At 58.9% G+C, this 112,962-nt stretch carries 94 protein-coding genes and 1 tRNA gene (1 of these 95 only partly in view); 43 read left to right on the top strand and 52 right to left on the bottom strand.

The window, feature by feature from the left end:
- Positions 1-230 carry the 5' portion of a CPBP family intramembrane glutamic endopeptidase gene (locus tag QEH57_RS04000; RefSeq protein ID WP_309005388.1) on the bottom strand. The gene continues 544 nt to the left of window position 1, outside the view, so 230 of the gene's 774 nt are visible here — the first part of the coding sequence; the start codon lies at positions 228-230; its stop codon lies beyond the left edge, outside the window.
- Positions 231-373: 143 nt separating this feature from the next.
- On the opposite strand from QEH57_RS04000, the gene mtaB reads away from it, so the two are divergent.
- Positions 374-1,708 (top strand): tRNA (N(6)-L-threonylcarbamoyladenosine(37)-C(2))-methylthiotransferase MtaB, encoded by a 1,335-nt coding sequence (gene mtaB / locus QEH57_RS03995; protein ID WP_309005387.1) that lies wholly within the window; start codon positions 374-376, stop codon positions 1,706-1,708.
- A gap of 135 nt (positions 1,709-1,843) precedes the next feature.
- Here the strand turns inward: mtaB and QEH57_RS03990 are convergent, their stop codons facing one another.
- From QEH57_RS03990 to rho, 12 genes are all read right to left on the bottom strand, one after another.
- The gene (locus tag QEH57_RS03990) at positions 1,844-2,221 is read right to left on the bottom strand and encodes a VOC family protein (RefSeq protein ID WP_191616742.1); all 378 of its coding nucleotides are present in this window, start codon (positions 2,219-2,221) and stop codon (positions 1,844-1,846) included.
- Between the two features lie 93 nt (positions 2,222-2,314).
- A complete protein-coding gene (locus QEH57_RS03985) occupies positions 2,315-2,806 on the bottom strand; it encodes a hypothetical protein (RefSeq protein WP_309005386.1) in 492 nt (163 codons plus the stop codon).
- Between the two features lie 120 nt (positions 2,807-2,926).
- On the bottom strand, positions 2,927-4,267 hold the full coding sequence (locus QEH57_RS03980; RefSeq protein WP_309005385.1) for a cytochrome c3 family protein: 1,341 nt from the start codon (positions 4,265-4,267) through the stop codon (positions 2,927-2,929).
- 1 nt (position 4,268) lies between these two features.
- The gene (locus tag QEH57_RS03975; RefSeq protein WP_309005384.1) at positions 4,269-6,227 is read right to left on the bottom strand and encodes an FAD-dependent oxidoreductase; all 1,959 of its coding nucleotides are present in this window, start codon (positions 6,225-6,227) and stop codon (positions 4,269-4,271) included.
- Between the two features lie 93 nt (positions 6,228-6,320).
- The gene (locus tag QEH57_RS03970; protein ID WP_309005383.1) at positions 6,321-6,737 is read right to left on the bottom strand and encodes a globin family protein; all 417 of its coding nucleotides are present in this window, start codon (positions 6,735-6,737) and stop codon (positions 6,321-6,323) included.
- A gap of 29 nt (positions 6,738-6,766) precedes the next feature.
- Entirely contained in the window at positions 6,767-7,150 is a 384-nt protein-coding gene (locus tag QEH57_RS03965; protein ID WP_309005382.1) for a c-type cytochrome, read from the bottom strand.
- 70 nt (positions 7,151-7,220) lie between these two features.
- Entirely contained in the window at positions 7,221-7,817 is a 597-nt protein-coding gene (locus QEH57_RS03960; protein ID WP_309005381.1) for a DUF3365 domain-containing protein, read from the bottom strand.
- Between the two features lie 254 nt (positions 7,818-8,071).
- Positions 8,072-8,506 carry an Rrf2 family transcriptional regulator gene (locus tag QEH57_RS03955; RefSeq protein WP_309005380.1) on the bottom strand — a complete coding sequence of 145 codons (435 nt, stop codon included), beginning with the start codon at positions 8,504-8,506 and terminating at the stop codon, positions 8,072-8,074.
- Positions 8,507-8,537: 31 nt separating this feature from the next.
- Positions 8,538-9,293, bottom strand: coding sequence for an imidazole glycerol phosphate synthase subunit HisF (gene hisF, locus QEH57_RS03950; protein WP_309005379.1), 756 nt, complete (start codon positions 9,291-9,293; stop codon positions 8,538-8,540).
- A 97-nt stretch (positions 9,294-9,390) separates the two neighbouring features.
- Positions 9,391-13,182 (bottom strand): ATP-binding protein, encoded by a 3,792-nt coding sequence (locus tag QEH57_RS03945; protein WP_309005378.1) that lies wholly within the window; start codon positions 13,180-13,182, stop codon positions 9,391-9,393.
- 136 nt (positions 13,183-13,318) lie between these two features.
- Positions 13,319-15,085, bottom strand: a complete 1,767-nt coding sequence (locus QEH57_RS03940) for a hypothetical protein (protein WP_309005377.1) — start codon at positions 15,083-15,085, stop codon at positions 13,319-13,321.
- 144 nt (positions 15,086-15,229) lie between these two features.
- Positions 15,230-16,372, bottom strand: coding sequence for a transcription termination factor Rho (gene rho, locus QEH57_RS03935; protein ID WP_309005621.1), 1,143 nt, complete (start codon positions 16,370-16,372; stop codon positions 15,230-15,232).
- A gap of 203 nt (positions 16,373-16,575) precedes the next feature.
- Here rho and acs point away from each other — a divergent pair, with 203 nt between their 5' ends.
- Positions 16,576-18,519 carry an acetate--CoA ligase gene (acs, locus tag QEH57_RS03930; protein WP_309005376.1) on the top strand — a complete coding sequence of 648 codons (1,944 nt, stop codon included), beginning with the start codon at positions 16,576-16,578 and terminating at the stop codon, positions 18,517-18,519.
- 110 nt (positions 18,520-18,629) lie between these two features.
- On the opposite strand, the gene QEH57_RS03925 is transcribed toward acs, so the two are convergent.
- The 3 genes from QEH57_RS03925 to QEH57_RS03915 all read right to left on the bottom strand — a co-directional run bounded on the left by QEH57_RS03925 (position 18,630) and on the right by QEH57_RS03915 (position 20,645).
- Complete coding sequence (locus QEH57_RS03925) at positions 18,630-19,004, bottom strand: hypothetical protein (RefSeq protein WP_309005375.1); 375 nt, start codon at positions 19,002-19,004, stop codon at positions 18,630-18,632.
- A 90-nt stretch (positions 19,005-19,094) separates the two neighbouring features.
- Positions 19,095-19,673 carry a type VI secretion system tube protein Hcp gene (locus tag QEH57_RS03920; protein ID WP_309005374.1) on the bottom strand — a complete coding sequence of 193 codons (579 nt, stop codon included), beginning with the start codon at positions 19,671-19,673 and terminating at the stop codon, positions 19,095-19,097.
- A 99-nt stretch (positions 19,674-19,772) separates the two neighbouring features.
- Positions 19,773-20,645, bottom strand: a complete 873-nt coding sequence (locus tag QEH57_RS03915) for a LysR family transcriptional regulator (RefSeq protein ID WP_309005373.1) — start codon at positions 20,643-20,645, stop codon at positions 19,773-19,775.
- A gap of 71 nt (positions 20,646-20,716) precedes the next feature.
- On the opposite strand from QEH57_RS03915, the gene QEH57_RS03910 reads away from it, so the two are divergent.
- Positions 20,717-21,976, top strand: a complete 1,260-nt coding sequence (locus QEH57_RS03910) for an MFS transporter (RefSeq protein ID WP_309005372.1) — start codon at positions 20,717-20,719, stop codon at positions 21,974-21,976.
- Between the two features lie 21 nt (positions 21,977-21,997).
- Here the strand turns inward: QEH57_RS03910 and QEH57_RS03905 are convergent, their stop codons facing one another.
- The 9 genes from QEH57_RS03905 to QEH57_RS03865 all read right to left on the bottom strand — a co-directional run bounded on the left by QEH57_RS03905 (position 21,998) and on the right by QEH57_RS03865 (position 35,511).
- Complete coding sequence (locus tag QEH57_RS03905) at positions 21,998-25,534, bottom strand: caspase family protein (protein ID WP_309005371.1); 3,537 nt, start codon at positions 25,532-25,534, stop codon at positions 21,998-22,000.
- 44 nt (positions 25,535-25,578) lie between these two features.
- The gene (locus QEH57_RS03900) at positions 25,579-28,833 is read right to left on the bottom strand and encodes a caspase family protein (RefSeq protein ID WP_309005370.1); all 3,255 of its coding nucleotides are present in this window, start codon (positions 28,831-28,833) and stop codon (positions 25,579-25,581) included.
- Between the two features lie 94 nt (positions 28,834-28,927).
- Positions 28,928-30,397, bottom strand: a complete 1,470-nt coding sequence (locus QEH57_RS03895) for a DUF4384 domain-containing protein (protein WP_309005369.1) — start codon at positions 30,395-30,397, stop codon at positions 28,928-28,930.
- A gap of 92 nt (positions 30,398-30,489) precedes the next feature.
- On the bottom strand, positions 30,490-30,945 hold the full coding sequence (locus tag QEH57_RS03890) for a hypothetical protein (RefSeq protein WP_309005368.1): 456 nt from the start codon (positions 30,943-30,945) through the stop codon (positions 30,490-30,492).
- A 7-nt stretch (positions 30,946-30,952) separates the two neighbouring features.
- Positions 30,953-31,519, bottom strand: coding sequence for a hypothetical protein (locus QEH57_RS03885; protein ID WP_309005367.1), 567 nt, complete (start codon positions 31,517-31,519; stop codon positions 30,953-30,955).
- A gap of 146 nt (positions 31,520-31,665) precedes the next feature.
- The gene (locus tag QEH57_RS03880; RefSeq protein ID WP_309005366.1) at positions 31,666-32,724 is read right to left on the bottom strand and encodes a M20/M25/M40 family metallo-hydrolase; all 1,059 of its coding nucleotides are present in this window, start codon (positions 32,722-32,724) and stop codon (positions 31,666-31,668) included.
- A gap of 37 nt (positions 32,725-32,761) precedes the next feature.
- Complete coding sequence (locus tag QEH57_RS03875; RefSeq protein ID WP_309005365.1) at positions 32,762-33,490, bottom strand: SDR family NAD(P)-dependent oxidoreductase; 729 nt, start codon at positions 33,488-33,490, stop codon at positions 32,762-32,764.
- Positions 33,491-33,538: 48 nt separating this feature from the next.
- Positions 33,539-34,924: a dihydrolipoyl dehydrogenase gene (locus tag QEH57_RS03870; RefSeq protein WP_309005364.1), complete on the bottom strand. Its 1,386-nt coding sequence runs from the start codon at positions 34,922-34,924 to the stop codon at positions 33,539-33,541.
- A gap of 26 nt (positions 34,925-34,950) precedes the next feature.
- On the bottom strand, positions 34,951-35,511 hold the full coding sequence (locus QEH57_RS03865; protein ID WP_309005363.1) for a DJ-1 family glyoxalase III: 561 nt from the start codon (positions 35,509-35,511) through the stop codon (positions 34,951-34,953).
- A 422-nt stretch (positions 35,512-35,933) separates the two neighbouring features.
- On the opposite strand from QEH57_RS03865, the gene QEH57_RS03860 reads away from it, so the two are divergent.
- The 5 genes from QEH57_RS03860 (at position 35,934) to QEH57_RS03840 (ending at position 40,762) form a co-directional block, all read left to right on the top strand.
- On the top strand, positions 35,934-38,315 hold the full coding sequence (locus tag QEH57_RS03860) for a hypothetical protein (RefSeq protein ID WP_309005362.1): 2,382 nt from the start codon (positions 35,934-35,936) through the stop codon (positions 38,313-38,315).
- A gap of 126 nt (positions 38,316-38,441) precedes the next feature.
- Positions 38,442-39,353 (top strand): NAD-dependent epimerase/dehydratase family protein, encoded by a 912-nt coding sequence (locus QEH57_RS03855; protein WP_309005361.1) that lies wholly within the window; start codon positions 38,442-38,444, stop codon positions 39,351-39,353.
- A gap of 90 nt (positions 39,354-39,443) precedes the next feature.
- Complete coding sequence (locus QEH57_RS03850) at positions 39,444-39,752, top strand: YbaB/EbfC family nucleoid-associated protein (RefSeq protein WP_309005360.1); 309 nt, start codon at positions 39,444-39,446, stop codon at positions 39,750-39,752.
- 23 nt (positions 39,753-39,775) lie between these two features.
- A complete protein-coding gene (gene recR, locus QEH57_RS03845) occupies positions 39,776-40,369 on the top strand; it encodes a recombination mediator RecR (RefSeq protein ID WP_309005359.1) in 594 nt (197 codons plus the stop codon).
- A gap of 21 nt (positions 40,370-40,390) precedes the next feature.
- Positions 40,391-40,762, top strand: coding sequence for an Hpt domain-containing protein (locus QEH57_RS03840; RefSeq protein ID WP_309005358.1), 372 nt, complete (start codon positions 40,391-40,393; stop codon positions 40,760-40,762).
- Between the two features lie 111 nt (positions 40,763-40,873).
- Here QEH57_RS03840 and QEH57_RS03835 read toward each other — a convergent pair whose 3' ends face one another.
- A complete protein-coding gene (locus tag QEH57_RS03835; RefSeq protein ID WP_191616704.1) occupies positions 40,874-41,509 on the bottom strand; it encodes a response regulator transcription factor in 636 nt (211 codons plus the stop codon).
- A 393-nt stretch (positions 41,510-41,902) separates the two neighbouring features.
- On the opposite strand from QEH57_RS03835, the gene QEH57_RS03830 reads away from it, so the two are divergent.
- From QEH57_RS03830 to QEH57_RS03820, 3 genes are all read left to right on the top strand, one after another.
- The gene (locus QEH57_RS03830) at positions 41,903-43,138 is read left to right on the top strand and encodes a beta-ketoacyl-[acyl-carrier-protein] synthase family protein (RefSeq protein WP_309005357.1); all 1,236 of its coding nucleotides are present in this window, start codon (positions 41,903-41,905) and stop codon (positions 43,136-43,138) included.
- Between the two features lie 14 nt (positions 43,139-43,152).
- The gene (locus tag QEH57_RS03825; RefSeq protein ID WP_200358398.1) at positions 43,153-43,407 is read left to right on the top strand and encodes a phosphopantetheine-binding protein; all 255 of its coding nucleotides are present in this window, start codon (positions 43,153-43,155) and stop codon (positions 43,405-43,407) included.
- A gap of 85 nt (positions 43,408-43,492) precedes the next feature.
- Positions 43,493-44,899 carry an FAD-dependent oxidoreductase gene (locus tag QEH57_RS03820; RefSeq protein WP_309005356.1) on the top strand — a complete coding sequence of 469 codons (1,407 nt, stop codon included), beginning with the start codon at positions 43,493-43,495 and terminating at the stop codon, positions 44,897-44,899.
- A gap of 34 nt (positions 44,900-44,933) precedes the next feature.
- Here the strand turns inward: QEH57_RS03820 and QEH57_RS03815 are convergent, their stop codons facing one another.
- From QEH57_RS03815 to rplU, 3 genes are all read right to left on the bottom strand, one after another.
- The gene (locus QEH57_RS03815; protein WP_309005355.1) at positions 44,934-45,278 is read right to left on the bottom strand and encodes a hypothetical protein; all 345 of its coding nucleotides are present in this window, start codon (positions 45,276-45,278) and stop codon (positions 44,934-44,936) included.
- Positions 45,279-45,421: 143 nt separating this feature from the next.
- Positions 45,422-45,664, bottom strand: coding sequence for a 50S ribosomal protein L27 (rpmA, locus tag QEH57_RS03810; protein WP_309005354.1), 243 nt, complete (start codon positions 45,662-45,664; stop codon positions 45,422-45,424).
- Positions 45,665-45,702: 38 nt separating this feature from the next.
- Positions 45,703-46,017, bottom strand: a complete 315-nt coding sequence (gene rplU, locus QEH57_RS03805; RefSeq protein WP_309005353.1) for a 50S ribosomal protein L21 — start codon at positions 46,015-46,017, stop codon at positions 45,703-45,705.
- Between the two features lie 76 nt (positions 46,018-46,093).
- Here rplU and QEH57_RS03800 point away from each other — a divergent pair, with 76 nt between their 5' ends.
- The 3 genes from QEH57_RS03800 to QEH57_RS03790 all read left to right on the top strand — a co-directional run bounded on the left by QEH57_RS03800 (position 46,094) and on the right by QEH57_RS03790 (position 50,286).
- Positions 46,094-46,831: a class I SAM-dependent methyltransferase gene (locus tag QEH57_RS03800; protein ID WP_309005352.1), complete on the top strand. Its 738-nt coding sequence runs from the start codon at positions 46,094-46,096 to the stop codon at positions 46,829-46,831.
- 102 nt (positions 46,832-46,933) lie between these two features.
- Positions 46,934-48,418 carry a ketol-acid reductoisomerase gene (gene ilvC / locus QEH57_RS03795; RefSeq protein ID WP_309005351.1) on the top strand — a complete coding sequence of 495 codons (1,485 nt, stop codon included), beginning with the start codon at positions 46,934-46,936 and terminating at the stop codon, positions 48,416-48,418.
- Between the two features lie 485 nt (positions 48,419-48,903).
- Positions 48,904-50,286 (top strand): hypothetical protein, encoded by a 1,383-nt coding sequence (locus QEH57_RS03790; protein ID WP_309005350.1) that lies wholly within the window; start codon positions 48,904-48,906, stop codon positions 50,284-50,286.
- Between the two features lie 136 nt (positions 50,287-50,422).
- Here QEH57_RS03790 and QEH57_RS03785 read toward each other — a convergent pair whose 3' ends face one another.
- Complete coding sequence (locus QEH57_RS03785; RefSeq protein ID WP_309005349.1) at positions 50,423-51,196, bottom strand: VPDSG-CTERM sorting domain-containing protein; 774 nt, start codon at positions 51,194-51,196, stop codon at positions 50,423-50,425.
- Between the two features lie 343 nt (positions 51,197-51,539).
- Positions 51,540-57,263, bottom strand: a complete 5,724-nt coding sequence (locus QEH57_RS03780) for a hypothetical protein (RefSeq protein WP_309005348.1) — start codon at positions 57,261-57,263, stop codon at positions 51,540-51,542.
- 603 nt (positions 57,264-57,866) lie between these two features.
- Here QEH57_RS03780 and QEH57_RS03775 point away from each other — a divergent pair.
- Positions 57,867-58,028 carry a hypothetical protein gene (locus QEH57_RS03775; RefSeq protein WP_309005347.1) on the top strand — a complete coding sequence of 54 codons (162 nt, stop codon included), beginning with the start codon at positions 57,867-57,869 and terminating at the stop codon, positions 58,026-58,028.
- A 93-nt stretch (positions 58,029-58,121) separates the two neighbouring features.
- Here the strand turns inward: QEH57_RS03775 and QEH57_RS03770 are convergent, their stop codons facing one another.
- Positions 58,122-59,105 (bottom strand): MDR family oxidoreductase, encoded by a 984-nt coding sequence (locus QEH57_RS03770; RefSeq protein ID WP_309005346.1) that lies wholly within the window; start codon positions 59,103-59,105, stop codon positions 58,122-58,124.
- 3 nt (positions 59,106-59,108) lie between these two features.
- Complete coding sequence (locus QEH57_RS03765) at positions 59,109-59,756, bottom strand: TetR/AcrR family transcriptional regulator (RefSeq protein ID WP_309005345.1); 648 nt, start codon at positions 59,754-59,756, stop codon at positions 59,109-59,111.
- Between the two features lie 238 nt (positions 59,757-59,994).
- Between QEH57_RS03765 and QEH57_RS03760 the strand changes: the two genes are divergently transcribed.
- The 4 genes from QEH57_RS03760 (at position 59,995) to QEH57_RS03745 (ending at position 63,947) form a co-directional block, all read left to right on the top strand.
- The gene (locus tag QEH57_RS03760; protein ID WP_309005344.1) at positions 59,995-61,323 is read left to right on the top strand and encodes a cytochrome ubiquinol oxidase subunit I; all 1,329 of its coding nucleotides are present in this window, start codon (positions 59,995-59,997) and stop codon (positions 61,321-61,323) included.
- A gap of 61 nt (positions 61,324-61,384) precedes the next feature.
- Positions 61,385-62,395 carry a cytochrome d ubiquinol oxidase subunit II gene (locus tag QEH57_RS03755; RefSeq protein ID WP_309005343.1) on the top strand — a complete coding sequence of 337 codons (1,011 nt, stop codon included), beginning with the start codon at positions 61,385-61,387 and terminating at the stop codon, positions 62,393-62,395.
- 76 nt (positions 62,396-62,471) lie between these two features.
- Positions 62,472-63,425, top strand: coding sequence for a YafY family protein (locus tag QEH57_RS03750; RefSeq protein ID WP_309005342.1), 954 nt, complete (start codon positions 62,472-62,474; stop codon positions 63,423-63,425).
- A gap of 75 nt (positions 63,426-63,500) precedes the next feature.
- Complete coding sequence (locus QEH57_RS03745) at positions 63,501-63,947, top strand: cytochrome b562 (RefSeq protein ID WP_309005341.1); 447 nt, start codon at positions 63,501-63,503, stop codon at positions 63,945-63,947.
- 175 nt (positions 63,948-64,122) lie between these two features.
- Here QEH57_RS03745 and rpmB read toward each other — a convergent pair whose 3' ends face one another.
- Positions 64,123-64,353 (bottom strand): 50S ribosomal protein L28, encoded by a 231-nt coding sequence (rpmB, locus tag QEH57_RS03740; protein ID WP_309005340.1) that lies wholly within the window; start codon positions 64,351-64,353, stop codon positions 64,123-64,125.
- Between the two features lie 86 nt (positions 64,354-64,439).
- Positions 64,440-65,477, bottom strand: a complete 1,038-nt coding sequence (locus QEH57_RS03735; RefSeq protein ID WP_309005339.1) for an SAM-dependent methyltransferase — start codon at positions 65,475-65,477, stop codon at positions 64,440-64,442.
- A 104-nt stretch (positions 65,478-65,581) separates the two neighbouring features.
- Here QEH57_RS03735 and tsaD point away from each other — a divergent pair, with 104 nt between their 5' ends.
- The gene (gene tsaD / locus QEH57_RS03730) at positions 65,582-66,616 is read left to right on the top strand and encodes a tRNA (adenosine(37)-N6)-threonylcarbamoyltransferase complex transferase subunit TsaD (RefSeq protein WP_309005338.1); all 1,035 of its coding nucleotides are present in this window, start codon (positions 65,582-65,584) and stop codon (positions 66,614-66,616) included.
- Between the two features lie 44 nt (positions 66,617-66,660).
- Here the strand turns inward: tsaD and QEH57_RS03725 are convergent, their stop codons facing one another.
- Positions 66,661-67,950, bottom strand: a complete 1,290-nt coding sequence (locus tag QEH57_RS03725; protein WP_309005337.1) for an isochorismatase family protein — start codon at positions 67,948-67,950, stop codon at positions 66,661-66,663.
- A 138-nt stretch (positions 67,951-68,088) separates the two neighbouring features.
- Between QEH57_RS03725 and QEH57_RS03720 the strand changes: the two genes are divergently transcribed.
- Positions 68,089-68,652, top strand: a complete 564-nt coding sequence (locus QEH57_RS03720; RefSeq protein ID WP_309005336.1) for a hypothetical protein — start codon at positions 68,089-68,091, stop codon at positions 68,650-68,652.
- A gap of 67 nt (positions 68,653-68,719) precedes the next feature.
- Here QEH57_RS03720 and QEH57_RS03715 read toward each other — a convergent pair whose 3' ends face one another.
- Positions 68,720-69,100: a hypothetical protein gene (locus QEH57_RS03715; RefSeq protein ID WP_309005335.1), complete on the bottom strand. Its 381-nt coding sequence runs from the start codon at positions 69,098-69,100 to the stop codon at positions 68,720-68,722.
- A 329-nt stretch (positions 69,101-69,429) separates the two neighbouring features.
- Here QEH57_RS03715 and QEH57_RS03710 point away from each other — a divergent pair, with 329 nt between their 5' ends.
- Positions 69,430-70,323 carry a hypothetical protein gene (locus tag QEH57_RS03710; RefSeq protein ID WP_309005334.1) on the top strand — a complete coding sequence of 298 codons (894 nt, stop codon included), beginning with the start codon at positions 69,430-69,432 and terminating at the stop codon, positions 70,321-70,323.
- Positions 70,324-70,422: 99 nt separating this feature from the next.
- On the opposite strand, the gene QEH57_RS03705 is transcribed toward QEH57_RS03710, so the two are convergent.
- Entirely contained in the window at positions 70,423-71,577 is a 1,155-nt protein-coding gene (locus QEH57_RS03705) for a porin (protein WP_309005333.1), read from the bottom strand.
- Positions 71,578-72,036: 459 nt separating this feature from the next.
- Between QEH57_RS03705 and QEH57_RS03700 the strand changes: the two genes are divergently transcribed.
- From QEH57_RS03700 to QEH57_RS03670, 7 genes are all read left to right on the top strand, one after another.
- Positions 72,037-72,876, top strand: coding sequence for a phosphate ABC transporter substrate-binding protein (locus QEH57_RS03700; RefSeq protein WP_309005332.1), 840 nt, complete (start codon positions 72,037-72,039; stop codon positions 72,874-72,876).
- 169 nt (positions 72,877-73,045) lie between these two features.
- A complete protein-coding gene (gene pstC / locus QEH57_RS03695) occupies positions 73,046-74,638 on the top strand; it encodes a phosphate ABC transporter permease subunit PstC (RefSeq protein WP_309005331.1) in 1,593 nt (530 codons plus the stop codon).
- Between the two features lie 9 nt (positions 74,639-74,647).
- Positions 74,648-75,790, top strand: a complete 1,143-nt coding sequence (gene pstA, locus QEH57_RS03690) for a phosphate ABC transporter permease PstA (protein WP_309005330.1) — start codon at positions 74,648-74,650, stop codon at positions 75,788-75,790.
- 58 nt (positions 75,791-75,848) lie between these two features.
- Positions 75,849-76,631 carry a phosphate ABC transporter ATP-binding protein PstB gene (gene pstB, locus QEH57_RS03685; protein WP_309005620.1) on the top strand — a complete coding sequence of 261 codons (783 nt, stop codon included), beginning with the start codon at positions 75,849-75,851 and terminating at the stop codon, positions 76,629-76,631.
- A gap of 95 nt (positions 76,632-76,726) precedes the next feature.
- Entirely contained in the window at positions 76,727-77,395 is a 669-nt protein-coding gene (gene phoU, locus QEH57_RS03680; RefSeq protein ID WP_309005329.1) for a phosphate signaling complex protein PhoU, read from the top strand.
- A 47-nt stretch (positions 77,396-77,442) separates the two neighbouring features.
- Positions 77,443-78,285 carry a class I SAM-dependent methyltransferase gene (locus tag QEH57_RS03675; RefSeq protein ID WP_309005328.1) on the top strand — a complete coding sequence of 281 codons (843 nt, stop codon included), beginning with the start codon at positions 77,443-77,445 and terminating at the stop codon, positions 78,283-78,285.
- 91 nt (positions 78,286-78,376) lie between these two features.
- Positions 78,377-79,459 carry a tetratricopeptide repeat protein gene (locus tag QEH57_RS03670; RefSeq protein WP_309005327.1) on the top strand — a complete coding sequence of 361 codons (1,083 nt, stop codon included), beginning with the start codon at positions 78,377-78,379 and terminating at the stop codon, positions 79,457-79,459.
- A 56-nt stretch (positions 79,460-79,515) separates the two neighbouring features.
- Here QEH57_RS03670 and QEH57_RS03665 read toward each other — a convergent pair whose 3' ends face one another.
- Positions 79,516-80,220, bottom strand: coding sequence for a hypothetical protein (locus QEH57_RS03665; RefSeq protein WP_309005326.1), 705 nt, complete (start codon positions 80,218-80,220; stop codon positions 79,516-79,518).
- 211 nt (positions 80,221-80,431) lie between these two features.
- On the opposite strand from QEH57_RS03665, the gene QEH57_RS03660 reads away from it, so the two are divergent.
- Together QEH57_RS03660 and QEH57_RS03655 are read left to right on the top strand one after the other, a co-directional pair.
- A complete protein-coding gene (locus QEH57_RS03660; RefSeq protein WP_309005325.1) occupies positions 80,432-81,280 on the top strand; it encodes a hypothetical protein in 849 nt (282 codons plus the stop codon).
- A gap of 80 nt (positions 81,281-81,360) precedes the next feature.
- Complete coding sequence (locus tag QEH57_RS03655) at positions 81,361-82,164, top strand: Hsp33 family molecular chaperone HslO (protein ID WP_309005324.1); 804 nt, start codon at positions 81,361-81,363, stop codon at positions 82,162-82,164.
- Positions 82,165-82,173: 9 nt separating this feature from the next.
- Here the strand turns inward: QEH57_RS03655 and QEH57_RS03650 are convergent, their stop codons facing one another.
- Positions 82,174-83,139, bottom strand: coding sequence for a VPDSG-CTERM sorting domain-containing protein (locus QEH57_RS03650; protein ID WP_309005323.1), 966 nt, complete (start codon positions 83,137-83,139; stop codon positions 82,174-82,176).
- Between the two features lie 257 nt (positions 83,140-83,396).
- Here QEH57_RS03650 and QEH57_RS03645 point away from each other — a divergent pair, with 257 nt between their 5' ends.
- Positions 83,397-84,563 carry a Xaa-Pro peptidase family protein gene (locus tag QEH57_RS03645; RefSeq protein WP_309005322.1) on the top strand — a complete coding sequence of 389 codons (1,167 nt, stop codon included), beginning with the start codon at positions 83,397-83,399 and terminating at the stop codon, positions 84,561-84,563.
- Positions 84,563-85,363 carry a DNA-formamidopyrimidine glycosylase family protein gene (locus QEH57_RS03640; RefSeq protein WP_309005321.1) on the top strand — a complete coding sequence of 267 codons (801 nt, stop codon included), beginning with the start codon at positions 84,563-84,565 and terminating at the stop codon, positions 85,361-85,363. The genes QEH57_RS03645 and QEH57_RS03640 overlap by 1 nt, the downstream gene beginning before the upstream one ends.
- A gap of 7 nt (positions 85,364-85,370) precedes the next feature.
- Here the strand turns inward: QEH57_RS03640 and pdxH are convergent, their stop codons facing one another.
- Both pdxH and QEH57_RS03630 read right to left on the bottom strand, forming a co-directional pair.
- The gene (gene pdxH / locus QEH57_RS03635) at positions 85,371-86,012 is read right to left on the bottom strand and encodes a pyridoxamine 5'-phosphate oxidase (protein ID WP_309005320.1); all 642 of its coding nucleotides are present in this window, start codon (positions 86,010-86,012) and stop codon (positions 85,371-85,373) included.
- 73 nt (positions 86,013-86,085) lie between these two features.
- Entirely contained in the window at positions 86,086-86,334 is a 249-nt protein-coding gene (locus QEH57_RS03630) for a hypothetical protein (protein WP_309005319.1), read from the bottom strand.
- Between the two features lie 406 nt (positions 86,335-86,740).
- On the opposite strand from QEH57_RS03630, the gene QEH57_RS03625 reads away from it, so the two are divergent.
- The 4 genes from QEH57_RS03625 (at position 86,741) to QEH57_RS03610 (ending at position 90,310) form a co-directional block, all read left to right on the top strand.
- The gene (locus QEH57_RS03625; protein ID WP_309005318.1) at positions 86,741-87,469 is read left to right on the top strand and encodes a HAMP domain-containing protein; all 729 of its coding nucleotides are present in this window, start codon (positions 86,741-86,743) and stop codon (positions 87,467-87,469) included.
- A 66-nt stretch (positions 87,470-87,535) separates the two neighbouring features.
- Positions 87,536-87,937 carry a hypothetical protein gene (locus QEH57_RS03620; protein ID WP_309005317.1) on the top strand — a complete coding sequence of 134 codons (402 nt, stop codon included), beginning with the start codon at positions 87,536-87,538 and terminating at the stop codon, positions 87,935-87,937.
- Positions 87,913-88,815, top strand: a complete 903-nt coding sequence (locus QEH57_RS03615; protein WP_309005316.1) for a hypothetical protein — start codon at positions 87,913-87,915, stop codon at positions 88,813-88,815. Before QEH57_RS03620 ends, QEH57_RS03615 begins: the two co-directional genes overlap by 25 nt.
- 130 nt (positions 88,816-88,945) lie before the next feature.
- On the top strand, positions 88,946-90,310 hold the full coding sequence (locus tag QEH57_RS03610) for an outer membrane protein transport protein (protein WP_309005315.1): 1,365 nt from the start codon (positions 88,946-88,948) through the stop codon (positions 90,308-90,310).
- A 29-nt stretch (positions 90,311-90,339) separates the two neighbouring features.
- On the opposite strand, the gene QEH57_RS03605 is transcribed toward QEH57_RS03610, so the two are convergent.
- Positions 90,340-91,722, bottom strand: coding sequence for an MATE family efflux transporter (locus QEH57_RS03605; protein ID WP_309005314.1), 1,383 nt, complete (start codon positions 91,720-91,722; stop codon positions 90,340-90,342).
- Positions 91,723-91,921: 199 nt separating this feature from the next.
- Here QEH57_RS03605 and QEH57_RS03600 point away from each other — a divergent pair, with 199 nt between their 5' ends.
- Both QEH57_RS03600 and QEH57_RS03595 read left to right on the top strand, forming a co-directional pair.
- Complete coding sequence (locus QEH57_RS03600; protein ID WP_309005313.1) at positions 91,922-93,205, top strand: O-acetylhomoserine aminocarboxypropyltransferase/cysteine synthase; 1,284 nt, start codon at positions 91,922-91,924, stop codon at positions 93,203-93,205.
- A gap of 130 nt (positions 93,206-93,335) precedes the next feature.
- Complete coding sequence (locus QEH57_RS03595; RefSeq protein WP_309005312.1) at positions 93,336-94,211, top strand: DMT family transporter; 876 nt, start codon at positions 93,336-93,338, stop codon at positions 94,209-94,211.
- On the opposite strand, the gene QEH57_RS03590 is transcribed toward QEH57_RS03595, so the two are convergent.
- Positions 94,208-94,618: a VanZ family protein gene (locus QEH57_RS03590; RefSeq protein WP_309005311.1), complete on the bottom strand. Its 411-nt coding sequence runs from the start codon at positions 94,616-94,618 to the stop codon at positions 94,208-94,210. The two genes, QEH57_RS03595 and QEH57_RS03590, sit on opposite strands and share 4 nt — an antisense overlap.
- 109 nt (positions 94,619-94,727) lie before the next feature.
- Positions 94,728-95,939 (bottom strand): MFS transporter, encoded by a 1,212-nt coding sequence (locus QEH57_RS03585; RefSeq protein WP_309005310.1) that lies wholly within the window; start codon positions 95,937-95,939, stop codon positions 94,728-94,730.
- A 387-nt stretch (positions 95,940-96,326) separates the two neighbouring features.
- Between QEH57_RS03585 and QEH57_RS03580 the strand changes: the two genes are divergently transcribed.
- From QEH57_RS03580 to QEH57_RS03570, 3 genes are all read left to right on the top strand, one after another.
- A tRNA-His gene (locus QEH57_RS03580) sits at positions 96,327-96,403 on the top strand.
- A gap of 436 nt (positions 96,404-96,839) precedes the next feature.
- Positions 96,840-97,658 (top strand): tryptophan synthase subunit alpha, encoded by an 819-nt coding sequence (gene trpA, locus QEH57_RS03575; protein WP_309005309.1) that lies wholly within the window; start codon positions 96,840-96,842, stop codon positions 97,656-97,658.
- 65 nt (positions 97,659-97,723) lie between these two features.
- Positions 97,724-98,149 (top strand): hypothetical protein, encoded by a 426-nt coding sequence (locus QEH57_RS03570; protein WP_309005308.1) that lies wholly within the window; start codon positions 97,724-97,726, stop codon positions 98,147-98,149.
- A gap of 7 nt (positions 98,150-98,156) precedes the next feature.
- On the opposite strand, the gene QEH57_RS03565 is transcribed toward QEH57_RS03570, so the two are convergent.
- The 6 genes from QEH57_RS03565 to gdhA all read right to left on the bottom strand — a co-directional run bounded on the left by QEH57_RS03565 (position 98,157) and on the right by gdhA (position 109,740).
- Positions 98,157-100,340 (bottom strand): thioredoxin domain-containing protein, encoded by a 2,184-nt coding sequence (locus QEH57_RS03565; protein WP_309005307.1) that lies wholly within the window; start codon positions 100,338-100,340, stop codon positions 98,157-98,159.
- 61 nt (positions 100,341-100,401) lie between these two features.
- Positions 100,402-103,974, bottom strand: a complete 3,573-nt coding sequence (locus QEH57_RS03560) for an FG-GAP-like repeat-containing protein (protein ID WP_309005306.1) — start codon at positions 103,972-103,974, stop codon at positions 100,402-100,404.
- Positions 103,975-104,240: 266 nt separating this feature from the next.
- Positions 104,241-105,329, bottom strand: coding sequence for an ATP-binding protein (locus QEH57_RS03555; RefSeq protein WP_309005305.1), 1,089 nt, complete (start codon positions 105,327-105,329; stop codon positions 104,241-104,243).
- A gap of 5 nt (positions 105,330-105,334) precedes the next feature.
- A complete protein-coding gene (locus QEH57_RS03550; RefSeq protein WP_309005304.1) occupies positions 105,335-105,943 on the bottom strand; it encodes a biliverdin-producing heme oxygenase in 609 nt (202 codons plus the stop codon).
- 55 nt (positions 105,944-105,998) lie between these two features.
- The gene (locus QEH57_RS03545; RefSeq protein ID WP_309005303.1) at positions 105,999-108,221 is read right to left on the bottom strand and encodes an ATP-binding protein; all 2,223 of its coding nucleotides are present in this window, start codon (positions 108,219-108,221) and stop codon (positions 105,999-106,001) included.
- 181 nt (positions 108,222-108,402) lie between these two features.
- Positions 108,403-109,740: an NADP-specific glutamate dehydrogenase gene (gdhA, locus tag QEH57_RS03540; RefSeq protein WP_309005302.1), complete on the bottom strand. Its 1,338-nt coding sequence runs from the start codon at positions 109,738-109,740 to the stop codon at positions 108,403-108,405.
- Between the two features lie 302 nt (positions 109,741-110,042).
- Between gdhA and QEH57_RS03535 the strand changes: the two genes are divergently transcribed.
- Positions 110,043-111,371: a hypothetical protein gene (locus QEH57_RS03535; RefSeq protein ID WP_309005301.1), complete on the top strand. Its 1,329-nt coding sequence runs from the start codon at positions 110,043-110,045 to the stop codon at positions 111,369-111,371.
- Here QEH57_RS03535 and QEH57_RS03530 read toward each other — a convergent pair.
- Positions 111,368-112,921: a methyl-accepting chemotaxis protein gene (locus QEH57_RS03530; protein ID WP_309005300.1), complete on the bottom strand. Its 1,554-nt coding sequence runs from the start codon at positions 112,919-112,921 to the stop codon at positions 111,368-111,370. The genes QEH57_RS03535 and QEH57_RS03530 overlap by 4 nt on opposite strands.
- Between the last annotated feature and the right edge of the window lie 41 nt (positions 112,922-112,962).

Genomic DNA, 112,962 nt, shown 5'->3' with positions numbered 1-112,962 from the left:
CCCAGCTGCATGCCGATGTTGGCGGAGAGGGCGACCAGCAGCGGCGGTTCGGCGTTAGGCTCGACGGGGATGAGCCAGGTGGCGATCTTGGCTCCGAGGAAGGAGCAGAATCCCATGCTGGAGAAGAGAAGGGCGATGAAGACCCAGAAGTCGCTGCCGCGTATCTCCCACTTGGGAAGCGAGTTGCGAGCGATAAGAGGAATGGTCTTAGCTGGGCTGTTGGTGGTCATGCTAGGCAGAGAAGAAGGAATCGGCTTCTACGGAAGGGGCGAGGAGAAAAGAGTGAATTGCGAAAAGTGAAAGGGGGAAATGAGCTGGGGGCGGTTTTTGCATGACATCTGGGAGGGATGGGTTTTGGTAGCGGTTTTTCGCGATGGAAAAGGCCAAGAAGAAAAAAGCGTCGCTGCACACGCTGGGTTGTCGCCTCAACCAGTCCGAGACTCTGCTGATCCAGCAGGGCTTGCAGGAGCGTGGCTACGAGATCGTGCCCTTTGGCGAGAAGGCGGATCTGGGAATCATCAATACGTGTACGGTGACGAATCTGGCGGACTCGAAGTGTCGGCAGACGATCCGGCAGTTCGTGCGCAAGAATCCCGAAGCCTACACGGCGGTGGTCGGTTGCTACTCGCAGATGGGGGCCAAGGAGATCGCGGAAATCGGTGGGGTGGACTTGATCATCGGGAATCAGGAGAAGATGAGCGTGATCGACTACATCGGCCAGGAGAAGAACGAGAAGCCGGTGATCGTGCGGGAGAAGATTTCGCAGGCCGACTTTTCGATCCACAACTTTGGGGATATCCCGTTCAACCAGCGGGCAAACCTGAAGATCCAGGACGGGTGCAGCTTCGTGTGCAGTTTTTGCATTATCCCTTTCGCTCGCGGGGCGGCTCGGGCTCGGGATATGGAGAACTTGCTGGAGGAGGCGCGCTTGAAGGCCTCGCAGGGGATTCGGGAGATCGTGATCACAGGCGTCAACATTGGGACTTACGACACGAAGGACGGCGACTTGCTGAAGGTGTTGGAAGGCTTGAACGCGATTCCCGGGATCGACCGTATCCGCATCAGCAGCATCGAGCCGACCACGATTCCGACGGAGCTCTTTGCCTTGATGAACGATCCCCAGCACGCCTTGCTGCCGTTTTTCCATATTCCTTTGCAGAGCGGCTGCGACAAGGTGCTGAAGGAAATGCGCCGCCGGTATACGATCTCTGAATACTTGGACTTCTTGCACCTAGCCCATGACAGCGTGCCGGACGTGTATATCGGCTCGGACATCATGGTTGGCTTCCCCGGTGAAACGGAGGATGATTTTCAAGAGACCTGTCGCGTGTTCTTGGACAACCCCTTCGATTTTTGCCATGTCTTCAGCTACTCGGAGCGAAAGGGCACGGTGGCGGCGCGGAGGGAGGACCAGGTGGCAATTCCCGAGCGGGCGAGACGCAGCGCCTACCTGCGTCGCTTGTCTTCAAAAAAGCGATACGACATGTACGAGCGCTACTTGGGGCAGGAGATGCGGGTGCTTTTCGAGAACCCGAAGCCGGAGACCTGGCCGTCCTACACGGACAACTACATTCGGGTGGTGGTGCCGCGGGTGGGCGAGCTGGCGGCGGAGAAGGGCTTGGACCTCGCCAATCGCTGCGGGCGCGTGAGGCTGAAAAAACTCGCCGCCGACTATGTCGAGGGCGAGTTGCTTGAAATGTTGGACTGAGGGGGGCCGGTTTCTGGATTTGATCCTGCAGCATGGCAGCTGGCTAAAGCTCAGCGCTACGGATCTTGCTCTGCGGCGTGTCGCAAGCGACAGCCCTACAGTTCCTGACACTGCGGCGGCCTCGGCGATGCCGCCCTACCTTTTGTTGGGCAGGATTTCGACTTCGTAGCCGTCGGGGTCGGTGATGAAGGCCATGGAGAAGTTCTCCTTTTCCTTCCAGTTGCCGGGCCAGACTTCCACGCCGTCGTCCTCGAGCTTCTGGCAGAAGGCCTTGATGTCGTCGACGCCGATGCAGGTGTGCATGAGGTCTTCGGGGAACTCGACCTTGAAGTCGGGAGAGTAGGTGAGCTCCAGCATATGGTCGTTGCCGGGGAGCTCGAGGTGGACGATTTGGTTGCCTTGCGGGCTGGTGTTGGGGCCCTTGAAGACTTGGAAGCCGCAGTGCTTGCAGTAGAAGTCGATGGACTTTTGCAGGTCGGCGACGCGTACGCGAGTGTGGAGGAATTTGATCATAGTCTTGCAGTTATTGGGATGGGCGAGGCGGAGGCCAAGCCTGGATCTTGCAATGCTACGGATTTGCCGGGCGTTCGACTGCTGGGAGATCGCCTAGTTGGCGAATTCTTCGAATGCGAGCAGGAGGGAACGGGAATCTTCCTCAGGCCGCTTCTGCTCGAAGCGGAAGAGGTTGTAGCGGGACTCGTCGGTCCGGCCCTCGGCGCAGTTGGTGGGGACCAGACGGTAGGAGTCGAGGCCTTCGATCTCGTCGAGGAAATAGGAAACGACTTTGAACTCGTACTCGGTCGCGGCGGTGAGGGTGATCTGGTCCATGGGCTCGCGTCCGATGGGCGAGGGAAATTCCCGCTGGACTCCGGGAGGCTTGCGGCGGATGAGCAGGTAGCCGACGGCTTCGATATCGAAGAGCCAGTCCTTGATGGTGCCCTTGAGCTCCGGCAGGTCGGTGTCGAAGGAATGGGCGAGGAATTTGTCCTGTATGGTATAGGCGAGCACTATGACAGTGTCCTCGGATTTCGGAACGAAATCGTTTGATCGGCATTCGCAGAAGCGGCGTCCGGTCTGGATGAGTTGCCCAAGAATCATCGGCGATTATCCTACGCAAAAATGGGGGGAACGAAAGCGGTTTCCGGCTTTCTTGGGCAAAAAAACGGCGCCATTTGCGAACCTTACGGGCAGTCTCTTAGGCATTGGGAGCGGCTTGGCTTACTTGGCCCGTTCTGCGGCGACGCGGTTGAGTTTTTCGATTACCATTTCGATGCTTTCGACGTGGGCGCTTGGTAAACCTTGGAAGTTGTTATCGAGCAGATGGGGGTCCGCCAAGGCGTCGATGGAGAAGCCGACTCCGTGGCACTGGATGCAAACGGGGCGGATCATCTTTTCGTTGGGGCGGAGCACGTCGTTTTGGTTGTGCAGGACTTTGGTCACGGCTTCGCCGAACTCGGTGACTTCCATGCGAGGGAGGTGGCAGGTGGCGCAGCTTACGCCGGTGCCGCTGGCGGCCTTGCCTTGGGCTTCGGCCATCCAGAGCTGGAAGTGCTTGGAGTCCTTGTAGGCGCGAGTGTGCGAGTCGTCGTGGCAGGCTACGCAGGCGTCGACGGCTGCGAACTGGGTGTCGAAGCTGTGGTCGCTGTGGCAGGAGGTGCAGCTGAGTTCCTTGTGGGCGGCTCCGGCATGCATGGGCAGGCGGGCTTGGGCGGGAGTCATGGGAGAGAGGCCTTGGGCCAACCTCATACCGTGGCGGCTTTGCAGGAAGGTCTCGGCCTCGTAGTCGTGGCAGCTCTGGCAGGAGGCGAGGTTCGTTTTCTCCACCCAAGCGTTGGAGTCCGCAGCTTGGTGGCAGTCCATGCAGTTGACGCCGGCTTGGGCGTGGCTGGAGGTGGACCATTCGAAGGCGATGTCTTGGGAGTAGGAGGCGGTGGAAGGGGCGTCCCGTTCGGCGAGGGCGAGGGGCTGGCGACCGTTTTGCTCGGCCCAGTTCCGGTAGATCTGGCGCTGGGGGAGCTGGGGATCGAGCTTGAAGGCCGGTTCGTCCAGGTGCTTCTCGAGGAAGTCTTCGTAGAGGGCGGTGTTGTCGTGGAAGTTGTGGCAGCCGGAGGTGGAGCAGCTGTCGAAGGGCAGGCCTAAGTGGGTGGGGCGTTCCTCAGCGACGTCTTGGTGGCAGAAGTAGCAGTAGTCGGTGGGGAGGGTGACGCCCATGGAGTCGGTTTGGTCGGGCTGGTGTTCGACGTGGCAGCTTACGCATTTGCGGGCGTCGAGGATGGCGACGCGGTCGGCGTTGCGCGGGTCGAGGAATTTGGTGATGGGATGGGAGTCGGCGACGCGGTCGAGTTCCTCTTGGTGGCAGCTGGCGCAGGCGTCGTGTTTCACGCCCATGTTCTCGGTGTGGCAGACGGAGCACTGGAGTTCGATTTGGTGGTGTCCGTGGGAGGCTTGGTCCGGCATGAAGGCATGGCGCTTTTCTCCGTCGATGGATGCGAGGAAGTGGAAGGTCAGCCACAGGGGCGTGAGTGCAGCCAGGATCCATTGGAGCTTTTTTCGGTTCATGCTAGTAGGCGTAGGCTTTGTAGATGTGGAATCCTAGCAGGACGGGATAGGGCCAGAAGAAGAGGATATGGGCCTTCGTAACCAAGGAACGGATACGGCGAGCCCACGGGCCGCTGAACCTGTCTTCCATCGCGATGCTCAGGCCGGCGAGGGCGCCGACGAGGTTTAGGCCGACGAAGCAGCTCATGAGCCAGAGGTTCAGGTTTTTTCCGAAGTCCAGTCCGGTGTGGGCCACGAGAGCGAGCAGGCAAAGGCTGCCGATTATGCCGTGCAGGGCCCGCCACGAGCCGTAGTTGGCGAAGCGGAAGGTCGGCAGGCGCTTGCGTGCGGAGAGGAGCAGGGCGACCAAGGAAAGGCCTGCCATGGTGAAGCCTGAAATTTGCTTGTAGAGGGAGTCGTGCCAGAGCTTCGAAAGCTGGAAGTAGCGGGTTTGCACGCTTTGCGGTTCCGGGAATGCGGAGAGGCTGAGAAAGGCGATGCAGGTAGCGAGCGCGAGCGCTGCGGCGATCCATAGGGCTTTGCGGCCTTTGGGGCGGTAGGCGGCTTCCTCGCCGGACTCGCCGCAGAGCTGGGCGAGCAGCGGACGGCAGGAGCCGCAGACGTTTCCCGCTCCGGTACGCTGGCCGAGGTCGGCGACGGTTTTACATCCAGAGGAGATGCAGGCGGAGAGGGCGCCTTTGGTGGTTTGCGTGCAATTGCAGATGATGGCGTTGCTGGGCCAGTCGCTAAGGGCGTCTCCAGCCGGCAGGTTGCCGTCCTTTTCGAAGGCGGCTTGTTCGGAAGGCGTCATGAAGCGCGCTTCCTTGATCGCGAGCTGGAGCTGGTGGGTCTGGTCCCAGTCTCCGACGACGGTGCCGCCGACGTAGCAATCCCGCTTGAGGACGATCATGCGGTAGGTCTTGGGGCTGCGGTGGATGAGGGTGCGTCCTTCTCCGAGGTAGTCGCCGAAGGTGCTCACCTCGATGCCGAGAAGCTTGAGGCGGCAGGAGAGGTCGGAGCCTTCGTAGTTCGTTTGCCCGCCGCATAGCTGGTCGGCGAGGGCCTCTGCCATCTGGAAGCCGGGAGCTACGAATCCGTAGATCTGGCCGCGGTGCAGGGCGCATTCTCCGATGGCGTAGATGGAGGGGTCCGAGGTTTGCAGCTGGTCGTTTACGATGATGCCGCCGCGGGCACCGAGGCTGAGGTCCGCTTCGCGGGCGAGCCGATCGGCCGGGCGGACTCCGGTGGCGACGATGAGGATATCGGTCAGGAGTTTCGAGCCGTCGTTGAAGGAGACGATCAAGCCGTCGGCGGAGGTTTCTATTTTTTCGGCAGCCTTGCCGACTAGGGGCGTGACTCCTAGGTCGCGTATTTGTTCTTCAAGTACGCGAGAGGCGTCTTGGTTTAGCTGGCGAGGCATCAAGCCGTTGGCGAACTCTACGACCGATGCGTTGAGCCCTAGCTCCTTGAGAGCGTTGGCGGCTTCTAGGCCGAGCAAGCCTCCTCCGAGGACGACAGCTGAGCTTTTTCCGCGGCAGTGTCGGATGATGGAGTCGGCGTCCGCGAGGGTGCGGTAGACGAACACGCCGGGGCTTGAATTTCCCTCGATAGGCGGGACGAAGGGATAGGATCCGGTGGCGAGGACGAGTTTATCGTAGGGGTACGTTTCCCCTTGGGAGTCGGTAACGCGCTTTTTCAGCCGGTCGATGGAGACGATGCGATTTCCGCAGGAGAGGGTGTATCCCCTTTTAGAATACAAAACGACGGATCCTAAGCTGAGCGTTTCGGGGGAAGGTCGCTTGAAGTAGTCGGTGAGGTGGACGCGGTCGTAGGCAGGATGTGGTTCCTCGCCGAATATTGTGACTTCTAGGTCTTGCGCGTTCGCTTTCTTGGATAGTTCCTCGCAGAAGCGATGGGAGACCATGCCATTGCCGACAACGATGACGCGTTGCCGCGCTGTACCTGAATTCGATTCGTTCAAGGAAGAAGGGGGACTCGCTTAGGTGCGGGGCTCGCATGAACCCCGCACCCTCTCTAAGCGTCTACCTGTATCTAATTTGTAGTTAGAAAATCGTTACGCAGCGTTTTCGTTGGCGGCGTCTTTCATGGTGGTGGCGAGAAGCGTGTAGGTGGCGATCCACGCTTCCTTGGTTTCGTCGGTGAAGTCGTCGCCTAGCCCTTGTCCGAGCGTCCAGATTAGGGCGGTCCCTACGGTTTCGTAGTGCTGGTCCTTGACACCGTAGCCCGAGTGGCGCTTGCCCATGGCCTGAACGGCGCCGACGATGCCTTCCAGGTTGTTGAGGCCTCGCACGGCGGTTGTGATCATGGTCATCAGCTTCTTGCCTTGTTCCTTGATGTCGCTGGTGAAGAGAGGTCGGAGGCTCGGGTCTAGCTCGAAGAGCTTCGCGTAGAAGATGGCTGCGGCCGTATCGGCGATTGGGATACACTTTTCCCAGGAGGTTTGAACGAGTTCGATTTGTCTTTCTGTCATAGAGGTCGGAGGTTGAGGATCGGAATTAATTATTGGCTGAGGTGAGTCATGAAGCGGACAGCTTGCTTTACTTGCTCATCGGTCAGTTCCGCGAAACCGCCCTTGGGGGGCATCTCGGTGTATTCGGGACCGATGAAGCCGTTGAGGGCGTGGTCGTAGAGGGTTTCCAGGCCTTGGGCGATGCGGGGAGCCCAAGCGGTTTTGTTGCCGATGATGGGGGCTCCAGTGAGTCCGGAGAGGTGGCAGGTCGCGCAGGTGCTGGACCAGGTTTGTTGGCCGGCAGCGAGGTCGGGATCGTCGAGAGGAACGGAGGTCGGGTCGAAGGCTGCGGGGGACTTGGCGGAGGGCTTCTCGCCGCAGGCGACGAGGGCGAGAGCAAGGATAGCGAGGCTATGCTTCCAGTTGGCGTTCATGGAGGAGGAGGGCCCGGGATTGGGAAGCAGAGCCTCTGGGCGAGGCTCTGCTAGGTTCAGGTGGCAAGACCTAGTCCAAGGGAATTCGGATCACGACGCCGCCCATGACGTCGCCGAGTTTGAAGTCGGTTTTGGGAGAGTCTTTGTGTTCGTTGTGGCAGTCGACGCAGGCGGCGGCGACTCCGGTATCGGCGTAGACTCCGGTGAAGTACTTGACGCCGCCGAGCTCTTCTTCGGCGTAGTAGTTCTGTCCTGGATTATCAATTACGTATTGAAGCCCGGCTTTTTCGGCTTCGGTTTTGGGAGCGTTTTGGGCGTTGATGGGCCAGATCGATTGCAGCGAGTAGGAGAAGCCGGCGTTGGGTTCCTTAGCTACCATCTCCGCCCCCATGCGAAACATCTGGGCGGGGAGAGGCAGGGCCTTTTCGTCGGCCCAATGCTCGGAGGCATTGATTACCTTGTCCTGTTTGACGAGGCGATTGACGACGTTGCGGGTGTAGATGGTGCGGTCCGACTTCATCACGAGGTGAAGCCCGTCCGCCATTTTTTGAGGCGAGATGCCTCCGGTTGCGGCGTTGGCGCTGTCGCCGCAAGCGGTTAGGAATAGCGAGGAAACCAGCAGCGTTCCTCCGAGGAAGGCTGCGTAGAGGATGTTTTTCTTTTTCATTTCGGATTAGGCGATTGGGAATCTAATCCGGTTTTAGCATCGGCGATGCCAAAAGAAGTATTTCAAATATTACTTTTAAGAAAATGCGTTGCGCCCTTCGTTCGGCTGCATTTGTAGGGGGAATATAACTACATTTTCCGCGACTAGGTCTCAACTAGGCGAACTATGAATTTCTTTAATCGGGAATCGTTTTTGAAATCCTAGTAGCTGCGGGATTTTGACGTCGCGGCAGGGTGGCGCGGAAAATCGGGCGCTCAATCTTTCGCAAATGCGAGACTGAGGCCTTTGCGGTTTTTGAGGAGGCTTTGCAGGGTGTGCTGGTCGAGTTCGGCGTAGAAGGCGTTTTCGGCTTTCTTGAGGGCGCCTTTGAGGGAGCAGCTCTTTATAATGCAGCAGGTGTTGCTGCCTGGGTCGAAGCATTCGACGAGCGGGCTATGGCCTTCGGTGCTTCTGACGACGGCGCCAATGTTTATTTCGGCGGGCGGTTTGGCGAGCTGGATTCCTCCGCCTTTGCCCCGGGTGGCTTGGACGAGGTCCAGTTGGGCGAGGCGCTTCGAGATTTTGACCAGATGGTTTCGGGAGATGGAGTAGGCGTCGGCGATTTCCACGAGGGAAACCAAGCGGTCCGGATTGAGCCCGAGGTAGAGGAGCATCCTCAGGCTGTAGTCCGAAAATTTGGTGAGCTCCATTTTGCGAGACGAGTGGGTGGGCCTGGGAGCCTTAGAGCCGAGCGGGCAGGCCGGCGGCGGCGAGGTGTTCCTTGGCTTGCTGGATGGTGTAGGTGCCGAAGTGGAAGATGGAGGCGGCGAGCACGGCGGAGGCTTTGCCTTTTTCGAGCACGTCGACCATGTGGTCGAGATTGCCGGCTCCGCCGGAGGCGATGACGGGGACCTCGACGGATTCGGAGATGCGGCGGGTGAGCTCGCAGTCGTAGCCGGCGAGGGTGCCGTCGGCGTCCATGCTGGTGAGGAGGATTTCGCCTGCCCCGAGGGAAACGGCTTTCTTGGCCCACTCGATGGCGTCGAGGGGGGTGGGGTTGCGTCCGCCGTGGGTGAAGACGCGCCAGGAGTCGCCGTCGCGCTTGGCGTCGATGGCGAGCACGATGCATTGGTTGCCGAACTTCTTGGCGGAATCGAAGATGAGGTCTGGGTTGTTGATGGCGGCGGTGTTGAGGGAAACCTTGTCGGCCCCGGAGTGCAGCATTTTGCGGATGTCTTCGACGGTGCGGAGTCCGCCTCCGACGGTGAGGGGCATGAAGCATTCGGAGGCGGTGCGCTCGACGACGTCGCGCATGATCTGGCGTTCGTCGGAGGAGGCGGTGATGTCGAGGAATACGAGTTCGTCGGCGCCTTGCTGGTCGTAGGCTTTGGCGGATTCGACGGGATCGCCTGCGTCGCGGAGCTCTTTGAACTTAACGCCTTTGACGACGCGGCCGGCGTGGACGTCGAGGCAAGGGATGATGCGTTTGGCTAACATTGGGAAGGAAAGTCTTGAAGAGCCTCGACCGTAGAAGCGGGCCGGGCGCTGGCAACGCATTTTTGGAGCAGGGTGGCGGGGAGCGCTAGCCGAGGGCTCACGCTCGCATGCAGGCGTGGAGAGCGGCGGCGAGGTTTTCGAGGGTAAGCGGCTTGGACAGGTAGGCGGTGAAGGGGGCTTGGCTGAAGCGCTCGCGTTCTCCGGACATGGCGTAGGCCGTTTGGGAGATGATGGGGAGGTGGGGGTCGATTCCTCGAATGCGCAGGGCTGCTACGTCTCCCTGCATATCGGGCAGCTTGATATCCATGAGGACGGCGGAGAAGGTCTTGCGTTGGCAGAGCTCGATCGCGCGCTCGGCGGTGGCGGCGTGGACGAAGGGGAGGGCGAGGCGATCGAGCATTCTAGCGATGAGGGTGACGTTCGCTTCTTCGTCCTCGACGAGCAGGAGGGGATTTTTCGGGGGCTTTTGTTCGGGGCCTACTGCTTGGGGCGGCGAGAGGCGGGCTTCGCTGCCGTTTTCGGTGCGTCCGTCCCAGGGGAGGGTGAAGGAGAAGGTGCTGCCTTTTCCGGGTTCGGAATCGACGTGGATCTTTCCGCCGAGCTTTTGGACGAGGTTTTGGCTGATGGGCAGGCCGAGCCCGCTGCCTCGGTAGGTATGGCCTTTGTTGGGGTCGGCTTTGCGGAAGCGTTCGAAGATGAGGGAGAGCTGTTCTTCTTTGATGCCGAAGCCCGAGTCTTCGACGGCGAATTGGAGGGCGTCTCGGCTGGGAGTGGGTCCGCACCTCAGCTGGATGAAGCCGTCGGGGGTGAACTTTATGGCGTTGCTGATGAGGTTTTTGAGGACTTGCTTGAGGCGGCTGGGGTCGGTTCTAAGCAGGCAGCCGTCGGGCAGGCCTTCGGTATCGACGAGCAGTTTGAGGTTTTCCTTGCCCAGTCTGGCGAGCACTCCTCGGAAAGTGTCCTGGGTCTGGCTGAGTATCCATGCAACGGAGACGTCTTCGTACTCGATGTCGATGGCCTCGGATTCGATTTTGGAGACCTCGATGATGTCGTCGATGATGTTGAGCAGGTCCTTGCCGCTGGTTTGGATGGTTCGGATGAAGCTCTGCTTTTCCTTGTCCTCCGGAGGGTCGTGCATGAGCAGCTCGGAGAAGCCGATGATGGCGTTCATGGGAGTGCGGATCTCGTGGGATACGTTGGAGAGGAAGGCGGACTTCAGCCGGTCGGACTCTTCGGCTCGGAGCTTGGCTTTCTCCAGGTCCTTCGTCCTTTCGAGCACGCGTTCCTCGAGGTGGGCCTTGTTTTGCAGGAGGGACTCGTTTTGGGATTCGATGGTCTTTTGCTGGAGTTGCAGTTGTCGGTTGGCGATCGAAAGGTCTTCGTTGAGGAAAGCGAGGCGGGTACTGCGCTTTATGGTGAGTATCCAGAGGAAAACTACGAGGAGGACGAGGCTGGAGAACGTCGCCTGGAACCACAGTTTGCGCCAGACGGGGAAGGCGACGTTGAAGGTGATGGCGGCGATGGCGGGTGAGGTATTGAAGCTGTTGTCGCGGGCTCTGACTTTGAGCTGGTGCGGCCCCGAGGGGAGGCCGAGGAAAAGCTGGTGGTCGTTTTTGCGAAAGGGGGTCCAGGCCTGGTCGTCGAGTTGGTAGGAGTATTCGATGTCGGACCGCGGCGTGCTTTCGAGGTAGTCGATCGCTTGCCAGGTGATCGAGGTATTTCCCGTTTCGCTGACCTCCGATTCGAAGTGAGTGATCTTGATGATGGGACCTCGCTTGTCGTTGTGAAAGGTGAGGGTTTGGAAGGGTACGGTAAGAGTGGTCGCGGGAATGGGGGACAGGGCCCGCCGTGTCCAGGAGTTGCTGACCTGGGAGATGTGGAGTTCGTCGCGGGAGCCTTTTTGCAGGGATATTCCGGCCCGGGTGTAGTTGGCGTAGGGGAGGGGCATGAAAGTGCTCCAAGACGTTCCGTCGTAATGGGCTATCTGGTCGGAGAGAGCGATCCAAGCGTCTTGAGCGTTGTCGGAAAAACCGGAGATGAGGGAGTGGGAGGGGAGGCCGGTGTCGATGGAGTGCCAGCGCTCTTGCTCTGCGGATATTTGTAGGATGCCTTGGTCTCGGGTAACCAGCCAGAGCTCTTGGTCGGGCGAGCTGAAGATGTAGTCTACGTAGGTGGACAGGGCGCTGAATTGGGAGGCGGGTTGGAGGCTGTTGTTCTCGATGGTGACCACGGGACGGCCGCCGACCCAGATGCGACCCTGGTGATCCTGGCCGATGCCGTAGTAGCTGCCTTTGTTGGCGACGGGAGGTTTGGGGGTGATGAGGGTCTGGTCTGACTTGTCCTGCTTCGGCCGGTTAAAGCGTATGATGCCGGGGCTTTGTTCGGGCGCTGCGTCGACGGCGGCGGCGAAGTAGAGACGTCCGGACTTGTCTTCGAAGGCGGCTCGGTGGTCGAAGGACCAGGAGAGATCTGGGAATCGTAGCTGCTTCCATTGCCCGGAGTCGGTCTGATAGGCGAGGGCTGCGACTCCGCGGTGGCTGCCGAGGGCCCAGATTTCGCCGTAGGAGCTTAGGAAGAGCTTGATGGGAGTGTCGATAAGGCCGTTGCGGCTATCGTAGGTTGTCCAGCTGCCGGACTCTTCCGCGACGATGCTCCCTTCGAGGCTGAGGTAGTATTTCGCGCCGGTATCGGTTTCGAGTTGGTAGGAGAGACCTTCGAGGGTAGTCCAGGTGCGGTTGGAGTAGTCGAGGCGGAAGACTTTCGAGTTGGTGGCGATGAGCCACATGGCTCCGTCGGCGCTTTCGAAGAAGTTGATGCGGTTGTTGGTGGTGAGGGGGATGTCGGGCGGGGCGTACTTCGACCAGGTTCCGGATTTGTAGACGAAGTATTGGCCGAATCCGTCGATCCAGATGGATCCGTCGCTCGCCGCGTAGGAGTAGTAGAATAGCTCGGAGCCGGGAAAGTGGTCGGAGATGTCGATATGTTCCCAGCTGGTGCCGTCCCAGCGGCAAACGCCGTTTACGGCGCTGTTGCTGGTTGCCCAGACCTTGCCTTGCTGGTCTTCGACTACGTGGGAAAGGCTGTCGAGGTTGATCCCGTGTTCCCGACTGAAGGCGTCGACGAGCTGCAGGTCTTGGCTTTCGGCTTGGTAGCGGAAGCGGGCGATCTTGTTGGCGTCGCCGTTGTTTTCGGTGACTGTGGCGTAAACGAGACCGTCGGATGCAATGAGGCTGGCCGTGCTGTTGAGTCGGCTGAAATCCAGCATTTGGATACAGGCCTCTGGTGGCGGGGGACTGGCTTGGAGCGAGACGTTGGATTGGATTCCTTCGGTAAGGTCGCTTGCTCCGGTGTCACCGAGCAGGGTAAGGGTGTCGCCGCGCAGGAGGGCAAGTCCGTGCCAGTTGCTTGGGGTCTCGATATTCTCCTCCCGTTCGCCGATGCTGACGAGGACGGTGCCGTCCGGGAAGAAGTCGATGTCTCGGACTTGGATCCTGCCGGGTCGTTCGCTGGCGACGATGGCTTGCCAACTCTCGCCTTCCAGTCGGAAAAGGCCTTGGTCGCTGCCCGCGTAGAGGGCGCCGTCCGGCGATTTGGCGAGGCAGAGGGTGGCGGAGCCGAGGTATCCGCTGGAGGGGCCGTATTCTTCAACCTCGTAGCCGTCGTATCGGTAGAGGCTGCCCGCTCCGCCGAACCAGTAGACGTTGTCGGGGTGCTCGGTCATGCAGGTGACGCCTCGGCCGTCGAGAAAGGGGAACTCGCTCCAGCGCCATTTTTCCAGGTTGGGGTCGGGGTAGGTGGGGGCGTAGGTTTCGGTCGCCTGGGCGGCGCAGCCGAGCGCGATCGAGGCGAGGAGGGCGAGTCGGACTATGATCGGGGGTATCGGGGGCATGGAGGCATCAAACCATAACCAGAATGCAGAATTCCCGCAAATGATTAGCAATGATACTGAGGGCTTGGGGGCAGGCATAAAAAAACACCGAGTCGTAAGACTCGGCGTTCGAAAGGTTGCCTGTGGCGCGGCTCGCTTATTGGGCGTCTCCGATCGCGATGATATCGGGATCGAAGGTAGCGGCGAAGCGGTAGGTTTGGCCGGGACGCATGATGAGCGGGTGGTCGCGCTCGAGGATCTGCAGGTAGTGCAGGTTGCCGTAGTTGGTGCGGTAGGCGCTGTCGTTGGTGACCACTTCGGTTTCCTTCCAAGTGCCTTGGAAGTCGTCCTTTTGGATGGAGCAACGCAGGCCTTCGGCGCCGAGCATGGGCGAGGTCTCGAGGCGGTAGCTGGAGTGCGGCGAGGCGATGGCGAGCATGTAGCGGAAGCGGTCGAGGGTGACCTGGTTCTTGACGCTGTAGATGAACTCGCAGGAGATCTGGTTGCCGGCGAAGTTCCAGTTGACCTTGACGGTTCCGAGTCCGGGAACGATCTGCTCTTGGGTGTTGATCCACTCGGGCTGCTCGTAGCGGAAGTAGAAGGAGCGCTTGAAGCCGAGGCCGGTGGTGCACTTCTTTCCGTAGTAGGAGGGGACGAAGACGTTGTCTCCTACGGTGAGCTCAGGGATCATGATGGGCGCGTACTGGCTGTTGGGCCAGTCGAAGACGCCGGGGGAGTGGGGGAAGGCTTGGCAGTCGGCGGTGGCGTGTCCGTTGCTGGACATGAGCGGCATCTGCACTTGCAGGCCGGACTCTACGTTGCGGTAGAGCAGGAGGCCTTGTTCCTTCTTGTTGGACTTGTCGAAGATGACGAAGCGGCAACCGGACTTGAATGGCTCGGGGGCAGCGGCGGCGGGCGCGTCGATCTGCTTGGAGAGGCGGGACCACTGGCTGAGGTAGCGAGCTCCGTCGAAGTTCGCCATGCGGGTGGTGTGGTTGCGGTACGCGGTACGCTCGCCGTCGCGGACTACGAGGTAGCCGTGCTCTTGGTCGAGGTAGGTAACGTAGAAGAAGTAGAAGAGGCGGCGCAGCAGGTCGAAGTACTTGGGGCGCTTGTCGTCGGGGACCCATCCGTCACGGAATCCTTGCAGGAGCAGGGAGATGAGGTGCATCTGGCCGTAGGCGCCGGCGTTTTCGGAGCAGGTCCAGCCGAGGCCGTCTTCGCGGACCATGTCCGGAAGGAGCTTGATGTACTTTTCCGCGAAGGTGCGGAGGGAGGGGAGCTTGCGCTCGCGGAGGCCCGGGTTGCTGTGCAGCTGGAGGGCTTGGCGAGTGAAGACGAAGGCCATGACTCCGTAGAGGGAGAAGGAGCCGCCGATGCCTTCGTCGCCGACGTCGTCGAAGTAGCCGTTGGAGCTCGTTTCTTCGATGCGGGAGAGGAAGCGCTCGATGAGGCGTCCGGTTTCGTCCTTCTTGGAGAGTCCGAGGGAGAAGCGGCAAACGGCCTTGGCTACGTTGAACGACTGCCAGTGGTTGTTGTAGTCGCTGCGGTTGAGCAGGAGGCGGTCGAGGTTTTCTCGGGTCTCGTCGACGAGGCGTTCCCAGACGGGATTGCGCTCTTTGGAGGGACCGAAGGAGAGCAGCGCGAGGGCTGCATAAGCGAGACCGTTCTCTTGCGGAGGGTCGCGGAAGGCCTGGGCTGTGATGCAGCGTGCGGCGAGGTCGATGAGATCCTTGCCGTCAAGCTCGGTTTCTCCGGTGGCGCGGTAGAACTCACCGATAGCGAGCGCGGCGTGGCCGGACTCGTCTAAGCGAGAATCTTCACCTTCGACGGGTGTGATGGTTCCATCGGGATTGATGGAATCCAAATTGTGGCTGAGCATGGAGCGAGCCATGTCGAGGCACTGTTCGGAGAAGCTATCCATTGATATTAATTGAAACGGGTGTGGTGCTCGCTTGTGTCCTGCGAGCAGAGGAAACGTACTTTTTCACGCGACGAATCGGGGCAGTTCAAGGCTTAAGCGCGTTTGGCGCAGCTTATTCTTGAAAGAGCGTCCTTTTCGCTACGTTTATCTGCTTATTAGGTCGAGGAGTTCCTGGTTGGAGTCGGTTTTTGAGAGTCGAGTGATCATGGTCTCGGCTGCGTCCTCGGGCTTTTGCTGCACGAGGGCGCGGCGGAAGAAGTGGATTCCGTCGAGCTTGTCTTCGGGGATGAGCAGCTCTTCGCGGCGGGTGCCGGAAGTGGCGATGTTCATGGCCGGGTAGATGCGCATGTCGGCGATCTTGCGATCGAGGACCATCTCCATGTTGCCGGTTCCCTTGAATTCCTGGAAAATCATGTCGTCCATGCGGCTGCCGGTCTCGATGAGGGCGGAGGCGATGATGGTGAGCGAGCCGGCTTCTTCGGTGTTGCGGGCGGCGGCGAAGATCTGGCGCGGCTTTTCGAGGGCGCGGATGTCGAGGCCGCCCGACATGGTGCGCTTACCCTTGCTGGCGGCGTTGTGGGCGCGGGCCAAGCGGGTGATGGAGTCCATGAGGATGACGACGTCCTTGCCGGTTTCCACGAGGCACTTGGCTCGCTCGATGCAGAGCTCGGCGACGCGGAGGTGGCTGGGGAGCTCTTCGTCGTTGGAGGATGCCCAGACTTCGGCGTCGATGTTGCGGCGGAAGTCGGTGACTTCTTCGGGGCGCTCGTCGATGAGCAGCACCATGAGGTGGATCTCCGGGTGGTTGGCGTTAATGCCTTGGGCGATGTGGGTGAGAAGGGTGGTCTTGCCGGTGCGCGGCGGGGCGACGATGAGGCCGCGGGTGCCTTTGCCGATGGGGCAGAAGAGGTCCATGCAGCGGGTGGTCATCTTCTTCTTGTCCGTTTCGAGTCGGATCTGCTCTTCGGGCGTGATGGTGGTCAGCTGGGAGAAGGGCATGAACTTGCGGCGCTCCTCCACGCTGACGCCGTCGACCTGCTCGATGAAGCGGACCTTTGGGTTCTGGAAGCGCGGATCTGCGGTAGCCTGGGCTACGATGTGGCTGCCGCTGCGCAGCTTGAAGCGACGAATAAGCTCCTTGGGCACGAAGGGATCGGTCGGGCGCTGGCGGCCGTTTTTGCTCAGGTCGAGCAGTTGGCCGGTCTTCTTCTTGGTGACTTCGAGGACACCCTCGACGGTTATTGTTTCTTCTTGTGGCGCGTTCTCGTTGTCCATGACGGAGCGGATTAGGCAGTAATTGAGTGAAAGTGTTTCGTGCGTGAATTTCGAATACGGGAGGCGATAAGGGGGTTATAGCCGGCTGATCCGTAGCGAAAAATGTATGAGGAGAGTCTGTTGAGTGAGTTCCAAAGCTTGACCGTAGAAGATCGTCGGAGACAGTATCGTGTTTTGCCTTAAATCCCTAACCCCAACAAACGAGGACTAAGTAAGTGCCAGACAAGACCACTTCAACTGCAAGCCAGAGCGAAAGAGTTTCGCCGTCGCCCGAATTCAGAAAGCAAGCTACCGTGAGCAGTATGGCCGAATACAAGCGGCTGTACAATGAGTCCGTAGCAAACCCTGAAAAGTTTTGGAACGCTCAAGCGAAAGAGTTGCTTCAGTGGCGTAAGCCTTGGAAGAAAACGCTCGAGTGGAAAGAACCCCAAGCCAAATGGTTCGTAGGTGGCAAGCTAAATGTTTGCGAGAATTGCGTGGACCGTCACTTGGGAACGCCCCGCGAGAACAAGGCGGCCTTGATTTTCGAGGGCGAGCCGGGCGACCAGCAGACGCTGACCTACAAGCAGTTGCACGTGGAAGTGTGCAAGTTCGCCAACGTGCTGGAAGGGCTGGGCGTGAAGAAGGGCGATCGGATCGCAATTTATATGCCGATGACCTGCGAGGCGGTGGTCGCTATGTTGGCCAGCGCTCGTATCGGAGCTGTGCACACGGTGATTTTCGGCGGATTCAGTTCGGAATCCATCAAGGATCGCGTGAACGATTGCCAGGCGAAGGTCGTCGTAACGGCGGATGGCGGATGGCGTCGCGGATCGGTCGTGGACCTGAAGAAGAACGTGAACGCGGCGATGAAAGGCTGTCCGACGGTAACGAACGTGGTCGTCGTCAAGCGGATCGGCAATCGCGTATCCATGAAGCAAGGACGCGATCTTTGGTATCACACCCTGATGAGCGAAGCTAGCCACAAGCACGCTGCCAAGGCCTTCGATTCGGAAACGCCGCTCTTCATTCTCTATACGAGCGGTAGTACGGGGAAGCCGAAGGGAGTGCTGCACACTAGCGGTGGCTACCTGCTCGGAACCACCATGACTTCCAAGTACGTTTTCGATCTGAAGGAGAGCGACACTTATTGGTGTACGGCGGACATCGGCTGGATCACGGGACACAGCTACGTGACCTATGGGATTCTTTCCAACGGGGCTACCAATGTCATTTATGAAGGGGCGCCAAACTATCCGGACGTCGATCGTTTTTGGGATATCGTCGAACGCCATCGCGTTACCATTTTCTACACGGCTCCGACAGCGATCCGCGCCTTCATGAAATGGGGCGACCAGCACATCAAGAAGCACGACCTGAGCTCGCTTCGCCTTCTGGGTTCGGTGGGCGAGCCGATCAATCCAGAGGCTTGGAAGTGGTACCACAAGGTTATCGGCGGCGGCCGTTGTCCCATCGTGGATACGTGGTGGCAAACGGAAACCGGAGGGATCATGATCACGACGCTTCCGGGCGCGGCCTATTCGAAGCCCGGTTCGGCGGGACTGCCGTTCTTCGGCGTGGTGCCGAAGGTTTTCAACGACGAAGGCAAGGAGGTGCGTAAGGGAGAGAACGGGAAGCTGGTTCTTACTCAACCCTGGCCGTCGATGCTACGCGGCCTTTACGGCGACAAGAAGCGCTACAAGGAAACCTATTGGAGCGAGTACAAGGGAATCTATTTCTGCGGTGATGGTTGCCATCAGGACAAGGACGGCTACTTTTGGATCATCGGCCGTATCGACGATGTGTTGAACGTATCCGGTCACCGTATCGGAACGGCTGAAGTGGAGAGCGCTTTGGTCGGTCACAGCGGCGTGGCGGAAGCTGCGGTGGTGGGACGCCCCCACGAGTTGAAGGGAAGCGCGGTTGTTTGTTTCGTCACCGTTAAGGAAGGCGTGGCGATGACCGAAGAGCTTCGCCGAGAGCTGCGCGAGCACGTGGGTAAGGAGATTGGCGCGATTGCCAAGCCGGACGAGGTTCGCTTCGCTCCCGCATTGCCCAAGACCCGTAGCGGCAAGATCATGCGTCGCCTTCTCAAGGACATAGCCGCGGGCAAGGAAATCAAGCAAGACACGACTACGCTCGAGGACTTGAACGTGGTGAAGGCTCTGCAGAAGGGATAAGGGTTCCGTATCGTAATTTAAACTACAAAGGCGACGCTTAGAGCGTCGCCTTTTTTGTAGTTAAGTTTGGATACGAACTGTGGGGTCGGCGTGGGTTGCGGAAAGCGCAATCAAGCTTGGAGCCACTGGCGAGCTTCGGCGAGGGTGTCGAAGATGCGGAAGGTCCAAGTTTTGTTTACCTTTTGGCAGGTCTCGACGTATTGCTGGTACGCGGCCTTTATTTCGGGTTTGGATCCCACGAGGGCTACGGAAATGTTCTTCAAGTAGGATTCGATGCCGATGTCGTTGGAAGCGATCTTTTTGATCTCTCGTTCGGTTACGGCAAAAGCTTCGATATCGGTTCCGTCGAAGATTTGGTAGCGGGCGGTGTCGCAGCGCGGGTCGTCGGAGAACTCGCGATTCATCACGTCGATCTCCCATTCCGGTACGATTCCCCAAAATCGAGAATAGTAGCCTCGGTCTTCCCAAGTGTTTTCGAAGGGCATTGTTTGCTTTTAACTTTTTGGCAGCCGGTGGTGACGGCTGTCGCGATCGTGTCGCGTCTGCTGAAGCTGTATTCAATAAATAATACGGAACTATTTGCCGTTCTTATTGGAGCGGGAGGAATTGTAGTCGGTCGCTTTGACGGCCTTTGATTCGATTGGTTTCAGTTCGGCGGCCTTGGGCAGGATGTTGATGGAAGTGTAGCTGAGGGTGATGGTTTCCGTGTCGCCGTCGCGGGTGGAGCTGAGGACTTTGACTCCGTGCAGCTGGTAGGTCACGCCGTCTTGCTCGATGGTCATAGCAGATGCGAAGAGCGGGTTGTTGGCCGACGTCCCGTTCGCTTCGTGGAGTGGATTGTTCGCTTTCTTACTCTTAGCTTCGTGCAAGGGGTTGTGGCCGCTTCCGACTGAGGCTTGGAAGAGGGGAGAGGACTTGTCTACCTGCTTGGTGAGGGTGATGGGCTTGTGCTGGCGTTTGCCGGTGGCCATTCCCGAGGCGGCGTCGCGTGGCGCGGAGAGTCCTGATATGGATTCTATATCGATCCAGCCTTTGTGGTGTTCGCTTTTGGATTCGCCTTCGATGCCCTCGATTTTGATGTAGGATGCGGCGGAGGATAGGATTGCGACTGAGGAGGCGAGAACGAGCGTAGCGAGGAGTTTCTTTAGTTTCATAATGGAGGGGGTTGTTGGTTGTGCTGCGTGTTCAGCTATGGCCTAAAGACGGGGAAGGTCAACCGTCGAGGTTATTGTTAGAGGGAAGGGGCTGGACGGCTAGAGAAAGGTTTTCAAGGTTTCGAGGAAGCGATGGAGGGCGGGGTTTCGGTCGCCCCGCCGCCACAGGGCGCCCACTTTCCATTTTGAGTCAGCGGCGGCGATGCGGTGGATTTGCAGGCTTTTGTAGTCGGAGTTCCAGTAGGATTCGGGGATCATGGTGACGCCCATCCCGGCGCGGGTGAGGGCTAGGGCGGTGGGGAATTCGCTCACCTGCTGCACGATGCGCGGGTGGAAGCCGTGCTTGGCGCAGAGGGCGAGCATGTGGCCGAAAAAGCCGGGGGAGCGTAGTTGGGAAATGGTGACGAAGGCTTGGTCGCGTACGTCGGCGAGCTTGAGATTTTTTCCTCCGGTTTGAGAACGAGCCGTTACGAGCGCCATGCGGTCTTCGATGGCGGGTAGGCTTTCGTAGTCGCTGTGGTTGGCGATCGGGACGCGAACGAAAGCGAGGTCCAACTTGCCTTCTTCCAGGGCGGCGAGCTGTTCGGCGGTCGACATGTCGCGTAGGGAAATTTGGATACCTGGGGCTCTGTCGCGGAGCTTTACGACGACGCTGGGTACAAGCTCGAGGGAGTGGTAGCCGAAGCCGATGCGGATCCGACCGGTTTCGCCGAGGGCTATCTGGCGGCCGCGATCCAGGAGACCGTCCAGTTTCTGGTTCACTTGGCGAGCCTCTTGGAGCCATTGTTCCCCGAAGGCGCTGAGGCGGGTGCCCTGGGTGCCGCGCTCGAAGAGGGCGCCGCCCAGATCTTCCTCCAGGCGTTGGATCTGTTTGGTGAGGGCCGGCTGGGAGAGGTGAAGCGCGGCAGCGGCGCGGCCGTAGTGCAGCTGTTCCGCTAGGACGAGGAAGGATTTGAGTTGGGCAATCTCCATAACTGAGAGTTATTAAGCCCATGAAAAAGTACAATTAGAATTATGAGAGCCGAGCTGATAGAGTGTGGGGCATGGCAGGAACGGATACGATTGACAGAGGAGTGGAAAGCGAAGCGGCTCGGGCTCGTTGGGCGGCTGCGTCGCTTTACTTGATGAACGGAATTGGCTTTGGGATGTGGGCGGCTTTGCTGCCGCTGCTGAAGGAACGGCTGGATTTGGATGAGTTGGGGCTGTCGGCGCTGCTGTTGTCGATGGTGGGGGGCGCCTTGGTGGGCATGCCTACAGTGGGGCGAGTGGTTTCGCGCTTCGGTAGTCGTGGCGCCTTGACGGCGATCGTGCCGTTATTTGGCCTGGCGTTGCTGGGGCCGGTTTTTGCGGGGAGCTTTGCGGTAGCGGTGGTCGCGGCGGGAATTTTGGGAGCTTTGAAGGGCGCTTTTGACGTGTCGCTCAACTCCCAGGCCATCGTGGTGGAGAAGGCGGTGGGACGTCCGATCATGGCCCGGCTGCAGGCGCTCTGGAGCCTGGGCGGCCTTTTGGTGGCGGCGGCGATCGGGGTGGTGCTGAAGTTTGGCGTTTCGGTGGAAGGGACTGCCTTGTCGGTCGGCCTGCTGGTTTGCGGCTTGGGATGGGCGCGTGCGAAGCGTCTCCTGCCGGACCTGCCGTTGGCTACCGATAGGGAAGTGCGGGCGAAGACGGGTAGGGGAACTTCGATGAATGGGGCGATTGTTGCGGTGGGAGCCCTAGCTTTTGTCTCTCTTTTTGCGGAGGGAGTCATGATGGACTGGAGCGCGGTCTACGTGCGCGACGTAGCCAGCGCGGAGGCGTGGTTGGCTCCGTTCGCTTACGGAATGTTTAGCTGCGCCATGGCGGCGGGGCGCTTTTCGGGAGACTATTTGATGGAGCGTTTGGGGAGCGTGCGGCTGCTACGCTGGAGTGGCGGGTTCGCGGTGGCGGGAATCGCCTTGGTCTCGGCGGTGCCGGTGTGGCAGGTGGCCTTCGTTGGGCTGGGCTTGGCGGGAGTGGGCATTGCGAATCTGGTGCCGATCTTTTTGGGGGCGGGCGGGCGGGCCCATCCTGATGGCGTGGGTCGCGGGGTGGCAGCGGTTTCGACGATCGGCTATCTCGGGTTTCTCTCGGGACCGCCGCTGGTCGGCTTGGTGAGCGAATGGGCCGGGCTGCAGGTCGCGTTTGGCTTGGTCGCGATCCTCTCCCTGTTTATTGGCCTAGGCGGCCCTTGGATTCTGCGCCTGAGCGCTCGGAGGTCAGGCTCTGCCAGACCGGAATGCAGCTACGAGGCGACGAGCGAAGCGTGTTTAAAGGGCGTCAGCTAGGGAGGTGCTCTGAAACTTCTTTCAAGGGATGGCGAGGGGGAAGTCTTGGCCGTAGCCGTAGGTGACGGGGTATTGGGCTTCGCCTTTTTCCTTTTGGGTGAGCTCGGGGACTTGGGCTTCCACGTAGGCTTTGAGCTCGTTGACGGAGACAAGGCCGTCGCCGGTGTCGGCGGCGCCTTGTAGAGCTTGCAGAACTACGTGGGTGAAGGCGCCGTGGCCGAGGCTGTCGAACTCGGTGGCAAATTGTTCGCTGCCGGTGGCGGTGAGCCAATGGGTGCCGCTGCTGCGGGCGAGCTGGGCGATGGCGCGCTCTTCCACGGCACCGCGTACGGCGAGGCTTTTGAGGGCTCCGGCGGATTGGCAGGCGTCGAGGAGGAAGAGCTGCTTTTGGGCGGAGATGTCGCGGGAGTAGGCGAGTAGTTCCTCGCTGGAGATGCCGAGCTGGCGGAGAATGCGGCGTTCTCCGTAGAGCTGGGTGATCTCGTAGGGAGCAAGGAAGAACTCGGGGTCGTCGTCTTCTGAAACGACTCCATGTCCTGCGTAGTAGAATATGAATACGTCGCGGGGATTGGCTTCGGACTTGATGGTGTCGAGGGTGGCAAGGATGTTTTCGCGGGTGGCTTCGGAGTTGTAGAGGGCGTATCGGTTCTGGCGGGTGAAGAGCTGTCCGTAGCGTTTGGCGAGGATGGCCTCAATGGCGGCGGCGTCCTTTTGGGCATAGTTTAGGTTGTATTGAGGATTCTGGTACTCGTTGATGCCGACTACGAGGAAGTGGAGGGCGATGCCGCCTTCGCTCTCGGGGGCGGTGGCTTCGGAGTAGACGATGATTTCGTCGGGTGCGGATTCGGTGCCTTGCTCGTTGATGGCGATGGCGCGGAATCGGTTCTTGCCGGGAGTGAGGGCGAAGGTGTTAGTGGCGGTTTTGGTGAAGGTCTCGGTGAGGGGGGCGTCATCGTCGTCCTCGACAAAGAGTCCGCGGGTGGCGCCGGATACGAGCTTGCCGTTGTGGTAGATGCGCAGGTCGGCGATGGGGGAGCCTTCGCAGTTGGCTTCGAGCTTGAGGGTGACTTCTGGGGTGGGAAGTTCGAAGGTTTCGAATTCGTCTTCGACGGTGAGCCCTCGGGTGGCGGGGCCGTCGATTTTCAGGGTGAGCTTGGGGGCGAGGCTGAGGTTGCTGAGCGGGATGGTGGGCTTGGGCGAGAGGCCTTTGACGAGGGAACCGAGGAGGCGGGGTTGGTAGAATTGGTCGAAGTAGGATTCGAGTGGAGTGATGGTTTCGCCTTGGATGAACTTGAGGTCTTTTTGCAGGGAGGTTTCGGAGGTGAAGAGGCCGGTGCCTGGATGGCGTACGAGCCACTTCTTTGGGTCTTCGAAGAGCTTGATTTCGGCGATGACGGCTTGTTCGCGGATGTCGATGAGGCGGAGGGTTTCGTCGTTGTTGGAGGTGGCGACGAGGAAGTTGTCTGAGCCGATGAATGCAAGAGTGGCGGGCTTGAAGTCGAGGACGAGAGAGGCGGTCGCTTTCCCGTCGGGAAGGGTTTTTACGGTGATGTTGTTATAGCTGGATTGGGCTACGAGGGTGCCCGCTCGGTTGTAGGCTTGCAGGTGGGCGGAGGTGTAGTCGATTTTTGAATTCACCTCGCCGGTGGTGACGAAGCGGGAGCTGAACCAGTTCGAGCCGGTCGGGCCGCCGATAGGGCCTTTTAGATAGAGAAAGCGTCCGTCGCCGCTGAAGCGGAGGAAATCGATGGTTTCGAAGGGCTTGTCGCAGGGGGCTTTCCAGAGTAGTTTACCGGTGGATACGTCGTGGCATTCGACGATGTCGAGGGATCCGTTGTCGGTTTTAGTCGTATAGGCGAAGGCGACGGTTTGTCCGTCTGGAGAGAGGGCGAGGAGTTGTTGGTTGTTGTCGGCGTACGAATACGGGGAGTCGATGGGGAAGGTGGCGATGCGTTTTCCGCTGGGTCGGTCGACGACGGTGACGGCAGTGTTGTGGTGAAGGGCGATGGTTTGTCCGTCGCGGGATAGGTCGTAGAAGTGGGTGTTGCGTAGAGCGAAACGGCGGTTGTCGCCCTCCTTTTGGAAAAAATCGGGGCCGAGGGCGGAAAGTTGGAAGGCTGAGTCTCTGGCTTCGCGTGAGGCGACGCGAGGTTGGTTGCTCCCGAGGAACTGCCAATCTTCGTTTACTGGATCGTAAAGGGGGGTGAAGGGGCCGAGGGCCGCGCTAGGTAAGTCGACGTTTTGTATGTCGAGTCCGACTTCGTTGAAACGGACGATGCGGGCGTCGGCGCCTCTGCGGATGGCAAGTTCGAAGTCGTCTGGGCGGGCGGCGATGTCGTGGGGGGCGAAGGTGGGGACGGACCAGGCTTGGCCGAAAATGCCGGAGGGAATTGAGATGGGTTCGAGGTAGGTGGCGGTGGCTTTGGAGTAGTCGCCGCTTTGGCGGTTTGATTGGGCGATGAGGGTGGTGGTCCGATTGGGTCCGCGAACGGTGATGGATGCGTCGGTGACTCGGTTTTCGAGACGCTGGAGGGGAGTCGTCTGGCGAGAGGCGAGATCGTGAACGGTGAATTCGTAGCCGGTGGCGAGAAGGAGAGGCTGGCCGAGGCGGGTCGGGAGTTTGGGTGACAGGTTCGAGGATGAGGCGAGTTGGAAGAGTGGCTGGGTTTGGAAAGTGACGGGGTTGACGATGGTATAGGCATTGAGGTTGCTCTCGCGGGTGTGGCCTAGGAGGCGGCCGTCGGGGAGGAAGCCGATAGCTCCGTGCGGGGCAGGGACGCGGGCGGCGATATCGCCGTTTGCCAAGTCGACGAGCAGGAGTGGGTTTTCGCCTTGGAAGCGAATGGAGGCGAAGCGGCCTTGGGGATCGACGGTAATGAAATTTCGACTACTCGGCGTAATGGCAGTGCCGGATTTGACGAGGTTTTCCTTGGAGAGGTCGATAGTGTGGGAGGAGGTTCGCTCGCGTGTGGAGAGGTCGACGCGTGTGAGTGTGAGTTGGAGTTTGTTGTATTTTGTATTGTAGACGGCGACATAGACCGCTTGTTCGGCGGCGTTGAACCAGTAGGCGGTTGGTTCGAATTTGCTTTGCTTGCCGGTGGAGAAGTTGAAGTCGTCGTAGAGGGTGAAGCCGTGGTTGGTGCAGACGAGGATTTGGCGTGGCGTGTTGGTGAACCAGGCTCCCATGATCGCTTGCGGGAGGTTGAAATTCCAACCGCCGGGCGTTTGCTCGAAGGTGGCGATGTTGGCGCGTTGTTCGATGTCCCAGATTTTCAATACATGCTGGTCAAGGCTGAGCAGGTACCGTCCGTCGGGGGAAGCGTCGAGCTGGAGAATGGAGTCGCGATGGAGGGAAGAGCTTAGTAGGCGGGGCGGTGGGGGTGGGGTGGCGACGGCGGCTTGGTCTGCTTGGGACGCTTCCTCTTGCGGTTTAGGGGCGAACTCCGACTGTTCAATGAGGTCTGGATTTTCCAATAGCTCTTCGAATTGGGCGACGAGAGGCGTGGCCGCGGTGACAGACAGAGCGAGGAAGATAAGCTGGCGGACGGTTTGGGTCATGGATGGAAATTTGATATTGGTCGGTAGGTGGCTAGACTTGCGGGCTACGGGAGGAGGGCTATGGGGAAGTCTTGGCCGTAGCCGTAGCTGGCGGGATATTGGGGGGCACCTTTGTACTTTTGCGTGATGGTGGGGAGCTCGCTCTCGAGGTAGGCCTTGAGCTCGTTGATGGTGATGCGGCGGTCGCCAGTGTCGGCACCGCCGTCGAGGGCTTGCAGGAGCGTGTGAGTGAAGGCGCCGTGGCCGAGGTCGGCGAACTCGGTGGCGAATTGGCTGGCGGAGGAGGCGGCAATCCAGTGCGTGCCGGTGGCCCGGGCGAGTTGGGCGAGGGCCTTTTCTTGGCTGGCTCCGCGTTGGGCGAAGGCTTGCAGGGCTCCGCCGGAGTTGCAGGCGTCGAGGATGAATAGCTGTTTCTGGGCCTTTATGGTCGTGGAGATATCGCGTAGTTGATTGGCGGATATGCCGTTTTGGCTGAGGCTTTGGCTTGCTCCGTAGATGCGGGTGACGTCGTGGGGGATGAGGTAGAACTGGGCGTCGTCCCGGGACATGACGCCGTGGCCGGCGAAGTAGAAGATGAAGGCGTCGTGCGGTAGGGCGTTGGCGCGGATCTGGGCGAAGGCGGCGAGAATGCCGTCGTGGGTGGCGGCGGCGCTTTCGAGGTGGTGGACGTTGATCTTGGCGAAAAGATCGCGGTTGGCGGCTTGGATCTTGGCGAGCACGCCGGAGGCGTCGGCTTCGGCGAAGTTCAGGTTGTATTCGGGATTGCGATATTGGTTGACGCCGACGGCGAAGAGGTGGAGCTCGGCGGGGCGGCGGGCGGCGATCTTTTCCCGCAGGAGGGCTTCTGGGGGATCGATGACGATTTCCTCGGAGGTGACGCTGACGCCGGCGGTGTTGGTGGAGACGACTTTGATACGGTTTTGTTCGAGCAGGAGATCGAGGACGTGGTTGTCGCGCAGGCTGGTTTTTCCGTTGGCTGGGAAGCTGTGGACGAGCTTTTCGTTTTGATAAATGGATACAGTGGCGAGCGGGTATTGTTTGGTCTCGGTGTTGACGACGATGCGTCGCTCGAGGGCGCTGACCCATTGCTCGCCGACGGAGAGAGAGGGTGGCTGGACGTAGGCGGGGATCTCTTCGTCGGTGGAGAGGGCGTCTTCGCCGAGAGCGGTGGCGAGGAGGTCGGGGCGGTAGTCGCGCTCGAAGACGGTGGCGAGCGCCGTGGGGCGGGTGCCTTGGAGGAGTTGACCGCTTTGGCGGATAGGGGCGGAGGCGTCGAACTTGCCGTTGGGGGTGAAGGCGAGGTAGTCGCCTTGGTCCAAGTCGTAGAATTCGAGCTGGAGAGCGGGGCGGAGGGGACTGGATTCAGTGTCGAGGAAGACGAGGGGGCCGGTTTCGAGTTGGGCGACGAGGTGGCGTCCGTCGCCGTAGCGGTGGAGCTGTCTAACGCTTGCGGGCACAGCGACGCTGGCGGCTGTGGGAGGAGAGGCGGCGAGGTCGAGCGTGGTGACTTGGGAACCACTGGCGACGTAGACGAGATCGCTACTCGGGTGCCACTGTACGCTGTTGGTGGGTACGGCGAAATTTTCTGGATCAAGGCCGGGAATTGCTTGGGAACTGCTGCTGCCGTCGCGGGGGTCGAGGAGGAGCAGCTCTCCGGATTTCGTATCCAGGAGATGGATCTCTTGAGAGACGGTTTGGTCGAGCCAGACGAGATTGCCGTGTGGCAGTTCGACGGACCAGGCTGGTTCCGGGTACTCGTTGGCGGGATCGAAGGGGAGGGCTTCGAGGCGCAGGCCGATGATCTGGTTGTCGTAGTCGTCCCAACTGACGGTTCGAGCGAGGCGGTAGAGAGCGGTTTCGTCGGAGTCGAAGCGGAAGCTTGGCATGGGGGCGTCGTAGGTGCCGACTCCGCCGAGGCTGCTAAGGATGGCGGGCTCACCGAAGCGGTGCAGGGTGGCGTCGCGGTTGTTTATCTTGATGAGCCAATTGCCGCTGGGGGAGATTTCATGGTCTCCGGTGTAGACTGGGGAGGTGGTACGTAGCGGCGGATCTTGGTAGACGAGGCTACCGGGGGATGGAAATTTGTCGGCGGCGATTTGCTCGGTGGGTGGGTCGAAAAGGCCTTCGAAGAGGATGTGTTTTCCGTCGGGCGTGTAGCGGGCTTGGTAGGCTCCCATGCCGCGGCTTTGGTGTTTGAGGCCGGAGGGAGCGACGCGGAAGAAGTGCACGCCTTCGCCGGAGTCGGTGGCGAAGAATTCCGGTTTGTCGGGGTGGAAGGTATAGTTGGCGTAGCCGCTGGGCGAGGGGAGGTCGGGGAGGTTGAGGCTTTCGATGAGGCCAGCGGGGAGTGGGGGCCAGGTGTTGGGTTCAGGCACGCGGACGTTGCGGATGGTTTTGAGGGTGCCGCCTTCGAGGAAGTCTTGGTAGTGTCGGGTTTCGCCTTCTTCGGTGACGGTACGCAGGGCGATGACTTGGTTTTCTGGATACAGTCGGAAGTTGACGCCAGGGAGGTCGAGGGTGCGGGTGATCTTTCCGGCGTTGGGATCGATCTGCAGGTAGGCGCCGCTTGCGTATTCGAGGAGCTGGCGTTGCTCGTTGGTCCAGCGGATGGTTTCGTAGAGGAAAAAGCTTTCGCCGGGGGCGGGCATGGTGGCGTTGCTGGCGATTGCTCCGGTTTCGAGGGAGATTTGGGTGAAGCGAAAGTCGCCCCAGGTTTTGGAATCCCATTGGTTTTTTGGCGGGCCGATTTCGCGGAAGATGAGGAGGGCTTGGTCTGGTTCGCGAGCGGGGAGGATGGCCTTGAATTCCAGCCAAGGCAGGTTTTGGGCGGAGATGGTTGCAAGGAATTGCGGGGCGTTTGTGCCGGTGGGATCGATACGGTGGAGGCTGTGGGTTTCGCTGTCCCAAGTTCCGGAGAGGGTGACAAGTTGGCCGGTTTCGCAGTTTGGGGCGAGGCTGAGGATGTGGGGGATGGGAGCGAGCTTGCTGATCAAGCCAGTGGTGAGGTCGAGGGCGAAGAGGCCTTCGGTGGGGGTGGTGTAGTAGAGGCGGGAGTTGTCGGGGGCGAAGTGGCGGGGTTGGGCGTCGGCTTGGCGTACTAGGAATTGGGTGGCGAGGGTTTCGCGGTCATGGATGGAGAAGCCGGTTAGGGAATAGTCTTGGCTTTTGGATACGACTAGGAGAGTGCCGTCGGGGCTTTGCTCGAGCGGGTCGGGGGACTCTATTTGCCAGGCGGCGTGGGCGGTGGTGGCGATGAGGGTGAGTAGTGCGGTGATGATGGAAGCGAGCGGCTTGGGCATTTTGGAAGAAAGAGTTGGCGAGGCTTGGGAGGGTGAAAGGTGGAGGAGGTGATCGGGTTGTGCGGGACGGACGTAAAGCCCGCGTCTTACGGGATTAGTGGTGGGGGATTTCGATCATGAGGGGGACGACGGTGCCTTGGGTCTTTTCGGTAACCGTGAAGCTGATAAGGGCGGGGTCGTACTGGATGTATTTGTCCGGTACGATTTTGTTGCCGAGGGATTGGGCGATCTTGAGAGAGAGGGTGCCGGGGTTGGCGGCCATGGCTTCCTTCAGGGCGTCGATGTCGAGGGGCTCTTCGGAGTAGAGCATGAGCAGGTAGTCGGTGCCGGGTTGGTTGTCCATGCGGACGACTTTACGTTCGGAGGGGAAGGCGATGGTGCTGTTGGGCCCGATGTGGGGCGACATGTTGTCGGCAAAGGGAAGGATGGTGGTGATGGCGCCGGTGAGGTCGGTGGCGAAGGCGTAGAGGTAGCTGTCGGTATTGGTGGTGATGTAGAAGCGGAAGCGGGTGCCGGACGGATAGGAGCGGGCGAGGCGGTAGCCGACGTAGCGGATTTGGGTGTTGGGGTCGGCGGGAGGGGCGACTTTGACGGCGGGCATGGGGGTGCCGTCGCGTTCTTGGAAAATGACTTTGCCTTTGAGGAGGGGGGCGAGCTCGGGGGTGACGCCGTCAGGCCCGGGGACTGGAGTGGGGCGGGCGGGGCGTTTGCCGTAGGCTTGCAGGGCCATGATGCAGTTGCGGCCGAAGTCGGCGTAGGGGATCCAGACGAATCCTTTGTCGGCCCATTTGGGGCTCCAGCTGTTCATGACTCGCATGGCGCCGCCGTACTTGTTGTCGTCGTAGCCGACTACGACCATGGCGTGGAGTCCGTGCTGGCCGGTGGGGCCGGCGTCGCTTTCGAGTTCCCGCCAGAGCGGGCCAGACTGGTAGAAGCTTTGGTGGACTTTGAAGCCGATGACGACGGGGCTGCCTTCGGAGAGGGATTTCTTGACGGATAGGACTTTGATCGGGTCTTCGTCAGCGAGGTCGGTGCCGTAGAGAATTTGGTAGTCGATGATCGGATACTCTGTGGCTTCGAGCAGGGCCTCGGAACCGATGGAGCTGCCGCACTGGTAGGGGACGGAGCTGAGGGGCGGGATGCCTAAGGTGCGGAGGAGTTCGAGGGCGGCGACGGGGCTGGAGCCTTGCATGCAGTCGAGGTCGTCTTCGCTCTTGATGCGTTCGTAGACGAAGGTGGGGGAAAAAATGTGTCGGTCCAAGCTGGCTCGGTAGGTGATTTGTTTTTCGATACCGTAGAGGATGGTGCGAAGGTGGTAGCCGACGGCGAAGGCGGTGCAAGTGGAGTAGGGGCCTTGGTCGCCGGGGGTTGGTGTGTACTTCTCGAGGTTGGCGGCGGAGGGGAGATTGGCGTAGGTCTCGGCGGTGACGGGGGCTTTGTAGGGGACGGCTCGATACGCGGCTTCGTCGAAGATGAGGCCGGTGCCGTAGTCTTGGGCGAAGAGGATCGCGGGGAGGACGGCTGCGAGGGTTAGGACGAGGAGGGAACGGAAGAGTCGTTTCATGAGTTTGCTGTTGTGAGAAAGTTGTTGGGAGGAGGAGCTCTGTGCTTCGACAGGCTCAGGACTGCTGCGGGACGGGCAGTAAAGCCCGTGCCCTACGGGGTGGAGAGGAGCTCTTTCCAGCGTTTGCCGGAGGCTTTGCCTTCGAGGATGTTGACCTCTTCTTGGCCTTTGCCGCCGCGCCATTCCATAAAGCTTTCGGAATAGTAGGTGGGCTCGACGGTGTTTTGCGGCTTTACGAAGGAGAAGCGGATTTCGTGCTTGGCGAAGCTAAGCTTCCCTCCAGCGCCGAAGTAGTACCAGGGGATGTGGAAGCGATTGATCGTGTCGAGGGAGACCGAGAAGAGCTGTATCGGGAATTTGGAGGCGTTCGAGGCTGGGCGCGTTCCGTGGCTTTCGAGCAGGGAGGCGAGCTGGGCTTCGGAGAACGTTCCTTGCTCGAGGATGAGGTAGCTGAGCGTACGGTTTTCGAGGTGGAGGATTCCGGGGAGACTGTGGATGGGGCCGTCGAGCAGCCAGGCTTTGCTGGAGAAGGTGGTGGAAGCGTCCATGTTAGCGTTACTTTCGATATTCGCCGCTGACGGGGCGGTCCTTGAGGCCGAGCGTCTTTTCGATCTCGCGCTCGATGAACTGGGCTTGCTCGGATTGGTTGAGTCCGGAAAGGAGCTTTTTGGAGCGGTTGTTTCGGTCGAGGCAGTGGAGTTCGTAGCTCACGTGAGTGCCGTTCTTGCCGCGGGTAATCTTTTCCTTGCAGTAGACTTGCTGGATCGACTCGACGGGGAAGGTAACCTGACCGAACCAGGGGAGCGGGTAGTGCTTGACGGAGAGGTTGTAGGTGTCGATGCGGATGTCGGTCTTGTTGAGGAAGAGGGCGATCGTGAAATAGATGATTCCGAGTCCGACGCCGGCATGGATTGAGCCGAATGCAGCCATGCTCCAAGCTCCTTGGCTGATGGCGATGCCCATCCAGACGACCATGAAGGTGTTCCAGAAGAGGGCGAAGACGATGAGGAAGTAGGCGAGGGCGGACTTCCAGCTGCGTCGGATGACGATAGCGTCGTACTCGGTGACGAGCTCTATGTTGTCAGGCAGGGGTGAAAGAGGAGAGCTGGGATTCTTGGCCATCTTTGTAGCCTTAAAAATCCCTGATATTGCGGGGAGGTGTCAATCTCCTTGCGGGGGCTTACGCTGTGGAGCGTCGCCTTTTCTTTCGGTTTGGGAAAGCGGGGATGCAAAAGGCCGGCTGCAGAAGCCGGCCTTGCGTCGTTAGGTTACCAGACCCCGGTCTCGCCTGTTTCGATGCTTTTTGCGAACGCCACCAGTAGTTGGATACAGTGTTCAGCGTCTTGCAGGTCGATCATCTCGCTGGGGGTGTGCATGTAGCGAAGCGGGAGGCAGATGAGGCCGGTGGCGACGCCGGGACCGGCGACTTGGATGGCTCGGGCGTCGGTGCCGGTGGGGCGTGGATCGCTTTCGAGCTGGTAGGGGATGTCGTTGGCTTCGGCGGCCTCGATGAGGTTTTTATAGACAATGGGATTGATGTTGGGGCCGCGGGTGATGATGGGGCCGCCGCCGAGCTTGAATTCGCCGAATTTGCGCTTGTCGCAGTCGGGGTGGTCGGTGGCGTGGCCGACGTCGACGGCCACAGCGAAGGTGGGCGCTGCGTTGAAGGTTGAGATCATGGCGCCGCGCACGCCGACTTCTTCTTGGGCGTTGGCGACGGAGATGACCTTGGCTTGCAGCTTGTCCTTTTCTTTGGCGAGGCGCCGGAGCGTTTCGCCGACGATGTAGGAGCCGCCTTTGTTATCGAAGGCGCGGGCGGTGGCGACGCTGCCGTGGATGAAGTCGAACTCGTGGTCGTAGGTGGCGACGTCGCCTACCTGTACGCGGGCTTGGGCGTCGGCTTTGTCCTTGGCGGCGATATCGATCCACATTTCGTGGATTTGCGGGACCTTTTCGCGGTCCTTGGTATCCATGAGGTGGACGGCTCGTTTGCCGGTGACGCCTTTGACGATGCCGTTCTTGGTTTGGATAAGCACGCGGCGTCCGGAGATGACGATGCGGTCGTGGCCGCCGAGGGTTTGGAAGTAGAGGAAGCCGTTATCGTCGATGTAGTTGATTTGCAGCCCGAGCTCGTCGAGGTGTCCGGCGAAGAGGACGGAGGTTGGCGCATCCGGATTTAGGATACCGATACGGTTTCCGATCGTGTCTTTTTGGTAGAGGTCGGAAGCGGGCTCGACGAATTCGTCGTAGACCGCTTGGGCTTGTTGTTCAGCCCCGGAGGGGCTTTTTGCTTCGAGGAGCTTTAGGAGAAATTCTGGCGCTTGCATCGTGAAAGGTGAAAAGTGATTGGGTCTTTTGGCGGCGTTATTGGGAGAGGTCGTATGTTTTTCCGTTTTCGAGAGCGGAGGGATCTTCGAGGAGCTTGGCAATTTCTGCGGCGATCGTATCCGGCGTGGGGATACGGCCCTCTTCCTTTAGTTTGATGAAGCGTTCGACATCGGGAAAGGTTTCGGGCGAGGTTTGGCGGATTTGCTCCTGCATGGCGGTTTCCATGACGCCCGGGTTGATGTTGACGAAGCGGGTGGGGTGGAGCGCGGTTTCCTGTTCCTTGGCGATGGTCCGAACGAGTTGCTCTTGGCCGGCTTTGGTGGCGCAGTAGAGCGACCAGCTGGCTTTTGGGCGTTCGGGAAGGGCGGCGCCGGAGGTGATTTGCAGGAAGGCTTTGGGAATGGGGAGTGGTTGTACGCGCTTGAGAAAAGCGGAGGCGGCGAGGGCGGATTGGGTGAGGTTGGCAGCGATGGTTTCCTCGATCTCGAAGGGGTCGAGGTTTTGGGCAGGCTGCAGCAAGCCGAGTCGGCCAGCGTTTGCGATGAAGACGACGCTTTCGGACTCTTCGAGAGGCGCTTGGGCAAGAGCCTGCTCGAAGATGGAAGCGGCGAGCTGCGGTTTGGTGAAATCGCAGCTATGAAAGGCCCCGGTGAAGTCGCCTTGCGTACGGCCAAAACCGATGAGGTTTGTCCTTTCGTCAGCCAAGGCCTTTGAGAGGGCTTGTCCTAGTCCTTTGGATACTCCGGTAATGATGATGGTACGCATGGCGCTTCTTTTTTTCGGGGGCGTGGGAAGGTTGCTTGTCGCGGTCGGTTAGAGTTCGTCTACGATGTCTTCGAGCGGGTAGCTGATGATTTCGGCGAGGGTAGGGTGGTACCAGTGGGTCTTGAGGAGATCGGCGGCGGTGAGGTTATTGGATACCGCTACGGACAGGGCGTGGATGAGTTCGCCGGCGTCTTTGGATACGATTTCGGCTCCGAGGATGCGTCCGGTGGGCTTTTCGCCGAAGAGGCGAACGAAGCCGTACTTGGCTTCCATGAGGATGGATTTGCCGTGGTCGTCGAAGGGGTAGTCGGCTGCGATGTAGTCGACGCCGCGTTCGTCGAGGGCCTTTTGCGTCAGGCCGACGCGAGCGACTTGGGGATCGGTGAAGACGACGTCGAGCATGTGGTCGTAATTGAGGGGCCCGAAGACGCTGCTCGGTTTGCCCATGGCGTGACGGGCGGCGTATTCGCCTTGCAGTACGGCGGTGTGCACGATCTCGAAGGGGCCGGCGCAATCGCCGGCGGCGTAGACGTCCGCATTGGTGGTGCGTTGATGTTCGTCGGTCTTGATTTGTCCGTTGGGGAGGAGCTCGATGCCCGCGGCCTCCAGTCCGAGATTGGAAGTGTTGGGGGTGCGTCCTAGCGCGTTGATAAGGTATTTGGCGGAAACTGACTTTTCGAAGCCTTCGTGATCGAAGACTGCCTTGAAACCGGTGTCCGTTTTCTCGATACGTTTGAGGGAGGTGCCGGTGAAGAGGTCCATGCCTTCGTCGCGGAAGGCTTTCTCAACTGTTTCTGAAACGTCGGCTGCCTGATCCTTGAGGATGTGGGAGCTGCGTTGGATTTGGGTGACTTTGGCGCCGACTCGGTTGAGGAATTGGGCGAGCTCGCAGGCTACGACTCCGCCGCCCAGCACGATGGCGGATTCGGGGAGGAAGTCTAGGTCCAGCACGTGGTCGCTGGTCCAGATGTCTTCGTGGTCGAGGCCTGGTATTGATGGTACGGATACTTTGGATCCGGTGCCGATGATGAATTTCTTGCCTTGGAGCTGGGTGCCGTCTGCCAGTTCGATGGTGTTGGGCCCGATAAACTTGGCGTAGGAGCGGTAGAGGTCGTACTTACGGCTGCGCATGGAGTCGACGCGGTAGTCCGTGAACTCCTTGATGGTATCCACTTTTCGCTGGTGGAGGGCGGGCATGTCGACGCTGGCGGAGGGGATGTTGAGGCCGAACTTTTTTGCGTTTTGGGCGAGGTGCAGGACTTCGGCGGAGTAGATGAGGGTCTTGGAAGGCATGCAGCCGCGCAGGATGCAGAGACCGCCGAGTTCTTCGGCTCCGTCGATGACAGCGACGCTGTCGGTGTATCCGCGGGCGACGCGGGCTGCGTTGAATCCACCGGATCCGCCGCCGATGGCAATAAAGTCGTAGGTTTTCATTTTGTTTTCCTGAAAGGGAGTGAGGTTTAGTTCGAAGGAGTGAAATGGATGGAGTCTGCTATTTGTTGGGCAGTGGTCTTGTCTCGTAGCTTCTCAACGAGGGCGAGGGAGAATTCGACTGCGGTCCCGAGGCCTTGGGAGGTGGTGATGTGTCCGTCGATGACGACGGGGGCGTTGGATGCGAGGGGGAGGTCGTCGCGAACGGATTGATGGGAAGTGGCGGAGCGCCCGTCGAGGATGCCGTGGGTGGCTAGGATTTTCGGAGCGGCGCAGAGGGCGGCCAGTTCCTTGCCGGCTTTGTCCTGGGCGACTAGGATGTCGCGCACGGATTGGTCGTTGAGAAGCTCCAATACGCCGGGGCCTCCGGGGAGGAGGACCAGGTCGAAGGCTTCCGAGTCGACGAGCGCCAGAGAGGTATCGGCGGAGAAGGTGATTTGGTTGCGTCCGGTGACGGCGGCGTGGCCGTTGACGCTGGCTACGGTGACGTCGATTTCGGCGCGGCGCAGGATATCGACGGGAGTGAGAGCTTCGATTTCTTCGATGCCGTCGAAGACGATGACGAGGGCGGTAGGAGTGGCTGCGGGCATGGTTTTTATTTGGGGGATGCGGAGGAGGGCAGGCAATTGTTTTGTGAGCAAGCTCGCGCTTAGGCAGCGGATGCTTCGGGCTTGTATGTGGCGTGGAGAATGTTCAAAAAGTTGTGAATAGGTTCGAGAGCCTTTGCGTCTGATTCTCGTCCTGAAAGGCGCTTCGCGTATCGGTCTTTCTGCGCTCACGCAGACGTGTTTTTTGGGGTTCGGATTGCCGGTGGGAAGCGCCGCTTGGGGAAGTTTTCAACTAGTCTGACGGTTTCGTTCCATTAATACTATCAATGAACTCCTATATATCGCGATCCGGATGGATCGGTTTCTATCGGGGCGGGTTTGCCTCCCTTTTTTCAGTATTCGTTTTGTTGTTTAGTTTGTTGCTTGCGGGGTGTGGAGGTGGATCGCCCGATAGCGTGTCCGACATGAGCGTGCCTCTCGAAGGGAAGAAGGTGAGCAAGACGGGACAGCTTGCGGGAACCTGGATGCGGGTCTCGGAGGGTAGCTTTCTCGGGTTCGAGTTTCTGAAGGACGGCAAGGTTCTGGCGAGTTCGCCTCGAGGCACGATGACCTACGAGGCGACGGTTCTCGATGGAAGTCGACTTTCGCTGGGGGATGCTTCTGGGCGAGCTACTGTTTATGCGGTGACTGTGGCAGGCGATATTCTGGAGCTGGCGTCGGAGTCGGTGTCGGCTCGACCCACGGCGCCGCAACGTTTTAAGAAAGTCGAGAGTGGCAAGACGCTCGCCGCGGCATTGCAGGAGCAGTCCAAGGAAATGGCGGAGCGGAAGGAGCGGAGGCTGGAGGCCTTGGGCAAGCTTTTCGTAGCGGAGGATTTGGCGCTGGTATCTGCCGAGGAAAAGGGGCCGGCGGCGGTGATTTCCGTGAAGTTCGACCGTTGGGAATCCAATCTGCGGGGGCAGGCGGTGATCGTGGACGATCCGAAGCGGGTCGATGCCTTGTCGCCAGCGCGCGTGCACCCTGTGACGGGTCGAGTAGACCAGGTGGACGAGTTCACGGATCGGATACGAATCACCTTGGAGATCGGGCAGGCGATCTCTCCCGCCGGACAGGCTGATAATCGCGGCCGAATCGCGCTGGTTGCGGAGGGTCCGTTGGATGCTTCCCAGCTGGAAGGGACTGCGGACTTCCCTAACAGTTGGCTGGGGCAGGCTCGATTTGTCCTCAAGCGAGATCGGAGTTTGAATGGGCTTCCGATCGCGAAGTTCAAAGAGCAGGAGGCTGCGAACAAGAAGGCCATGGCGCGGGTATCCGAACCGTTGGGAGGTCGGGCTCGTTTGTCCGGCGAAAAGCTCGACACTAGAACCGGCGGCAGGGAAGGGATGGCGCTTCTGGTGGAGCGTAATGGCGAGAGCGATACGTTTAGCCTCGTCGTAAAATCCGCCGGAGGAAGGGAGTGGAGCGGTCAAGGGCGCATCGGTCTCGTGCTGGGCGAGGGAGCCTTCTACGTGGATCTTCCCGGAGGAGAGCAGTGGCGGCTGATGCTGGACAAGGAGGGCAAGGTTTATGCGGGTCGTTGGCGGCCGAACGAGCGCTCGGACTTTTTGGGGCATGGGCAAGTGCGGCTTGATCTCGGCGAGACGGTTTCTGTGGCCAAGGTGAAAGCCGAGCGCGAGGCGATGGTTCAGTTTATGCAGAAGGGGCTGCTGAAGCCAGTCGCGTTCACTGGATTTATCGACGTGGGCAAGCCAGGGGATCCCGAGCGTTGGCCGGTTTGGATAGAGCTGCAGGTCGCCGAAGGCGGTTTGGCCAAGGGCAAGTCCTGGTTGCTCGGACAGAATCTCGGGATGGAGCTGACCGGCAACGTTTCAGGAGAAGTGGTGAGCTTGACAGCGACGAAGCAAATCGAGGGCAGCGATACCTTTCGCCAGTTTTTGCAGCAACGCTGGCAGCTCAGCTTGGCGGGGATCGATCCCGCTCCGAGATTCACGGGCCGTGTGAACGGAAACATGGGGGGCGGCGGTCCGGTAGAGCTGACGCGAGTCGATCCGAAGGCGGTGGAACTGGCGCGGGCCAAGGTTTTGGAGGCGATGGAAAAGGGTCCCTTCGTAGCGGTGAATACGAGTATTTCGAGGAAGGCGGAGGCGTCGTATTTTCGTTTGAATTGGGATCGGTCGCGCGGGGCCATTTCGGGCGATGTGGTGGGGGAGGATCTCTTGGGGCGGCGTCCGTCCGGCTTGCCGCCAGGCTTGGTGTCCGGCGATTTTTTCGAGCTGCTTGGGCACTTGGCGATTAGGCTCTCGGTAGAAGGGAGTCCGGAGCCGGTCCGCGGCCGGCCGGGCGAGTCGTTTGCTTTTAGTTTGGTGCCGAGCTTCGATGACGAGGGGGCTTTGTCGCTGTACGGCTGGGAACCGCCCGGAAAAACGAATCAGATGTGGCTGAGGCTGGCACCTGCGGCTGCCGGCGCGGAGTTCGTGGTTTCAGAGGAACAGAGTGTTCGTTTGGCGGCGCAGAAGTTAGGGGCGGTCGCGGAGGCTCCGAGCGATCCCAAGCCGGGGGAGGTGGTGCTGCTGCTCGTGAACGTAACGGATCGGGATGCTAAGGTAGGCCAGCTTTTTTATGCGAACGGGCGCTACACGCACCGTAATTCCGTGCCAGCTGCCGCGATTCACGCCGGTTTGGCCCAGCCCGGAGAGGTGTGTTTGCTGAAGCTGACCTATGGGAATCCGCTTACGACTGCAGTTCAGTCGGTCGAGCAAAACGGAGTGACCTCGTCGGCTGCTAATTTCCGAGAAAACAATCCGCTGCCCAGCTTCACCCTGGAACGGATACCTTTGGGGGATTAGCCGAGGTACTTTTTGCGGGAACCGAGATCTGCGAGGATCTCGGTTCTTTTTGGTTGCGCAGGACGGGATGGGGCAGTGCTGCGAGCTTAGCCTTGCCGCCGGGCCGAGGAGTGGCGAGAAGAAGGGATGGTCGAGACGAAAGGGAAGTGTTTGCTGGTTTTGGGCTGCGGGTATTTGGGCCGCATTCTGGTAGGCGAAGCCATTGCTCGCGGGATGAGGGTGAAGGCAGTGTCTCGGAATCTGGATACGCTAGCCGAGGTCGAGGAGATGGGAGCGGAGGTGTTCGCAGGTTTGGTCGACGAAGACGGCTGGCACGGATTTGCTGGCGGCGATGTCGATTTCGTGGTGAATTGCGTGAGCTCGGCCGGAGGAGGCTTGGCAGGGTATCGCCAGTCCTATGTCGAAGGGAACCGATCGCTTTGCAAATGGGCTGAGGAGGTTGGCTTCGCGGGGAGAGCTATCTATACTAGTAGCGTGAGCGTCTATGGCGATGCGGGCGGGGCCTGGGTAGACGAGGGGACGGCTCCGCCTCCAGCGAACGAACGCGGGGCCCTGATGCGGGAGTCGGAAGACGTTTTTTTGCAGGGCATGAAGGGCGTCGCCGCGACGGTCCTGCGTTTGGCGGGGCTTTATGGTCCGGGCCGGCATTTGATGTTGGACCGCCTCAAGTTGGGCGAAGCGGAATTGCCGGGCTGGGGTGACTACTACCTTAACTTGGTTCGCATCGAGGATGCGGTTTCCGCGGTTTGGAGCTGCTTGGAGGCGGAGGTCGCGGTGTCGGGCGTTTTTACGGTTGTGGACGACGAGCCGGCCTTGAAGCAGGACATCGCGGCTTGGATTGCGGGGACGTTAGGAAATCCGGTGCCGCGCTACACCGGCGAAGCCGATGGGAGCGGCCGCGGTTCGCGACGTTTGGGGGAGACGGGCCGACCGGCGAACCGGCGAATCAGCAATTCCGCTTTTTGCGAGGCTGCGGGCTGGCGTCCTCGTTTCGCCAGCTTTCGCGAAGGATTCGGGGATTTGTTGGGCGAGGGATAGGGATTGACGGAAGCCTTCGCTGGCGGCAGCTTGGCCCGCTGTTTTACGAAACGATTAACCCGAAACTATTTTAAGAAAAGGAGCTGAATTATGGCTGGAGTTGGCAAATTGATGAAGCAAGCCGCTAAGATGCAGAAGAAGATCGAGGCGATGCAGGAGGAGCTTGCGAACAAGGAACTTGAAATCTCTAGCGGCGGTGGCGCGGTGCGGATTACCATCAATGGGCAGAGCGAGTTCAAATCGCTCAAGATCGATCCGGAGCTTCTGAAGGAAGAGGCGAGCTTGGTGGAGGAAACCTTGCTCGAGGCAATCAAGGAGGCCGCTTCCAAGGCGAAGGCATACAACGAAGAGGAAATGTCCAAGGCGACTCAAGGCTTCAGCATGCCTGGGTTGATGTAGTTGGATTTTCCTTACGCAACCGTATGACTCCCGCTTTCGAGGCTTTGCAAAAGGAGCTCAAGCGCTTGCCGGGCGTGGGCTTTCGCTCGGCTGAGCGGATGGCGATCCATCTCTTGCTGGAAAAGCCGGAGGCGGCGAAGCGGCTAAGCGACGCAATCTTGAGCGCGAGCGAACGGGTGCGTAGCTGTTCGACTTGCGGAAATGTTTGCGAGGAGGAGCGTTGCTCTATTTGCGAGGACGTTCGTCGGGAGGAGAGCGGATCGCTCTGCGTCGTGGAGCATGTGAGCGACTTGATGGCGATCGAGAAGTCGGGCGCCTACCGGGGGCGCTACCATGTTTTGCATGGAAAGCTGTCTCCCATCAATGGAGTCGGTCCGGAGAGCTTGAATTTGGCGGGCTTGGCGGGACGCGTGAAAGCCGAGTCGGTGACGGAGGTTATCCTCGCCTTGCCGAACGACGTGGAAGGGGAGGCGACTTGCCATTACCTGACGGAGTTGGTGGAGAGCGATTCGGTGGAAGTGTCGCGAATCGGCTTTGGTTTGCCGAGCGGAGCTTCGGTGCTCTACGCGGATTCGGGGACCTTGAAAAGCGCGCTTGACGCTCGCCAACGATACTGAGTTGGCGCAGGTTTCCGAGCCATGTTACCAGATGTTTCTAACGAAGTTGTATACGATAAGGCGACGATTGACGATTTGTTGCTAAGGGAAAAGGACGGTCGCCCGCTCTTGCGGCGATTGTTCGAGATTTACTTGGAGGAGACCCCTCGGCTCCTGGAAGAGTTGGAAGCGGCTATCGCCGCGAAGAACGAGGAAGAGGCGCACGACGTGATTCACCAGATGAAGGGATCCGCTGCAGCCTTGGGAGCTCGGAAGCTCTTCCGAATCACCGAAGCCGCCCTTTCGCTCAGCAAGGGAGGGGAGGTCTTGAAGGTGGAGAACTTGGTCGAGCGGATCGAAGAGGAGTCGGACGCGTATATCCGGGAGGTATCCGAGGTCCTGAACCGAGCCTAGCGTAGGCGCCGGCCGGCGTTGTTTTTAATTCTTTGGGGAAATCGGCCCCGAAAAAAGGCGTCCCTTCGATGGGACGCCTTCTTGTTTGAAAGGTTGTTGGAGCGCTTGCGCTTAGTCTTGGCTGACCAGCTTCAGCTTGACGGCGAGACGGGTCATGTCGGTCGCTCCGCGCAGGTTTAGCTTGCGCATTATGTTGGAGCGGTGGGCGTCGATAGTGCGTACGCTGAGGTTGAAGGAGCGGGCGATTTCCTTGGAGCTGTAGCCTTCGCCAACCATTTGGAGCACGTCGGTCTCGCGAGGCGTGAGCATCTTGAGGCTGTCGTTGTAGTCCTTGTTGGTGATGGGTTGGCGGAGCAGCTTGTAGGCTTCCGGAGAGTAGTAGACGGCGCCCTTGAGGATTTGGCCGATGGCGTCCTTGAGGCTCTCGATGGAGCTGTTTTTGGTAACCAGTCCGTTGACGCCGCGTTCGACGGTGTTCTTGACGATTTCCGGGGTGAAGTGGGCGGAGACGAGGATGACTTTGCACTCTGGGGTGCGATCCTTGATCCGGTTGAAGACGGTGAGTCCGCCAAGTTTCTTGATCTTGAGATCGAGGATCACGAGGTCTGGTTGGAGATCGAGACAGGCTTGGAGGCCTTCCTCCCCGTCGTCGAATTGTCCAACAACTTCCAGTCCAAAGTCGGTCCTGACGATTGATTCTGTGAGTTCTCTAAAGAGTATTTGGTCTTCGATGAGTACGACTTTCATTCGGTCTACGGTCTAAATACAGGTGCTGGCTGTTGGAGTTTTCTTAGGTGGCGATTCAGGTATGTTACGTATTACTACCAGTTCGTTGACGACAATTAATGATCAAGTGCTTAGCCTAAGCAACATGTTTGTTGCACCTTTACGCTCTATTATCGTATCTCGATAGAAATATGGTAAAAAAAGGGGTGATTACCCTGCTTGTTTGAATTGATTCATTCACGGTTGTGGCAGGCTTTGGGGAGTCGGCTGTACCTAGAGGGCGGCGCGGTTTCGGGAAATCTTCCTGCAAAACCTGCGGGCGTTGTGTTCCTCTCTGATTTTGTGTTGAATGGAGGGCATAAATGGCTAACCCCGATGCCTTGTCCTGCTTGATCGCAATCTCGGAAAAAACCTATGGCACTTAGTAGAGTAGTAATAACCGGCGTTGGCCTAACTTCTCCCAATGGCAATACGCTTGAGGAATTTCGTCGTAGCCTCTTGGAAGGCAAGGGCGGTATCAGCCGGATCGACATGCGCTACATGGGGCAGGTCTTGGCGGGCGTTTGCGACTTCGAGGCGACCAAGTATCAGCGTCGCAAGGACTTGAGAGTCGGCACGCGGGCGGGCAGCATTTCTATCTACTGCGCGCGGGAAGCCTTGGCGGATGCGGGGATCGAGGTCGATCAGCTCGACGCCAAGCGTACGGGCATCTATGTCGGCACCACGGAGCACGGAAACGTGGAGACGGAGAACGAGGTCTACAACATTTCGCAATTCGACTACGACACCAAGTTTTGGTCGCACCACCACAATCCGCGGACGGTTTCGAACAATCCGGCGGGCGAGGTTTCCCTGAATCTCAAGGTGCATGGACCTGCCTATACGATCGGGGCAGCCTGCGCGGCGGGAAATCTCGGTTTGATCCAGGGGATGCAGATGCTGCAGCTTGGGGAGGTCGATTTCGCGATTGCGGGCGGCGTTTCCGAGAGTATTCGCTCGTTTGGAATTTTTGCCGGCTTCAAGAGCCAGGGGGCCTTGGCCGAGCACGAGGATCCGAACAAGGCTTCTCGTCCGTTTGACAAGGATCGCAACGGGATCGTGGTTTCCGAGGGCGGCGCGTTGTATACGCTTGAGCGTCTGGAGGATGCCCAGGCTCGCGGAGCGAAGATCTATGGCGAAATCGTAGGCTACAAGATCAATTCCGACGCGACGGATTACGTTTTGCCCAATCCCGAGCGCCAGGCCGAGTGCATGCGAGGGGCCTTGGAGAAGGCGGGCATGCAGCCGAGCGATATTCACATCGTGAGCACGCACGCCACGGCGACGCCTTTGGGCGATATTCAGGAGTGCGAGGCGGTGCGCGAAGTGTTCGCGGACTGTCCGGACACGCACATCAACAATACCAAGGGTTACATCGGGCATGCGATGGGAGCGGCTGGCTCCTTGGAGCTCGCGGGCAACTTGCCGTCCTTCGAGGATGGGCTGGTTCACCCAACGATCAACGTGGATAATCTCGATCCGAAGTGCGATTTGCCGGGGCTGGTTATCAACGAGGCGAAGCAAGCGAAACGGGTTGACGCCATTCTTAATAATTCCTTTGGTATGCTCGGTATTAACTCGGCGCTGATCATCAAGCGCTTTTCGAACTAGCAAAGAAAACTTACATGACCAAAGACGAATGCAAGCAAGTGGTGCTCGACATCATCGCGGAAATCGCTCCTGACGAGGATCTTAGCGATGTTAAAGGCGATGTCGCCCTACGTGAGCAACTGGATCTCGATTCGATGGACTTCCTCGATATCGTGATGGAACTCCGTAAACAGCACAGCATCGAAGTGCCCGAAGCCGACTACGTTCAGCTCGCATCCTTGGATAGCTGCGCGGAGTACCTGACTCCAAAGTTCAACGCCTTGGTCTAAGAGGGTTCCGAACAGGTCCATTTTTTTTCGAATTGGCCCACCGCGAGCGGTTGGGCCATTCTTGTATCCACGACTTGAGTACGAAATGTCAGAGCATTACGACGTAGCGATCATTGGGGCGGGAATGTCCGGTCTGTCCGCTGGAATTCGGGCGGCGCACTTCGGTAAGAAGGCAATCATTCTAGAGCAGCACAACGCTCCGGGCGGCTTGAACAGCTTCTATGCGAAGGAGGGGCGCAAGTATGACGTCGGCTTGCACGCCATGACGAATTATGTGCCGGCGAAGGAGCGTCGCGCCATCTTCAATAAGTTGCTGCGCCAGTTGAGGATCGACCGGGCGGAGCTCGACCTGATCGAACAAAAGTCCTCTCGTATCGCCTTTCCGGGCGTGAACCTACGTTTTGGCAACGAGGAAGCTTTGCTTGAGAGCGAGGTGGAGCGAGTTTTTCCGGGACAGATCGATGGTTTCGTTCGCTTGAGCAAGGCGATTCGGGACTACCCCGATGTGGACCTGAACCAGCCTTACCGGTCGACGCGGGAGTGGATCAAGGGGTTCGTTTCCGATCCTCTGCTGGAGGAGATGATCTTCTGTCCGTTGATGTACTATGGGTCTGCGGTGGAGGACGACATGGATGTCGGCCAGTTCGTCATCATGTTTCGCTCCATCTTCCACGAGGGCTTGGCGAGGCCGGCGGAGGGAATTCGCCTCTTGATTCGCGTCGTTTTGGATCGCTATCGCAAACTTGGCGGTATCCGGAAAATGAAGACGGGAGTGAAGCGTCTCGTCGCCGAGGGCGGGAAGATCTCTCGCATCGAGTTGGATAACGGTACGGAAGTTTCCGCGGACGTGGTGCTTTCCTGCGCGGGTTTGCCGGAGACTTACGCGCTGGTTGACTCGTCCTTGGTGTCGGACCAGTCGGAGCAGGCGGGCAAGCTTTCGTTTTCCGAGACGATCGCGGTCTACAAGTCGCTGCCGGAGACGTGGGGTTGGGGCGACGACACGATTGTCTTTTTCAATAATGCGGAGCGCTTTGCCTACCGCAATCCGTCGGATCCGATCGATTTGCGAAGCGGGGTGATTTGCCTGCCGAACAATTTCGAGTTTGGCGACCGTCCACTGAAGGAAGGTCTGGTGCGGGTCACTTGTTTGGCCAATCACGATACTTGGTGCGGGTACTCTGCCGAAGCGTATGAGGCGGCTAAGGCGGATTGGTTCGGGCGTATCCAGAAGTCTATACTTCCTATGATGCCTGTTCCCACGCGGGATTACTCGAGCGAGTTGGTGGCGACTGACATGTTTACTCCGAAGACGGTTAAGAAGTTCACGCGTCGCGCTCGCGGCGCGATCTACGGGACGCCGGACAAGGTGAAGGACGGTCGGACATCCTGGGATAACCTGTTCTTGTGCGGGACGGATCAGGGCTACCTGGGGATCGTTGGCAGCATGCTCAGCGGTGTCGTCATGGCGAACGAGCACGTGCTCAAGGGGTAGCTTCCGGACGGTGGTTTGCGCGTCCTGGGCTGTCTCAGTAGTAGAAAACCACCCAGCCGATCACGGCGGCGAGGCCTGCGAAGGCGAGGGCGGCGATGAATAGGCAGCCGCGTTTGGTTTCGCTAGCGGCGTTTTTGGTGTCGGGGCCGAGTTCGCTGTAGAGGTCGCTCGCGACCTGATGGCGTGGGGTTGATTCGATTTCGAGCTGGGAGGCGACTTCCTTGTCCTCGGGGATCGCTTCGATGAGCCGGTTTGTCTTTGGGCTGGGGCTGGGCTTTGCGGCGATCGTTTCTCGATCGATCTCTTGGTTGAGCCAGTCGAGGTGCTCGAGGATGAGTTGCTTTTGCTGCTTTAGCTTTTGGAGTCGGTTGGGGTCCATGGCTGCGTTCGCTTTTAGGATCGGCGGGATCGGCCGTGGGTTGAGCGGTATCCTTGGGCCTTGTGGGCTTGTTGGGGCTGGGTACGAAAAAGCCCTTTCCGACGTTTCGGAAAGGGCTCTTGAAAGTGTTTCGCTTGAATCGCTTAGGCTTCGACGGCGACCTTGCGGTGCTCCTTGTCGAATACGACCTTGCCGTCGGAGAGGGCGAAGAGGGTGTGGTCGCGTCCCATACCGACGTTCTTGCCGGCGTGGAAGCGAGTACCGCGTTGGCGAACGATGATGTTGCCTGCGATTACTTCTTCGCCGCCGAACTTCTTAACGCCGAGGTTCTTTGGGTTGGAATCGCGTCCGTTCTTGGAAGTACCTTGTCCTTTTTTGTGTGCCATGACTGAAGGGTGCTAATTGCTAGCTAGATAGTTTTGGATTAGGACTCGATGGAGTCGATCTTGATGACGGAGAGCTCTTGGCGATGACCGCGGCGGCGCTCGTAGCCCTTCTTGGCCTTCTTCTTGAAGACGACGATCTTGCGACCGCGCTTGTTTTCGAGAATCGTTGCGGAGACCTTTGCGCCACTGACGAAAGGTGCGCCGAGCTTGAAAGCATCGCCTTCGCCCACGGTAAGGACTTCGTTGATTTCGAGCTTTTGGCCAGCTTCCGTGTCTGGGTAGCGGTTCAAGATGAGAACGTCGCCTTCTGTTACGGTGTACTGTTTGCCCTGTGTTTGAATGGTTGCTTTCATCGGAAAAATTGGAAACCGCGTAATAAGGTCGCTTTGCGGTGTTTGATCAATCTTTTTATCGGAAAATTTTTGGTAAATGGATGTAGAAAGAGTTCGGGGTTATTTCAACGAGGCGGGTACAGTGCAACACTATGCTAAGGCTGTGGCCAACGTGGGACTGTGGGAGTCTGAGAAGCTGTTGTTCAACAAGTACTTCGTCCGCAAAGAAAATTTGCTGGATTTGGGCTGCGGTGCGGGCCGAGCTAGCATTGGGCTCTGGGAAGAGGGCTTCGAGAGCGTGCTGGGCACGGATCTGGCGGAGTCGATGGTGCAAGAGTCTCGCGAGATCGCGGAGTGCTTGGGGTGTCCGTTTCGCTTCCAGCGGGAGGATGCCACGGCTTTGAGCTTTGCAGAGGGCAGCTTCGATGGGGCGGTTTTTGCCTTCAACGGCTTGATGCAGATTCCCGGTCGGGAGATGAGGCGGACGGCCTTGCGCGAGGTTTGCAGGGTGCTTCGGCCCGGGGGCGTGTTTATCTTTTCCACTTTGGATCGGGAGGATCGCTTGTATTCCAAGGTGTTCGCGGTGGCGGACGATCCGGAGCACGACCTCAGTCAGAACGACCAGTTGGTGGACTTTGGGGATCGGCACTTCGAGACGGAGCATGGGACGACTTTCATGCACGTGCCCTTGCGGAGCGACGTGGTGGAGGACTTGGAGTTGGCTGGGTTCGAGGTCGTGGAGGACGCGATGCGCAGCGAGTTGGCCCGCGAATCCGCGGCGGTGCTCGATTTTTCGGAGGACTGCCGCATGTGGGTTGCGCGAAAACCGAGCTGAGGGTTGCGGCTTGCGTCTATATATTAGAGCGCGAAAAAGCGCTTTACCCGAGGGGAGAGGGCCGCATAGTGCTCGCTTTTCCAATTTTAGACCACGCTAACCATGAGCAGAAAAAACTACTTCAACACACTGACTTTGGCCCAAAAGCTGGAGCAACTCGGCCGTTGCCGTTTCATGAATTCCTCCGAGTTTAACGGAGTCGAAGCACTCAAGGGCAAGAAAGTGGTCATCGTTGGCTGTGGCGCTCAGGGCTTGAACCAGGGCCTCAACATGCGCGACTCCGGTCTCGACGTGAGCTACACGCTCCGCGCGGAAGCGATCGAGCAAAAGCGTCAGTCTTGGAAGAACGCGACCGAGAACGGTTTCGCCGTCGGTACTTACGAAGAGATGCTTCCTTCTGCGGATCTAGTGCTTAACCTCACTCCGGACAAGCAGCACACCGCGGTTATCAATGCAGTGCAGCCGCTCATGAAGAAGGGCGCGACGCTGGCTTACTCGCACGGTTTCAATATCGTGGAAGAAGGCATGGAAATCCGCAAGGACCTCACTGTGATCATGGTTGCTCCTAAGAGCCCCGGTACTGAGGTGCGCGAAGAGTACAAGCGCGGTTTCGGCGTTCCGACGCTCCTCGCGGTCCACACCGAAAACGATCCGGAAGGCAAGGGTTGGGACATCGCCAAGGCCTACGCTTGCGCCACGGGCGGCGATCGCGCCGGCTGTCTCGAGTCCAGCTTCATCGCCGAAGTGAAGTCCGATCTCATGGGCGAGCAGACCATTCTCTGCGGCCTTCTGCAGGCTGGTTCTCTCCTCGCTTACGACAAGATGATCGAAGAGGGCATCGAAGAGGGTTGGGCCTCCAAGTTCGTTCAGCACTCCTTCGATACGATTTGCGAAGCGCTCAAGCACGGCGGCATCACCAACATGATGGATCGCCTGAGCAACCCAGCCAAGCTCAAGGCCTTTGAGCTCTCCGAGCAGTTGAAGGATATCATGCGCGATCTCTTCGACAAGCACCAGGAGGACATTATGTCCGGCGCCTTCTCTAGCGGGATGATGGCCGACTGGGACAATGACGACAAGGATCTGCTCGCTTGGCGCGAAGCGACCAATGAAACCGCTTTCGAAAAGTCGACCGCGGGCGATGTTGAAATTTCCGAGCAGGAGTACTTCGACAAGGGCATTCTCATGGTGGCTTTCGTTCGCGCTGGCGTAGAGCTCGCGTTCGAGTCCATGACCAACGCTGGCATCAAGGCCGAGTCTGCTTACTACGAGTCTCTCCACGAAACTCCGCTCATCGCTAACACGATCGGCCGCAAGAAGCTCTACGAGATGAACAAGGTTATCTCCGATACGGCTGAATACGGTTGCTACCTCTTCTCCAACGCTGCGATTCCACTTCTCGGCGATTTCATGAAGGGCATCAAGACCGACGTGATCGGCAAGGGCCTCGAGTGCGGCTGCAACGCGGTCGACAACCAGGAGCTCGTCGCGGCCAACGCCAAGATTCGCAGCCACGGCGTAGAAAAGATCGGCGCTGTGCTTCGCGGCTACATGGGCTCGATGAAGAAGATCGCCGTCGGCGGATAAGCTTTTATCAGGTGTAGTTGAAATTTAAAGACGCCCCGTTCGAAAGAGCGGGGCGTTTTTTCGTCTCTCGTTTTGTACGTGCTTTCCGAGTAAGTTCCGGCTAGGTTTTCCGAAAGCCACTGCTCATTATGAAAGTTACGATCCACTTCTGCCTTGTTTTGATTTTTAGTTTCATTCTGTCCGGTTGTTCAAGCCGTGACGAATTCGTGCCGAAGGGCATGGGGCCTTTGGAACCTTTTCTTTTAACTGGAAGCCAAGACGGATGGAGCGGCGCTCTGGCGGATGGGGTTTACACAATTGAAAACGCTGCCGAGCCGGGAGCCATCAAGTATTTCTACACTGGGACGGACGATGCTCAGGTTGGTAGCCGAGAGATTTCCGTGTTTGTGGATACGTCGCTAGCGGAGCCCGATGCTCGAGCGGGACTGCTATACGGCTACCAATCCTCGCCGCGGGGGTACTACGCGTTCGTGGTGGGAAATGGAATGTTCGACGTTTTCAAGCGTGATGACTCCGGATTTACGAAAACGTTGTCGAGCAGCTTTGAAGGGAGCGGCGACGGGTTTGAACGGATCACGCTTAGGGAGGACGGTTCCTCCGTATCCGTCAGTGTGAACGGTCGGGAGGTTTCGAGCTTGGGGTCAAGTCGCATGGGCAAGGGGTCGGTCGGCATCGTTGTCGTCGGGGCGGGGACCTTCAAATTCGCCAATTACAGCGAAGGCGGCGAAGAGCGGATAGGCACGGAAACAACAGCGTCCAATGAGAGGGAGGCGAATCGCGATTTGGGCCCGGCGCAGCGATTCAAGGATCAGGCCGTTTACGATGTGAGTCGCAAGAATTTACCCGCTTACCATGTGTTGGTGCCTGAGGGATGGAAACTGGAGGGCAAGTTCGAGCATATCCCGGCGTTCAAAGAGCTCCCTTACTTCGGATCGATTGAGGTCAAGGCCCCGGATGGGCGCTCTTTTAGTTTCCTGCCGTTCGCGGAATTCACATATACGGACTACGCCCAGCTCGGTTTTATGCAACCGTATGAGGGACGTCCTGCTTTTAGACAGCCTTCGAGCGTTGGGGAGGTGATAAAGGTGCTCGCTCAATCCGATCCGGAACAGCGGATAAGCGATATGCGAATCATATCGGAGGAAACCGTACCGGAGCTTACCCAGCTCGCGCAACGCAATGCCTCGGCGACAATTCAACAGGTTCAGGCCGCCAATCAACGCAGCGGCGGAGTCGGCGAGCGTCAAAGCTACGCGGTAGAGGCCCGCAAGATCGTCGTTCAGTACACCGAAAATGGGAAACGAGTCGAATCCACAACCTTTGCCACCGTATCCAATTATTCATATATCGACTTCAATGGCGCTACTCGAATCGCGAAGTGGAATCTCAACAATGTCGCCTCGCTGGTGGGTCCCGTTGGAAGCAATTTTTTGGAAGATCCTGAGCTTGCAGCGGTTGCTCGCTCCCTCCGAATCAACCCGGATTGGGCGTACGCGATCGACCAGTGGTATGCGGGGCGTCGGCAGATCATCTTTAAGGAAGGCATGGCGAAAGCGGCCGCAGCCAGCCGGAACTGGCAAAATACGCGGGCCACTCAGTCGGAGGATGTGCTTGATATTAGTTTCAATGGCTGGAAATCGCGTAACGCTTCGAGTGATCGGACGCAAAGCATGTCGGTGAACAGTATCCATGAGCGAACTACATACGGGACGCCGTCAGGCGGCTCGATCAATCTGCCTAGTTATTACCAGAACGCGTACACGGATGGTCAAGGCAACTACATCTTGCACAACGATGCACTATACAATCTCAACACAGACCCGAATTTGAACGCCCGGGACTGGACGCAGATCGAGCCGGTGAGGTGAGGTGCATACCGATGAGATTGCTGAGGGAGTGGGCCGGGACTGTTTGTCGTCTCGTGGGGGCCTCTTCGCTCTATAGGGGAGCGGCTCGCGTTGACCGCAGGTGGACCGTTGGTTTGAGCTTCTTATTTGGGCAGGCCTATTTATTTAACATCTTTCGGCGCAGCCCAAAGAGAAGAGCGGATGCGGAGAGTAGCAGCACGAACGTGGAACCGGCGTCTGGTACCGTATCTAGGCGCACGTCGTCAATGTTGACGTTGAAGGGACCGCTTTCGGCCGCCGCTTCGAATTGCAGTTTTACGGACTCTCCAGCGTAAGCGGACAGCGTGGAGGCGACATCGAAGGAGCGAGGGTGGGGGCCGAGCTGGATCGTATCGTCGCCTGGGTCCGTGCTGAATACCGTCGCGATTAGGAGATCGGCACTGTTGTAGAAGGAAACTCGGAATTCTTGACCGGGATCGTCGAAGCTCCCTCCGAAGTTTTGAATCCGATCGCTCCAAGACAAGGCTAGCTGCGCGATGTCGGTTGGAAGCTCGACCATCTGCGAGAGAATGCTAATGCTAGGACCACCCTGTATAGAGAAGGCATCAAAGAGTCCGTTGATTGGGGCTGTTTGCGTAGCGGGTCCCCCAAAATCGTTCGAATCGTCGTTAATAACAAAACTAATACCATCTCCTGACGACCAGCCGACGAGGGTGCCGGTTTCGAAGTTGCCGTTGGTGATGAGGTTGATGGCGTTTGCTTGTGTCGAAGCCAAGCCGACGGTGAATGTGATCGTTGAGACGAATTTTAAGAAAGGGTTCAGGTGCATGAGGATGTATGGGTTGGTTTTTTGGAAATCCCCGTGAATGAGTTTCGATCTAGGGGGATCTTCCGCTGCTTTACGGGGCATTACCTCACGAGCTGGAAACATGCTGGACTTAGCGACTTTCAGAATGAGTGGGATAGCTAGGGGAAGGAAGACGCTGTGATTTCACTGAGCTCGAAGTGGCCGCTGGTGAAAGTGTAACGTATTTTTACAAATATACAGATAATAGCCTGTTCATCGTGCGGGGCGTGGCGTCGACGAGTTCCTATTCGAAGAGGCGGAATAGAGGGGACCGTTGCCTGGAGCGGCCCTGCGTCACGGATTGTGATTGGCTGGTCGCGACGCAAGGTCGCTTCCCACAGAAGAATCGCGGATTAGACTTCTACTTGGAACTTATCACATCACGTCTGAGGTCATTGCCAGCCCAGCTCCGCGATACCTTGGTATTTCAGTGAAGAGGTGTAATTCGGAAGCTTTCGGGATCTTCGCCCAGTTCGTCCGCGGGGATTGCTATCGATGTGACGGACGTGCCGGAGGTAACCACAGCTACTTGCTTCCAAACGCCGGGAGCCGATGGGAGGACGCTTTCGATTCTGTATCTGAAATTCGGTACGGAAGTGAACTGGAGGATGTGTCGTTCGTTGAGTTCGTCGTAGGTTTGCGATAGGATTCTGAGATTTGAGTCTGAGTCGAGCGGGTCGGTACCGTTGTAAATTTCGATACCGTCACTTGTTCCGTCGCCATCTGTATCCTTTGAGTCAATACTCGTGCCGAGGCCTTGCTCTTCTCTGGCACTCAAACCGTCTCCGTCGCTATCGTCTGTGGCGGCGATGGTCATGCGGTAGAATACCGAGCCGGATGCGGACGGGGTGAGCGGCAAGTCAAGGGTGCCGATTTCCGAGCTTGGAGAGGTGCCGATGTAGGTTGCCCATGAGTCAGGCGCGAGATCTGGTGAGGATTCGACCGAGTAGTGGTAGTTGGGCGTGGCGTCCCAGCTGAAGGTAAGGGCGTCGCGACTGTCGGCTAGTGAGAATGCGTTGAGCTTGAACTCGGCGAACGAGAGCGGGTCTTCGTCCTGGGCTATTTCGTCGCCGTCGCTTTTGCCGTCTCGATCGCTGTCGAAGGCGTCGGGGTTGGTGCCGTAGCCTATTTCCTCGATTCCGGTAAGACCGTCCCCGTCGCGGTCGGTATTATCCGGGCCTAAGGTCGCGATAGTGACGCCGGTCGGGTGTTCGAACACGGCACCGGCGGCGAGAGTGAAAGGAGATAGCGTGCGGAGCGTGGCAAATTCCTCTTCCTCGGTTCCGGGCGCGATGACGATGCGGTCACCCGCTTTGAAGAAGCTCCCCTTCGCTTGGAGTTCTTCTAGTGATGCGATTTCGAATACACTTGCCCCTCGCTCGATGGGAGAGGTGGCGAAAGTCATCGGCAGCATATCGAGAATTCCGGGGTCTCCCAGAGCGATGGCTTCCGCGCCGGTGACGAAGCTCCATCCGGTTCCCTCGGTCCACACCATCGGTTCGAGGAACCCGGTTTCAGGATTATTGGAAACTTGTAGGAGAGGCGGCGCGTTTTCGTTGAGCGGTTTCGGAGCGCTGTCTGAAAGGAGACTCAGGGTGCTGCTTCCGTCGTCCGGGCGGGCGTAGGTTTCGCTCCCGTCTTCGACTCCTGAGGATTCTGCGACTCGAGTGGAAAGGTAGAATGCCAGCCGCTTGAGCGTGGCGAGGTGGGTTTCCTTGATGATCTGAGGGCGGAAGCGATTGACGAAATCGAGGTTGATCCGGGAGTTGATCTGGGCTCCTGCCATGACGACGTATTCGCCCGTCACGTCGGGGCGGCGGGTCACGATCGTCTTTCCTTTTTCAAGTATGATTTTGCCGTCGGACAATTTGAGCCGGGGGAGTTTTCGAATCTTTTCTCGGACCGGTAGGAATTTGTGGTTCGCGCCCTCCATGATGGAAAGCGACTTGACGAAAAAGGCGGCGGTTGGCGTTTGGTCACCGAAGGGAGATATGGTGCAAAGGGCTTCGGCTCCTACTTCTCCGAATGTATTTCCGTCGAGGTATTTTTTGCGGGCTTTGTCGATAAAGAAGGTGAAGCTCTCGCCGTGCTGCATGTCCACTGCTTCGGCTAACTGCTTGTATACGGTTAATCTTCGGTCGGCGTCTAGGATCATGCTGCCGTTGGGTTCGAGGATCGCCATGAAATCAACGTCGCCGGAGACGGGCTTGAAATTGCCGCCGTTCGAGTCGCTCATGTCGAGTGTCCAGCGTTTGCGTCGTTCGCCTCCGGCTGGATCGATCACGTCGCCGTCGAGGGTTGTTTTGACTTTTCGTTTTTGTTTAGCAGCGATGTCTGGGATGCGGTCGCGCTCCTTCTTTAGGCCGAACTGGAGATCCGCTTCGAAATTGGTTGGTATTTCGATGGTGGATACTCCTTCAGGGTTTAGCTTCAATTCGGGAGCGAGATCAGCCCACTCTTCGGTTCTGGTTTTTAGGCGACTGCGGACTTCTCCGAAAAGGACGTCGTTTTGAGTGAGTTCTGGATACTGCTTGACCATCGTGTCCATGTATTGGTCGAGGGCGGTTTCCAGTTCGGGACCGGTTTTATTGATGAGCGCTTTTGGCGGTTCGATGATTTCGAGGATGGCTTGGGATTCGATCGGGTAATTGAGGTACTTGATATCGATCTCGTTGACGGTTTTGAACTTCAGTCTCTGGGGTTTTGGCCAAGCGAGCTTTCGAGCTAGCAGGTCGCGGGCGAGCGCAGAGCGTGAGCGGAAGGACAGCATCACTTGATTATCGGAAGCGATCTTTTTGAGGGCCTTGAGCTGGTCGGAGTCGATCCCGAATATTTCGAGGAGGTTGCGGTTCGAAAGGCGGTCTCCGGCGAGTAGAGCGGAGGATAGATCCGTTATTCCGGGGTTGGCTTTAGCGGCTGCGAGACGTTGATTGATCGACTGGTTTTGGCGGACGAAATCCGACTTTCTTTGGGCAGCAATCACGTCGTTCACGACTCTTGCTTCGGCGACTTTAGCGGAACGCAAGAGCCGCTGGTAGGTCATGCCCATGGCGAGTGGCTCGAGAAGCAAGTCTGGATTTGCTCCCAGAAAACGGCCCATCTGGAATTGTACTTCTTCCAGGTCACCGGCGAAGGCGGCATCGAAGAATCCAGACATTGCGTCGCCGCTTTGATTGACAAAGGCATCGAAGGCCATCGGCACATTGTCCAAGCCTTCGCCCACCATGACCTTAAGGTTCACGAGCTCGACGTATTTATCGTAGCTTGCTTGGTACAGTTCCTTGCGGGCATCGGGGTCGCCCATCGCGGCGTCGAAGAGATTTTTCGCCACGAGCATTTCATAGGCAATGATTCCGCGGTAGAGGTTGGCGTTTCCGTCAGCAACTGAGAAGAGGAACTGGCCGAGTCCGTAGATGCCCTTGGTGAAGTCGAGGGTGCCTTCTTCGATGCCGCATAGGAAAGGCGAAATGCCGAGAGCGGCGCATTCCTGCCGGCGTTGATCTTCGTCGCTCAAGAGGGGGCGGTTCGGAGCTAGGGTGACTTCGAACTCGTCACTCCAAGCGGGATCGACCACTGCTTGCCCGTCCGCTGAGGTGATTGTGTCGTCTTCGTTTACGAGCCAGGTCCTGATACCGTAGCGAGCGGTTCCGCTTGTTTCGGCCACTGCTGGGAAGGAGATGAAGACGGAATCGATATCGATTCGCTTACCGTCGCCTTCACCCGGCAATTCGAAGATTTCATAGTAGTCGGGGAAGCCGTCTGGCGAGGCGTCTCTTTTTTTCGCGAAGCCGCCACCAAGATTCCCGTCCTGTATCGGATACATCATTACGAGGATGTCTCGCGGCGCGTTTCCTTCGTCGCCGGATACGTTCTCAAGAAATCCTTGGACCCGCACGACTTGTCCGGAAAGGTAGTTGACTCTCCCATCTTTGGGGCGGATGCCCCATTTCAGGAGCGGCTTGTCGATAATGTCGATTTTTTGCTCAGGCGCGATGCGAAGGTCGAGGTCCGGGTGCGTATCGTTGCCAAGCACTCGGCCGAGTATGAGAGGGTTGAATTCCAGATTTGCAGAATCGTCCACTAGGGGATCGGCGTTTGCGTCGTAGGCTTCGAAGACCCAGGCGAAGGTGGCGGTTCCTTCTTCGAGCAAAGTGAGATCCGGCTCGTCCCTGTTGTCGCTGCTTATGGTCAAATCATCTTCGAACCCACCGTGGGAGTAGTAGCGAACAGGGAAGAGAGGGACGCCGAGGTTATCCGTATCCGTACTTTGGATAAGGGAAAGGATGTCGTTGACGCCTGGAATCGAGATCCTATCGATCGTATCCTTACTTTTGTTGGTAAGCTTCATCTCCACTTCCAGTAGATTGCGGAAGGGCTCGGGGTCGTTGGTCGTTCCGGTGAAGTAGGCGACGGCGGTATCGTTCGCTATGTCTTCGCGGCGCTTTTTTTGTACCTCTTTCGAACGTTCGCCCCAATCCTCTTCTGAAACTTGGTTCAATGCCCACTGTTCCTTTACGACAGTGAACTCGACTTCTATGGGTTCGATGAGTGCGTCGAGGTTTGCCGTCACGGTTTGCACGTCGCCGGAAGCTGAGGTGACCTTTACCTCCGAGTAGAGTGGGGTCACGCCGTTTTTCGTTGGCACGACCGGAATCATGAAGGTCCACTCCGAGTTGCTGGCAGACAGCTCGAAGGGTGGCTCCGCGGCGAAGTCTTGCCCGTCGGGCAAATCCAGATCTTCCTCGGATTGGTAGAATTCGAAAAACTCGTTTTCTAGCTCGAGAGGGCCGCGCAGGAATTCATAGGTGGCAGGTTCAGTGAGCGTGTGCTGCAGCTTGACTGAGACGGTATAGGTATCGTCGATTTTCAGAATCGGGTCGGAGGGATCGACGGTGATCGAGAGCGGGGAAGGGCTCATGATCCGAGTTTGCGTCTGGTTTACGCCCACGAGGATCTGACCCGCGTCATTGATGTCGATCGAGCTCGTGATCTGAAGTGATGAGTCGGGATTTAGGTCGGTTAAGCTTCTGAGCGTGCCTGCGTCCCACATCCTTAGCGAAAGCTTGTCTCCACCTGGAAAATACACCGGAAAGATCACTTGTCCGCGATTGTTGATACGCACGTCGCGCAGCAGGAAGCGACCTCGCCAATCCCGCTGGCTGCGCCAGCCAGACTCTGACCCATCAGTCTGCTCGTAAATGATGTGGGTGCCCGCTTGTAGACCGTAGTTGGGCGCAGGCAAATAGATCCAAAATTGGTTTCGAAATCCGTTCCCCGCGACCCCTACGACTTCGCCGCGTTCGTTTATGTCTGAAGCCCCGCGGATGGATTTGTAGCCGAGGAACGGGTCGGGGATGATTTTGGTCGTCCCGCTCGGTATGTCGTAGGTGAACGAAAGGCCCTCCGGTGCGTAGTTGAAGGAAGCATCAGGCCCCTCTTTCCAGCCTGTCCCGCAGGCGAGGCCTGCTTCGTTGACTCCGGTGAGGATCGCTTCGTTGTCGTAGATGATATCATAAGGGAATTCCTCTTGTTGCGCGAAACCGTATTGGCCTTCGGGGTGCGGCACTTCGGTGATCGTTCCGGAGGGGCTGATGGCGAGGGCGACGGAGGTGACTTTGTAGAAATTTTCCTGCCCGCTTCCTTGGCCTAGGCCGGTCTTGTCGCGGTAGCCTACGACGTAGCCGGACTCGCTCCGGTCCATGAACCAGGAGGACCGCGAGCTCGGGTCGAGTCGGGTTAAGGTCTGTGTCGCTTCGTCGAAAATGCTACCGCCGGTCTCGTATTGGTCGTCGATGGGATTGTTGAAGTTACAGTGCTGAATGAGTAGCTTGCGGTCGCTGCTCATCCGTACACTCCAACCCTGCGGCCAAGTGGCAGGCGAAAGGGCCGTCGTTATGTCATACTCTTCTCTTCCGAAAGACTTGAGATCGTTCCCGTACTTCAGCTGGGCCTCGCTGAAGGGAGGGCCGCCGTTTATCGATACGTTGATGTCTGCCCCACCGAGCTCTCCCGCGGCATTTATCTCCTCCCAGAAACCATTGTATTGGCGGCTGATCGAATAAGCGGGAGCTTGAGCGAGCGCTTGAGCGGTGGTTGCTGCGAATGCAAGTACGAGGGCTGCCGCACGAAGTCGTTGGAAGTAGTGGCACATAGTTGTTTTCAATTGGAGCCTTGCTTGATTCGGCAGGACTGGCACCTCCGGGACGAGGATCTGAGTTTCCGCTGTAGAGAAGCCTAGGTGGCTTCGCAGTGCATCGACGACCGATGCTCAGGGTCTGGCGTCGAGACGTGGGGTCGCCGGCCGTCGCTGTGGATCAAGTACTTGGGCTGGGTTTTTGGTGGATCAAGCAGGGCGGACTATTTTTCGACGCCCTTATCGAGACTGGTGATGTATGTTGGGCGATAGACATTTTGATTTTTTCAGAAAGTTCCGGAGAGCGATATGTCGGGAAGCTCTACGAACTTTGAATCGACGTTACCGTGTGCGGTACGCGAATACCTTAGTATTAATTTATAAGGCTGGGCGTCAAGGCGGTTGCGTTGGGTTCGATTTGTTTGAACAGTAGGGCGAATTTTTGCTGGGAAAAACGCGTCCCTCCGAAGGCCGGGGAATTTTCACGGAACCATCTCGTTGGGGTGAGACAGCCTGTAATAGCGTTTTGCTGCAGGCTCCATAGCAGTTGCGGTTTGCATCGAGGCGATGCAATCCGAAATCTTTCCGCCGCTGTGCTGCGGGGGGGGGAAGAGGGGGCGGATGAAGAAATGCTCGACACTGCCGAGCATCAGAACGGTCGCGGTCGACAACCAGGAGCTCGTCGCGGCCAACGCCAAGATCCGCAGCCACGGCGTAGAAAAGATCGGCGCTGTGCTTCGCGGCTACATGGGCTCGATGAAGAAGATCGCCGTCGGCGGATAAGTTTTTATCAGGTGTAGTTGAAATTTAAAGACGCCCCGTTCGAAAGAGCGGGGCGTTTTTTCGTTTGAGAATGGTGGGCGGAGCGGTTTGCCTCTATGTGGAGACGGGGACGACGATTCGGCCGCGTATCTTGCCGGCGAGCATGTTTTCGGCGGATGCTATGAGTTGGTCGAAGGAGACCTCGTTGATCATGCTTTCGAGCTTCCTTAAATCCAGCTCGCGAGCCAGCTGTCTCCAGGCGAGCACGCGTTTGAGACGATCGCAGTAGACGCTGTCGACCCCGGCTAGTGTGACGCCTCGCAGGATGAAGGGAGCGACGGTGGCGGGCAGGTCCATGCCGCCTGCGAGTCCGCAGGCCGCGACGGTGCCGCCGTACTTGATGCCGGCGAGCACGTTGGCGAGAACGGTGCCGCCGACGACATCGATTGCCGCGGCCCAGGTTTCTTTGGCGAGGGGGCGGCCGGGCGCGTTGAGGCTGTCGCGGTCGATGATTTGGGCGGCTCCAAGCTTGTTGAGGTAGGAGGCTTCATCGGGCCGCCCGGTTACAGCGGAGACGGAGTAGCCGCGCCCGGCGAGCAGGGAGGTCGCGACGCTGCCCACGCCTCCGGCGGCGCCGGTCACTAGGATATCGCCGCTGTCGGGCGTTATGCCGTGGCTTTCCAGGGCCATGATGCAGAGCATCGCGGTGAAGCCGGCGGTGCCGATGCACATCGCTTGTCGCAGGTTTAGCTGGTCGGGGAGGCTGACCAGCCATTCTCCGTTTACGCGGGCTTTCTGGGCCATGCCGCCCCAGTGCTTTTCGCCCATCCCCCAGCCGGTCATGATGACGTGGTCTCCCGGCTTGAAGGACCCGTTTTTGCTTTCCAGGACCGTACCCGAAAAGTCGATACCGGGCACCATGGGGAACTTGCGGATGATGGGCGACTTGCCGGTGAGGGCGAGGGCGTCCTTGTAGTTGAGAGTGGTCCAGGCGACTTCTACGAGTACGTCGCCTTCTGGCAGGTCTGCTTCGTCGAGTTGGGTTTGGCGGACGCTTTGTTTATCGCCCGTTTTGTCTATAAGGATTCCTTTGAACATGGTTTATTGGTTTTCTGCTTCGCTTTCGAGAAGGGTGAAGAAACCTTTTGCGAAGGTTTCCAGGGGGGCGGGGCTGCGGTCGAGTTTGGCTCGCAGGACGGCTCCTTCCCAGCCGATCCAGAAGAAGGCGGCGAGTTCCTGGGGCGCGTGTTTGGGGCCGATTTCGCCGAGCGATTGGGCTTGGGCCAGGCAGGCTGCGGTGCGGTCTTGCCAGTCTTTGAAGGTGCTTTGCAGGCGTTCGCGAAAGGGGGCGGGGAGGGCTCCTGTTTCCTGCCCCAGGTTTCCTGCGAGGCAGCCGCGTTTGAAGTCGTGCTTGGCCATGCCGGCTGAGGCTTCGTCGACGAAGCGGCGCAGCCGGTCCAGGGGGCTTAAGGTTTCGTCTTGGAAGCAGCGATCGAGCTTGGCTGAAAAGTAGCTTTGGTAGGCATCGATCAAGGCGGCTCCGAAGTCTTCCTTGCTGCGGAAGTAGTGGTAGAAGCATCCCTTGGGAACGCCGGCTTCGAGTATGATTTCGTTTACGCCAGCCGAGGAATAACCGCGCTCGGTCAGGTGGGCGAGGCCGGTGCGTATCAGCTTTTGTCGGGCTGCGGCATCGTCGGGCGCTTTGGGTGGCCGACCGCGGCGGGGCTTGGTTTCTTGAGCGTTTTCCATTTAAATAGACTGTAAGGTCTAGAAATAAGCTCGGGTTGTCAAGGTCGCCGTTTCGTCGGTGATTCGAAGGGGTGAGTAGAGCTTTTTCGGCGTTCGGCAGGGCTGCGATTCGTATGAGGGGCGAGACTGGGGCGGATCAAGGCGGCTAATAGTTTTCCTGTTTAGCTGGATATGCGGCTGGCGAGGCGTTTGGTAGGTGATGCCTGATTTCAATTTAAACGCCTAACCACGTATTGCCATGGACGCGTTCGTCTTGTCGCGTATCCAGTTCGCGGCCAACATTACTTTCCACATCCTTTTCCCTTCGATCACTATAGGGCTCGGGTGGCTGTTGCTGTACTTCAAATTTCGCTTCCAGCGCAGCCAGGACGACAAGTGGATGGAGCTGTACTTTCTCTTTACCAAGATCTTCGCCCTGACCTTTAGCTTGGGAGTGGTGAGCGGGGTGACGATGTCGTTCCAGTTCGGCACCAATTGGCCGGGCTACATGAACACGGTAGGAAACATTGCAGGACCGCTGCTGGCCTACGAAGTGCTGACGGCATTCTTTTTAGAGGCGAGCATGTTGGGGATCATGTTGTTCGGGTTTCGGCGGGTGAAGCCTTGGGTGCATAGCGTGGCGACGTTTTTGGTAGCTGCAGGCACGACCTTATCCGCTTTTTGGATACTGGCTTTGAATAGCTGGATGCATACTCCGCAGGGGTTCGAGATGATCGACGGCGTGGCTCATGCGACGAGTTGGCTGGAGGTGATCTTCAATCCCTCGATGCCGTACCGGTTTGCGCATGCGGTTCTGGCTTCGGGACTGACGGTGGCCTTCTTGGGGGCTGGGCTGATGGCGTATAAGCTCTTGCGTGGAGATAACGGTCCGGCGGTGAGGGCTGGGCTGAAGTCCTGCTTGTGCCTGGCGGCTATTTTGGCTCCGTTGCAGTTGGTCGTCGGGGATCTCCATGGAACGAATACGCGCGACTACCAGCCGCAGAAGCTGGCCGCCATGGAGGCTCTTTGGGAAAGTGGCGAGGGGATACACTTGAGCTTGTTCGCGTTGCCTGACGAGGAGGCGAAGGAAAATCGGATGGAAGTTGCGGTGCCGAAGCTCGGGAGCTTGATCGTCACGCGCGACTTGAACGGGTACGTGCAAGGCTTGGACGCGTTCGAGGGAGAGCATCCGCCGGTGGCTCCTGTGTACTGGTCATTCCGCATCATGGTGGGAACCGGAGGGCTGATGATTTTTGCCGGCTTGTATGGAGTGTGGATGTTGTGGAGGAAGCGTGAGCTGCCGCGGTGGTTTTTGCAGTTGTTGAGGGGCATGACTTTAGCGGGCTGGGTGGCGACGGTGGCTGGTTGGTATGTGACGGAGATCGGTCGTCAGCCTTGGCTCGTGTATGGCGTGCTGAAGGCGGAGGACGCGGTTGCGGATATCGCTCCCGCGAATGTGGGGGTGACTTTGGCAGCCTATTTGCTGACGTACGCCGTGCTGCTGGTCGCTTACGTGACGGCTCTGTTTTATCTTACGCGGCACGCGAAGCAGAGCGGCGACGTGAACCGAAAGCCGAATCCAGTGTGAAGGGTGCGGAAGCGAATGATGTTCAAAGGCGAGAGCTGAAACCGGTAGCGGGAATTGTGTAATGAATGATTTGATACAAGATGGGGCTTGGCTGCCGTTCGTGTTCGCCTTTCTGATTGGGTTTTCGATGCTGCTGTACGCGGTGCTCGATGGCTACGACTTGGGGGTGGGCTTGCTTTCGCGTTTCGTGGAGCGTCCCAATAGGGATCGCATGGTGGGCTCGATTGGCCCGTTTTGGGATGCGAACGAGACTTGGCTGGTGCTGGGTGTAGGCCTGTTGCTGGTCGCATTTCCGGAGGCCCATGGGGTCGTGCTAGGGGAGCTTTACCTGCCGGTGGCGATCATGTTGGTAGGTCTGATTTTTCGGGGCGTATCGTTCGATTTTCGCAAGAAGGTGGCGCCGGAGAAGCAGGAGGGGTGGGACCGGGTTTTCTTTCTCTCTTCGCTGGTGGTGGCCTTGAGCCAAGGCTATATGGTGGGCCGTTTCATCGTCGGCTTTCAGCCTGGGTGGGTGAGCGAGCTGTTTTCGATCTTCTTCGGCTTCCTGGTGGTGGCCGGCTATGGATTGATGGGGGCGGCTTGGTTGATTTTGAAAACGGAGGGGGAGTTGCAGCGTTTCGCGGTCAAGTGGGCGCGTCGGGCGATTTGGGCCATGGTGCTGGGGGCGGTTTTAAGCAGCTTGACGGCGCCTTTCGTGCACACGCGGATCTACGATCGCATGTTTGCCTTTCCGGAAGCGACCTTGCTGATCGCCATGCCTTTGGTTTCGATGCTGCTGACGGTGATCATGCACTTTTTGTTGGGAGCCTTGCCGATGCCGGGGGATCGTTTGGCGGCGATGCCGTTTGCGATCTCGGTTGCGATCTTCGTGCTCGGTTTCGTGGGTTTGGTGTATAGCTTTTATCCATACATCGTGCCTGGGAGCTTGAGGATCGTCGACGCGGCCGCGGCTCCGGAGTCGCTCATGGTGATCTTGATCGGGACGGGGATCGTCTTTCCGTTTTTGATCGGCTACACCATTTTCGCCTATCGGGTCTTCCGGGGCAAGGCGACGGACTTGAGCTACGATTGAGGCGCGTGTCCCCTTGGCGGGAGGGGCTCTCATTGGGATTGCCTGATCGGCTCGGGGCGGATTGCTTCGGAGCTTCATGAATCGGATCGACAGGTTGATGGGGACGATGTTGCTGCTGCAGAGTCGTCGGGTGACGCGGGCGGAGGATATCGCCGAGCATTTCGAGGTGAGCTTGCGGACGGTGTATCGCGACGTGTCGGCGTTGAGCGAGATTGGGATTCCGGTCGTGGCAGAGGCGGGTGTCGGCTATTCGTTGATGAAGGGTTATTTGCTGCCGCCGATTATGTTTACGGAGGACGAGGCGGCGGCTTTGGGGATGGCGGGACTCGCCCTTAACAAGAGCAGCGACCCTTCGCTGGAGGCGTCCATCCGCTCGGCTTTGCTGAAGGTAAAGGCGGCGTTGCCGGAGTGGCAGCGGGATCGTTTGGAGCGGGTGGAGGAGTCGGTGGTTTTTGGCTGGAGCAGTCATGCTCCCAAGCCGGACGGGGCGGTTGCGCGGCTGGTGGATTTGCAATCTTCGCTAGCGGAGTCGAAGGCTTTGAGGATTGCTTACCAGGCGGGCGGGCGCGGGGAGGTGACGATGCGGGAGGTCGAGCCGCTCGGCCTGATTCATTACCTCGATTATTGGCACTTGATCGCATGGTGTCGCTTGCGGGAGGGCTATCGCGACTTTCGCCTGGACCGCATCCAGCGGCTGGAGGTTCTGGAGGGAAAGGTAACCCGGGAGCGAAGCTTCGATTTGCAGGCCTATTTGGCTGAGCAGCGCGAGCAGGGGGTGAGTTTGGAAGCGAAGGTGCTTTTCGATCCCTTGTCGGTGGGGCGGGCGCGTCGGGAGTGGTCCTTGGGCTTGGCGGGCGAAGAGGAGGTGGAGCAGGGGGTGGTGCTGACTTTGCGGGCAGGCGACTATCAGTGGATGGTCGGTTGGCTGCTGTCTTTTAGGACCGGAGCTCGCGTGCTCGAGCCGCTGGAGTTGCGTGAGTTGTTGGCGGAGGAAGCGAGAAAGCTTGCGGATCACCACGCCAAAGCTTGAAGTCTGGGGAGGCAGGGCGAGCGGCCTTGCTCGATAAAGTCGTTTATTGAACCCAAGTATCCACCCTTTGAATATATGAAAAAGAATACGCTGCTGTTTTTGGTCCTTAGCATGATCCTGTCTTCCCAATACGCTCTCGCCCAGCATGACGAAGGGCATGAGCACACGCCTCTCGAGGAGGAAATGGAACATATCGGCGACGCTTGGAAGCTAGTCCGCCGGGCGATTCGCGATCCCGAGCAGTTTTCTGCAGCGGCGGAGCAGGTCGCGATCATGATCAAGCATGCCAAGAAATCTATCGATATGGAGCCGAGCTTGCTGGCCGAGCAGGACGGGGCCGAGGCGAAGAAGAAATTCCTCGAGGGCTACCAGAAGGGGATGAAGCAAACCCTTGCCTTGCTCGAGGAATTGCATGCGGCATTGGAGGCAGGCGACCAGACGGCTGTGGCAGCGACCGTGGACAAGATCAACGACGCGCGCAAGAAGGGGCACAAGACTTACAAGCCTGAAGACAAGGATTGATCGATCCGATCCCAGTTTGCCGGTAGGGGCAGCTGGGGTAATTCAGTTTTTTAGGAATTCCCGTCGCTTTTGGAGCGGCGGGAGTTTTTTGTGCTCGCCGAGGGAAGAGGGCGCGAAAAAGCCGCTCTCCGAAATTGGAGAAGCGGCTGTTTGAAAGTGTTAGTGGAAAAGGGGCTTATGCCTTTTCAACGAGACCGGCCTTGATGGCCTTCACGCTGACCCACATGCGCTTGATTTGACCCGAAGCGAGACGGACCTTAACGCGCTGGACGTTTGGACGGAACTTACGCTTGGTAGTCTTCGTTACGTGCGTGCCGATGCCGCCGCTCTTTTTTGCCTGGCCCTTGCGGTGGATGATAGAGCCGGTAGTTGGACGTTTGCCTGTGATTGCGCAGATTCTTGCCATGTCGGAAATTGGTTTGAGAAACGGGGAAGAAATGGTTGGGGAGGAGGCTTGGCAAGAACCAAATGGAATATTTTGGGATGCGGGCTTTAGCTTTGGGCTAGCAGGTCCTCGGGGCATCGGATGGCGGAGAGGGCTTGGAACTTTTGCCCCATCATGGCTGGGTGCATCAACTCCTTGAGCTTCTGGCGGATAGGCGCGAAGGCCGGGAGGGTCGGATCGAAGGCTTTTTGCAGGAAGTTGGGGGCTCGGTGGACGATAAAGGCTTCTTGGCTTTGCAGGGAAAGCTTGCGGAAGGAGGCCTTTTGCAGGGCGTTTTCGAGGTGGTCCCAGCAAATATGGTGGGTTATGTCGATGGCTCCGGGCGCTTGAAGGATGTCTGGCAGCTGCTGGTGGCGGTAGTAGGCGCGGGCGCTGCCTTGGGGGGTGTCGGCGGAGATCGAGTGCCAGGTTTTGCCGTAATCGAAGGCGACGAAGACGCCGGACCAGTTTTTTTCTAGGAGGAAGCGGGCGAGGGAGCGAGCGCCGGTGGGCAAGTCGGCGGTGTAGCCGACTGGCAGATCGCGGGGCAGCTCTTCTATATAGAGAGAGGCTTCTTCGCTGGCTTGCGCGCGGGGCGCCCAGGACAGGTTTTGTCCGTCGAGTTTGACGCCGTACTCGATCCAACGTTCGCCGTCGAAGCGGACCTGGCGGAAGGTTTGGGCGTCGAAGAGCTCGTTGGAGAAGACGACGGCGGGGGAAGGAATCTCTATTTCTTGGCCGATCCCGATGGCGCGGACGCTTTTGAAGGGGCTTTGTTGGGAGTCGAGCAGGGTGCCGTTCGGTTCGGCTCCCAACTCCACCCAATGGGTGTCGGCTGGTGCGAGCTTGGCTGTTTCGAGAAGGGAGCAGGTCGCTTCCACGACGATTTCCGCGAAGGCTTCCTTGAGGCTGACGGAGGTGTAGAAGTCGGAGTGGGGGCTTTTTCCGACCCGTTCCTGCTGTTTGCAGTAGTAGCCGTGCTGGGGGTGGTAGAGGGCAGTTTCGACGAAATCGGGGAGTTCGATGAATCCGTCCGGACCGGCTTTGGCGGCGAGGGCGGCGAGCATTTCGGGGGACGGTTTGGGCAAATCGTTCATCGCTGGCATGGTGACGATTGGCAACGAGACAGATCTGGCGGGAAGAGTCACGCTCTTTGAGCTGGCCTATTATTGTTGCGGGAGGAGGCGGGAGTCGTAAGCAGTGGTCTATTATGTTGTTGGCTATCGAAAGTTCCTGTGACGAATCGGCTTTGGCGCTTTTCGAGCGAGGCGTCGGCCTGCGCGGCGAATGGATCAGTAGCCAGGTGTCCTTGCATGCTGAATACGGCGGGGTGGTTCCGGATCTCGCTAGCCGGGAGCATCTCAATAACTTCGCCCCTTTGCTCGAAGCGGCCCGCCGCGAGGTGGGTTTCGAAGGGGTGACGGAAATCGCGGTGACGACCGGCCCCGGTTTGGCCGCTTGCTTGGCGATGGGGTTGGCGGTTGCGAACGCGCTGTCCTTGGCGTGGAAGGTTCCGGTATTTGGCGTGAACCATTTACGGGCGCACGCCCATTCTCCTTTCGTGTCGCTTTACGAGGAGTGTCCTGAAGATTTCGATACGCGTTTAGCCGATGCGTTTTTGCCGCACTTGTCGCTCATCGTTTCTGGTGGAAACACGATCTTGGCGCGCATCGAAAAGGATCGTTCCTTGTCGATCTTGGGCCAGACGATCGACGATGCGGCGGGGGAAGCTTTGGACAAGGGCGCGAAGCTGCTGGCCCTTGGCTATCCGGGCGGACCGAAGCTCGAGAAGCTGGCGGTAGGCGGCGATACGAAGGCTTACCAATTTCCGCGAGGTCTGGTGGGCAAGCCTCATTTGGATTTCAGCTTTTCCGGACTGAAGACGAGTTTGCGCTACCAGGTTGAGAAAATGGGAGTCGAGGCTGCTGAAGCCGATCTCGGGAATTTGTGCGCGTCTTATCAGGAGGCGGTAGTTGACGCTTTGATACGAAAGAGCGACAAGGCTCTAAAGGGCGGTGGCTTCAAGAGCATGGGCTTGTCGGGCGGCGTTTCTAACAACGCGGTTTTGCGGGCTCGCTTCGAAGCCTTGGGCAAGAAGCGCCGCGTCAGGAGCCTGTTGGCTCAGCGTTGCCATACTGGCGACAATGCCGGGATGATTGCGTTTAGCCATGTATTCGAGAAACGAGTACAGGCTCCTGGTATGCTGGATATCGCACCAAGCATGCAGCTCGACGCGACCGTTTAGCGGACGAGTGGGGGCGGCTTGTGGAAAGTCCGCCTAGCCCTGAGTTATTCCTCCTCGACCTTCTTAGCGACTTTCTTGGCGACCTTTTTGGCCGCTTTCTTGGCAACCTTCTTGGTCGCTTTTTTGGCGGCTTTCTTAGCTGCCTTTTTGGCGGCTTTTTTAGCGGGAACTTTTTTGGCTGGCGCGTTTTCTACGGAAGAGTCGGAAGCTTCCTTGGGCGCCGGCTTCTCCTTGGGTTCTGGCTTGGACTCAGGGGCGGGCGCTGACGATTCCGCCTTGGGAGCGGAAGCGTCGTCGCGTTGCTCGGGCTGAGGCTTGCGTTGCGGGCGCTCTTGGCGGTCGCGGTCCTGGCGCTCGCCGCGTTCGGATCGCTCGGGTCGTTCGCCACGTTCGTTGCGTTCTTGGCGTTCGTTGCGCTCTGGACGTTCGCCACGTTCTGTGCGTTCGTTGCGCTCGGAGCGATTGTCGCCGGAGGGTTGGGGATCGCCGTCGCGGCGGTCGCGGTCGCGTCCACGTCCGCGTCCACGGCGGCGTCCGCGCTTGCGGTTGCGGCGTTCTTCGGAGTCGCTGTCGCCTGAGTCGTCGCGGCGGTCCTGGTTTCGTTCCGGACGGTTGTTTTCGGATTTTTGTTCGCTGGCCTCTTCGCGCTGGCTGGGCTCGGGGCGGTCGCTGCGGGACGGCTGGGGCTTTTGCGGGCGCTCGGGCGTTTCGTCTACTTCGGCGGGGCGGCTTTGCAGGTAGGCTTCCAATTGGAAGTCGTCTGCGGAGAAGGCTTTCACGATTTGGGTGAAGGCCCGGAAGTAAGGGTTTTGGGTGTCCGAGAGGAGCGAGTAGAAGATGGTTTCGGAGGGGAGGACTTGGCAGCCCATGCTGCGCAGGGCGTCGAGCACGGGGGCTTCGTCCTGGGGACGGCGGGCTCCGAGGCAGTCGCTGAGGAAGGTGAGGTCGATGTCTTCTTCGGTGGCCTGCAGTCCGGTTTGGTAGATGCAGATGGGAGTTTCCAGGCCGACGATGAGGAGGTTGTAGATTTCCTTGTCGCGGAGGAAGCGGTCGAGCCCGGGGGCTCCGAGGGCGGAGAAGCTTTGCTTGGCGAAGACGCGGGGGTTGCGGGCAAGCTTGAAGAGCTCGCTGTTGGTGCGGCCCATCTTTTCGGGGGCTTGCTCGGTGAAGAGGGTGTGAATCTTCAGGCAGCGGGCGGCTTCGATGGCGAATGCGGCGCGTTTTTTGAAGGTATCCTTGTCGCTGATGGCATCGATGAAGGCGTCTTGGGCATCGATGACGAGAAGGGCTACGGAGTCTAGGATTTCGGGGCGAACCTTGCGGTTTAGTTGCATGCCAGGTTGGTATCGGTTGAGTTTCGAGGCAGCGTGCCCCGTAAGAGCCTGACCTTAAAGAGCATTCTCGGCGCATAATCAATCCGAAGCCCGAAAATTTTCTAGCCAGTTGGGCGTGGGGAATAATAGTGGGGAAATATGGAATGGCATATCACCCCTATCGCTCGGAAGTCTTTTCACTCGGACGTGGAATTTGCGAAGGACGACGCGATCGCTTGCGCTTTGGTCAAGACGGACGAGGGAGAGCTGGTGCGGGTGGACGTGCTGATCGCCGAGGCGAACAAGGTGGAGATGCCGGGGAAGGTGCTGTGTCGCTGGACCCAGCGGTTCAAGCCGAAGCCGAACGACGGCAAGGAGGAGGCGGAGGCCTTGAAGCTGACCGCGGATAACCTTTTCATCAGCTTTTTCGAAGGCGAGGAAGAGGGGATGCTTTCCGAGGAGAACGCGGAGCTGAAGCATTTCCTGGGGCTGATGCTGGAGCGTCGCCGGGTACTGCGGGTGAAGGCTCGCACGCGAAAGTACACCCGTTACGTGCATCGGCCGTCCAAGCGCGAGTTTTTGGTGCCGGCGGTGGACCTGGATCCGAAGTTCTTCATCGAGAACGAGGAGAAGCTGGCCTTCCTGGTGGATGGCGGGGATGTCGACGAAGAGGGCGGCGACTCGGACGGCGGCGACGCGGACGAGGAAAAGGCGGACGCGTAGGCGCGGGCTGGCCTTGGCGGGAAGCTCGGGCGGGTTCCTGCGGTTGTGGACATTGCGGGGCGGTCGCTTAGCGGAGTTCCAGCAGGGCGGTGTCGATGCTCAGGGCAGCGGCTTTTTGCTGGCGGGAGCTTTGGCAGGGCGGTTGCTGAGCCAAGGCGGCTAGTTCTCGGAGGAGTTCGACGGCGAGCGTCTGGCAGACGGGTCGTTGTTCGGCTGCGGCGAGCTGGCGGGCGAGGGCTTGGATGGCTTGGGCGAGGCTGGTGTGGGCGGAGCTCGGTCGGTGCGGTCGCCGGCAGTAGCGGAAGCGTTGGACCTTGGCGCGTGCGGCGTAGGCGAGGACGCGTTGGCAGAGCGTCGCGAGCGCTTCCGGCGCCGCGGCGCTTGGGAGCGGGGTGGCGGCTGGGAGGGCGGGCGATGCTTGGGAAGATGCGAGTTCAGTGGCTGTCATGGTTCGTTGCGTTGAAGTGGTTTTTGGAAAACAAAAACGCCCGAGGCGTGCGGCCTCGGGCGTTTTAACGAAAGTGGTTTTTGTCGAATCGCGTTTAGTTTCGACGCGTGCCACCGGCCCGAAGCGTGATTGCTTTGGTCATCATAATGGTGGTGGTGGCAGTGATGTTGTTCATCGGTATGGTTTCGAAACTAGGAAAGAGGGGACGTCTGTCAAGGTGGGCTTGCGTGGGCAGGGCATCCTAGCGAAGTTTTGATACGTAAGTTCTTATGGTGAAACGGAAAAGCTTCTTCAGGCAAATTCTCCCACTGCTGATCTCGCTAGCGATTATGGGGGGATTGTCCCTGATGGTGAGGAAGTTCGAGCGGGAGGCTCCACGTCCTTTCGATCGCTTGATCGTGGAGGTTTTGCCGGAATTGCCGGACTTGACGGGGCGTCCGTTGGAGCTGATCGAGCGGTTGGAGCGGGCTCACGGGAACCTGGAAGTGGGCGAGCTGCAGCGGGACGCCTTGGTAGAGCTGGCCTACCTTTACCATGCGAACGGTTTTTTCCCGCAGGCGGAGTCATGTTATTTGGGGCTGGAATCGTTCAAAGTCGAAAACGCCCGGTGGCCTTACCTTTTAGGAGTTCTGAAGCTCGATCGCCAGGACCAAGCCGTTGTTGCGACGCATTTTGCTCGGGCGATCCGGCTGGATCCTACGAACTCGCTGGCCTACCTCCGCTTGGGAAACGCCTACCTGAAGGGCAGTCTCCTCGAGGAGGCCGCGACCGCCTTCGAGTATCGGCTGCTCGGGGCGCCGGGGGATGCTTGGGCTAGGGTGGGCTTAGGGCGCGTCTCCATCGCCAAGGGGGATTGGGGCTCTGCTCGGAATTGGTTGGAGCAAGCGAATGAGAAGATGCCGGAATTGGGGGCTGTCTATGAGCTTCTTCCCGAAGTGTATTTGGAACTTGGGGACGTAGAGTCTGCAAAGAGGCTGCGCCAAAAGGGGGAAGGTCTCGACCTCGTCTACGAGATGAGGGACGAGCAGCTTTTGTTTCTGCAGGACTACTGTTATGATCCCGACTTGTTGCTTCGGTTTGCCAAGGAGGCCCGCTCCCATGCGGACTTCGATCGTGCCTTGGGGCTTTTGCAACGCGCGGTTTCGCTCGAGTTGGAAAATGCGGATGCGTTGTTGGAGTTGGAAAAGTTGATCGGCCAGATTGAAAAGCTGGCAGCGGGCTAGAGCGGCGGGCTTTCCCTTGCCGGCGGCAGGTACCAAAAAAAGATCTTCGCCCGGGAAGGCGAAGATCCAAAGTTTAAGAGTTCTGGTATGGGGCGCGGTTTAGAAGTAACTGCGGAAGGCTGCCCAGAAAGTGACACCTTCGATTCCAAGACCTGGCGCTCCGTCGATTGATTCGTATTCGACGCCGGTCATGATCTTAACGTAGTCGTCCTCGATGTAGTAGTTGAGTCCCGCGTAGAGCGTGTGGTTGGTGTCGCCGGAACCTGTTCCTACTCCGTCGTTGCGAGCGACGCGACGTAGTCCGCGGCTGCTGCTGCTGGTGGGAACGCCTGTCTGGTCGGTGGAGTGACCGTATTGGTAGCGAAAGGCAGCTTCTAGCTTGCCGGTAATGTAGAAGCTAGGGACCACGACGAATCCGTAGATGTCCTCGCTGCCTTCGTTTCCGTAGGTCACGTTAGCGAGTACGTTCACGTCGCCGTAGGTGCGGTTGTAGGTAAGCGAGGTTGCCCAGTCGAAGTCGAAAACGGACTGATCGTTTGCGGAATCGTCAGCGTAGATGAAGTCGGCGGTGAAGCTTCCTTCCATCGCGTCGAACTCCACGCCTGCTTGGAAGGCGGTGCCGTCGGACCAGCCGGCCAAGGTTTCGGAATCTCTCTCGGTGGAGAATATTCCGAAAATGTAGTTAACGTCGTTTTTCTCGCCGTTGAGGACGATGCCGGTTGGGCGAAGGCTGCCGAAGCGGTTGTTTATATTGCTGCGTTCGACCGTCTTTATCTTCTTGGAGGAAACGCGTTCCTCGCCGCCGAACAGGACCTTGTAGCGCCCGTAGCCGATCGTCCCCTTGTCAAAGCCGAATAGGCCTTCCTTGGAGTAGTCGACGTAGAGCTCGTCGAAGCTGCTGTAGCCGATGCTGGTGTCGCGGAAGCCGCCCTTTTCGAAGTTGGCCCGGCCGAGCGCCTTGAAGCCGTCGAGGAACTTGACGGAAACGCCGGCGCGGAGGCGTCGTAGCTCGTCGCCGTTGCCGCTGAACTCGTTGCCGGCGCTTTCGCCGTCCGAGTAGTTCCACTGTTGGTGTACGCGACCAAAGAACTTAACCTCCTGGATGGAGGGATTGTTTTTGTCGGAGTAGACTTTCCCCATGGATTTGAGGGAGTCGGCCCAGCTGTTCTCGCCGTCCGCCGCCGAGGCGGTAGGGACGGCCAGAATGGCGCCAGCTGCGAGCGTTGTGATTACGAGGTTTGTGAGTTTGTCCATAGAATCGTTCATGAGCTGTTTTTTTTTGTTAGTTCAATCCGATAACTCGAAAACTACACAAACGTAACGCGGGCGTAACAAAACGGGCGGAAATTTATCAAAAACCCCACGATGTTACGGAAAAGAACCGCAGATGTAACAAGAGGGTCCGGAGTGTAACAAAACAGGCGCGTGGCATTGGCTCTTTATTACGCTTTGTTTGAGCGGATTTTAGAGCTTTGCTGCTGGTCTTTATTATCCCTTTGACGCTGGAATCGGGCGTAATGTTACGGCGGGGTTACGGAAGTGTTACGGCGAAGTGAAGAGTTTGTATAAGCCATAGAATCCACTCGCTAAGCGGGGATCGGGTCTATTCGTCTGCTTTCGTAATCAGATCAAGCATCGGCAGCCTAGCTTCAATCGCAGCGATCCGCGGGTGCAGGCTTCTGAAACCTCTTACAAACAAGTTGTACTACAGAAATGAAAACTAAGGTCTCTAAAACTATCTCTCTAAAGCTCGCCGCTTTGGCTCTCGCTTTCGGCCTCTCAGGAATTGCTTCCGCCGCCGAAAAAATCGTAATCAAGGGTTCCGATACTCTTGGAGCGAAGATGGTCCCTCAGCTCGCCGAAGAGTTTAAGGCGATCAAGTCGAAGCAAGGAGTTGAGGTGATCTTCGAAATCGCTGCTGAAGGTTCCTCTACCGGTGTTGCCGCAGTCATCGACGGCACGGCCGATCTCGGCATGTCTTCCCGCGAGGCCAAGAAGACAGAAGAGTCCAAGGCGCTGCTCAAGGGCGTGAAGATGACTCCAATCGAAGTGGCGAAGGACGGCATCGCTATCATCGCCAACGAGAAGAACCCCATGGATTCGATCACTTCCCGCGAAGTGGAAAAGATCTTCACGGGAGACGTAGAGGACTGGAGCTCCATCAACGGCGTTTCTGGCGGAATTTCGATCTACACCCGCAACACGTCCTCCGGGACTTACGCGGTGTTCCAGCAGATGGCTTTGCGCAAGCGCGACTACGCTCCCTCTTCCCAGAAGATGGCGGGCAACGAGCAGATCGCTTCCGAGGTTGCCAAGAACCCGAACGGAATCGGCTACGTTGGCCTCGCTTACCTGAGCACTCCTGGCGTTAAGACCCTTCCTGTCGACGGCGTTACTCCTGAGAAGTCGAGCTACCCGTACGCCCGCCCTTTGTACTACTACTACAATGGCAACAAGGAGATGCGTCCCATCGTGAAGGAGTTCGTCGACTTCTGCTTGAGCAAGGAAGGCCAGCAGATCGTCAAGGACGTGCACTTCATCTCCATCCTTTAACAGTCAATTCTGAGTTTTGTAGCTGCGGCGTTCTCGAGCTCCTTTGAGGACGCCGCTTTTTGTTATTACTGTTGGATTTCAAATGGCGCAATTGTGTTACAAAATCGAAATTCGGTTGATTTGCCCTGTTGCTCCGACAGCACTGACCGCCTTCTATTCCCGAAGTTAAATGACTAAAGAAGCAGAGACCAATCGCTATGACCTGCACTCGCGAAGCAGGCGTATCCTAGGCCTAGACAAGGACCAGGCTCTCAAGGGCCTGTTCGGCGGGAACGCTTTGGTTTCGATCATCGTGCTCGCCCTGATCACCTTCTTCTTGTTCAAGGAAGGGGCGGGATTCTTCGGCCAGTACCGCCACGAGATCGAGCTCTACCGCAGGTCGGGGCTCGAGTACGTGGAGATCATGAAGGAGGAGAGCAGCTCCTACACGGAGTTGAACCGCTACCTCAATTCGATCAAGGGGGAGCATGCCACGATGCTGAAGGAGCAAGGCTTGTCCTTCTCGGAAGCGAAGGCCGAGCTCGCCTCCTACGAGGATTTTATCTACGACTTCGAAGACCTCGGCTATCCGCTCAGCGAATACGTGCTGGAGATGAACGAGATCGCCATCGGCGCCCGCGACATGTACGTGGAGTCGGCCAACTATCGCGAACACCGCGAAAACCTTCTGGCCCTCGGGCGCGACGAGGAGGCGGCCGAGGTCGAGGTGCTTGACGTGGATCTCAGCCTGTTCGTCGGGATGCTGAAGGAAGGGGAGCCGGACTTCCTGGCCATCAACGACAAACTTGCCGCTGGGATCGAGCGCTTGACCAGCGATCTCCCGACGATCGGCGTCGCGAAGCTGGACGAGAAGATGCAGCGCTTCAGGCAGCTCGCCCTCATGTTCGTCGCCGAGATGGAGGGTTACGAAACGCGGCTGAAGGAGTGGGATTCCCAAGCTCCGGTCGGCATGGGCGTCGCTTTTGCCTCGTTCGTTTTCGGAAAGGACTGGGTAACCAATTCCTCGATCCAGGACTGGTATGGCATTCTTCCGCTTTTCACCGGTTCGCTGCTGGTGGCCTCGATCGCGATGGTGATTGCGATTCCCTTAGGAGTCGGGGCGGCGATCTACATCAACCAGGTGGCCACGCCGGCCGAGCAGAACTTCATCAAGCCGTACATCGAGTTCATTTCCGCGATCCCCTCGGTGGTCATCGGATTCTTCGGTATCGCCGTTTTCGGGGAATTCGTGCGCAGGGCTTCCGGATGGGCCATCTTTTCGGGCTTCGACATCTTCCCTATCAGCGAGCGGCTGACGGCCTTCACGGCAGGTTGCCTGTTGGCCTTGATGGCCATCCCGACGATTTTCACTCTGGCGGAAGACGCCATCAACAATGTGCCCAAGGCTTTCAAGGAAGCCTCGCTGGCGATGGGGGCGACGCGCCTGCAGACGACGATGCGTATCATCGTGCCGACCTCGCTATCGGGCATCATTTCCGCGATCCTGCTCGGATTCGGCCGCGTGATCGGCGAAACGATGGTGGTGCTGCTTTGCGCCGGCAACCGGATCGAGATTCCGGATTTCACCAACGGGGTCGCCACCTTCTTCGAGCCGGTCCACACCATGACGGGCATCATTGCTCAGGAGCTGGGCGAAGTCGTCAACGGAAGCATCCACTACCGAGCCTTGTTCATGGTCGGGATGGTGCTCTTCCTGCTCTCTCTCCTAATCAACTACCTGGCTCAGAAGATCGTTCTGAAGTACCAGATTTCACGAGGCTAGTTTCCCAAGATGTCCGCAACAGCAACACTCCGCAAAGAGCGCCCTGTCGAAGGGCTTGGCTTCCACAAGAAACCGTCCAAGGCGAAATCGACCGAAAGGGCAGTCTTCTGGCTCTTCCGCCTCGGCACTTACTTCATCCTGCTCTGCGCCTCGGTCATCTTCCTGACGATCATCTTCAAGGGCAGCCAGACGGTATTCCAAAGTTCCTTTCCCTTCGTGAACGTCGAGTTCCTGACGGAGGCGCCCCAGACCTTGCACGTTTTCGAATACGAGGGCGAAAAGTACGAACTGAGCGATAACAACTTCCGCGCTTTCGAAGCGGAGAGGGGAGTCGAAATCAAGACCGACACCTATGCCTATTCCGGCGGCGGCATTTGGCCCTGTATCGTGGGCACGGTACTCTTGGTGGTAGGCGCCATGACCATTGCCCTTACTCTCGGCGTCCTGAGCGCCATCTTCCTCAGCGAGTATTCCAAGCCGGGGAAGATCCTCAACGCGATCCGCCTCTCCATCTTGAACCTGGCAGGGGTACCTTCCGTTGTATTCGGGATTTTTGGACTCGGCTTCTTCGTCTTGGCGGGACCGATCTTTTCCTTCAGCCCCTTCGAAGGCTATGACTTCCAGTTCTGGCCGCTGCCGATCTACTTCGGTTTCGCCGGTTGGAACGTCTCTCTGTTGGCCGGTTGCTTCACGCTCGCCTTCATGGTCCTGCCGATTGTGATTTCAGCCAGCGAGGAATCGCTGCGAGCGATCCCGCAAGGCCTGCGCGAAGCGTCGCTAGCGTTAGGGGCCAGCAAGTGGACGGCGATCCGCACCAATGTGCTTCCCTACGCCATGCCCGGTATCCTGACCTCTTCGATCATCGGGGTGGCCCGTGTGGCGGGCGAAACGGCTCCGATCATGTTCACGGCCGCCTACGCCATGCGAGACCAGCTTCCGTGGGAAGGCTTGGAAAAGTGGTCCGACTTTTTCTTCCAGGGCGTGATGGCCCTTCCTTATCACATCTACGTGGTGAGCGCGAAAATCCCGCAAAACGAGTACACCGAGAGGATGCAGTACGGCACTGCCTTCGTCTTCCTGGTGATCGTCGCCGGAATCGCTCTCGCTTCCATCCTACTGAGAATCCGCATGCGGAAAAAATATCGCTGGTAATATGGCACTCGTTAAAGACAATCCTTCCGTAACTACTTCTTCCAAGACTCGCTCGTCCATGGCCAACGATAAGCCTGAACCCAAACGTCCGCTCATTCGCGTCTCCGATTTCGACTTCTACTACGGAGAGAAGCAGGCCCTCTTCGATATCAATATGGATATGAAGGAGAACGAGGTCACTGCCTTCATCGGTCCGTCCGGTTGCGGCAAGAGCACCTTGCTGCGCTGCATCAACCGCATGAACGACCTCGTGGAGGTGGCTCGCATCGGTCGCGGCAAGATCGAGGTCAACGGGGCCGACATCTACGACCCGCGCGTCGATACCATCGAGCTGCGCAAGCGGGTAGGCATGGTTTTCCAGAAGTCCAACCCCTTCCCGAAGTCGATTTACGAAAACGTGATCTACGGCTTGCGCATCCAGGGCATCAACAAGAAGCCGGTTCTGGACGAAGCGGTGGAGCGTTGCCTCAAGGGGGCGGCTCTTTGGGACGAGGTGAAGGACCGCTTGGACACCAGCGGACTGAGCCTGTCGGGCGGCCAGCAGCAACGGCTCTGCATCGCTCGCGCCCTCGCGGTGGAGCCGGATATCTTGCTGATGGACGAGCCATGTTCCGCTCTCGACCCAGTGGCCACTGCCAAGGTCGAGGAGCTGATCCACTCGCTCAAGAACGACTACACGATCGTAATTGTAACGCACAACATGCAGCAGGCGGCTCGCGTTTCCGACAAGACGGCTTTCTTTTATCTCGGCAAGCTTATCGAGATGGCGAAGACCGACGAGATCTTCATGAGCCCGAAAAACGAGCAAACCGAGGCCTACATTTCCGGCCGCTTCGGTTGATCCGTAGCCTGCTCCTTTCGATTTTTTATCCATCCAATCCAAATTCAGCCTGACTCCGAGCGGCGTCTCGGATTGCCAACTTCTATTCCACACCCATGAAGCGCTATTTCCACGAAGAGCTCGAAGACGTAAGATCCCATCTGATGTTGATGGGCGAAAAGGCGATCGCCAACGTCAACCTCGCCATGCGGGCGATGCTCGAGTCCGACCTCGCGGCTGCCAAGCAAGTGCGCGCCGCGGACGATCGGATCGACGAGATCGAAAAGCAGATCGACGACGAGGTGGCGCGCTACATCGGCCTGCGGGCTCCGGTCGCCCGCGACCTCCGTTTGCTGTTCGTAGCCATCAAGGCCAGCCATGACTTGGAGCGGGTGGGCGACGAAGCGGCCAGCATCGCCAAGCGTACCGGCAAGATCCTCAAGGCGGGGCGCGCGACCGACGACTTGGGACGGCTGCCGCGCATGTGCGAGCTCGCGGTCGGGATGCTCAAGGACGCGCTGCATTGTTTCATCGACGAGGATTCGACTCGCGCCATCGCGATTTCGGAGCGCGACAAGGAAGTCGATTCGCTCAATCGCGAGAATTTCCGCTACTTCATCGACGTGATGAAGAACGATCCTTCGCTGGTCGACTACGGCACCGAGATGGTCTTCATCTCTAAGTCCATGGAGAGAATCGCTGACCATGCCCAGAACATCGCCGAGGAAGTTTATTACCTGTTGACGACGCATTCGCTCAAGGAAGTGCTCGCCGACAAAAAGTAGTTCTAGGCTTTACCGGAAAGGCGGCATCGCACCAGAGTGTGCCGCCCATGAAGCCTGCCCACGTCCACTTGCTCTCCGCTGCCGCTGCCGAAGCGTCGCGATGGGCGAGCGAGGCGGATTTTTCGAAGCGGCGGATCCGTATCTTGGACGTCGGTTGCGGATACGGGCAGCTGCTGGTCGATTTGGTGGAAGCTTGGCCTCGTCTTGGCCTGGAGCTTCCGGAGGTCGAGGTTTATGGCTTCGAGGTCTACGATCATCGGGCCGGCAGTCCCGGGTATTGCGCCGCGGTGGTGAGCCAACTTTCGCGAGCCGTTCCTGCGGTGGAATGGGCGGATCGAATTCGCTTTGCGGCGGCCAACGAGCCATGGCCCTTTCCGGATGGATTTTTCGATCTTTGCATCTCGAACCAGGTGCTGGAGCACGTACAGGACCTGCAGGGCTTTTTCGGCGAAGAGCGTCGGGTGGCGAGGCCGGGCGGGGCGAGCCTGCATTTCTATCCTTCCGAGGAAACTTGGGTGGAGCCGCATTGCGGCGTTCCTTGGGCGCATCGGGTGGATCGCGCTCGCCTGCGGAAGTGGCTCCGCGCTTGGAGTCGTTTGGGAGTGGGGAAGTTTCCCGGCTACCGTCGCTCCCGGGGAACGACCTTGGAGGCGTTCTGCGAAGAGTTTTACCGCTACCTCGGGCGTTACGTCTTTTTTCGCTCGAATCGGCAAATCTCGGCCTGGGCGGCGGAAGGCGTTAGCAGTTCGGGTTTCGGCTATGGGCGGGAGCTCGTGGGGCGAGGCTTGCGGGACGATTGGGAGCCGTTCCCATACCGGTTCCAAAGGCGGCTGAGCGGGAGGTGCGGCTTGGCTCGCTGGGGTAGCTGCACCTTGGCGAGACGGTTTTGATCCAAGGATTTCGCGTCGCAGAAAACCTTGCCTAGGCGAGCTAGCTTTGCCCAGTGTAGCGACCCCAAACCCCGATCCCCAATTTAGAAGAATGAAGTCTCCTATTATCCTTTCCCTCTGTATCTTGGCTGCCTCAGGCGGCTCCATCGGTTCCGCTCAAGAGCAGAACGCAGCTCCGAGCGGCGCCGCGGAACAGGCGACCGCGAGCGCGAATCCCGAGCGGGAAGCCTTGCTCGAAAAGATTCGCGCCCTCTTGCAGGACGTGGAGGAGAACGGGGCTAGCCTGGAAAAGCTGGACCAGCTCGGCGACCTTTACCTGCAGGGCGGCGACGCGCAGCGGGCCATCCTCGTTTTCCAGAAAGCGATCGCGGACCACCAAGGGAGCGAAGCGATGTTCGTCAAGGTGGCTCGGGTCATGGGGATCGTCGGCGGTCCCGAACATGCGGTGAACGCCCTCAAGCTGGGACTGGAAACCTTTCCCGAATCGGAGCTCCTAAGCTACGAGCTGGGCAAAGCCTACATCGGCTTCGGCAAGCCGTACGCGGCCATTTCCAACCTCAAGAAGGTCCTCGCCCTGGATCCCGGCAAGGAGCAGTACCGCTACCACTTGGCGGACGCCTACCGCTTGCAGAAGAAGTGGGCGGAAGCGTCTGAGATCATCGATGCCCTGATCGAGGAGGGGACGGATACCGTCGAGGTGCATTTGATGAAGGGCGACCTTTTGTTGGCGCAGGGCGAACACCGCGACGGGGTTCGTTTTCTGGAGGACCTGTTGGAGGAGCATCCGGAATCGGAGAGCGTGAAGCAGGTACTGGTGCATGCGTATCAGCTTTATGCTTACGCCGAATCGGAGGGCGGAAGGTTGAGCCGAGCGGTGCGAAGCATCAGAAGCGCGCTCGAGGTCGATCCCAGCAATGGCGAGTCGCAGCTGGCCTTGGGGTCCTTCCTCAATGAGCTGGGCGAGTACGAGGAAGCGGAATCGACCTTTAAGGCTTTGCTGGAGCAGAACCCCAACTACTTAGACGCCTACGTCTTTTACGGCCGGATGCTGGAGGCGCTCGATCGCACGCCCGAAGCGGCCAACGTCTATAAGGACGGCTTGTCCAAGGCGCGGGAGCTTGGGGTCGAAGGCGCCGTCAACGCGTTTCGGCAATTGCTCCGCGTGAAGCTCTAGAGCGTTCGGCGGATTCGCTGAAGCTCGCCGAATCGCTCGCCAGTCGACAACGCCGTCTAGCGGGCTTTGCCGGTGAGTTCGAAGCCGGCGATTTCCTGGTCGGGATTGTCGGAATCGCTCTGGAAGACGATGGCGAATTGTCCGGAGAGGTCCTTGCTCTTCGGATTGTAGAAGTTGAAGACGTAGTGCCAGAGGCGGCGCTTGTCCTTGTTGTCCTTATCGGTCGGCTGCCCCATGACGACGGAGATGTCGTTCAAGGTGGGCAGCGGCACGCCGTCCAGCGTTTCGCGGTTCATGGCGGCGGTCGCGCTCTTGCGCAGCTTGTTGATCTTGGCCTTTCCGAGGCTGCGGAAGAGCTCGACGATGAAGTCCTCCGGGATGGCCTCCAGCAGCTTTTCGTCGAAGTCGATCTGGGTCAGCAGCCCTTCCTCGAAACGGGTGCGGAAGACGATGCTGAAAGGGGTGCCGTCTTCGGTCTGCATCTGCTTCTCGAAGCGCCAGTCCCAGTCTTCGATCTTGGGGGATCGGGAAACCTCGGAGATGCTGCTGGGCTGGGATTCGGTGATGAAGACGAAATCCTCGTCGCGTACGACCGGTTCGGGGAATTTGAGCGAGAGGCCTTGGTCCAGCTCGACGAGCACATGTTCGTCGAAGTCGTGCAGCTGGTTCTTGAACTTGAGCAAGCGCAGGTAGACGCAGCCGGAGACGAGGGAGAGGGTGAGTCCGAGGGCAAGGGCTTGAACGAGGCGTTTTCTGAGCATGGGTGGCACCAAGGGTCGAGGTTGCGTAAGGCAGCAAGCAATGGGGTAGGAGAGAAGTATCTCCAGGCCCGCGATTTTAGCAAGCATTCAGCGAATCCGTGGTATTGGCGATTTCGTAGTAGGGGAAAAGACCTCGAATCCACTCCTGAGTTGCGCGTTCCCGGATTTGGACCATGGATATAGGAAGCCTGACGTTCACCCCATTTGACTTATGACGAACTACTTTACCCCCCGGCTTTTGCTTGCGCTGGTCCTGGCTGCTTTTTCCGGTCTCGGCGTCTCGGGCCAAGATGAGGAACGGCCGATCTGGGAACAGGAGGTCATGCTGGTCTACAGCGCCCGCTCGACGGAATTCAACCGCTTGCGCACCATCGGCAAGGAGAACAAGCGCCTCTCGCTCTACACGACGGCCCTGGATACCCTGCATGGGAAGGTACCGGTAGAGGAGGACGAGAAGCCGTACCAGGTCGCCCAACGGATCTTTCGCATGATTATCGCGGACAACGACAGCGACGCGATCGGGCTTGCTGCCGCTTACTACAATGCCCGCGTGACCCAGTCCAATCCCTACGAGCAAGATATCGCGGAAGCGAAGAAGCTGTACTGGAAGCTCTACGAAAAGTGGCCCGAGCGCTTTTTTGGGCAGATGGCCTTCGTCAAGTACGCGACCTTGCACATCTACGACGACGACGGCAGCGGAGACGAGGTTTGGGAGCGTATCCAGAATTTGGAGCCAATCGTGTCGGACATCAGCATTCCGGAGCTCCGACAGAACGTGCACCGCATCATGGGGGAGGCCTACTTCAGCTTCGACCTGGACTCGACCTTGGCCTACGAGCATTTGACCGAGGCGTACCGATTGGGAATTCCCGTGGGGTCGATTCGGGTGGAGGTGCTGGAGCGGATCGCGGCTTTGGGCGAGGAGTTGGGCGAGAACGAGCGAGCCTTGAGCGCCTACGACGAACTGGTCCGTTCCGCGCCGCGGCACGAGCGTCGCTCTGAGTTTGTGGCGGCGGCGGAGCGCTTGCGCTCTGGGCTGGTCAAGTCAGCTGGCAAGTAGGGCGCTTCCTCGGGCGCGAGTTTTTGCGGATTCGCCTTCTCGGGCTTGAGATCTGCGATTCGATTGCCCAATACCGAGGGATGCCAGAAAATCCGCCTTCCGACGAATCCGAGGTACTGTCCATCAAGTCGCGCTTCGTGCGCGGCAGAAACTTGCTGTTCGCGAAGGCGGACTTCAGCCAGCTTTACGTGGACTACTACCTGCACCAGAAGGACAACGGGCTTTCGCTCACCCCGGAGTTCGACGAGCGCCTGAAGCAGGCGATCGCCCTGTTCAGCTTGCACTGCATTTCGCGTCCGAGGAACGACCTCTTGGCCTGGACGGTGAATTTCCAGCAGCCCTTGCACAACCTGTTTCTGGCGGGCGACACCGGCACCGGCGACGTGACCGGGCGCATCTACACGGAAGGGGTGAAGCAGGCTGAGGAGAACGTGTTTTACCAAGACGTGGTGCGACGCAATCGCGAGCCGCACCGTTCCATCGTCGGCTTCAACGGTTCGGACCTGATCCACGCGGTGGAGGAGTTCTACAAGTTCAGCGAGCAGCGGCCGGCCCGCTTTTTCCAGCTGGAGCCAGATGTGTTCGCGATTCTTGCGGCTCATCCGGACTACGACGAGAACTGGTTCGAAACGGTCACGCTCGAGGACGTGCGCAAGATCGAGGAAACGGAGGAAGTCGTGGATCTTGAGACGCGCTTCGTTCGCTGGTATTGCGGCTGCAACCAGGACCGCATCCTAGGGGCCTTGTCGGCTCCGTTCCAAGCGGACCCGGAAGACCTTTTCCTTGGAGAGGAGCTGATCGAGGTGAACTGTCCCCGCTGCGCCGCCAAGCACCGCATTTCTCGGGAGATGATGGAAGCCTACGTGGCGGACAAGGCTAAGTAGGCGGGCGCCTCAGCCTTTCAGCTTGCGGGAAACGAGGACGATGCCGACGAGGGCGGTCGCGATGAGGGCGAGCGTGGAGCCGGAGTCGGGGATCGGGGCGGGAGAATCGGGTTCGCCTTCGAAGAGCACGTTGTGCATTTCGCCGCTGCCCCATTGGGCGCCGGCGAAGGAGTTCGCGATGACTTGCCCGTCGACGTTGCCGCTGGTGAAGGTGAGATCGGCCAGCGGGGCGAGGATGGAGCCGGTGACGCCGATGCCGACCATGTCGAGCTCGGTGGCTTCGAAGAAGTTGAACAAGGTCTTTTCGGCGGTGTGGGTTCCGAAGAAGCCCATGTTGCTCATCTCGGCGATGGCGCCGCTTACGTTGATGAGGGCGGTGGCGCCGGAAGGGACGAAGATTTTGAAGGTGTGGGCCGCGGCTAGGGTGGCGGCGTCGATGTTGAAGATGTTGAGGCCCTCGGCGCTGCCGTCGAGGGTGAGCGTGCCCCACTGCATGGTTGCGGAACCGCTGGGGGTGAGGGCGCCCCAGTCCGTGGACTTCGTGAGCAGGGCGGCCTGAGCGGCGTCGAAGTCGAAGGGAAGGTTGCTTTTGCCGAGGTTGGATTGGACGGAAGAGCCGGGGGCTGAGTTCAGGTTGTAGCCGGGGCTGGTGTAGCTGCCGCCCACGTAGACGCTGCCGTTGTAGACTTGGCCGCCGCCGGAAGCGTCGAGGTTGCCGCCGACCGTGAGCTGGGCTCGGGTGGGGTCGCCGGCGCTGGTGGAGGTGCCGATGGAGTAGGAGCCGAAGCTTGCGTTGCCGCCAGCGGCGACGCGTCCTTCGGTGTCGGAATTCTTCAAGGTGGCGTCGCCCCAAGTGACGAGGTTGTAGCCTTGGGCTTCCGACAAGTTAACGGTGACGGCTTGCAGGGAGGCAGCGGCTAGGCTGATTCCGCAAGCGATAGCGGTGGTTTTGAAGTAACGTTTAATGCTAGTCATGCTGCTTGGGCCTTGGCTCCTCGCTGGCCAAGTGTCCCATCGGCAGAATGGATCTGTGAATCAAGGGTAAAGCCTTGGTGTGGCTGCAAAATGAACGCTAGACCCTAAGGTTATTGGTGAAGCCTAACCTCTTCGTTCTTCGCAGGTCTAGGCAGGGGAGCTTGGTCGTACCGGATGAGTGATTTATGAGGGAGAAGCGAGGGAGAGCTACTCACTCGGGCGTTTACAAGTTTGTCCAGTCCGCCTTGGATGCGCGGATGCCTAAGAAGAAAGCGACTGTCAAGCGGGCGGCGAAAGCTCCTGCCTCTCCATTGCTCTTTGCGGATACCCGCCGGAGCGCTGACCAGCTTTACGTGGGAGGCTTCAGCGTGCCGGATGCCTTTTTGTCCTTCAAGAAGGGGCGGAAGTGGTACGCGGTGCTCAACCAACTGGAGTACGCCCGCGCGTTGAAGGAGTCCCGTTTCGACGAGGTGCTGCCGCTTGAGCTGTGGCTGGAGCTGACGCGGGAAAAGTTCCAGCGGGCGAAGGTGGGCTACGCGGAGCTGGTGGCGACCTTGGCGGACGAGTTCGAAATCGGGAGCTTCAAGGTTCCGGGCGACTTCCCCAGCTCGCTGGCGTTCAACTTGGTGGAGCTCGGGATCAAGGTCGATGTGTGCGAGGGGAGCCTTTTCCCCGCTCGCGAACGCAAGTCCGAAGAGGAGCTCGCTATGATCCGCGAGGGCAATCGTTGCAGCGCGATCGGAATCCGGGCCGCGGAGAAAGCGATTCGCCAGAGCGTGGTGAAGCAAGGCAAGCTGCAGCTGGGCGGCAAGGTCCTGACTTCGGAGCGGTTGCGCAGCATCATCGAGATCGCCTGCCTGGAAGCGGGCTCGCTCTCCATGGATACGATTGCGGCTGGGGGGGACCAAGCCTGCGATCCGCATTGCGCTGGGCATGGTCCGCTGCGAGCGAACGAGTTGATCATCGTAGACGTTTTTCCGCGCGTATCCAAAACTGGATACCACGGAGACATGACTCGTACCTTTTTGAAAGGAAAGGCGAACGAGGCTCAGAAAGGGATCGTGGAAGCGGTTTTGAAGGCGCAGCAGACGGCGATCCAGAAGGTGAAGACCGGTGTGAACGGCAAGGACGTTCATGGATCCGTCCTGGATACCTTCGCGGAGCTAGGCTATGAAACGCGGCGCGGCGAGAAAGGGGCGGAAGGCTTCATCCACGGTACGGGCCATGGCCTCGGGCTGGAGGTCCACGAAGCTCCGCGCGTATCGATCGTGTCGAACAAGCTGAAGCGCAACGCGGTCGTAACGGTGGAGCCCGGGCTCTATTATCCGGGAGTGGGCGGTTGCCGTATCGAAGACGTGGTGGCGGTGCGGGACGACGGGCCGGAGTTGCTGAGCAAGTACCACTATCGCTGGCAGATAAAGTAGTGCCTGAACTCGCGGAAGTTTTTTATCACAGCTCGCATTGGAAAGCGGCTCGCGGGGAGCGCTTCGAGCTGGCTTGGGTCCATGGTAAGACGCGCTGTTGCCGCGGCTTGGACGTGGATGGTCTGCGTCGCCGGCTTGCGTCGGCGGAGTTGCTTTCTGGATACACGCATGGAAAGCGAATGTTGTTCGCTTTTTCCGGAAGCTGTTTTCTCGAGGTGCACCTAGGAATGACCGGTTCGCTCCATCGCTTGGATCCGAGCCAGCAAGAGGGCAAGCATGACCACCTTGCCTTGCGGAGCGAACGGTCGCTGCTGGTTTTTCGCGATCCGCGTCAGTTCGGCAAGCTCGCCTTGCACGAGACGCTTGGCGGAACTTTGCCCGACTGGTGGACGGCGTTGCCGCCGCAACCGCACGAGAAGGCCTTTACGCGAACGCGTTTCGAGTCGCTTTTGCAGCGTAGGGGGAAGGCGTCGCTCAAGGGATTGCTGTTGCAGCAGGATTTGTTTCCCGGGGTTGGGAACTGGATGGCGGACGAGATCTTGTGGCGCGCTCGCTTGCGCCCGGATCGGGCCTTGGGAACCTTGAGCGAGGAGGAGCGAAACGCCTTGTTCGAGCAGCTCCGCTGGGTCTGTCGCAAAGCCATCCGAATCATCGGGAAGGATTACAGCGATCCTCCGAAGAGCTGGCTGTTTAGGCATCGCTGGAAGGACGGAGGCGTCTGTCCCGTATCGAAAACGGCACTACGTCGAGAAACGGTGGCGGGCCGCACGACCTGTTGGTCGCCGGCTATCCAAGTTTAAGCGGAGGCTAGGGGGCGAGCCGTTCGATGGTCCAGGCTCCGGTGTCGGTCTTCTTGTAGAAGATGCGGTCGTGGATGCGCGATTTTCCGCCGAGCCAAAACTCGATGGTTTCCGGCTGGATGCGGTAGCCGCCCCAAAAGGAGGGCAGGGGAACTTCGCCGTCCTTGAACTTGTTCTTCATCTCTTCGAACTTGGCGAGGAGGATGGAGCGGGAGGAGACGACGGAGCTTTGCTGGGAGACCCAGGCTCCAAGGCGACTGCCGAAAGGGCGGCTGGCGAAGTACTTGAGCGACTCGCTGGTGGAAACGCGTTCGACGGTGCCGGTCACGATGACCTGGCGTTCGAGCTGTATCCAGGGAAAGAGGACGCAGGTCTTTGGGTTCTTGGCGAGCTGCTTGCCTTTGCGGCTTTCGTAGTTGGTGTAAAATACGAAGCCTCGGTCGTCGTAGGCTTTCAGGAGGACGGTGCGCTGCCAAGGCTGGCCGCTTTCGTCCACGGTGGCGAGGCTCATGGCATTGGGCTCGGGAATCTTTTGGGCGACGGCGTGGTCGAACCAGATTCGGAATTGCTCGATCGGGTTGGGATGTACCGAGTCTTCGCTCAGTGAATCGTGCCCGTATTCTTCTCTCAAATCGCCAAGATCTGCCATGGGAGAAGGGTCTATGGGGCGAGCGGCGATGTGCAATGCTTTTGCCGCGAAAGCCTGTGCAAGCTGCTACGCTCTAGCTGTCGATGCGCTTGAGGGACTGCTCCGCCATCTGGGCGATGGCTTCGAGGTTGCTCTGCAGCTTCAGGAGGGCGTCGTCGTCGAAGAGGTTGGTGTATTCGCTGTCCGCGGCGGGTGTCGGCTTGATGGATTGCGACTCGGCTGCGGCGGCTGGATCGACTGATGGGGTAGGCTTTTGCTGCGCCGGCTGGTTTTGGTAGAAGCGGGCGGAGTTGAAAAAGGGATTCGAATTGATCGGGTCCATCAGTCGTGGGCGTTGGTTGCTAGTTTGCGCTGTGGGATCGAAGCGGCGCGTTGTGGTTCCGATTGGCTTCGAGTTGTTCCGCAGTGGACAGAGTATCTAAACTGAATGAGCTTGAGCAGAAGTCGCAACAGAATTCACCGCCATTAGAGGGAAGTCTCTATGCTTGCAGGAAGCGCATAGAGTGGGCTCTCTGGGTGATTTCCTGAGATTGCCTAAGTGGTTAGGGAGGAAATTTGAACGGAATCTCCGATTGACCCTAGTTATGCAGGAAAACAGTTTGAAGCTTAGCGTGATGAAGCACTCTTTCCCCTTACATCGTAAATTATTTGTATCTCATTTTTTCACGACGCTCTTAGTATCCAGCGCGATCGGATTTTTTATTTACCTCACGGCGAAGGAAAGCCTGATGAACCAGCTGCGAATCCGCTTGGCCAGCAGCGCGGCCTTGATCAGCCAGGAAATCGATGCGGACACCTTGAGGGACATTCGTCAGCCGGGAGACGTGGAAAAGTTCTCCTACCAGGAGACCTTGGAGCAGCTCAGGGCGATGCGGCGCAGCGTGGACGATATCGCCTTCCTTTATATCATGCGCAAGGCTCCGTCGGGCGAGGTGGTGTTCGTGATCGACACGGATGAGAGCGAGGAGCAGGCCTTGCCGGGGCAGGTTTACCAGGCCGCGACTCCCCAGTTGAGGGAAGGCTTTCTGCGTCGCTCCGCGGACGAGGAGATCACGAGGGACCGGTGGGGAGCCTTCTTTTCCGGGTACTCGCCGGTGATGAACGGCGACGGCGAGTTTTTGGTCGGGATCGATATGCGGGCTGACGAGGTCCGCTCCAAGCTCGACGAGATCCAGGCGGCGGCCCTTTGGGGAATCGGCATCGCCTTGCTGCTTTCCTGGGGGATTGCGACTTGGATGTCGCGTCACTTCAAGAGGCCGATCGATGCCCTGCTGGGACAAATCCAAGCGGTGTCGGCGGGCAATCTGGACCAGCGGATCGAGATGCGTCGCGACGACGAGATGGATAGCCTCTTGAACGCGATCAACGACATGACCTCCGATTTGAAGCGGGCGCGGGACGACAATCTTCGTTTGGCCGAGTCCCTGGACGATACCTTTGCGGAGAAGGACGTCTGACGCTGCTGCGGCAAAGGGTTGCCAGATTGCGATTTGCTGGGCAATGCATGTAAGCCTTATTCAATCATGGCAAAAGGACTCGAAAAACACCAAGCGAAGCAGTCGCAGCTCAGCGCCCTGGGAAAGGATCTGACGCGCCGTTCCGGATCGAAGTGCGAGCTCTGCGAAGCCTCGGGCGTAGCCTTGCGTCCGATGCCGGTGCCGCCGGAGGACGAAGAGCCGGAGGTCGAGACCTGCGTCTTCGTTTGCGACACCTGCCGGGAGCAGCTCGAGAATCCCAAGCGTATCGATCCCGCCCACTGGCGGTGCGCGGCGCAATCGGTTTGGAGCGAAGTTCCGGCCGTGCAAGTGGTGGCGGCCCGCGTGCTGGACCATTTGGGCAAAACGGAGCTTTGGGCGCGGGAAGCCTTGGAGGACGTGTTTTTCGAGGAGGAGGTTGAGGAGTGGATTGCCAAGCAAGTTCTGTAAGCGATTCCCGGATACAAGTTCTCGAGGAGGAGGAGTGGCTCGCTCTGGCTTCGGCCCACGAAGCGGTGGTGGGGCCCTACATCGACGCCTACCGGAAGCGCCGGGATAGCCGCCAGAAGCATCCGGTGCACGATTTCCTTTTTGCCTACTATCAGACCAATCGAACCGTGCTGCGCCGTTGGCGCCCGGCGGCTCATCAGTTCTTGAAAGGCGACGCGGCGCGGAGCTTTTTGGATGACGATCGGTATCATGAGACCGAATACGGAGTCGGTTTGAATCTAGGCCGTATGGACGGGAGCGCCGTGGAGAGGATCCGCTGGGTGCGTTCCTTGATCGAAGCGGCTCGTAGTCGCCCGCCGCGTTTCAACTGTTTCGGTCTTCACGAGTGGGCGATGGTCTACAAGGCGAAGGAGATTCGCCATGAATCGACGCCGCTGCGCTTGAGTCCGGAGGACTTGGCTAAGGTGGTGGAAGGCAGCACCATCCGTTGCTCCCATTGGGACGCCTTCCGCTTTTTCACGCCTGAGGCGCGGCCATTGAACGAATTGAGTCCGGGCAGGGACGAGCGGGAGCAGAACGAACAGTTCGGCTGTATCCATTTCAACATGGACCTCTACCGCTGGACCTACAAGGGAAGTCCGTGGTTGGGCTCGGATCTCTTGCGAGCTTGTTTCGAGTTGGCCCTGGAGGCTCGGGAACTGGATATGCGTGCGAGCCCGTACGATCTTTCTGAATACGGGTATGAACCTATACTGATCGAGACGGCGTCCGGACGCGAGGCCTACGGGGTGGAGCAGATGAGGATTTACCGAGCGGGACAGGTGCTCGCCAAGCGCTTGCTGGACGAGTGTTCCTTCGTGCTTTCTCCTAGTAAATAGTCCGCAAAAAGGCTGCGAATTGCGGAGCTCGCTTGCCAAAAATCGGGGCTGGCATGTATTCGTCATAGTTGAATATCGGCCTCGTCTCGGAGGCTGCTGCTAGGTGTAACCCCAAACTTGAAACGCCCCTATGAGTCATCGTCTCCCATTTCTCGGCGCGAGCGCCCTCCTTTCGCTTAGCCTGTTCCCGTCCCTCGGCTACTCCGCGGGATACGCCATCCAGGAGCAGGGAATTTCCGGTTTGGGCAACGCTTATGCAGGAGGCGCGGCGTCGGCCGAAGACGCTTCCACCGTTTACTTCAACCCGGCAGGCATGGCGTTGATCGAGAAGCCGCAGCTGCATGCCGGAGTGCACTTGATCCTGCCCGAAGCGGAATTCTCGAACCTCGGCTCCACGACGCTGACGGCTCCCACGCAGGGGAACGATGCGACTTCCGAGGAGGAGGCTTGGGTGCCGAACCTTTATTACGTTGCCCCATTGACGGACGACTTGGTTTGGGGCGTTGGCGTTTCTGCGCCCTTCGGTTTGACCACGGATTTCGGCGACGATTGGGTGGGCCGTTACGTGGCCCGTCGCACCGAGCTCAAGACGGTTCTGGTAAACCCGTCCATCGCTTACCGGGTGAACGACAAGCTTTCGATCGGCGGCGGGATTGACTACGTCAAGTCCGACGCGGTGCTGAGCAACGCGATCGACATGGGACTCGTTTTCCTGAACCAGTACCAGACGGGAGCCATACCTGCGAATGCTCAGACGATGGCGCTCGCCGGAGATATCCAGGCGAACTTGGGCACGACGAAATACGACGGAGGAATTCGTTTGGAAGGCGACGGCGATGGCTGGGGCTTCAACGTGGGCGCCTTGTACGAGATCAACGATGATTGGCGCTGGGGCGTGCATTACCGCTCCAAGGTGGAGCTGGCCTTGTCGGGGCAGGCCGATTTCACAGTGGGCCCATTGGAGAGCGTGCTCGGAGCCGCTTTCGCGGACCAGGGCGGTGGGGTCGATATCAATCTTCCGGATACGCTTTCGGTGTCGCTTTTTGGCAAGGTAAACGAGCGTTGGAGCGTGATGGTGGACGTCACCAAAACTTCGTGGAGCGAGTTTCAGGAGTTGCGGATTGTATTCGAAAATCCATCACCTCCGGATACGGTGATCCCGGAGCTCTGGCAGGACGTGAGCAAGTACAGCGTCGGAGCGTCCTATAAATTCAATGACAAGGTGACGGGTCGCTTTGGCTTGGCCTACGACGAATCGCCGGTGCCTAACGACGAAGTTCGCTCCCCGCGCATTCCGGACGAGGATCGCAAGTGGATCGCCCTCGGCTTGAGCGTGGCGGCTACCAAGAAGCTCGATCTGCACTTCGCGTACGTGAGCATCATGGTCGACGATCCGATGATCGACAATACCAGCCACGCCGCGGGGCAACGCCTTCACGGCAAGATCGACGCGTCCGTTTCCTTGCTGAGCATGGGCTTGAGCAAGCGGTTTTGACGCTTGGGGGGGGCACGGGCGCGTGCGCCTTACTCGATAACTTGGTTATCCTTCCACCGGCCGCTGCGGAAGCGGAGGAGGAAGATGACGCTCAGGCAGATTTGGTTTACGGCGAGGATGCTCCAGGCGTAGTAGAGCGGCAGGCGATAGACTTCGACGATGAGGACGGTCGGAATGATGACCAGGGTCACGGAGGTGATGGTGAGGGTTCGCATCACGAACTTGGTATCGCCGGCGCCCTTGAGCGTGCCGCTGGTGAGGATGACCAGCGCGTCGAAGAAGGTGAAGAGGGCGATGAACTTTAGCAGGTTGGTGATGATCTGCAGCAGTTCCTCGGAAGGAGGCTCTTGGCGGGCGAGGAAAAAGGGGCCGATGAAGAGCAGCGGCAGGAAGAGGTAGGAGCAGGCCGCTACGATATTGTAGAACGTGGCGAGCTGGATGGAGGAGTAGGTCGCCTTTTCGGCAAGGTGGCTTTGTTTGGCGCCTTGGTATTGGCCTACTAGGATGGTGTTCGCGATGCCGAGGCCGACCAGCGGGAGCAGTCCGAGCAGGTGGATCTGATGGGCGATGTTGGTCGCGGCGGATTCCGCCACGCCGAGCCGGCCGATCAGCATGATGAAGATGGTGAAGCCGATGACATCGAGGAAGAAGTGGATGCCGGCGGGGAAGCCGTACTTGACCATGCGGCGGATCAGGTCGAACTCGAACCGCCAGGCGCTCTTGGTGGCGTAGGCCGAGTCGTTGGCCCGGCTGAGGACGAGGATAAAGTAGATGAGGGAGCCTACGCCGGAGCTGGCGAGGGTGGCGTAGCCGGCGCCCCTGATGCCGAGCTCCGGAAAGCCCCAGTTGCCGAAAATCCAAGCGTAGTCGAAGAGGGTGTTGAGGAACATCGCGAGGAAATTGATCCATACGATGGTCCACGCTTTTCCTCTGCCGGCGTAGAAGCTGGAGAGCACTGCGTTGGTGAGGAAGAAGAAAGAGCAGAAGCAGAGGATCTTGAAGTAGCTCGACTCCATTTCCTGGATACGCGGCGCGTGTCCGACCAAGGCGAAAAACGAGTCGGCCAGCGGCGATAGGGCTGGCAGGGCGACGGAGCCGACGATGCAGAGGTAGAGGCCTTGCCAGATGGAGGCGCCGACCCGTTCCGGACGTTTGGCGCCGGTATATTGGGCGACGAAGGTGGACGTGTACATGGCCATTCCGAAGAAGGGGCAGATGAGGGTCCAGTGCAGCAGTCCGGCGGGCAGGGTAGCGGCGATGGCTTCGTTTGAGTACCAGCTTAGCAGCATGCGGTCGATGAACAGCATGAGGGAGGTCGAGCCCGAGCTGACGATCAGCGGGAACGCGACTTTAAGGAGTTGGCGGTAGCCGGCCTCCCCGGGCCATCTGGCTTTGATACCTGAGAGCAGCATGAGTTTCCCTTGGCCTAGGGAAAGCGGTGGGAAATGAAAGACAAATAAACGAGGGCTGTTTGAGGACTGTCGCTTTCAAATGAGCAGTTTCCTTGTTGTGCCGTCGCTTGGTTTCCGGCAAGTTGTTCGCCCTTCGTGACCTATCGCTTCGAGAAGGCGTAGGTCCTATTCTATCAACCCAAGCGATTCATACCTTTGCATGAATATTGAAACTAAGTGCCTGCACGCGGGACAAGTGCCTGATCCGACCACCAATTCCCGGGGAGTTCCCGTCCACCGGACGACCTCCTACGTATTCAACAATACGGAACACGCGGCTAATCTCTTCGCCCTCAAGGAGCTGGGCAACATCTACACCCGCATCATGAACCCCACCCAGGACGTGCTCGAGCAGCGAGTGGCGGCCTTGGAGGGCGGCGCCGCGGCCTTGGCCCTGGCTTCCGGGACGAGCGCGATCTTCTACACGCTCATCAACATCGCCAAGGCGGGCGACAATATCGTGTCGGCCAACAATCTCTACGGCGGTACCTACACCCAGTTCGCAAGCATCTTGCCGGATCTCGGGATTACGGTGAAGTTCGTCGACGCCAAGGATCCGCAGAAGGTGGCGGAAGCCATCGACGAAAAGACGCGGGGCGTATTCTGCGAAAGCGTAGGCAATCCCGCGCTCGACGTGACCGATATCGAGGCATGGGCCGAAGTGGCGCACTCCAAGGGCTTGCCGCTCATCGTGGACGCAACTTTCTCGACGCCGTACCTGACTCGTCCCATCGAGCACGGGGCTGACATCGTAGTGCACTCGCTTACCAAGTGGCTCGGCGGGCACGGCGCAGGCATCGGCGGCATCGTAGTCGATTCCGGCAAGTTCAATTGGGCCAACGGAAACTTCCCGCTCTACGACCAGCCGGACGATTCCTACCATGGACTTCGCTGGGGGCATGACCTGCCGGAGCCTTTGGCAGCCTTGGCCTTTATCCTGCGCATGCGCACGGTGCCTTTGCGCAATCTCGGCGCCTGTATTTCTCCCGACAACGCGTGGATCATCCTGCAAGGCATCGAAACCTTGCACCTGCGCATGGAGCGGCACTGCGAAAACGCGCTGGCCGTGGCCAAGCACTTGCAGGCGCACGAGGCGGTGGAGTGGGTCAAGTATCCAGGACTTGAGGACAACGAAAACTACTCCAAGGCCCAGAAGTACCTCGGAGGCAAAGGCGGTTCCATGGTGGTGTTCGGAATCAAGGGCGGGGCCGCAGCGGGCTCGAAGTTCATCGACTCGCTCAAGCTCTTCAGCCACCTCGCCAACGTGGGCGACGCGAAGAGCCTCGCCATCCACCCGGCCACCACGACCCATAGCCAGCTGACGGTCGAGCAGCAGGCGGAAGGCGGCATCACTCCGGAGCTGGTCCGCTTGTCGATCGGCATCGAGAGCATTCAGGATATCTTGGCGGACATCGACCAGGCGATCGCCGCAGCGGGCGTCTAGGCCGCGTTCGCAGCATCCCTTTCTCGAAGGCGCTTCCTGTGCGGGAGCGCCTTTTTCGTGGCCGGAGGGCTCCGCCGCTTTCACGGTTTGTAGGCTTGCGCTTGTCGAAGCTCGGTCGAGAGTTCCGCGAATGCAGCCCTACTACTGGATTCCTCTCTTGAACGCCTTGGTCTACACGGTGGCGGCCTTGTGCCTGAAGCGGGCGACCACCCACGGAGTGGGGCCGTGGAGGACGACTTTCCTCTCGAACCTAGCCATGTTTCTGGCGGCCTTCCCGCTCTGGTTCTTCGGGGAGCCGATCGAATCCTGGAAGGCGCTGCTGCTGCCCTTGGTGGTGGGTGGAGCCTTCTTCCTGGGGCAGCTGCTCACCTGCTTGGCGATCCATCGGGGCGACGTGAGTTTGCTGACGCCCTTGCTCGGAACGAAAACGGTTTTCGTGGCGGTGATCGTTTCGCTGGGCTTGGGAGAGAGCTTGTCGGTTTCGGTTTGGATCGGGGCAGTGTTGAGCGCGGTGGCGATCTTGCTCATGAGGGGCGGGAGCAACGCGGACAAGAGCAAGGTCATGCTGACCATCGTCCTGGGAGTGAGCAGCGCCTTGAGCTTTGCGGGCGCGGATTCCCTGCTGGCGGCCTTCGGCGGCGAGCTGGGATTTCACAAGGTGGTGGCGGGCATGTTTTCCGTGGTGATGCTTTGTTCCTTTGGCTTGGTGCCGCTCTTCAAGTCGAACTTCGGCTCGGTCAGCGCCGCGACCTGGAAGTGGATGGGAGCGGGCGCGGCCCTGATGGCGGTGCAGGCGGGCGTGATGGCCTTTGTCCTAAGCACCTACGGGAAGGCGACGATCGTCAACATCATGTACAGTTCCCGAGGCATTTGGAGCGTGGCCCTGGTGTGGTGGATCGGGCACTGGTTCTCCAACGAGGAACGGCAGCTGGGACGTGGAGTGCTGCTGCGTCGCTTGCTCGGATCGGTGCTCTTGCTGGCTGCGATCCTAGCGGTGGTCGACTAGTCGGTCGCGCTTCTGGCCTTGCGGGGCCAGAGGATGGCGGGAATCGAGAAGAGGAGGATGCCGGCCAGGTTGGCGAGGGCGTCGAAGATGTCGAGCGAGCGGGTCGGCAGGAAGTACTGGCTCGACTCCTCGAGCACGGCGATGGCGAAGACGACGAGGGAGCCGATGGGCAGGCGAAGCCGGGCGAGCTGCCAGTAGCGGTGGCGAAAGAGGAAGTTGGCCACCAGAGTGAGGAAGCCCGCTAGGAGGACGTGCCCGATCTTGTCGCCGTTGGGCGTGGCGCGGACGGTTTGGAACAGGATGTTGTCCCGCCCGATATTCGCTTCGTGGATGATCCAGATCGTGAATACGAGAAAGGAGAGGGCGAGGAGGGTGGCTCCGATAGTGATGATTCGCCGTTTTGGCATGCCTTCCATAGAGGAGGCTTTTGCGTTTGGCTGGCAAGCTTTGGCATGAAAAAGCCCTCCGCTGGAAGGCGGAGGGCACGAAAAATGAAACGCTTCGCTCAGGTTGCGCTTATGCAGTCGCGGCCTTCTGGACCTTGCTCCGCATCGCGAAGAGGATGCCGAAGGCGACGATGAGGATTCCCGGGAAGAGAATCATGTTTCCGAGAGTCGCTTGGCCTGCAGCCAGTTCGATCGCTTCGGGAGCAATGCCGGATGCGGTCGCTTCGGTGCGGGCGGTGTCGATCCAGCTGCCGATGATCGGGTTCCAGATGCTCACGGAGAACATGCCGGCGCCGCCCATCAGGGACATGCCGAGGGCGCCAGTCTTGGGCTGGTACTCGCCGATGAATCCGATCATGGTTGGCCAGAAGTAGCATACGCCGAGGGCAAAGACAGCGGTTGCGAGGTAGATAACGCCTCCGGTTGCGGTGCTGAGAAGGTAGATGCCGAGAGCCGTAATGATGGAGGAGGCTAGCAGGACGCCGATTGGATTGAGGCTGTGGACGATAGGGCCGGCGAATTGGCGGCCAAGTGCCATGAGACCTGTTCCGAGAGCGAGGATGATCATGGGAGAGGCGCCGCTTTCGGAGAGCAGACGGCCGACCCACTGCTGGGGACCGAACTCGGAGATGGCGGTCAGGGTCATGCAGAAGATCATGAAAATGTAGAGAGGAGAGAAGAGCGACTTGATGTTGGTGCCGGTGTTCGTCTCGATATTTTCAGATGCAGGGAAGGCTTGGGTGAAGACGTAGATCCCGTAGATAACGGTTGGGATGAGCATGATCGCGATCTGCAGCTGCCATCCGAGGGAGGCGTCGGTCATGAACTTGGAAGCGAGGGCGCCGATCACGATGCCGCCTGGGAACCAGACGTGGAAACGGTTGAGCATCGTAGTCGTATTTTTTGGATACATGTCCGCGATGAGGGGATTGCAGGCCGCTTCGACCGATCCGTTGGCGAAGCCGATGAGGAAGGTTGAGATGAGCAAGCTCCAAAAACCGCCGGCGTAGATGGTGAGTAGCAGGCCGGCGAGGTGTCCCACGAAGGCGATGATCATCAGCTTCTTCGCTCCTAGGTAGTTGTAGGCGAGGCCGAGGATCATCATGGCGACGGGAAAGCCCAGGAAGGCCATGGAGTTGACCCAGCCCAATTGGGTGTCCGTGAGACCGAAATCGGTTGCAAGCTCAGATAGGATGCCGGCGCGGATGGCGAAGGTCATCGCGGTCACGATCAGGGCGAGGCAGCTCGCGGTGAACAGTTTGGAGGGATTAACGTTACTCATAGGTGATTGCTCGACGCAGTTAGGTTCGGTTGAGGGATCGGTTCAGCGAATCGCTTGGGTCGGGTAGGGACTTGGGGCGGCTGAACATACAGTTATTAGGGGAACTTGCCGTAGCGCGGCGCCTTGCCTGGGTTTAAGCGCGGCGACGGGCTGCAACAAGGTCTCACACGATTATTAAAATCCTGTAAGTGTCCACAACTAAGACACTAAACGATCTCGTCCAAATGAATGTTTGCCTGCTGGGGCGGGGGATCGGCAGGGGTGGCGGGTTGGAGCGAGGTCGCGGGGAGGTGAGCGAAAAAGGTCGGGTTTGGGTACATTTTCCTCGCAAAAACCATTGACAAAGGGGGGACCCGATGAAACTTAGTGCTCCTCTTTTTTAGGATGGTGGTAGTAGCTCAGTTGGTTAGAGCACCGGATTGTGATTCCGGGGGTCGCCGGTTCGAGTCCGGTTTATCACCCCATCCTAAGAGAAAAGCCGAGCCTTCGTGGTCTCGGCTTTTTTTGTGTCCGAGCGGAGGAACCGAGGACTTGAACCGGCGAAGCCGTGTTCGGTGAGCGGAGCGAACAGGGCGCGACGCAGGAGCGAGGGCCTTTGCCCCGAGACCGGACCGCAGGTCCCGCGAGCCAATCCGGTTTATCACCCCATCCTAAGAGAAAAGCCGAGCCTTCGTGGTCTCGGCTTTTTTGGTGTCCGGATGTTTTCCGTAGCCGCGGAGGATCGATTCGTAGGGTCGGCGCCGGCGGCCGTACCGCATTGCCCGAGGAGACCGCTGCGGCATGTCGCGAGGGAGAGTACTACGGACCATTGGATCTCACTTTGCGGTCTCGGGTTCGCTCTGCGAAATTGCTGCGTTTCCTTGGGCGCCCCTGCGCTTGACCTCGCTGGGGGGAATCTCCATGGCTTTGGCGATGAACCGTATCGAGTCTGCATTTTCCAAAGCTAAGTCTGAAGGGCGCTCTGCCTTCGTTTCCTACGTTTGCGCCGGCGACCCTGACATCGATACCTCGCTGGACGTTTGCCGCACCCTCATCAAGAGCGGCGTGGACGTGATGGAGCTGGGAGTGCCGTTCTCCGATCCGTTGGCGGACGGGTTGACCAACCAGTTGGCGGCCCAACGGGCGCTCGAGGCGGGCACCACCCAGGCGGACGTGTTCGAATTGGTGCGCAAGATCCGCAAGGAAAACGACTCGGTGCCGATCGTATTCTATACCTACTACAACTTGATGTTCAGCAACGGACTCGACCAGTACATCGCAGACGCCAAGGCTGCGGGCGTGGATGGCTTGCTGGTTCTCGACTTGCCGCCGGAAGAAGCGGAAGACCACATGGCATCCTGCGAGAAGCATGGCATGAAGACGGTTTTCCTGATCGCCCCGACTACGCCGCCGGCTCGAGTGGGCTACATCGCCAAGCATGCGACCGGCTTTATCTACTACGTGTCGCGTACCGGCGTGACCGGGGTGCGCGAGGATTTGGCGGACGACTTGAACGAGATGGTCGGCATGATTCGCGAGGCCACGGATAAGCCGCTGGTGGTGGGCTTCGGCGTTTCGAAGCGCGAACAGGTGAGGACCATTTGCGAGTTGGCAGATGGCGTCGTGGTCGGTAGCGCCATTGTGAATACGATCAAGGACAACCTGGGTGACCCGGCCGCGATCACGGCTCGCATGGGCGAGTTGGTGAGCGACTTGGTTGCGGGGACGAAAGTTCGCTAGACGTCGCTCGGGCCTGTCGCTTGGGGACTTGAGTTTACCAGTCTCCGCTTTAGCTTCTTCCTTCGATGTTTCTTGAGATCTTTTCCATCTGCGATGCAGCGACCGACTACGGTGGGCGGCTCAATATTTTGGGCGCCTTCGAGGGGATCGCGGCGCCGACCGCTCCGGTGCAGCGGGATCGGTGTTCGCTGGCGGTTCGCATGCGTTTTGAGGCGGCGGAAACGGGCCCGCATGCCATCGAGATCCGTTTCTTGGATGCCAAGGGCGAGGCGGTCGGTCCTAGCATGTCGGCCACGGTGAACGTGAAGATTCACGCCGGCCGCAGCAGTGGGGCTCACAATTTGGTCCTGAACATCAATGGAATGCGTTTTCCGCATTTCGGGAGCTACGATATCCAGCTGAAGGTGGACGGAGAGGTTCGCGGTAGCATCCCCTTGCTGGTGGCGCAAACGCAAAAGCGTAACCGCATGCGCGGTTCGATGGAGAACTGACCTGGCCTTACCTTTTGGCGTCGAGTTGCTCGGCGAGCACAGTTCGGTCGTCGGTGGGCATTTGGCAGACGAAGTTTTCGCAAACGAATACGGTGGCGAGCTCGTCGTAGGATTTTGCGCTTTGGATGAACTCGAGGTGTTGTCCGAGAAATTGCTGTCCCTCCGCTTGGTCGGCGTAAAGGAGGACGCGGGCGGGAAGCAGGCGGGAATTGACTTCGCGTAACATGCCTTTGACGGAGTCGGATTTCGGATCTCCAGCGATAACGATTTGTAGTGGTTTTTTAGCGACGTAGAGGATGGCTTCGCGGAGGGTGGGGTAGTTGGTGCCGCTCCGTTGCAGATCGCCGGCGAATGCGGCGAGGGTCGCTTCGGCTTGGCTTTGGCGCTTGGCGCTGTCGTAGAATTGGGACAGGCGGGCGAGGTTTTTAACGCTAACGGAGTTGGGCGAGGGGATGGCAGCGTCGGAGGGGATCTTGCTGCGGTTGAAGACGATGTCGTCGCTCGCTTCGAAGAGGAAGTAGCCGCCGTTTTCGGAGTCGGCGAACTTCGCATCGAGCGTTTCTTGCAGTGTATTCGCTTTTTGGATCCAGCGGTGGTCGGCGGTGGCTTCGTAGAGGTCGAGCAAGCCTTCGATGAGGAAGGCGTAGTCTTCGGCGAAGGCGGAGACCGGGGATGCCTCTTGGCGGTAGAGGCGGTAAAGGGTGCCCGTTTCCGAGTCGAAGAGCTCGCCCAGCAGGAATTGGGCGGCTGTGGTGGCGGCTTGGGTGTAGTCGGGGCGTTCGAAGACGAGGCCGGCTCGGGCGAGGGCGGAAATGGCTAGTCCGTTCCAGGAGGTGATGATCTTGTCGTCGAGATGAGGGCGGGGGCGTTTGGCGCGTTCGGAGCGGAGGGAAGCGAGCCCGGATGCGAGCCAGGCTTCTTCCTGCTGGTTTGAAGGCATTTTTTGGATACGCAGGGTATTGTAGCCTTCGAAAACTTCCCGCGGGAAATTCCCGTAGGGAGCGTTGCCGGCTCGTTTTAGGCCGAAGTGGGAGACCAGAAAATCTCGCTGGGCTGGGTCGGGGAAGAGCCGCTCGAAATCGTCGGCGCTCCAAAGGTAGAAGGCGCCCTCGCGTTTGCTTTCCGGTTGGTCGGGGTCGAGGCTTTCCGCGTCTTCGGCACTGTAGAAGCCACCGTTTTCGTGGCGCAGGTCGCGGAGGACGTAGTCGAGGGTAGCGGTGGCGGCCTCTTGGTAGCGGGGCTTGCCGCTGAGCTGCCAGGCGTCGATGAGGGCGTGAGCCATGAGGGCCTGGTCGTAGAGCATTTTCTCGAAGTGGGGGAGCTTCCATCCAGCGTCGACGGTGTAGCGATGGAAGCCGCCGCCGACGTGGTCGTGGATGCCTCCATCGAGGATGGCGTCGAGCGTTTCGAGGGCGAGGCGTTGAGCGGCCTGGCGGTCTTCGGCGTGCAGCTGCGGGGTGGCTGCGGCGCGGAGGAGCAGGCTGAGGGTGCTGGGGCTGGGGAACTTTTCGCCTTTGCCGAAGCCTTTGCGTTCTTCGTCGAAGGTGAAGAGGTAGGAGGTGATAGCTTCGGTGAGGCTATCCAGGGTGGGGATGGAATCGTCGCCGCCGCTGGGTGGGAGGGCGGCGCGTTCGTTCAGGGTTTCGACAATGGACTGGCTGCGGGAGAGCAGGCCGTCGGGGTCCTTTTGCCAAAATCCGTTGATTTCTTGGACGATCTTGAGGAATCCGCGGCCGTGTCTCGGGTCGTCGCGTGGGGGGAAGTAGGTGCCGCCGAAGAAGGGCTTCCGGTCGGGGGTGAGCCAGACGTTGAGGGGCCAGCCGCCGCTGCCGGTGAGGCTTTGCACGAAGTTCATGTAGACGCTGTCGATGTCGGGCCGTTCTTCGCGGTCGATTTTGATGCAGACGTAGTTGTCGTTTAGATACGCAGCGATTTCTTCGTCGGAGAAGGACTCGCGATTCATGACGTGGCACCAATGGCAGGTGGAGTAGCCGATGGAGATGAAGACGAGCTTGTTCTCGCGTTGGGCTTTTTCGAAGGCTTCGGGTCCCCAGGGATACCAGTCTACGGGGTTGTCGGCGTGCTGGAGCAGGTAGGGGGATTGGGAATCGGCGAGGCGGTTCGCTAGGAGCGGGGCGCTAGCAAGGTGGAGAGCGAAAAGGCTTAGCGCGATCGATCGGAAGGGGGGCATGGAAATGAGACTGGCCTGTCGGGGACAGGCCAGCAAGGGGGAAGTTGCTGGGAAGGAGCGGCTACTGGGCGACTAGGTGGGTGGGCTGCGCGAGGGTGAGGCGAGGTTGATCGGTGTCGATCTGGTGGGCGCTGCGAGTCCCGTCGGGCCAGGTGATTTCGAGGCGCTGGGGGCTTCGCTCGTCGTTGTAGCCCAGGAAGAGGCAGGCTTCGTTTTGGCTGAGGTAGCCGGAGTTGGAGGAGAGTTCGTAGGCCCGATGGGATTGGTCGGAATAGGTGACGAGGACTCGGGCGCCGAGGGCTTGGGGATTTCCTCGGGTTTGGGAGTGGAGGCGGACGGCGACGGATCCGGAGCCGGGAATTCCGGAATTGAGGTAGGCGTGCGCTCGGTTGTTGGGGCGGCTGGCGAGCAGGTCCGGCCAGCCGTCGGCATTGAGATCGACGATCGCCATGCCGCGGGCTTCGTCTTCGATGAAGATGCCGCTTTCGTTGGCCTCGGCTCCGTGGAAGGAACCGGTTCCGTCACCGATGAGGAGGAGGCCGATGCCGCCGTCGTAGCGCCCGGTTTCGACTTGGGGGCCGTTGAAGTTTTGGGCGAGGGCGAGGTCGATGTTTCCGTCGCCGTTGAAGTCGGCAGCGGCGATGCCGTAGATGGGGGCGATTTGGGCGAGGCGCGGAAGCGGTTTGAAGGTGAACTTTTTATTGGTCCCGTTGTTGATGAAGATGCCGCTGGCGAGCTCCGTCGCTTCCTTGACGAGGGCGGTTTGCAGTTTTTCGGGGGCGTAGACGGATTCGAGACTGGCGGCGCCGAAGTCGTGGAAGGTTGGGAATTTTTCGGCGATGGAGGGCATGGCTCGAGAGCTGCAGCTGCGCCCGCGAACGGGGAGGAGGTTGTTGCCCTCGTACTTGGCTTCCACGATGTTGCACTTTCCGGTGCCTTCGAAGTCGTTGAAGTAGATTTTGAAGGGGTGGGCGGAATTGGCTTTGTACTTGGTGTTGAGGCCTAGGTTGCCGGCGATGTAGTCGATGTCTCCGTCGTTGTCGACGTCGGCTGCGGCGAGGGAGTTCCACCAGCCTTTGAGGTTCTTGAGCCCGTTGTCGTGAGGGGTCTCGGCGAATTTTCCGCCAAGGTTGTCGTAGTACTTGGGCGCTTCGAGCTCGGCGAGCACGAGCAGGTCTGTCGATGCTTGCCCGAGTGCGTTGGTCCAGAGCGCGGCGGTCACCATGCCGGAGTCGGCGAGACCGGGGGCGACTTCGTCGGTGACGTCGACCAGGATGCCGTCGTCGTTGCGAAGCAGGGCGCTGCGCGGCGCTCGCGGGTACTCTCCGGGTACGACGCGGCCGCCCACGAAGAGATCGAGGTCGCCGTCGCGGTCGAAGTCTCCGGCAGCGACTACGGAGTTGCTGGCGGGGACGGGGGAGAAGGCGCGAGCGTCTGCTGCGGAAAACTGGCCGTGCCCATCGTTTAGATACAGGCGGTCTTTCAAGGAGGGATCGCCGGCTTCCGTCTCGACGCTGCCGGAGCTGACGTAGAGGTCGAGGGCTCCGTCACGGTTGATGTCGATCCATAGCGGAGCCATCTCTTCGGTTTGGGCTTGCTGGTTCCAGGGCTGAGGGCGGGCGTCGGCTTGGTAGCGACCGTTTCCGTCGTTGAGGTAGAGGGCTCCGGTCTGGCCGGCTGCTCCGGAGAAATAGATGTCGGAATCGCCATCGCCGTCGGCGTCCCCAACGGCAATGCCTCCGCCGAGCGTATTCATGCGGTGGGGGAGCAGGGGTTGGCGAATCATGTCGTTGAAGGTTTCTTCCTTGCGGGTGAAGTCGAGGCCGAGGGACTTCGAGCTTTCGGCGAAGAGTCCGGATACGGGTCGCTTGACAGGGGCGACGGGGAGCGGGCCAGGATCTGACTTGGGTTCTTGGATACGAAGCTTCTGGTTGGCGGGAATGTTCTCGATGGTTTGTACGACGCCGCTGGGCCAGCGTACGGATAGGCTGGATACGCTTTGGTCGGACCCGAGTCCGAAGTGGGCGATCGGCTGGGAGGAGGAGAGCACGCCTCGGGCGATGGTGAGCTTGCGGATTTGGGTACCTTGACTGGTTTGGGCGACGACTTGGGCTCCGATGCCGTGGCGATTGCTGCGAGTGCCGTCGAGCTCGACGATGAGGGCGTTACCTTGGCTGTCGTTGCGGTAGAAGGAGAGCTCTTCCTCGTAGTTCGAGTAGACGAGGTCGAGGTCGCCATCGTTGTCGAAGTCGGCTGCCACGGAGCCGAAGGAGACGCCTTCGTGGTCCAGGCCCCAGTCGCTGGTGACTTTCGAAAAGTGGAGCGCATCCGCTCCGTCGTTACGGAAGGCGAGGTTTTGCTCGCGGAGAACGGGGCTGTTTTTGACGAGGGCGATGATTTGGCGTTTGGACTGGAGGGCCTTGATCTTGTTGACCATGTCGGAATCGGTGAAGGAGCGCACCATGCCGTTGGTGACGTGCAGGTCGATCCAGCCGTCGTTGTCGAAGTCCTCGAAGCGGGTGGACCAAGTCCAGTCGGTGCTGGAGAGGCCGGTCATCTTGGCGACTTCCATGAAGCGGTGGGTTCCGGAGTTGAGGAAAACGGCGTTTTTCATGTACTGGGGCGTGACTTGGGCGTCGAAGAAATCGACCCAGCCTCCCATGTCGCCCATGGTGACCTTTGACTTGAAGTGGGTGGTGTTGGCCATGTCTGCGGTGAGCAGGTCGAGGCGACCGTCGTTGTTGATGTCGCCGAAGTCGGAGCCCATGGAGTACCAGGCGGTGTGGGGGAGGGCGAGGTCGGTGATGTCGGTGAAGGTGCCGTCTCCATTATTCTTATACAGGTGGTCTGGCGCTTCGAAGTCGTTGGAGATGTAGAGGTCGGGCCAGAGGTCTCCGTCCGCGTCCCACCAGGTGGCGGCGTGGCCTTTGCCGCGATCGTTGGCGATGCCGGCGGTGGCCGTGACGTCCTTGAAGGTGCCGTCGCCTTGGTTTTGGAAGAGGTAATCGGGTTCGCCTTCGGGGTGGGCGGTGGCGTCGAGCACGTTGGTGAGGAGGAAGAGGTCTAGGTCGCCGTCGCGGTCGTAGTCTTCGAAGGCGCCTACGACGCTGCCGGACTGGACGGCGATGCCGGCTGCTGCGGCGGCCTCGGTGAAGTTGCCTTTTCCGTCGTTGAGGAAGAGCAGGTTGGGGGCATCGAATTGGCAGACGTAGAGGTCGAGGTCTCCGTCGTTGTCGACGTCAGCGAAGCTGCAGCCGGTGCCCCAGGCCTCGCCGCCGGCAACGCCTGCTTGGGCGGCGATGTCGACGAATTGCAAGGGGGCGACTTGCTTGAAGAGTTTGTTGGGGCCGGTTTTGGTGACGGCGTAGAGGTCGACCCATCCATCTCCATCGATATCGCCGGCGGCGAGTCCGGTCCCGACGGCTCCGCCTTGGAACTCGCTGTATTTTTGGCCCCACATTTCGGGGTCGGCGTAGGTGTTCTTGCCGGTGAGTCCGGTTTCTTCGGAAGAGAGCTTGCTGAACAAGGTTTTTCCGGCGGGGGCGTTCCGGGTGGCGAGCGGGGCGCTTTCGTAGTTGGCGACGAGGGAAGCGGGTAGGATCAGTCCTGCGATTAGTAGGGGTACGCGTATCATGGTTTGAAGTGGTTTCGGGGTAGCATTTCAGACTAAGAAAGCGGTTCGTTTAGGGAAGGGAATTTGCGCTCTCACTTTAAGTCTAAGCATTCGGTGAATGCAAAGGGGCGCGAGAGCTCCAGCGAGGGAGCTTGCAAGAAGTTTTAAAACCGTTGAGCTTCGGTTCCCTTCTGGGGGGAACGTGGGTAGCTTAAGGTGCCCGTTCTGGGCTGCGTTTCATGGGCAGCTGCAGTAGTGGGCGGGGTAGGTCTGCGCTGCTTTTGCCGTTAGGCGGACTTGGGAAGCCTGAAGTGGAAGGTGCTCCCTTCTCCCGGTTGGGAGTCTACCCAGATGATGCCGCCGTGTCGCTCGATGACGTCCTTGACAATCGCGAGTCCGATGCCGGTGCCGCTCGTTTGGCATTTTGCATTGTGGATGCGAAATAGCGGTTCGAAGATTTTTTTGGTGTTCGAAGGCTCCATGCCGATGCCGTTATCAGCGACGCTTACAAGCTGCCATTCGTCGTACAGGGAATAGTTGATATTGATTTGAGGGGGGCTCTCCGATCTATACTTTAGGGCATTTTGTATTAGATTAATCAATACGTGGACGATGAGATTGGAGTCGCAAACGATTGATTCATGTTGGGCTTTAACGGAAACGGAGGCGTCGTTCTCTTCGATGGCGGCATTCAGGGACGAGAGCGCTTGCTGGATTAATTGATCGAAGGAGTGTTCTTCCTTTTGCATCCGTTTGTTATTGCAGACGGAGTATTCGAGCAAGTCAGTCACGAGATTTTGAGACTGGGTCGTCTGCTCGAGAATTCCTTCTGCGATGCTCCGTTCGCTTTCGCTGATGGTGTCTCCGAAATTGGCGAGGAGCATGTCCACAAAGGTGCTCATGCTGCGCAAGGGCGCGGAGATGTCGTGGGCGACGTAAGCGGAAAAGTTGCTGAGCCGGTTTTCGAGTTCTTTTTGGCGTATCGAGTAGAGCAATACGCGTTCGATCAGGCTGGGCTTGAATTCGTTTTTGTCGAGGAAGAGGGAGACGCCTTTTTCCAATCCGTGCAGGCTGGCTTCGAAGCCTCCGGAGCTGGTCATCATGATGATGGGAAGGGAGCGCAGGCCGTAGTTGAAGAGTTCGATCGCCTCGGTGCCGGTTAGGCCGTCAAGGTGGTAGTCGATGAGAATGGCATCGAATGGGTTTTGTTCGTGCAGCTCGTTGGCTTCGAAGGGATTGGGAACCCACTGGTGCGTGATGTCGACAGAGGGAAGCCGGTCGAGGGCTTGTCCGATCCAGACGTATTCTTCTTGAGTGTCGTCGATGACCAATACCCTTAGCTTAGGACGAAGGCTCTGATGGGATGGAGTTGGCATGCTACTTAAGTTGGGAAAGCGGGCGCTTGGGCTATTTGGCTTTTTATGAATGCGAAGGCGAGCAGGGCGCCTTGGATGACTACTTCTCGTTCGGCAGAAGAGAGATCTAGATGGTCGCAGGCGCTGCAGAACTGGGGCCAAGCGCGAGGGGGAACTTGTTCGCAGGCTTGATAGTATTGGGTGGCTTGGCTCTCGTGGATTTCGGGGATTTCGCGAATCCATTTTAGGATACGTTTTCCTCCGAGGGTGGAGCCGAGGGCGACGTAGAGGGCGCCGATCAGGGCGAGGCGGGAAGGGATGGGGTGGGATTCGGGAGCGGGCATCGGGCGTCCGGCGAGGATTTCTAGGTCGCCTTGGAGGCTGGCGCTGAAGTGGGACCAAGGGAGTCCGAACGCGGTTCTTTCTTCAGCGGAGAGTCGTTGTTCGAGTTGGTCCTCGATGGATCGGTGCAGGGCTAGGTTGCCGTAGAGGAGCTTGAAGTATTCGGGCAGGGTGAAGGTTCCTTGTGGGAGCTTGCTTGCTCCGGTGGTGGCTTCGAGTTCCCGGTGTAGGCTTTGGGTTTGGGTTCGCAGTTCCTGAACGAGGCTGGAGAGGGAAGTGTCGGTCGTATCCACGTGTGATGGCGGTGCTCTAGTTCCGTGAGCTGGTAAGGAAGGCTGAGTTGGCGTCTTAGTTCGTTGTTTGGGCGAGCGGTAGAGTGAAGTAGAAGCTCGCGCCTTGGCCCGATTCGGATTCCGCCCAGATTTTTCCTTGGTGAGCTAAGACGATTCGCTTGGCGATGGCGAGACCAATGCCGGATCCTGAGAATTCGGTCTGGGAGTGGAAGCGCTGGAAGACGTCGAAGAGTTTCTTGGCATTTTTGGAGTCGAAGCCGACTCCGTTGTCCTTGATGCAGAAGGTGGCGAATGCGGTTCCGACTGCGGCGCTGAGCGAGATCTGCGGGCGCGGAGTTGCGGACGAATATTTTAGGGCGTTCGAGAAGAGGTTGGCGAAGAGCTGCTGGAGCAGGGTCCGGTCGGCGTTGACTTCCGGTAGCTCGCCTATGTTCAGGGTCGCCGCGTTGGAGGAGTAGGCGAGTTTTTCGTTTTCGAAGGTTTGCTTCGCTAGCTTCGTGAGGTTCACGCTTTGCAGGCGCCAGTCTTTGATTTCGCCGACTCGGGCGAAGGCGAGCAGGTGCTCGATCAGGTTGCTCATCGAGTCGGCTGTCCGGTCGATGCTCTGGATGAGGCTGCGGTTACTTTGGTCGACCTGGGAGTCGAAGAGGAGGTTGGCGAAACCTTTGATGCGTCGCAGGGGAGCCTGTAGGTCGTGGGAAACGGAGTAGCTGAAGGCGTCGAGGGCGCTGTTCGCATTGATCAGGCGGTGGTTAAGCCGTTCCAATTCGAGGCTTTGCTTGGCGTAGAGCCTGCCGATGAGGGAGCGTACCCGCTCGATCCCGCGGAGTTCGACGGGCTTCCAAGGAGTGGAGGTACCCTGCACGATCTCGACCCATTTTTCGAAGGACTTGCGGGGGCTGAGTCGGGCGCCTTCTGTGCGGCGGGTGACGTTTTTTCGTGGGTCTCCGCCCCATTCGACCGTCTGAGCCTGTTCGCGTCGGAACCAGAGCAAACATTGCTCGCGGTCGATGGAGAAGGGGGCGATGACGACGCCGGCGATGTCGTTGTCCAAGCTTCGTCCGTCCGGCAGGAAGTCGGAAATCTGGTGGGTCGCGAAGAGTCCGGAATCGGTGGCGGTCGAATCGTTGGCCAGGAGTTCCATCACTTGCTCCTGGGACGGGGTGAGCCCGAGAGGGATGAATTTCGATCCGCGCAGGAGGGCGGCGCCATCGCAGGGGATCAGCTCCATGAGGTTTTCGCTATTGCCGGCGAGCGAATTTTCCAGGTCGTTGGAATCGGTGAGCTTTTCGAAGAAGCGTCCGCTCTTCTCGTCCAGCTGGGCGCGGAAGGCGGCCTCCTCGAAACTGATGGCTCCGGAGATCTGGGAGGAAAGGGCGAGCCCGAGCATCCGACAAGCGTAGCGCTGGCGGTGGCCGACGAAGCGAGGCGTAGAGTGGTGGCAAGCGATCAGTCCCCAGAGCTTTCCCTCGAGCATGATGGAGATGGTGAGGGTGGCGCGTACCTTCATGTTGGAAAGGTATTCCAAGTGGTAGGGCGAGACCGCTCGCATGCCGACCATGCCCATGTCGGTGGGAGCTCCGTCGAGAGGGGTGAGCACGGGGTGGATGGGGACTGCCGGAGCCTGGGCATCCACTAGGATGCGCACGAGGTTCTTCTCGTAGAGCGCCCGGGCTTGGGGAGGGATGTCGCTGGCGGGGTAGTGGAGGCCCAAGAAAGGGGGAAGCTCCTCGGCCTTGGATTCGGCGACGACTTGCCCATTCCATTCCTCGTCGAATTTGTAGACCATGACCCGATCGTAGCCGGTGAAGGTCCGGATGCTGTGGGCGGCGGTTTCGACGATTTCGAGGTAGGTCGACTTGTTCTGCAGGGCAGTGACGGATTCTTCGAATCCGTTTAGGAAGGCGTCGGTTTGCTCGAGCGGCGAGTGGGGTTCGAACTCGAGGAGCAGGAGCTTCCCTGCCTTGCGGGCGAGCAGGGTGTACTGCTCCGATCCGGGCTCCGCTCGGAAGGGGGCGTTTGCTTGTCCGTTCGATTTGCCGAGCTCTTCGAGCAGTTGTTGGTAGCTCTTTTGTCCCAGCAGTTCGGCGAGATCGAGCGTTCGGAGGGTTTCGCTAGGGATCGAAATGAGCGAGGCAGTGTTTTCCGAACATTGTAGAATCTTTCCGCTTTCGCTGTCGCAGACCATGAAAAAGCCGTAGGGCTGGATGCAGCCGGGCGTGTGGATCGGTTCCTGGGCGCAGGAATCGAATTCCTGCGAATGCGGACGAGAATTCATAACACCTTCTGCTGCGCCGCGACCTCGGTTTCAACGGAAATTAGCCTCGCTGGAGCCTAGCCTGCGAATCTGTTGCCTTTTGCCTCCCCCCCTGTCTCGAAAATCTGCGTGAGTTTGTCAAAAGTATGTAAAATACGAATACAGTCGCCGCGAAGGTAGCGGATTCGGATTGGGTCCAAGCCTAGATGACGCCGTAGCAATTGACGGCTTCGGCGACCTTGAGGAAGCCGGCGACGTTGGCGCCGAAGACGTAGTCGTCGGGGCGGCGGTATTTGTTGGCGTAGAAGGTGCAGTCCTTGTGGATCTCCGCCATGATGGTTTTGAGGCGTTCGTCCACTTGGGCGAAGGTCCAGTTTTGCAGGGCGGCGTTTTGCTGCATCTCGAGTGCGGAGACGGCGACGCCGCCAGCGTTGGCGGCTTTGCCGGGAGCGAAGAGGGCGTCCTTTTGCCGCAGCAGGGAGATGGCTTCGGGCTGGGTCGGCATATTGGCCCCTTCGATGACGGCGATGCAGCCGTTCTCCAGTAGGGCTTTTGCGTCGTCGAGGGAGAGCTCGTTTTGGGTGGCGCAAGGGAAGGCGACGTCGCAGGGGAAGTCCCAGACTTTTTGTTCGGGGAAGAATTTGGAGCCGTGTCGACGTTTTGGATACTCGTCGATGCGGGCGCGTTCGACTTCCTTGAGGGCGGAGACGATGTCGAGGTCGATCCCCGCGGGATCGTGGATGCTTCCAGACGAGTCGGACATGGCGAGCACTTTGCCTCCGAGTTCCTGGATCTTGCGGGCGCAGTAGATGGCGACGTTTCCGGAGCCGGAGACGACGCAGTTCTTGCCTTTCAAGCTGTCGTCGCGGGTGGCCAGCATTTCGGCGGCGAAGTAGACGGCGCCGAAGCCGGTGGCTTCCTTGCGTGCGAGGGATCCGCCGAGGCCGACTTGCTTGCCGGTGAGCACGCCTTGGGCGAAGCTCTTGGTGAGGCGTTTGTATTGGCCGGCCAAATACCCGATTTCGCGAGCGCCGACGCCGATGTCTCCCGCGGGCACGTCGGTGTCTTCTCCTACGAAGTGGTAGAGCTCGCTCATGAAGGCTTGGCAGAAGCGCATGACTTCGCCGTCGGACTTGCCTTTGGGGTCGAAGTCGGAGCCGCCTTTTCCGCCGCCGATGCCGAGTCCGGTGAGGCTGTTCTTGAAGATCTGCTCGAAGGCGAGGAACTTGATGACGTCGAGCTTCACGGAGGGGTGAAAGCGCATGCCGCCTTTGTAGGGGCCGAGGGCGGAGGAGAAGCCGACGCGGTAGCCGCGGTTGACTTGGATGCGGCCGCGGTCGTCGACCCAGCTCACGCGGAACATGATTTGGCGCTCCGGCTCGGAGATGCGTTCGAGGATGGCCTTGGCCTCGATGTCGGGGATTTCGGCGAGCAGGGGTTCGAGGGATTCGAAGACTTCGGTCACGGCCTGCATGAAGAGGTCCTGGGCGGGATTGCGGCTGGCGAGGGTCTCGAGGGAACGTTTCAAGTAGGTGCTCATAGTCATTGGAGGTTGGGGCGTGCCTGTGGTTCCATTAAGCTTAGCGAGAGTCGCGACGCTCGCAAGTGACCGGATACAAAGGAGTAAGCTGGAATGGGGCTTTTACTTTCTAATTATAAGAATCGCGCCGCATATTGCTTGAGTGCGTCGCGGAAATGCCAAAAGTTGGAGGTCGGCTGCCGTCCCCAAGTGGGCAGCCCATTGATTCTTAGCCCTTTATGCGTGGGAATTCGGCAATTTTAAACCAACCGGGAGGCGGGTCGCGCCAAGGCTCGTTCTATCGGACGAAGCGGCGCGATTACGTGCTGCCCTTTCTGGCGGCCGCCTTGGTCCTGCTGGGGAGCTTCCGCTTGGTGGGCTTTTCGGATCTGAGCGTACCGGAAAACGTATCCAAATTCCAAATCAGCTTCGGCTTCATCGCCTTGGGCTACTTGCTCTCCTGGCATTTCGCGAAGCGATTGACTTGGCTGATGCTGCTGGTGGCGGCGGTGGCGCGGATCGCGATGTTGCCGGTGGAGCCGGGGGAGACCTTGAACCGTCGACTTTGGGACAGCAAGATCCTGGCGGCGGAGCACAATCCCTACGAGCTGGCTCCCGATGCGGAGCGCTTGCTGCCGTTTCGGGGCGAGGAATGGGAGTCGCTGTTGGACAAGGAGCGCCCGTCTCGCTACCTGCCCGGCTTGCTTTGGGTCTACAGCGCGTTCGACGAGCTGGGGGATCCGCAGGACTGGTTCAAGACGGTGCTGGTGGTATTCGACTTAGCGCTCTGCTTGCTGTTCGCCTTGCGTTTCGGGGCGGACCGGGCGGCGCTTTACGCTTGGAATCCCTTGGTGATCTATGCGGTCGGGGGCTTGGGTATCGACTCTAGCTTGTTCCTTCTGCCTTTCGTGGCGGGCTATTTGATCTGGGACTTTTGGATCGACCAGAAGGGCGGCGTTTCGGTGATCAAGGCCTCTGGCGGGATCGGCAGCGCCTTGGGGCAGATGGTGTGCGTGGCGTCTTTATTAATGGGGATCGGGGCGGCTTTGAACGTGCTGATGGCTCCGGGGCTGCTTTGGCTGGTGTGGCATGTGCTCAAGCGCAGCGGTATCCGAGCGGGTCTGGTGGCGCTGGTATTCGGGGCGGCGCCTTTGGTGCTGTCCTTGATGTGGGCCTCCATCTCGCTGAACGTGGACTTCGGGCGAGTCTTGGCGCCGGAATTCGGCTTTGGGGAACGCGGGATTTCTTTGATTCCGGCCATGGTTTCTTTCGTATCCGGCCTGCAAGTGAACCCCTTGGTCTATCTTGCGATCTTGAGTTTGGCGACGGTTTGGATGGTGCACTCTTGCGAGAGCTTGGAGCGCTTTATGTCCTTCTATTTGGTGTGGACGATCGCTTTGGCCACGACGGTCTTTCCGTGGAGCTTCCTGTTGCTGGCCGTGGTGGGCGTGGGCAGCGGCAACTACGTTTTTCGAGTTTCAAGCCTGTCGGTCTTCGCGTATTTCGGGGCGTATCGGATTTTTGGCGACACGGATGCTTGGTCGATGCCGTGGACCTTGCAGGTCCTGATTTGGCTGCCGTTCTTGTTCGCAGCGGCCCACTACACGGTAGGCAGCCGCACCAAGCATGGATTCTACGTGCACCATTTCTAGCGTTCGCTATAAACTAGGTGCTTGTAGTTTCGGTGGCTTTCTGTTTCTAGGCGAGGCTCATTAAGATGGGGCAAGTTTTTGCTGGAAAGGGGCTCCGCATGGTTCTGGAGGTTTACGAGTTCGAGCAGATTCTGGACGGAACTTCTTACTGAAGCCACTTGAGCGCTGAGCTCTTCGGACGAAGTGGCCCCTTCCTCGGCGCTGGCGGCGTTGGCTTGGGTGGCTCGTTCCATATCGCCTATGCTTTGGTTTATTTTGGAAATGCCCTCGGACTGGCAGCGTGTTGCGTCGGCGACCTCCTGCACTAATTGAGTGAGGCTTTCGATTTTGCAAAGTATTGCTTCGAGGCTTTGGGCAACCTTATGGCTACGTTCGACTCCTGCTGCTGTATTTTGTAGAGAGGATTCTATTTTTGCAGCGGTTTCACCTGCAGCTTGGGCGCTGCGGGCAGCGAGGTTTCGCACCTCTTCGGCGACGACAGAAAATCCGGCTCCATGTTTTCCGGCACGGGCAGCTTCAACGGCTGCGTTTAGAGCGAGGATATTGGTTTGAAAGGCTATTTCGTCGATCGTTTTGAGGATGGCGGAAATGTCGCTGCTAGAGCTTTCGATTTCGCACATGGCGTCGACCATACCCTGCATGTCCTGGGCGCTAATGCGAGCGACCGCGCCTACTTCGTTTGCCAGGGCGGAGGCGTCACCGGAGCGCTGCGAATTTTCAACCGTCATAGTGGAGATGTGCTGCATCGAGGCGGAGGTTTCCTCGAGAGAGGCGGCTTGCTCGGACGCTTGTTCAGCCAACATTTGACTAGTGGTTGATATTTGTTGGGCAGCAGCGTTGCTTTCATCGGCTGCCGATCCTAGTCGGCTAGCTACGTCTTGGATACCGTTGATGAGTTTCAACGTAGAGCGGCTAACCGTGAACGTAAGTATAAGGCCGATAAGAGATCCGCCGAGAAGAATACTTGTCTGGATAATCTTTTGGGAGTCGTAGCTCTTCTTTGCTGTTACATATTCCTGATTCGCGACTTCGAGTTGGAGATTTACTAGTTCGTTTATTTTGTTGGAGATTGGATCGATGGTTTTGTAGAGCGGACCATCAAATCTCTCCAGCTCTCCCGCGATATATCCGCTTTGATTTTCAAGAAACGATCGGAGTTCGGCCTTTGCCGCATCCGCTGGGACGAAGAGCTTGCTCGCTTCTTTTCTGAGTTGTTCTTCCTGTTCGGTGCGGTGGGTTGAAAAGTAAAGCTCCCAGTTCTTCTTAACGCTTCTGGAAGCTAGCTCGATCTCTTCTAGGGCTTTTTCCGCGGTGAAAATTCCGGCGTTTGCTTTGTTAGCGGCGTCGATAACTCCCACGGCGTAGGCGTCGGCGATTGATTTGAGTTCTTGAAGGGGAAGAACTCTATCCTGGTACACACGTTCGAGTCCTAGATTTGTAGATTTGTTGGCTTTCAGTCCCATCGTCCCAATTACGATCGCGACTGCTGTGACGGCTAGCGTGGGGCACGCGAACTTTAGGGATGTCCTAATCGACTGAGAATTTATCATGGTATCTATTACGACGATTTTATGGGGTGATTAAGGGGGGG

The organism is Pelagicoccus sp. SDUM812005 (genome assembly GCF_031127875.1).
Taxonomy (GTDB): domain Bacteria; phylum Verrucomicrobiota; class Verrucomicrobiia; order Opitutales; family Opitutaceae; genus Pelagicoccus.
The sequence above is the reverse complement of the archived record's forward strand: the minus strand, read 5'-3'. Positions and strand labels throughout refer to the sequence as shown.

What these genes read in the sequence shown, in the direction of transcription:
- mtaB (WP_309005387.1), top strand. Translation starts at nt 374, where the DNA reads ATGGAAAAGGCCAAGAAGAAAAAAGCGTCGCTGCACACGCTGGGTTGT.
- QEH57_RS03990 (WP_191616742.1), bottom strand. Translation starts at nt 2,221, where the DNA reads ATGATCAAATTCCTCCACACTCGCGTACGCGTCGCCGACCTGCAAAAG.
- QEH57_RS03985 (WP_309005386.1), bottom strand. Translation starts at nt 2,806, where the DNA reads ATGATTCTTGGGCAACTCATCCAGACCGGACGCCGCTTCTGCGAATGC.
- QEH57_RS03980 (WP_309005385.1), bottom strand. Translation starts at nt 4,267, where the DNA reads ATGAACCGAAAAAAGCTCCAATGGATCCTGGCTGCACTCACGCCCCTG.
- QEH57_RS03970 (WP_309005383.1), bottom strand. Translation starts at nt 6,737, where the DNA reads ATGACAGAAAGACAAATCGAACTCGTTCAAACCTCCTGGGAAAAGTGT.
- QEH57_RS03965 (WP_309005382.1), bottom strand. Translation starts at nt 7,150, where the DNA reads ATGAACGCCAACTGGAAGCATAGCCTCGCTATCCTTGCTCTCGCCCTC.
- QEH57_RS03960 (WP_309005381.1), bottom strand. Translation starts at nt 7,817, where the DNA reads ATGAAAAAGAAAAACATCCTCTACGCAGCCTTCCTCGGAGGAACGCTG.
- QEH57_RS03955 (WP_309005380.1), bottom strand. Translation starts at nt 8,506, where the DNA reads ATGGAGCTCACCAAATTTTCGGACTACAGCCTGAGGATGCTCCTCTAC.
- hisF (WP_309005379.1), bottom strand. Translation starts at nt 9,293, where the DNA reads ATGTTAGCCAAACGCATCATCCCTTGCCTCGACGTCCACGCCGGCCGC.
- QEH57_RS03945 (WP_309005378.1), bottom strand. Translation starts at nt 13,182, where the DNA reads ATGCCCCCGATACCCCCGATCATAGTCCGACTCGCCCTCCTCGCCTCG.
- QEH57_RS03940 (WP_309005377.1), bottom strand. Translation starts at nt 15,085, where the DNA reads ATGGATAGCTTCTCCGAACAGTGCCTCGACATGGCTCGCTCCATGCTC.
- QEH57_RS03925 (WP_309005375.1), bottom strand. Translation starts at nt 19,004, where the DNA reads ATGCCCTTCGAAAACACTTGGGAAGACCGAGGCTACTATTCTCGATTT.
- QEH57_RS03920 (WP_309005374.1), bottom strand. Translation starts at nt 19,673, where the DNA reads ATGAAACTAAAGAAACTCCTCGCTACGCTCGTTCTCGCCTCCTCAGTC.
- QEH57_RS03915 (WP_309005373.1), bottom strand. Translation starts at nt 20,645, where the DNA reads ATGGAGATTGCCCAACTCAAATCCTTCCTCGTCCTAGCGGAACAGCTG.
- QEH57_RS03910 (WP_309005372.1), top strand. Translation starts at nt 20,717, where the DNA reads ATGGCAGGAACGGATACGATTGACAGAGGAGTGGAAAGCGAAGCGGCT.
- QEH57_RS03905 (WP_309005371.1), bottom strand. Translation starts at nt 25,534, where the DNA reads ATGACCCAAACCGTCCGCCAGCTTATCTTCCTCGCTCTGTCTGTCACC.
- QEH57_RS03900 (WP_309005370.1), bottom strand. Translation starts at nt 28,833, where the DNA reads ATGCCCAAGCCGCTCGCTTCCATCATCACCGCACTACTCACCCTCATC.
- QEH57_RS03895 (WP_309005369.1), bottom strand. Translation starts at nt 30,397, where the DNA reads ATGAAACGACTCTTCCGTTCCCTCCTCGTCCTAACCCTCGCAGCCGTC.
- QEH57_RS03890 (WP_309005368.1), bottom strand. Translation starts at nt 30,945, where the DNA reads ATGGACGCTTCCACCACCTTCTCCAGCAAAGCCTGGCTGCTCGACGGC.
- QEH57_RS03885 (WP_309005367.1), bottom strand. Translation starts at nt 31,519, where the DNA reads ATGGCCAAGAATCCCAGCTCTCCTCTTTCACCCCTGCCTGACAACATA.
- QEH57_RS03880 (WP_309005366.1), bottom strand. Translation starts at nt 32,724, where the DNA reads ATGCAAGCGCCAGAATTTCTCCTAAAGCTCCTCGAAGCAAAAAGCCCC.
- QEH57_RS03875 (WP_309005365.1), bottom strand. Translation starts at nt 33,490, where the DNA reads ATGCGTACCATCATCATTACCGGAGTATCCAAAGGACTAGGACAAGCC.
- QEH57_RS03870 (WP_309005364.1), bottom strand. Translation starts at nt 34,924, where the DNA reads ATGAAAACCTACGACTTTATTGCCATCGGCGGCGGATCCGGTGGATTC.
- QEH57_RS03865 (WP_309005363.1), bottom strand. Translation starts at nt 35,511, where the DNA reads ATGCCCGCAGCCACTCCTACCGCCCTCGTCATCGTCTTCGACGGCATC.
- QEH57_RS03860 (WP_309005362.1), top strand. Translation starts at nt 35,934, where the DNA reads ATGAGCGTGCCTCTCGAAGGGAAGAAGGTGAGCAAGACGGGACAGCTT.
- QEH57_RS03855 (WP_309005361.1), top strand. Translation starts at nt 38,442, where the DNA reads ATGGTCGAGACGAAAGGGAAGTGTTTGCTGGTTTTGGGCTGCGGGTAT.
- QEH57_RS03850 (WP_309005360.1), top strand. Translation starts at nt 39,444, where the DNA reads ATGGCTGGAGTTGGCAAATTGATGAAGCAAGCCGCTAAGATGCAGAAG.
- recR (WP_309005359.1), top strand. Translation starts at nt 39,776, where the DNA reads ATGACTCCCGCTTTCGAGGCTTTGCAAAAGGAGCTCAAGCGCTTGCCG.
- QEH57_RS03840 (WP_309005358.1), top strand. Translation starts at nt 40,391, where the DNA reads ATGTTACCAGATGTTTCTAACGAAGTTGTATACGATAAGGCGACGATT.
- QEH57_RS03835 (WP_191616704.1), bottom strand. Translation starts at nt 41,509, where the DNA reads ATGAAAGTCGTACTCATCGAAGACCAAATACTCTTTAGAGAACTCACA.
- QEH57_RS03830 (WP_309005357.1), top strand. Translation starts at nt 41,903, where the DNA reads ATGGCACTTAGTAGAGTAGTAATAACCGGCGTTGGCCTAACTTCTCCC.
- QEH57_RS03825 (WP_200358398.1), top strand. Translation starts at nt 43,153, where the DNA reads ATGACCAAAGACGAATGCAAGCAAGTGGTGCTCGACATCATCGCGGAA.
- QEH57_RS03820 (WP_309005356.1), top strand. Translation starts at nt 43,493, where the DNA reads ATGTCAGAGCATTACGACGTAGCGATCATTGGGGCGGGAATGTCCGGT.
- QEH57_RS03815 (WP_309005355.1), bottom strand. Translation starts at nt 45,278, where the DNA reads ATGGACCCCAACCGACTCCAAAAGCTAAAGCAGCAAAAGCAACTCATC.
- rpmA (WP_309005354.1), bottom strand. Translation starts at nt 45,664, where the DNA reads ATGGCACACAAAAAAGGACAAGGTACTTCCAAGAACGGACGCGATTCC.
- rplU (WP_309005353.1), bottom strand. Translation starts at nt 46,017, where the DNA reads ATGAAAGCAACCATTCAAACACAGGGCAAACAGTACACCGTAACAGAA.
- QEH57_RS03800 (WP_309005352.1), top strand. Translation starts at nt 46,094, where the DNA reads ATGGATGTAGAAAGAGTTCGGGGTTATTTCAACGAGGCGGGTACAGTG.
- ilvC (WP_309005351.1), top strand. Translation starts at nt 46,934, where the DNA reads ATGAGCAGAAAAAACTACTTCAACACACTGACTTTGGCCCAAAAGCTG.
- QEH57_RS03790 (WP_309005350.1), top strand. Translation starts at nt 48,904, where the DNA reads ATGTTCGACGTTTTCAAGCGTGATGACTCCGGATTTACGAAAACGTTG.
- QEH57_RS03785 (WP_309005349.1), bottom strand. Translation starts at nt 51,196, where the DNA reads ATGTTTCCAGCTCGTGAGGTAATGCCCCGTAAAGCAGCGGAAGATCCC.
- QEH57_RS03780 (WP_309005348.1), bottom strand. Translation starts at nt 57,263, where the DNA reads ATGTGCCACTACTTCCAACGACTTCGTGCGGCAGCCCTCGTACTTGCA.
- QEH57_RS03775 (WP_309005347.1), top strand. Translation starts at nt 57,867, where the DNA reads ATGAAGAAATGCTCGACACTGCCGAGCATCAGAACGGTCGCGGTCGAC.
- QEH57_RS03770 (WP_309005346.1), bottom strand. Translation starts at nt 59,105, where the DNA reads ATGTTCAAAGGAATCCTTATAGACAAAACGGGCGATAAACAAAGCGTC.
- QEH57_RS03765 (WP_309005345.1), bottom strand. Translation starts at nt 59,756, where the DNA reads ATGGAAAACGCTCAAGAAACCAAGCCCCGCCGCGGTCGGCCACCCAAA.
- QEH57_RS03760 (WP_309005344.1), top strand. Translation starts at nt 59,995, where the DNA reads ATGGACGCGTTCGTCTTGTCGCGTATCCAGTTCGCGGCCAACATTACT.
- QEH57_RS03755 (WP_309005343.1), top strand. Translation starts at nt 61,385, where the DNA reads ATGAATGATTTGATACAAGATGGGGCTTGGCTGCCGTTCGTGTTCGCC.
- QEH57_RS03750 (WP_309005342.1), top strand. Translation starts at nt 62,472, where the DNA reads ATGAATCGGATCGACAGGTTGATGGGGACGATGTTGCTGCTGCAGAGT.
- QEH57_RS03745 (WP_309005341.1), top strand. Translation starts at nt 63,501, where the DNA reads ATGAAAAAGAATACGCTGCTGTTTTTGGTCCTTAGCATGATCCTGTCT.
- rpmB (WP_309005340.1), bottom strand. Translation starts at nt 64,353, where the DNA reads ATGGCAAGAATCTGCGCAATCACAGGCAAACGTCCAACTACCGGCTCT.
- QEH57_RS03735 (WP_309005339.1), bottom strand. Translation starts at nt 65,477, where the DNA reads ATGCCAGCGATGAACGATTTGCCCAAACCGTCCCCCGAAATGCTCGCC.
- tsaD (WP_309005338.1), top strand. Translation starts at nt 65,582, where the DNA reads ATGTTGTTGGCTATCGAAAGTTCCTGTGACGAATCGGCTTTGGCGCTT.
- QEH57_RS03725 (WP_309005337.1), bottom strand. Translation starts at nt 67,950, where the DNA reads ATGCAACTAAACCGCAAGGTTCGCCCCGAAATCCTAGACTCCGTAGCC.
- QEH57_RS03720 (WP_309005336.1), top strand. Translation starts at nt 68,089, where the DNA reads ATGGAATGGCATATCACCCCTATCGCTCGGAAGTCTTTTCACTCGGAC.
- QEH57_RS03715 (WP_309005335.1), bottom strand. Translation starts at nt 69,100, where the DNA reads ATGACAGCCACTGAACTCGCATCTTCCCAAGCATCGCCCGCCCTCCCA.
- QEH57_RS03710 (WP_309005334.1), top strand. Translation starts at nt 69,430, where the DNA reads ATGGGGGGATTGTCCCTGATGGTGAGGAAGTTCGAGCGGGAGGCTCCA.
- QEH57_RS03705 (WP_309005333.1), bottom strand. Translation starts at nt 71,577, where the DNA reads ATGGACAAACTCACAAACCTCGTAATCACAACGCTCGCAGCTGGCGCC.
- QEH57_RS03700 (WP_309005332.1), top strand. Translation starts at nt 72,037, where the DNA reads ATGAAAACTAAGGTCTCTAAAACTATCTCTCTAAAGCTCGCCGCTTTG.
- pstC (WP_309005331.1), top strand. Translation starts at nt 73,046, where the DNA reads ATGACTAAAGAAGCAGAGACCAATCGCTATGACCTGCACTCGCGAAGC.
- pstA (WP_309005330.1), top strand. Translation starts at nt 74,648, where the DNA reads ATGTCCGCAACAGCAACACTCCGCAAAGAGCGCCCTGTCGAAGGGCTT.
- pstB (WP_309005620.1), top strand. Translation starts at nt 75,849, where the DNA reads ATGGCCAACGATAAGCCTGAACCCAAACGTCCGCTCATTCGCGTCTCC.
- phoU (WP_309005329.1), top strand. Translation starts at nt 76,727, where the DNA reads ATGAAGCGCTATTTCCACGAAGAGCTCGAAGACGTAAGATCCCATCTG.
- QEH57_RS03675 (WP_309005328.1), top strand. Translation starts at nt 77,443, where the DNA reads ATGAAGCCTGCCCACGTCCACTTGCTCTCCGCTGCCGCTGCCGAAGCG.
- QEH57_RS03670 (WP_309005327.1), top strand. Translation starts at nt 78,377, where the DNA reads ATGAAGTCTCCTATTATCCTTTCCCTCTGTATCTTGGCTGCCTCAGGC.
- QEH57_RS03665 (WP_309005326.1), bottom strand. Translation starts at nt 80,220, where the DNA reads ATGCTCAGAAAACGCCTCGTTCAAGCCCTTGCCCTCGGACTCACCCTC.
- QEH57_RS03660 (WP_309005325.1), top strand. Translation starts at nt 80,432, where the DNA reads ATGACGAACTACTTTACCCCCCGGCTTTTGCTTGCGCTGGTCCTGGCT.
- QEH57_RS03655 (WP_309005324.1), top strand. Translation starts at nt 81,361, where the DNA reads ATGCCAGAAAATCCGCCTTCCGACGAATCCGAGGTACTGTCCATCAAG.
- QEH57_RS03650 (WP_309005323.1), bottom strand. Translation starts at nt 83,139, where the DNA reads ATGACTAGCATTAAACGTTACTTCAAAACCACCGCTATCGCTTGCGGA.
- QEH57_RS03645 (WP_309005322.1), top strand. Translation starts at nt 83,397, where the DNA reads ATGCCTAAGAAGAAAGCGACTGTCAAGCGGGCGGCGAAAGCTCCTGCC.
- pdxH (WP_309005320.1), bottom strand. Translation starts at nt 86,012, where the DNA reads ATGGCAGATCTTGGCGATTTGAGAGAAGAATACGGGCACGATTCACTG.
- QEH57_RS03630 (WP_309005319.1), bottom strand. Translation starts at nt 86,334, where the DNA reads ATGGACCCGATCAATTCGAATCCCTTTTTCAACTCCGCCCGCTTCTAC.
- QEH57_RS03625 (WP_309005318.1), top strand. Translation starts at nt 86,741, where the DNA reads ATGAACCAGCTGCGAATCCGCTTGGCCAGCAGCGCGGCCTTGATCAGC.
- QEH57_RS03620 (WP_309005317.1), top strand. Translation starts at nt 87,536, where the DNA reads ATGGCAAAAGGACTCGAAAAACACCAAGCGAAGCAGTCGCAGCTCAGC.
- QEH57_RS03610 (WP_309005315.1), top strand. Translation starts at nt 88,946, where the DNA reads ATGAGTCATCGTCTCCCATTTCTCGGCGCGAGCGCCCTCCTTTCGCTT.
- QEH57_RS03605 (WP_309005314.1), bottom strand. Translation starts at nt 91,722, where the DNA reads ATGCTGCTCTCAGGTATCAAAGCCAGATGGCCCGGGGAGGCCGGCTAC.
- QEH57_RS03600 (WP_309005313.1), top strand. Translation starts at nt 91,922, where the DNA reads ATGAATATTGAAACTAAGTGCCTGCACGCGGGACAAGTGCCTGATCCG.
- QEH57_RS03595 (WP_309005312.1), top strand. Translation starts at nt 93,336, where the DNA reads ATGCAGCCCTACTACTGGATTCCTCTCTTGAACGCCTTGGTCTACACG.
- QEH57_RS03590 (WP_309005311.1), bottom strand. Translation starts at nt 94,618, where the DNA reads ATGCCAAAACGGCGAATCATCACTATCGGAGCCACCCTCCTCGCCCTC.
- QEH57_RS03585 (WP_309005310.1), bottom strand. Translation starts at nt 95,939, where the DNA reads ATGAGTAACGTTAATCCCTCCAAACTGTTCACCGCGAGCTGCCTCGCC.
- trpA (WP_309005309.1), top strand. Translation starts at nt 96,840, where the DNA reads ATGGCTTTGGCGATGAACCGTATCGAGTCTGCATTTTCCAAAGCTAAG.
- QEH57_RS03570 (WP_309005308.1), top strand. Translation starts at nt 97,724, where the DNA reads ATGTTTCTTGAGATCTTTTCCATCTGCGATGCAGCGACCGACTACGGT.
- QEH57_RS03565 (WP_309005307.1), bottom strand. Translation starts at nt 100,340, where the DNA reads ATGCCCCCCTTCCGATCGATCGCGCTAAGCCTTTTCGCTCTCCACCTT.
- QEH57_RS03560 (WP_309005306.1), bottom strand. Translation starts at nt 103,974, where the DNA reads ATGATACGCGTACCCCTACTAATCGCAGGACTGATCCTACCCGCTTCC.
- QEH57_RS03555 (WP_309005305.1), bottom strand. Translation starts at nt 105,329, where the DNA reads ATGCCAACTCCATCCCATCAGAGCCTTCGTCCTAAGCTAAGGGTATTG.
- QEH57_RS03545 (WP_309005303.1), bottom strand. Translation starts at nt 108,221, where the DNA reads ATGAATTCTCGTCCGCATTCGCAGGAATTCGATTCCTGCGCCCAGGAA.
- gdhA (WP_309005302.1), bottom strand. Translation starts at nt 109,740, where the DNA reads ATGAGCACCTACTTGAAACGTTCCCTCGAGACCCTCGCCAGCCGCAAT.
- QEH57_RS03530 (WP_309005300.1), bottom strand. Translation starts at nt 112,921, where the DNA reads ATGATAAATTCTCAGTCGATTAGGACATCCCTAAAGTTCGCGTGCCCC.